General features: G+C 67.7%; 77 protein-coding genes (2 of these 77 running past the window's edge). 59 read left to right on the plus strand and 18 right to left on the minus strand.

Going from position 1 to position 115,343, the window contains the following annotated elements:
- A protein-coding gene (locus GGR46_RS13535) for a TonB-dependent receptor (protein WP_183998462.1) crosses the window boundary here: on the plus strand, positions 1-91 show its 3' portion. It extends 2,639 nt beyond the left edge of the window; only the last 91 of its 2,730 coding nucleotides appear in the window; its start codon lies beyond the left edge, outside the window; the stop codon is at positions 89-91.
- A 118-nt stretch (positions 92-209) separates the two neighbouring features.
- On the plus strand, positions 210-1,967 hold the full coding sequence (locus tag GGR46_RS13540) for a sulfatase-like hydrolase/transferase (protein WP_183998463.1): 1,758 nt from the start codon (positions 210-212) through the stop codon (positions 1,965-1,967).
- A 101-nt stretch (positions 1,968-2,068) separates the two neighbouring features.
- Here GGR46_RS13540 and GGR46_RS13545 read toward each other — a convergent pair whose 3' ends face one another.
- A complete protein-coding gene (locus GGR46_RS13545; protein WP_221262727.1) occupies positions 2,069-3,196 on the minus strand; it encodes a hypothetical protein in 1,128 nt (375 codons plus the stop codon).
- A 62-nt stretch (positions 3,197-3,258) separates the two neighbouring features.
- The gene (locus GGR46_RS13550) at positions 3,259-4,830 is read right to left on the minus strand and encodes a sulfatase family protein (RefSeq protein WP_221262728.1); all 1,572 of its coding nucleotides are present in this window, start codon (positions 4,828-4,830) and stop codon (positions 3,259-3,261) included.
- A 416-nt stretch (positions 4,831-5,246) separates the two neighbouring features.
- On the opposite strand from GGR46_RS13550, the gene GGR46_RS13555 reads away from it, so the two are divergent.
- Together GGR46_RS13555 and GGR46_RS13560 are read left to right on the plus strand one after the other, a co-directional pair.
- On the plus strand, positions 5,247-8,024 hold the full coding sequence (locus tag GGR46_RS13555) for a TonB-dependent receptor (protein WP_183998464.1): 2,778 nt from the start codon (positions 5,247-5,249) through the stop codon (positions 8,022-8,024).
- 45 nt (positions 8,025-8,069) lie between these two features.
- Positions 8,070-9,971, plus strand: a complete 1,902-nt coding sequence (locus GGR46_RS13560) for a family 43 glycosylhydrolase (RefSeq protein ID WP_343058158.1) — start codon at positions 8,070-8,072, stop codon at positions 9,969-9,971.
- A 326-nt stretch (positions 9,972-10,297) separates the two neighbouring features.
- Here GGR46_RS13560 and GGR46_RS13565 read toward each other — a convergent pair whose 3' ends face one another.
- Positions 10,298-11,218 (minus strand): Gfo/Idh/MocA family oxidoreductase, encoded by a 921-nt coding sequence (locus GGR46_RS13565; RefSeq protein WP_183998465.1) that lies wholly within the window; start codon positions 11,216-11,218, stop codon positions 10,298-10,300.
- A 119-nt stretch (positions 11,219-11,337) separates the two neighbouring features.
- On the opposite strand from GGR46_RS13565, the gene GGR46_RS13570 reads away from it, so the two are divergent.
- Genes GGR46_RS13570 through GGR46_RS13590 form a run of 5 tightly spaced genes read left to right on the plus strand, consistent with a single transcriptional unit; the run spans position 11,338 to position 17,227 of the window.
- Positions 11,338-13,140: an IlvD/Edd family dehydratase gene (locus GGR46_RS13570; protein ID WP_183998466.1), complete on the plus strand. Its 1,803-nt coding sequence runs from the start codon at positions 11,338-11,340 to the stop codon at positions 13,138-13,140.
- Entirely contained in the window at positions 13,140-13,994 is an 855-nt protein-coding gene (locus GGR46_RS13575; protein WP_183998467.1) for an SMP-30/gluconolactonase/LRE family protein, read from the plus strand. The genes GGR46_RS13570 and GGR46_RS13575 overlap by 1 nt, the downstream gene beginning before the upstream one ends.
- An 11-nt stretch (positions 13,995-14,005) precedes the next feature.
- A complete protein-coding gene (locus GGR46_RS13580) occupies positions 14,006-15,160 on the plus strand; it encodes an aldose epimerase family protein (RefSeq protein WP_183998468.1) in 1,155 nt (384 codons plus the stop codon).
- A 10-nt stretch (positions 15,161-15,170) separates the two neighbouring features.
- Positions 15,171-16,301: a cellulase family glycosylhydrolase gene (locus tag GGR46_RS13585; protein ID WP_183998469.1), complete on the plus strand. Its 1,131-nt coding sequence runs from the start codon at positions 15,171-15,173 to the stop codon at positions 16,299-16,301.
- Positions 16,298-17,227: a family 43 glycosylhydrolase gene (locus GGR46_RS13590; protein ID WP_183998470.1), complete on the plus strand. Its 930-nt coding sequence runs from the start codon at positions 16,298-16,300 to the stop codon at positions 17,225-17,227. The genes GGR46_RS13585 and GGR46_RS13590 overlap by 4 nt, the downstream gene beginning before the upstream one ends.
- Positions 17,228-17,230: 3 nt before the next feature.
- Here the strand turns inward: GGR46_RS13590 and GGR46_RS13595 are convergent, their stop codons facing one another.
- Positions 17,231-17,968, minus strand: a complete 738-nt coding sequence (locus tag GGR46_RS13595; protein ID WP_183998471.1) for an FCD domain-containing protein — start codon at positions 17,966-17,968, stop codon at positions 17,231-17,233.
- Between the two features lie 155 nt (positions 17,969-18,123).
- Between GGR46_RS13595 and GGR46_RS13600 the strand changes: the two genes are divergently transcribed.
- The 29 genes from GGR46_RS13600 (at position 18,124) to GGR46_RS13740 (ending at position 61,880) form a co-directional block, all read left to right on the plus strand.
- Positions 18,124-19,722: a sodium/sugar symporter gene (locus tag GGR46_RS13600; protein WP_343058160.1), complete on the plus strand. Its 1,599-nt coding sequence runs from the start codon at positions 18,124-18,126 to the stop codon at positions 19,720-19,722.
- Positions 19,719-20,582 carry a 2-dehydro-3-deoxygalactonokinase gene (locus GGR46_RS13605; RefSeq protein WP_425506557.1) on the plus strand — a complete coding sequence of 288 codons (864 nt, stop codon included), beginning with the start codon at positions 19,719-19,721 and terminating at the stop codon, positions 20,580-20,582. The genes GGR46_RS13600 and GGR46_RS13605 overlap by 4 nt, the downstream gene beginning before the upstream one ends.
- Positions 20,579-21,208: a 2-dehydro-3-deoxy-6-phosphogalactonate aldolase gene (locus GGR46_RS13610; RefSeq protein WP_183998472.1), complete on the plus strand. Its 630-nt coding sequence runs from the start codon at positions 20,579-20,581 to the stop codon at positions 21,206-21,208. The genes GGR46_RS13605 and GGR46_RS13610 overlap by 4 nt, the downstream gene beginning before the upstream one ends.
- Before the next feature lie 94 nt (positions 21,209-21,302).
- The gene (locus GGR46_RS13615) at positions 21,303-22,340 is read left to right on the plus strand and encodes a glycoside hydrolase family 43 protein (protein ID WP_183998473.1); all 1,038 of its coding nucleotides are present in this window, start codon (positions 21,303-21,305) and stop codon (positions 22,338-22,340) included.
- 46 nt (positions 22,341-22,386) lie between these two features.
- Positions 22,387-23,553: an SGNH/GDSL hydrolase family protein gene (locus GGR46_RS13620; RefSeq protein ID WP_183998474.1), complete on the plus strand. Its 1,167-nt coding sequence runs from the start codon at positions 22,387-22,389 to the stop codon at positions 23,551-23,553.
- A gap of 441 nt (positions 23,554-23,994) precedes the next feature.
- Positions 23,995-25,311, plus strand: a complete 1,317-nt coding sequence (locus tag GGR46_RS13625) for a sigma-54 dependent transcriptional regulator (protein WP_183998475.1) — start codon at positions 23,995-23,997, stop codon at positions 25,309-25,311.
- A 167-nt stretch (positions 25,312-25,478) separates the two neighbouring features.
- A complete protein-coding gene (locus GGR46_RS13630; protein WP_183998476.1) occupies positions 25,479-25,748 on the plus strand; it encodes a hypothetical protein in 270 nt (89 codons plus the stop codon).
- Positions 25,749-25,750: 2 nt separating this feature from the next.
- Positions 25,751-26,359 (plus strand): Pvc16 family protein, encoded by a 609-nt coding sequence (locus tag GGR46_RS13635; protein WP_183998477.1) that lies wholly within the window; start codon positions 25,751-25,753, stop codon positions 26,357-26,359.
- Positions 26,359-27,138 carry a hypothetical protein gene (locus tag GGR46_RS13640; protein WP_183998478.1) on the plus strand — a complete coding sequence of 260 codons (780 nt, stop codon included), beginning with the start codon at positions 26,359-26,361 and terminating at the stop codon, positions 27,136-27,138. Before GGR46_RS13635 ends, GGR46_RS13640 begins: the two co-directional genes overlap by 1 nt.
- A gap of 49 nt (positions 27,139-27,187) precedes the next feature.
- On the plus strand, positions 27,188-29,014 hold the full coding sequence (locus tag GGR46_RS13645) for a phage tail sheath family protein (RefSeq protein WP_183998479.1): 1,827 nt from the start codon (positions 27,188-27,190) through the stop codon (positions 29,012-29,014).
- A gap of 12 nt (positions 29,015-29,026) precedes the next feature.
- Positions 29,027-29,482, plus strand: coding sequence for a phage tail protein (locus GGR46_RS13650; protein WP_183998480.1), 456 nt, complete (start codon positions 29,027-29,029; stop codon positions 29,480-29,482).
- A 13-nt stretch (positions 29,483-29,495) separates the two neighbouring features.
- Positions 29,496-31,148 (plus strand): hypothetical protein, encoded by a 1,653-nt coding sequence (locus tag GGR46_RS13655; RefSeq protein WP_183998481.1) that lies wholly within the window; start codon positions 29,496-29,498, stop codon positions 31,146-31,148.
- Positions 31,148-31,693, plus strand: coding sequence for a phage tail protein (locus GGR46_RS13660; RefSeq protein WP_221262731.1), 546 nt, complete (start codon positions 31,148-31,150; stop codon positions 31,691-31,693). Before GGR46_RS13655 ends, GGR46_RS13660 begins: the two co-directional genes overlap by 1 nt.
- Positions 31,690-32,901 (plus strand): CIS tube protein, encoded by a 1,212-nt coding sequence (locus GGR46_RS13665; RefSeq protein ID WP_183998482.1) that lies wholly within the window; start codon positions 31,690-31,692, stop codon positions 32,899-32,901. The genes GGR46_RS13660 and GGR46_RS13665 overlap by 4 nt, the downstream gene beginning before the upstream one ends.
- A 10-nt stretch (positions 32,902-32,911) precedes the next feature.
- Entirely contained in the window at positions 32,912-33,070 is a 159-nt protein-coding gene (locus tag GGR46_RS13670) for a hypothetical protein (RefSeq protein WP_183998483.1), read from the plus strand.
- A complete protein-coding gene (locus GGR46_RS13675) occupies positions 33,070-34,155 on the plus strand; it encodes a phage late control D family protein (protein WP_183998484.1) in 1,086 nt (361 codons plus the stop codon). Before GGR46_RS13670 ends, GGR46_RS13675 begins: the two co-directional genes overlap by 1 nt.
- Positions 34,152-34,835 (plus strand): phage baseplate assembly protein V, encoded by a 684-nt coding sequence (locus GGR46_RS13680; RefSeq protein WP_183998485.1) that lies wholly within the window; start codon positions 34,152-34,154, stop codon positions 34,833-34,835. Before GGR46_RS13675 ends, GGR46_RS13680 begins: the two co-directional genes overlap by 4 nt.
- The gene (locus tag GGR46_RS13685) at positions 34,832-36,418 is read left to right on the plus strand and encodes a hypothetical protein (RefSeq protein ID WP_183998486.1); all 1,587 of its coding nucleotides are present in this window, start codon (positions 34,832-34,834) and stop codon (positions 36,416-36,418) included. The genes GGR46_RS13680 and GGR46_RS13685 overlap by 4 nt, the downstream gene beginning before the upstream one ends.
- Complete coding sequence (locus GGR46_RS13690) at positions 36,415-36,834, plus strand: GPW/gp25 family protein (protein WP_183998487.1); 420 nt, start codon at positions 36,415-36,417, stop codon at positions 36,832-36,834. The genes GGR46_RS13685 and GGR46_RS13690 overlap by 4 nt, the downstream gene beginning before the upstream one ends.
- On the plus strand, positions 36,834-39,032 hold the full coding sequence (locus GGR46_RS13695) for a putative baseplate assembly protein (RefSeq protein ID WP_183998488.1): 2,199 nt from the start codon (positions 36,834-36,836) through the stop codon (positions 39,030-39,032). Before GGR46_RS13690 ends, GGR46_RS13695 begins: the two co-directional genes overlap by 1 nt.
- Complete coding sequence (locus tag GGR46_RS13700; protein WP_183998489.1) at positions 39,032-41,698, plus strand: phage tail protein; 2,667 nt, start codon at positions 39,032-39,034, stop codon at positions 41,696-41,698. Before GGR46_RS13695 ends, GGR46_RS13700 begins: the two co-directional genes overlap by 1 nt.
- 18 nt (positions 41,699-41,716) lie before the next feature.
- Positions 41,717-42,049 carry a hypothetical protein gene (locus GGR46_RS13705; protein ID WP_183998490.1) on the plus strand — a complete coding sequence of 111 codons (333 nt, stop codon included), beginning with the start codon at positions 41,717-41,719 and terminating at the stop codon, positions 42,047-42,049.
- Between the two features lie 3 nt (positions 42,050-42,052).
- Positions 42,053-42,292, plus strand: a complete 240-nt coding sequence (locus GGR46_RS13710; protein ID WP_183998491.1) for a hypothetical protein — start codon at positions 42,053-42,055, stop codon at positions 42,290-42,292.
- Positions 42,293-42,305: 13 nt separating this feature from the next.
- Entirely contained in the window at positions 42,306-43,172 is an 867-nt protein-coding gene (locus tag GGR46_RS13715) for a hypothetical protein (protein ID WP_183998492.1), read from the plus strand.
- A gap of 24 nt (positions 43,173-43,196) precedes the next feature.
- Positions 43,197-45,383: a hypothetical protein gene (locus GGR46_RS13720; RefSeq protein WP_183998493.1), complete on the plus strand. Its 2,187-nt coding sequence runs from the start codon at positions 43,197-43,199 to the stop codon at positions 45,381-45,383.
- A 21-nt stretch (positions 45,384-45,404) separates the two neighbouring features.
- A complete protein-coding gene (locus GGR46_RS13725) occupies positions 45,405-49,772 on the plus strand; it encodes a hypothetical protein (RefSeq protein WP_183998494.1) in 4,368 nt (1,455 codons plus the stop codon).
- Entirely contained in the window at positions 49,772-51,262 is a 1,491-nt protein-coding gene (locus GGR46_RS13730) for a hypothetical protein (RefSeq protein WP_183998495.1), read from the plus strand. Before GGR46_RS13725 ends, GGR46_RS13730 begins: the two co-directional genes overlap by 1 nt.
- Positions 51,259-53,136 (plus strand): ATP-binding protein, encoded by a 1,878-nt coding sequence (locus tag GGR46_RS13735; RefSeq protein ID WP_183998496.1) that lies wholly within the window; start codon positions 51,259-51,261, stop codon positions 53,134-53,136. Before GGR46_RS13730 ends, GGR46_RS13735 begins: the two co-directional genes overlap by 4 nt.
- Positions 53,133-61,880: a hypothetical protein gene (locus tag GGR46_RS13740; protein WP_183998497.1), complete on the plus strand. Its 8,748-nt coding sequence runs from the start codon at positions 53,133-53,135 to the stop codon at positions 61,878-61,880. The genes GGR46_RS13735 and GGR46_RS13740 overlap by 4 nt, the downstream gene beginning before the upstream one ends.
- Positions 61,881-61,998: 118 nt before the next feature.
- On the opposite strand, the gene GGR46_RS13745 is transcribed toward GGR46_RS13740, so the two are convergent.
- Complete coding sequence (locus tag GGR46_RS13745) at positions 61,999-62,496, minus strand: winged helix-turn-helix transcriptional regulator (RefSeq protein WP_343058161.1); 498 nt, start codon at positions 62,494-62,496, stop codon at positions 61,999-62,001.
- Positions 62,497-62,628: 132 nt separating this feature from the next.
- Here GGR46_RS13745 and GGR46_RS13750 point away from each other — a divergent pair, with 132 nt between their 5' ends.
- Positions 62,629-63,711 (plus strand): NmrA family NAD(P)-binding protein, encoded by a 1,083-nt coding sequence (locus GGR46_RS13750; RefSeq protein WP_183998499.1) that lies wholly within the window; start codon positions 62,629-62,631, stop codon positions 63,709-63,711.
- A gap of 79 nt (positions 63,712-63,790) precedes the next feature.
- Here GGR46_RS13750 and GGR46_RS13755 read toward each other — a convergent pair whose 3' ends face one another.
- Genes GGR46_RS13755 through GGR46_RS13770 form a run of 4 tightly spaced genes read right to left on the minus strand, consistent with a single transcriptional unit; the run spans position 63,791 to position 68,499 of the window.
- Positions 63,791-65,332, minus strand: a complete 1,542-nt coding sequence (locus tag GGR46_RS13755; RefSeq protein ID WP_183998500.1) for a DHA2 family efflux MFS transporter permease subunit — start codon at positions 65,330-65,332, stop codon at positions 63,791-63,793.
- A complete protein-coding gene (locus tag GGR46_RS13760; RefSeq protein WP_183998501.1) occupies positions 65,329-66,591 on the minus strand; it encodes an HlyD/EmrA/EmrK family protein in 1,263 nt (420 codons plus the stop codon). The genes GGR46_RS13755 and GGR46_RS13760 overlap by 4 nt, the downstream gene beginning before the upstream one ends.
- A 1-nt stretch (position 66,592) precedes the next feature.
- Complete coding sequence (locus tag GGR46_RS13765) at positions 66,593-68,020, minus strand: efflux transporter outer membrane subunit (RefSeq protein WP_183998502.1); 1,428 nt, start codon at positions 68,018-68,020, stop codon at positions 66,593-66,595.
- Positions 68,017-68,499 (minus strand): MarR family winged helix-turn-helix transcriptional regulator, encoded by a 483-nt coding sequence (locus GGR46_RS13770; protein WP_183998503.1) that lies wholly within the window; start codon positions 68,497-68,499, stop codon positions 68,017-68,019. The genes GGR46_RS13765 and GGR46_RS13770 overlap by 4 nt, the downstream gene beginning before the upstream one ends.
- Before the next feature lie 719 nt (positions 68,500-69,218).
- On the opposite strand from GGR46_RS13770, the gene GGR46_RS13775 reads away from it, so the two are divergent.
- From GGR46_RS13775 to GGR46_RS13795, 5 genes are all read left to right on the plus strand, one after another.
- Positions 69,219-69,977 (plus strand): SGNH/GDSL hydrolase family protein, encoded by a 759-nt coding sequence (locus GGR46_RS13775; RefSeq protein ID WP_484592905.1) that lies wholly within the window; start codon positions 69,219-69,221, stop codon positions 69,975-69,977.
- Positions 69,974-71,185 carry a GDSL-type esterase/lipase family protein gene (locus tag GGR46_RS13780; protein ID WP_183998505.1) on the plus strand — a complete coding sequence of 404 codons (1,212 nt, stop codon included), beginning with the start codon at positions 69,974-69,976 and terminating at the stop codon, positions 71,183-71,185. The genes GGR46_RS13775 and GGR46_RS13780 overlap by 4 nt, the downstream gene beginning before the upstream one ends.
- Before the next feature lie 2 nt (positions 71,186-71,187).
- Positions 71,188-72,594: an MBOAT family O-acyltransferase gene (locus tag GGR46_RS13785; RefSeq protein ID WP_183998506.1), complete on the plus strand. Its 1,407-nt coding sequence runs from the start codon at positions 71,188-71,190 to the stop codon at positions 72,592-72,594.
- 13 nt (positions 72,595-72,607) lie between these two features.
- The gene (locus GGR46_RS13790) at positions 72,608-72,979 is read left to right on the plus strand and encodes a hypothetical protein (protein ID WP_183998507.1); all 372 of its coding nucleotides are present in this window, start codon (positions 72,608-72,610) and stop codon (positions 72,977-72,979) included.
- Between the two features lie 96 nt (positions 72,980-73,075).
- Positions 73,076-74,512, plus strand: coding sequence for an NAD-dependent succinate-semialdehyde dehydrogenase (locus GGR46_RS13795; RefSeq protein ID WP_183998508.1), 1,437 nt, complete (start codon positions 73,076-73,078; stop codon positions 74,510-74,512).
- A 13-nt stretch (positions 74,513-74,525) separates the two neighbouring features.
- Here the strand turns inward: GGR46_RS13795 and GGR46_RS13800 are convergent, their stop codons facing one another.
- Positions 74,526-76,703, minus strand: coding sequence for a hypothetical protein (locus GGR46_RS13800; RefSeq protein ID WP_183998509.1), 2,178 nt, complete (start codon positions 76,701-76,703; stop codon positions 74,526-74,528).
- Positions 76,704-76,969: 266 nt separating this feature from the next.
- Between GGR46_RS13800 and GGR46_RS13805 the strand changes: the two genes are divergently transcribed.
- The 3 genes from GGR46_RS13805 to GGR46_RS13815 are packed head-to-tail and all read left to right on the plus strand — an operon-like array spanning position 76,970 to position 79,785.
- On the plus strand, positions 76,970-78,634 hold the full coding sequence (locus GGR46_RS13805) for a hypothetical protein (RefSeq protein ID WP_183998510.1): 1,665 nt from the start codon (positions 76,970-76,972) through the stop codon (positions 78,632-78,634).
- A 1-nt stretch (position 78,635) separates the two neighbouring features.
- The gene (locus GGR46_RS13810) at positions 78,636-79,241 is read left to right on the plus strand and encodes a papain-like cysteine protease family protein (protein ID WP_183998511.1); all 606 of its coding nucleotides are present in this window, start codon (positions 78,636-78,638) and stop codon (positions 79,239-79,241) included.
- 1 nt (position 79,242) lies between these two features.
- Positions 79,243-79,785, plus strand: a complete 543-nt coding sequence (locus GGR46_RS13815) for a hypothetical protein (protein WP_183998512.1) — start codon at positions 79,243-79,245, stop codon at positions 79,783-79,785.
- A gap of 67 nt (positions 79,786-79,852) precedes the next feature.
- On the opposite strand, the gene GGR46_RS13820 is transcribed toward GGR46_RS13815, so the two are convergent.
- Together GGR46_RS13820 and GGR46_RS13825 are read right to left on the minus strand one after the other, a co-directional pair.
- Positions 79,853-80,725, minus strand: coding sequence for a tyrosine-protein phosphatase (locus tag GGR46_RS13820; RefSeq protein ID WP_183998513.1), 873 nt, complete (start codon positions 80,723-80,725; stop codon positions 79,853-79,855).
- Positions 80,726-80,737: 12 nt separating this feature from the next.
- On the minus strand, positions 80,738-83,038 hold the full coding sequence (locus GGR46_RS13825; RefSeq protein WP_183998514.1) for a TonB-dependent receptor: 2,301 nt from the start codon (positions 83,036-83,038) through the stop codon (positions 80,738-80,740).
- Positions 83,039-83,336: 298 nt separating this feature from the next.
- Here GGR46_RS13825 and GGR46_RS13830 point away from each other — a divergent pair, with 298 nt between their 5' ends.
- The 9 genes from GGR46_RS13830 to GGR46_RS13870 all read left to right on the plus strand — a co-directional run bounded on the left by GGR46_RS13830 (position 83,337) and on the right by GGR46_RS13870 (position 97,716).
- Positions 83,337-84,380, plus strand: a complete 1,044-nt coding sequence (locus GGR46_RS13830; protein WP_183998515.1) for a TetR/AcrR family transcriptional regulator — start codon at positions 83,337-83,339, stop codon at positions 84,378-84,380.
- A 40-nt stretch (positions 84,381-84,420) separates the two neighbouring features.
- The gene (locus GGR46_RS13835; RefSeq protein WP_183998516.1) at positions 84,421-85,815 is read left to right on the plus strand and encodes an MFS transporter; all 1,395 of its coding nucleotides are present in this window, start codon (positions 84,421-84,423) and stop codon (positions 85,813-85,815) included.
- Between the two features lie 222 nt (positions 85,816-86,037).
- A complete protein-coding gene (locus tag GGR46_RS13840; protein WP_183998517.1) occupies positions 86,038-88,977 on the plus strand; it encodes a TonB-dependent receptor domain-containing protein in 2,940 nt (979 codons plus the stop codon).
- Positions 88,978-89,051: 74 nt separating this feature from the next.
- Positions 89,052-90,671 (plus strand): alkaline phosphatase D family protein, encoded by a 1,620-nt coding sequence (locus tag GGR46_RS13845; protein WP_183998518.1) that lies wholly within the window; start codon positions 89,052-89,054, stop codon positions 90,669-90,671.
- A gap of 159 nt (positions 90,672-90,830) precedes the next feature.
- Positions 90,831-91,433 carry an RNA polymerase sigma factor gene (locus GGR46_RS13850; RefSeq protein WP_183998519.1) on the plus strand — a complete coding sequence of 201 codons (603 nt, stop codon included), beginning with the start codon at positions 90,831-90,833 and terminating at the stop codon, positions 91,431-91,433.
- Positions 91,399-92,415 (plus strand): FecR family protein, encoded by a 1,017-nt coding sequence (locus GGR46_RS13855; RefSeq protein WP_246426080.1) that lies wholly within the window; start codon positions 91,399-91,401, stop codon positions 92,413-92,415. Before GGR46_RS13850 ends, GGR46_RS13855 begins: the two co-directional genes overlap by 35 nt.
- Positions 92,416-92,507: 92 nt before the next feature.
- Positions 92,508-95,855 (plus strand): outer membrane beta-barrel protein, encoded by a 3,348-nt coding sequence (locus tag GGR46_RS13860; protein WP_183998521.1) that lies wholly within the window; start codon positions 92,508-92,510, stop codon positions 95,853-95,855.
- Positions 95,856-95,896: 41 nt separating this feature from the next.
- Positions 95,897-97,342, plus strand: a complete 1,446-nt coding sequence (locus tag GGR46_RS13865) for an alkaline phosphatase family protein (RefSeq protein ID WP_183998522.1) — start codon at positions 95,897-95,899, stop codon at positions 97,340-97,342.
- Between the two features lie 38 nt (positions 97,343-97,380).
- A complete protein-coding gene (locus GGR46_RS13870) occupies positions 97,381-97,716 on the plus strand; it encodes a c-type cytochrome (RefSeq protein ID WP_183998523.1) in 336 nt (111 codons plus the stop codon).
- On the opposite strand, the gene GGR46_RS13875 is transcribed toward GGR46_RS13870, so the two are convergent.
- The 6 genes from GGR46_RS13875 to GGR46_RS13900 all read right to left on the minus strand — a co-directional run bounded on the left by GGR46_RS13875 (position 97,702) and on the right by GGR46_RS13900 (position 107,868).
- Positions 97,702-99,294 (minus strand): alkaline phosphatase D family protein, encoded by a 1,593-nt coding sequence (locus GGR46_RS13875; RefSeq protein WP_183998524.1) that lies wholly within the window; start codon positions 99,292-99,294, stop codon positions 97,702-97,704. The genes GGR46_RS13870 and GGR46_RS13875 overlap by 15 nt on opposite strands.
- Positions 99,295-99,349: 55 nt before the next feature.
- On the minus strand, positions 99,350-102,529 hold the full coding sequence (locus GGR46_RS13880) for a TonB-dependent receptor (protein ID WP_183998525.1): 3,180 nt from the start codon (positions 102,527-102,529) through the stop codon (positions 99,350-99,352).
- Between the two features lie 132 nt (positions 102,530-102,661).
- A complete protein-coding gene (locus GGR46_RS13885; RefSeq protein WP_183998526.1) occupies positions 102,662-104,986 on the minus strand; it encodes a TonB-dependent receptor domain-containing protein in 2,325 nt (774 codons plus the stop codon).
- Between the two features lie 60 nt (positions 104,987-105,046).
- Positions 105,047-106,030, minus strand: coding sequence for a FecR family protein (locus GGR46_RS13890; protein ID WP_183998527.1), 984 nt, complete (start codon positions 106,028-106,030; stop codon positions 105,047-105,049).
- 39 nt (positions 106,031-106,069) lie between these two features.
- Positions 106,070-106,585, minus strand: coding sequence for a sigma-70 family RNA polymerase sigma factor (locus tag GGR46_RS13895; protein WP_183998528.1), 516 nt, complete (start codon positions 106,583-106,585; stop codon positions 106,070-106,072).
- A 125-nt stretch (positions 106,586-106,710) separates the two neighbouring features.
- A complete protein-coding gene (locus tag GGR46_RS13900; RefSeq protein ID WP_183998529.1) occupies positions 106,711-107,868 on the minus strand; it encodes a TIGR03032 family protein in 1,158 nt (385 codons plus the stop codon).
- Positions 107,869-108,094: 226 nt separating this feature from the next.
- Here GGR46_RS13900 and GGR46_RS13905 point away from each other — a divergent pair, with 226 nt between their 5' ends.
- The 3 genes from GGR46_RS13905 to GGR46_RS13915 form a co-directional block, all read left to right on the plus strand.
- The gene (locus GGR46_RS13905) at positions 108,095-112,537 is read left to right on the plus strand and encodes a beta strand repeat-containing protein (protein WP_183998530.1); all 4,443 of its coding nucleotides are present in this window, start codon (positions 108,095-108,097) and stop codon (positions 112,535-112,537) included.
- A gap of 200 nt (positions 112,538-112,737) precedes the next feature.
- Positions 112,738-114,471, plus strand: coding sequence for a type I secretion system permease/ATPase (locus GGR46_RS13910; RefSeq protein ID WP_183998531.1), 1,734 nt, complete (start codon positions 112,738-112,740; stop codon positions 114,469-114,471).
- Positions 114,468-115,343, plus strand: the 5' portion of a protein-coding gene (locus GGR46_RS13915) for an HlyD family type I secretion periplasmic adaptor subunit (protein WP_183998532.1). It continues 489 nt past the right edge of the window; the window shows 876 of its 1,365 coding nt (coding positions 1-876); the start codon lies at positions 114,468-114,470; its stop codon lies off the right edge, out of view. Before GGR46_RS13910 ends, GGR46_RS13915 begins: the two co-directional genes overlap by 4 nt.

Raw genomic sequence — 115,343 nt, forward strand, 5'->3', positions numbered from 1 at the left:
CCGGCCGTTCGACGTCGAGGGTGACACCTATCCCTACCAGGTCCGCTTCCTGGAGACCGTCTACCGTCTGGGCGTTCGGTTCCGGTTCTAAGGGCGGGGCGTCCGGTGTCGTACCCCGGCACCGGACGTCCTGTGGCACGCATTGACCGGATTAAATTATATTATAGAAGTGATTTAATAAGATGCGGTGATGCGGGAGAGACTGGCCGGTGGCTGACCAAGTGAGGGGCATGAACCGCCGCCAGGCACTCAAGGGCGGGCTCTCGCTCGGCGCGATGGCCGCCGCCGCATTCGGAGCCAGCCGGGGGCTCGCCTGGGCGAAGCGCCGCGACAGCCGGCCCAACATGATCGTCATCATGGGCGACGATATCGGCTATTCCGACCTTGGCGCCTATGGAGGCGACACCGACACGCCCCATCTGGACGCACTCGCCGCCCGATCGGTGCGCTTCGACAATTTCTACAACATGTCGCGCTGCTGCCCGTCGCGGGCCAGCCTGCTGACCGGGCGCTATCCGCACCGCGTGAACATGACCGGCAACGGCACCAGCCTGTCGCTCGACACGCCGACGGTGGCCGAGCAGCTGCGCGCGGGCGGCTATGCCACTGCCATGATCGGCAAGTGGCACCTGACCGCCGCCGAGCCGCTCACGCCGCCGGCCGAGCATCTCAAATGGCTCAACCACCAGGGCCATTTCGACCGCGATTTCGGGGACAGGCGCACCTATCCGGTGTCGCGGGGCTTCGACTATCACTGGGGCATCATCTGGGGCGTCTGCGACTATTACGACCCCTTTTCGCTGGTCGAGAATTACACCCCGGTGCGCGAGCTGCCCAAGGACTTCTACCTGACCGACGCGATCAGCGATCATGCGGTCGAGCAGGTGCACAAGCTCGGCAGGGGCGACAAGCCCTTCATGATGTACCTGGCCTATACCGCCGCGCACTGGCCGCTGATGGCGCCGGAGGCGGTCATCCAGAAATACCTGCCCCGCTTCGGGGACGGCTGGGACGCGATGCGCAAGCGTCGCTACGCCCGCCAGGTGCAGCTGGGCCTGGTCGATCCGAAGATCGATCCGCTGCCGCCGCTCGACGACGATTATGCCGAGAATGCGAAGATCGCATGGGATGCGCTCACGCCCGAGCACCGTGCCGAGCAGGTCCGCAAGATGGCGACGCACGCGGCGATGATCGACATCATGGACCAGGGCATCGGCCGGGTGGTCCAGGCGCTCAAGGACAGCGGCGCGTACGAGAATACCGTCATCCTGTTCCTGGTGGACAATGGCGCCTCGCCCGAGATCATGGTCCGCCCGGGCTACGACCGTCCGAGCGAGACGCGGGACGGCCGCAAGGTCGGCTATGGCGAATATCCGGGCGGTATCGGCACCGAGCTCAACCAGACCGGGATCGGCGCCCAATGGGCGAGCGCGGCCAACACGCCGTTCCACTGGTGGAAGGCGGAGAGCTATCAGGGCGGCACCCATACGCCCTTCTTCATCAGCTGGCCCGCGGGGATGAAGGGACGCGAGGGCGGGGTGGTCCGGCAGGGCACCCATATCGTCGATGTCACGCCGACGCTGCTCGAGCTGGCGGGCATCGCACCGTCGCAAAAGGGCGCGCCGATGGACGGCAAGTCCTTCGCGGGGGCGCTGACCGGGAAGGCGCTGCCCAGGCCGAGGCCGTTCTTCTTCGAGCATTACGGCGCCCGCGCTGCGATCGACGGGCAGTGGAAGATCGTCTCGCTGGCGCCGCATGGCGGTGACCAGAGCTATCGCCAATGGGCCCTGTACGATCTCGCCAGCGACCGTACCGAGACGAAGGACCTGGCTGCCCGGCATCCCGAGATCGTCGGCCGCCTGGCGAAAGCGTGGCGCGACTGGGCGATGTCGGTGGGCCTGAAGCTGCGTGCCGAGGGTGGTGTCGGTGCCGGCGCCCCGGAGAAGGTGGACAATTTTTCGGACTAGTCCGGGCAGTTATCGCCCGCCAGGCATGGTGCGAGATCCGGTTTCGCCTGGATTGAGACAGGGCGCCGGGACATGCATCCCGGCGCCCCTCGTGTCCGCAGTTACTTCTTCTGGAGCGCCTTGTAGTCGTCGATCCAGGCATAGTTGAACGCCGAACTGCCGTCCGGATTGGGCTTCACGGTGCGGCCGGCGAACACGCTGTTGAGCAGCCAGGGCGTCGAATCCGGCCCGAAATTGTTCACCATCGAGCTGCCCTGCTTGAAGCCATAGGTGGCGACCGCGAGGCGGCCGGTGTCGCGGAAGATCTTCATCTGGTTCCGGAGATAATGCTTGCGGCTCTCGAACCAGGGGCTCTGTGCCAGGAACTCGTCCCATTGCGGCTTGGAGAAGGGCGTCTCCAGCGCGGCCTTGATCACCTGCCAGGTCTGGGCGTTGGCCGGTGCGCCATATTTGGCGGCGAAGGCGGCGGGGACGGGGGCCTTGAGGTGCTGCTTCCACCACCAGACCAGCGAGAATTCGAGCACGAGGAACTTCTGCTCGGGGCGCATCCGCGGCAGGATATAGTCGAGGAACGCCTTGGACTGATCGATCGTGGTGATGTGCGGGTGGATGTCGAGCCCCTCCAACTCGGGCGTCTGCTTGATGAATTCCAGCCAGCGATCGGTGGTCGGGTTGCGCCACGCCGGGTTCTGGGTCTGGTTGAGTGCGCCCATGTAGAGATGGGTCTTGCAGGCATTGCCGCCGCAATGTTCCGCCCGATACTGGATCGCCGCCTTGGCCAGCGCCTCGTAATAGGCGTTGAAATTGGGGTTCCAGTCCTGCTGGCGGCTCTCGATGAAAGGCTCGTTGCCGATCACCAGGATGTCGACCTTGCCCATCACCAGCGGCAGCGCCGCCTCGAGCCGGGCGAGATCCTTCCGGAAGATGTCGCTGTCGGCCTTGGGGAAGGCGACCCGGTTATAGGGGAATTTGAGCGTCAGCACGGTCTTGTAGCCGTGATTGGCGACATCGAGGATCGTCTTCACCGCTCCATGATCGGCGGCGGGGCCGCGATCGAGCTGGAACATCGGCAGGAAGATGCGGACCCATTGCGTGTCGCTCTTCTGGAGGTCGCGATAATCGACGTCCTCGAAATGCTCGTTGAAGTTCGCGCCGAGCGCGCCCTGCGCCAGCGCGGTGCCGGGCAGGCCGAGCAGCGCCGCGGCGCCGATTGCCAGAAGCTTGTGCATGATTTCCCTCTTCCCTGTCTTCGCCCTCGCATGGGGCAGTTGGTTTGGTGGTTGGCGTCCGCTCAGGGGCGGCTGCGGCCGTCGCGTTCGATCTTGTCGAGCCAGGCGGCCATGCGCGCGGTGCGCTGCGGTTCCTTCTCCGCGAGATTGACCTTCTCGGCGGGATCACTGGCGACATTGTAGAGCTGGTGGACGGGCAGGGTGCCGATCGGGTTGCCGTGGAACGCGTGCGGCTCCACGCTGGCGCGGATCAGCTTCCAGTCGCCGGCGCGGATCGCGAAGATGCGCGCGCCGCTACCTGTCACCTTGGTGCCGGTTGTGACCATCAGCTTGGTGTCCTCGATCACATGGTCGCGCCCGCGATCGGTCTGGCCGAGCAGCGGCGCGAGCATGTCGAAGCTGTCCACCGCGGAATCCTGGGGGAAGGCGCCGCCGACCAGCTTCGCCAGCGAGGCGAGCAGGTCGACATGGTCGACGACCGCGGCCGAGACCTTGCCGGCGCGGACCTGACCCGGCCACCAGCTGATCATCGGCACCCGGGTGCCGCCTTCATAGATGCTGTACTTGCCGCTGGTGAACGGGCCGGCAGGACGGTGCTTGCCGGCTAGTTCGACCGCCTGGTCCTGATAGCCGTCGAACAGGATCGGGCCATTGTCGCTGCTGAACACCAGCAGCGTATTGTCGGCGATGCCCAGCTGCTCGAGCTGGCGCATCAGTTCGCCCACGGTCCAGTCGAGCTGCAGGATGGAATCGCCGCGCGGCCCCATGCCGGACTTGCCGACGAAGCGCGGATGCGGGGCGCGCGGCACGTGCGGTTCGTTGACGGCGTAATAGAGGAAGAAGGGCTTGTCCTTCTGGCCACGCATGAAGTCGACCGCCTTGCCGAGCAGCACGTCGCTCAGCTCCTCGTCCTTCCAGCGCGCCTTCCTGCCGCCTGTCATGTAGCCGATGCGGCTAATGCCGTTGACGATCGTGTTGGAATGCTCGGGATCGGCGCCGAACTTGAGCATCTCGGGATGATCGAAGCCGGTCGGCTCGTCGCCGATCTTGTCGTGATAGTTCACTTCGATCGGATCGGCGGGGTCCAGGTTCACCACGCGCCGGTTCTCGATCAGCACGGTCGGAACCCGGTCGAGCGTCGCCGGCATGTAGAAGCCATAGTCGAAGCCGATGTCGAGCGGGCTGGGGGCGATCTCGCCGTTCCAGTCGACCTTGCCGTCGCCCAGGCCGAGGTGCCACTTGCCGACCAGGCCGGTGGTGTAGCCGGCGCGCTGCAGCATCGTGGGCAGGGTGAACTTGCCCGGGCGGATCAGCGCCGGCGCGTCGCCGGGCAGGATCTGCACGCCCGAGGCGCGCCACGCATAGTCGCCGGTCAGCAGCGCGTAGCGTGAAGGCGTGCAGGTGGCGGAGGGCGAATGGCCGTTGACGAAGCGCGTGCCGCCGGCAGCCAGCCGGTCGATGTTCGGCGTGTGGATCGTCTTCGAGCCGTAGCAGCTCAGATCGCCATAGCCGAGATCGTCGGCATAGAGGATGATGATGTTCGGCCGCCGGGGGCTGGCCAGGGCGACGCCTGGCACGGCCAGCGCCGCAGCGCCGGCAAGCAACAGGCTCCGGCGAGTCATTGCGGCCTTCATCGTCTCTCCTCCCGTCGTTCGATTTGATGCCTGTCTACGGATAGGATTTATCGGATCACAAGCAAATTATCATATCACAAAGGAAAGCTTGCTTGGGTGTGCGGCCCTGAACCGGCAGGGGTCGCCTTCTTCGCTTTCGTTTCAAGGGCGAAGTGTGACTCATGCTCGCGGGGGCATCGAGCCAAAGGGGCCGTGCCACCGCGCGGATCGAACGCTTCCACGTTTCATGCGTGGATGTCCGATAGCTTTGGGGAGTTGCCCTGATTGGGGCTGCGCCGGCCAGCCAACGCAACCTTCTGAAATCATACGGAAGTTTCAGTCCGAAATGGACTGTCTTGTCAGGGAATTTATAGTATGATAATTCAGATAGATAAGTTCCAGAGAATGGGCCAGAAAATGAAAATGGGGGAGGCTAAGTGATTACGCGCAATTGTTATTTCCTGCTCGCGACCAGTTCTGCGGTGGCTCTGGCGACGATGCCGGTTGCCGCGATGGCGCAGGACGCCGCGCCGGACACCGCCGCGATCGGCGTGCAGGAGCAGGAAGCCCCCGACACGAACCAGATCGTCGTCAGCGGCATCCGGCGCAGCCTCGAGTCCGCCCAGTCGGTCAAGCAGGACTCCGACCAGATCATCGACTCCGTCGTCGCCGAGGACATCGGCAAGCTGCCCGACGTCACGGCCTCGGAATCGCTGGCCCGCATCCCCGGCGTCACCGTGACCCGCGATGCCGGCGTGGCCCAGGGCGTCCGCATCCGCGGCCTGCCGGATCTCGCCACCACCTATAACGGCCGCGAGGTGTTCACCGCGGAAGGCCGTTTCGTCCAGCTGCAGGACTTCCCGTCGAACAGCATCGCGCGCATCGACGTCTACAAGTCGGCGAGCGCGGATCTGCTCGAGGCGGGGCTGGCCGGCCTGGTCGACGTCAAGTCGCGCAAGCCGTTCGACTTCAAGGGCACCCGCGTCACCGGCTATATCGGCGGCGTGCACTGGTACCAGTCGCAGCGCCTGGGCGTGGAGGCGAACGGCCTGTTCAGCACGCGCTGGAAGACCGGCATCGGCGAGATGGGCTTCCTGCTCGAAGGTTCCTATGCCGACACCAAGTACATCGACTCCTCGCGCGCGGTGGCGCAGGACATCCGCAACCGCACCAACGTCACCGGCTTCTCCCAGCTACGCTATCCGCAGTTCGTCAACACCGACTATGCCTCGGCGACGCGCTGGCGGCCGAACGTCGATGCGGCATTCCAGTGGCGGCCGAGCAGCACGCTCGAAATCTATCTCGACGGTCTGTACCAGGGCTATCGCGGGCGCGGCGACGGTCACAACCTCCAGGTCGTGGCCGGCGATGTCGCCACGCTGAGCAACATCACGCTGATTTCGGGCACCAACCAGGCCGCGAGCTTCGATGCAGCGGCGGGCACCGGTGCGGCGCCGACCGGCGCGCAGCAGATCAACGACCAGTCGACCGATACCTATCAGGCCGGCGGCGGCTTCATCTGGAAGAACGGCCGGCTCAAGGTCACGGGCGACGTCGCCTATACCGAGTCGACCTTCATCAACCGCAACGTCGCGTTCAACTACACCCTCACTTCGACGCCCGCGCGCCACTTCGAGTTCGATACGGCGCAGGGTGTCGGCGGCGGCACCGTCAGCCTGATCAACTACGACCTCTACAATCTCGGCAATTATCGCTGGACCGGCCTGACCCAGAGCGGCAACCGCGGCCATGGCCAGAGCTGGCAGGGGCGGCTCGACCTCGACTACAAGCTCGACAGCTTCGGCCTGACCAACCTGCAGGCGGGCATCCGCTTCTCGAACCGCGATGCGGATTCGTACAGCTATGCCCAGTCGACCTATGCCGCGCCTGCGGGCCAGACCTATTCGGTGCTCGCGTCGATGCTGAACATCCAGCCGGCGGCGGGCGGCTTCCGCAACGACGACGCGACGTCGATCCGCACCTGGCTCTCGCCGACGCGCGAGAGCCTGATCGCCAATCTCGACACGCTGCGCGCGATGACCACGCTCACCGTCAACGGCGTGACCACGACGCTGGCCAAGGGCGATCCGGCCTGGGGCTCGCCGGTGTTCGTCAGCAACGAGAAGCTCTACACCGGCTATGTCCAGGCGCGTTATGCCTTCGAGATCGGCGGCGTGCCGATCGACGGCCTGTTCGGCGTGCGCGGCACCCAGGCGGACGTGTCGATCAGCGGTCTGCGCCGTTCGACCACCGGCACGGTGACGACGATCACGCCGATCTCGATCGCGTCGAGCAACAGCGATTTCCTGCCGAACGTCAGCATGCGCATCAAGCTCGATCCGAAGCTGCAGATGCGCCTGGCCTATACCGAGACGCGGACGCGCCCGGGCTTCAGCCAGCTGAACCCGACGATCACGATCGGTGCGCTGCCGACCGGCAACACCTGCGCCGATCCGAACGGAGCGGATTGCGTCCGCAGCGCCAGCTCGGGCAATCCGGACCTGAAGCCGACCACCTCGAAGAACTATGATGCGTCGGTCGAATATTACTTCAGCCGCAGCGGCGCGTTGACGGTCGGCGGGTTCTACAAGGACGTGAACGGCTTCATCAACACGTTCACCACCGACGTGGCCGATGCCGAGTTCGGCCGGCTGCGCACGAGCCAGCCGCAAAATGGCGGCGCGGGCCGGATCAAGGGCATCGAGGCCGGCGTCCGCAGCTTCCTGCGCGCACCGTGGCTGCCGAACTGGCTGTCCGATTTCGGCGGGATGGTGAACTACACCTATCTCGACGCGAAGTCGGTGCTGGCGCCGAGCCTTGCCGCGACCCTGCCGGGCATGCAGCGGATCGCCGGCACGTCGAAGCACACGGTCAACGCCTCGGCCTGGTACGAGAACAAGGTTCTCTCGCTTCGCCTGTCGTACAACTGGCGCAGCGACTTCGTCGACAGCTATGGCCAGGTCGCCGATCCGGCGCTGGGCAACCCGGTACCGCTGGGCCCGACGCTGCCGATCAAGGTCGATGCCCGCGGCACGATGGACTTCGCCGCGACGCTCCAGCCGACCGACAACATCACGCTGAGCTTCAACGTCAACAACCTGGCCGGCGGCGCCTACCGCAACTACCGCACGTTCAACGCGGCGGGCCAGGCCTATGCATGGCAGACGCGCTTCCTGGAGAGCGTCTATCGTGCGGGCATCCGCTTCCGGTTCTGATCCCGGAACTGCCTCCCTCTCTCCTCCACCGGAGGTGAGGGGGAGGTGGCTCCCTTGTTTGACGGGCATGAGGACATCAACGTGAAGTATTTTCTTGCTGCCGCGCTTGCCGCCACTTCGCTGATCCCGGTGCATGCGCTCGCCCAGCAGGCGGCGCCCGCGGCTCGGCCGCCGGCCGACGACATCTTCATCGACCACCCCTCGCAGGACCGCAACGCGACGGTGATGCCGGCGGCGGACGCGATGCCGGTGAAGGCCTTCTTCGCGGCACATGCGATCACCGATGCCTCGGTCGCGCAGAGCCCGGACGGGCGCTGGTTCGTCACCGGCACGGTGATCCGCGAAGGGCGCCGCGACGGCATCCAGCTCTGGTCGTCCGCCGATGACGGCAGGAACTGGACAGCGCTCGGCGTCGTGCACGGTGCCGGCCACCGCTACCTGGCGCCGGACATCCATATCCGCGGCGACCTGGTGCAGCTCGCCTTTGCCGACGACAATGGCTGCGCGCACATCGCTCGCGGTTCGCTGGCGAACCTCAAGGGCGGGTTCAGCGAGAGCCCGTGCCTGGTGAGCGACGTGGCCGATGTCTCGTCCTTCATCGATACCGACGGCACAAGCTACCTGCTCTGGGGCGCCGGCTACATCGCCAAGGTCGCGCCCGACGGTTCGAAGCTCGCCGAGGCGCCGCGTTTCCTCAAGCCCGATCCGGCGTTGTTCAAGACCGATCCGCCGGCGGGCAAGGACTGGCCGGTGCGGCTGCGCGTCGGTAAGGGCGGCGCCGCGATGTTCCGGGACGGTGACCAGTATGTCATCACCGCCAGCGAAGTGACCGGGCGGATGCGCACCGCCACCGACGATCTCTACATGGCGACCGGCCCTTCGCCCTATGGCCCGTTCGGCAAGCGCATGCTCGCCGTGCCGCATGCCGGGCAAAGCAATGTGGTGCGCACCCGGGACGGCAAGCTGGTCGCCAGCTACAATCCGCGCTGCGAGGACGATTTCGCGATGTTCTGCGAGCAGGTCGGCCTGGTCCCGCTCGAGCGGGCGGAGGATGGTCGTATCCGCCAAGCGGCCTCGGTGCTCACCGAGAACAGCGCGGTCGCCGATCGCCAGCCGCTGGTGACGAGCGAGATGATGCGCGACCCCTCGGTGATGATGGGCGGAGACGGCGCTTATTATCTTGTCGGCACGCAAAAGGGCTTCGGCTTCCAATATCCCGACGGCGGTGTGAACCTCTATCGCTCGACCGATCTCAAGACCTGGACTTCCCAGAACAAGATGATCTTCGACTGGAAGGGGCTGGGCTATAGCTTCAAGAACGTCGCCGAGCTCTGGGCGCCGGAGATCCACTGGTCGGCCAGGGACAAGACCTATTATCTCGCCTTCTCGGTGATGGAGCGCGGAGTTGGGGGCAAGTCCTGGTTGTTCAAATCGACCAGCGGCAAGGCGATCGGCCCGTACGTCAACACGCGCGCCAGCTACTTCGTCGAAGGGATCGACGCCTTTCCGTTCGAGGACGAGAGCGGCTTCTACCTGCTGTGGGGCGGCGGCCGGATCGGCAAGCTCAACGCGAAGCGCGACGGCTTCGAGGGCGAAGTGAAGCGCCTGGTCGATACGGACGGCGAGAATGTCGGCTATGAGGGCAATGGCCTGATCAAGGTCGGCGGCACCTATTTCCTCACCGGCGCCGAATGGAACGGGCCGCTGCGCACCGACGGCACCTATGACATGATGTACGGCACGTCCAAGTCGCTGATGGGGCCGTACAGCAAGCGCCGGCTCGCGGTGCCGCATGGCGGCCACGGCACGGCCTTCCGCGATGCCCAGGGCCATTTCTGGTACACGATGTTCGGCAACGACACGACCGCGCCCTGGCGTCGCCATTTCGGCCTGGTGCCGATCCTGATCGGCGAGGACAGCATCCGCGTGCCCCGGATCGAGCGCTGATTTCCCGATATCGAACCGAGCCTCTCCGTCGGCTCCACACTCAGGCCCCGGCGTTTCGCCGGGGCCTTTTTGTTGTTCCTACGGCGGGTGGCGGGGCGACTCGTCAAAGATGGCGAAGGTCGTGCACGTTGGCGTGTTATCGGGGCGCCAAAGTTGACACTGTTCCCGCGAATGCCTCGCATCTCGCAATATTATTGCGTGGACGGGATCCTATTTTTCCTACGGTTTGAAAGAGCGGTCGGGTGGCAAGCCCGACCGCGTGAGCCAAACAGGCAAAATCCTACATTGCAACCCGGCCCGTCATCCCCGGCGCAACACGGAAGGTTTCAGAATTCGAACGGCTCGATCTCGCGGCGTTCGGCGAGGAGGAAGGCGTCGGCGACCAGGCGCATCGGGCGGACGTCGACATCGCTGCCGCCGGTCGCGAGCAGCTCGGCGAAGCGGGCATAGAGGCGCGGATATTCCTGATCCGCGGCGGTGCATTCGGCCTCGCCGGGCAACTGGAGCACGCTGCCGCCGAGCGACAGTCGGAGCGTGCCGGCATCGGTGTCGACCTCGATGTCCCAGGTCTGCGGCCCGGTCTGGAGGAAGTCGAACGAGGCGCGGCCCTTGGCATCGCCGCAGCGCAGCTGCAGCTCGGCGGCGAGCGGGCCGGCGCGGCCCATCGGCACGTCCATCGTCGCGGCCTCGACGAAGAGCGGGGCGGGGAGGATCGCGGTGGCGATCGACAGGGCGTTGATGCCCGGATCGAACACGCCGAAGCCACCGGCGGCGAGGATCCATTCCTGGCCCGGATGCCAGCGACGGATGTCCTCGCGCCAGTCGATGCGGACCGCCTTGATCTCGCGGTTCGACAGCCAGTTGCGGGCCGGGCCCACGCCCGCGGCCTCGCGCGAGTGCCAGCTGGTGAACAAGGTCACGTTGCGCGCCCGGGCGAGATCGGCCAGCGCCTCGATCTCGGAGAGTGTGGCGGCGGGCGGCTTTTCGAGCATGACGTGCTTGCCGGCCTCGATCGCGATGCGCGCCAGCGCGTGGCGACCTTCGGGCGGGGTGCAGAAGGAGACCGCATCGAGCTCGGTGCCGGCGATCATCGCCGCGGTATCGGGATAATTGGGCACACCATCGACCCGGCCATGACGGCTCGCGATCGCTGCCAGCGCGAATCGGTCATTCCCCGCGATCGCCGGAAGATGCTGATCTCGAGCGATTTTCCCGATGCCCACCAGGCCTAGACGAAAGCTGTGCACCCTTAACTCCCTTTTATACGATATATATGCTTCCTATCGGCGGCGGTCCGCACTATCAAGTGCGACGCAGTTCGAACGCGCCGGTGAATGGCAGCGGATTTTGGGAAGAGGATTTGAGTATGTCCGGGGGTAGTGAAGTCGGCGGCAAGCGCCCGAATCTGCGGTCGCGTGCCTGGTTCGACGACCCCTCCAACCCCGACATGACCGCGCTCTATGTCGAGCGTTACCTGAACTTCGGCATCAGCCTGGGGGAGCTGCAGTCGGGCCGCCCGATCATCGGCATCGCCCAGACCGGCAGCGACCTGACACCCTGCAACCGCCACCATCTCGAACTCGCCAAGCGGGTGCGCGAGGGCATTCGCGACGCCGGCGGCATCGCGCTCGAATTCCCGACCCATCCTATCCAGGAGACCGGCAAGCGCCCGACCGCGGGGCTGGACCGCAACCTCCAGTATCTCAGCCTGGTCGAGGCGATCTTCGGCTATCCGATGGACGGCGTGGTCATGACCATCGGGTGCGACAAGACCACGCCGGCCTGCCTGATGGCCGCGGCGACGGTGAACATCCCGGCGATCGCGCTGTCCGTGGGGCCGATGCTCAACGGCTGGTTCAAGGGCGAGCGCACCGGCTCGGGCACGATCGTGTGGAAGGCGCGCGAGATGCTCGCGGCCGGCGAGATCGACTATAAGGGCTTCATCGAGCTGGTCGCCAGCTCGGCGCCGTCGACCGGCTGGTGCAACACGATGGGTACCGCGACGACGATGAACTCGCTGACCGAGGCGCTGGGCATGTCGCTGCCCGGCTCGGCTGCGATCCCTGCGCCGTACCGCGACCGCGCCGAATGCGCCTATCACACCGGCGTGCAGATCGTCGAAATGGTGCATGCCGACCGCAAGCCCTCGGACGTGCTCACGCGCCAGGCCTTCCTCAATGCGATCCGGGTCAACTCCGCGATCGGTGGATCGACCAACGCGCCGATCCACCTGAACGCGATCGCCCGGCATATCGGCGTAGAGCTGAGCCTGGCCGACTGGGAAGAGCATGGCGCCGACATTCCGCTGGTCGTGAACCTGCAGCCGGCGGGGAAGTATCTGGGCGAGGATTTCTACCGCGCCGGCGGCGTGCCCGCGGTGATGGGGCAGCTGCTCCGCGCCGGGCTGATCGATGGCAGCGCGCTGACCGTCAACGGCAAGACGGTCGAGGAGAATATCGGCACCGCGACCGCGCAGGATGCGGATGTGATCTTCCCGCTCGACGCGCCGCTGAAGCAGGCCGCGGGCCTGACCGTGCTTTCGGGCAATCTGTTCGACAATGCGGTGATGAAGCTGAGCGTGCTCTCGGACGAGTTTCGCAACCGCTATCTCTCCGACCCCGAGAACCCCGATGCGTTCGAGGGCACGGCGATCGTGTTCGACGGGCCGGAGGACTATCATCGCCGTATCGACGACCCCGCGCTCGGCGCCGACGATCACTCGATCCTGATCATGCGCGGTGCCGGCCCGGTCGGCTATCCGGGCGGTGCCGAAGTGGTGAACATGCGCCCGCCGGTCGCGCTGATCCGTGCCGGCGTGCATGCGCTGCCCTGCCTGGGCGACGGGCGCCAGTCGGGTACGTCGGGCAGCCCCTCGATCCTCAACGCGGCGCCCGAAGCCGCTGTGGGCGGCGGGCTCGCGCTGGTGAAGACCGGCGACCGCATCCGCATCGACCTGAAGAACCGCACCGCCGACATGCTGGTCGATGCGGCGGAACTGGCCGCGCGCCGCGCCGCGCTGGCGATCGACTATGTGCCCGAGGCGCAGACGCCCTGGCAGGAGATCCACCGCGACCTGGTCGGCCAGTTCGACGGCGGCGCGGTGTTCGAGAATGCGGTGAAGTATCAGCGCATCGCCCAGAAATATGGCGTGCCGCGGGACAGCCACTGATGTCCGTCGTCCGTATCGTCGAGCGTGACCGGCGCGATGTGCTGGGGGAGGGGCCGCTCTGGTCCGCTCGCGACAATGCGCTCTACTGGACCGACATCCTCTCGCACCGGCTGAACCGCCTGTCGCTCGACAGCGGCGTGGTGCGCAGCTGGGAGTTCGACGAGTATCTCGGCTGGGCCGTCGAGCGGGAGAAGGGTGGGTTCGTCCTGGGACTGGGCCGCCGCTTCGTCCGCTTCGATCCCGAGACCGGGGTGACCCGGGCGATTGCGGCGCCCGAGCCGGACCGGTTCGGCAACCGCATCAACGATGCCAAGGCCGATCCGCAGGGGCGGATCTGGGCCGGCACCATGTCGATCAACTGCGAGGACCCGACCGGCAGCTTCTACCGGCTCGATACCGACGGTACCGCCACGCGGGTCGATGGTCCCTATACGATCGCCAACGGCCCCGCGATCGCGGCGGACGGCAGTTTCCTGCTGCACACCGACACATCATTGGCGACGATCTTCCGCTTCGACATCAACGACGACGGCTCGCTTGGGCCACGCACGCCGTTCGTCACGTTCGAGCCCGAATGGGGCAATCCCGACGGCATGACCTTCGACGCCGAGGGCGGCCTGTGGGTCGCCTGCTGGGGCGGGGGCTGCGTGACGCGCTTTTCGCCCGAAGGCGTGCGCGAACGCAGCATCGCGCTGCCGGCGAGCCAGATCACCAGTTGCACCTTCGCCGGCCCGGCGCTCGACCGTATGTTCGTCACCTCGGCGAGCGACGGGGTGGACGAGCCCCAGGGCGGCGCATTGTTCGAGGTCGACCCGGGCTGCCGCGGCCTGACGACCCAATATTATCGCGGTTGAGGAGGAAAGGCATGACCCTGCGGAAGAACGCACTGCTTGTGGGAGCGGCGCTCGCCGGCGCGCTCGCATCGAATGCCGAGGCGGCGACCGCCAAGCGCGGCAGCTTCGGCAAGCTGCCCGACGGACGCTCGGTGGAGGCGGTGACGCTGTCGAATGCCAAGGGCGTCTCGGCGAAGATCATCGCCTGGGGCGCGACGATCCAGTCGGTGATCATGCCCGATCGCAACGGCAAGAAGGCCGATGTCGCGCTCGGCTATGACAGCATCGACCAGTATCTGGCCAAACCGCAATATTTCGGCCCGATCGTCGGCCGCTTCGGTAACCGCCTGGCGGCGGGCCGCTTCACGCTCGACGGTCAGACCTATCAGACCCCGGTCAACAACGGGAAGAATTCGCTGCATGGCGGCACCACCGGCTTCGACAAGGTGCTGTGGGACGTCGTCGCGGTGAAGAACGGCCCGACCGCCTCGGTGACGCTGCGCTATGTCAGCCCGGACGGCGACCAGGGCTATCCCGGCACGATGACCGTCGATGCGACCTATTCGCTGGACGAGCAGAACAACCTGACGATCGAGTACAGCGCGACCACCGACAAGCTGACGATCGCGAACCTGACCAACCACGCCTATTGGAACCTGTCGGGCGAAGGCTCGTCGAACGGCGCGATGGGGCATGTCGTGACGATCCCGGCGCAGACCTATCTGCCGACCGACGACGGTGCGATCCCGACCGGCGAGTTCAAGTCGGTCGCCGGCACCGTGTTCGACTTCCGCAAGCCGACCGCCGTGGGCCTGCGCGTCCGCGACGCCAGCGACCAGCAGATCGTCTGGGGCCGCGGTTACGACCATAACTGGGTGATCGGCCGCGAGGTCACCAAGACCCAGCATCTGATGGCCAAGGTCTATGACCCCGCCTCGGGCCGCGGCTTCGAGCTGTGGTCGAACCAGCCGGGCCTGCAATTCTATTCGGGCAACTTCCTCGACGGCACGTCCCACGGCAAGTCGAAGAAGGTCTACCGCGAGGGTGACGCCATCGTGATGGAGCCGCAGATCTTCCCGGATTCGCCCAACCAGAAGGGCTTCCCCGACGCGCGCCTCGCGCCGGGCCAGACCTATCGCAACGTGATGACCTATCGCCTGACCACGGGTCAGGCGGCCAAGCGCTGAGAGGATCGCCATGAAGACTATCGCCCTGTTCCTCGCCGCGACGACGCTCGTGGCGACCCCCGCGCTTGCGCGCGACCAGTGGACCGCGGCCCAGGCGAACGCCTGGCACGCCAAGCAGCCCTGGCAGGTCGGCGCCAACTACACGCCGGCCACCGCGATCAACCAGCTCGAGATGTTCCAGGCCGAGACCTGGGATCCCAAGCGCATAGACCTGGAGCTCGGCTGGGCCGAGGCGATGGGCATGAACGTGATGCGGGTGAACCTGCACCACCTGCTGTGGGAGACCGATGCCGCCGGCCTGAAGCGCCGGATGGACGAGTTCATGACGATCGCGTCCAAGCACAAGATCAAGACGCTGTGGATCTTCTTCGACAGCTGCTGGGATCCGAACCCCGTCGCCGGGCCGCAGCATCCGCCGATCCCGGGCGTGCACAATTCCGGCTCGGTCCAGTCGCCGGGCGAGGCGCGGCTGAAGGACGTGTCGCAGTACGGCAAGCTCGAGGCCTATGTGAAGGATCTGGTGACGACCTTCGCCAAGGACGAGCGCGTGATCGGCTGGGACGTCTGGAACGAGCCGAACAATGGCGGCGGCGGCAGCTACAAGCCGACCAAGGACAAGAACAAGTACGTCGCGACGCTGCTTCCGCGGATGTTCGCGGCGGCGCGTTCGGCCGATCCGATCCAGCCGCTCACCTCGGGCGTGTGGATCGGCGAGAACTGGGACGACCAGAGCAAGCTCGACGCGGTCGAGAAGATCCAGATCGCCGAATCCGACGTGCTGAGCTTCCACGATTACAACTGGCCCGAGACCTTCGAGAAGCGCGCCAGGCAGATGCTCAGCTATGGCCGCCCGGTCTGGTGCACCGAGTATATGGCGCGCGGCAACGGCTCGACCTTCGACGGTTCGCTGCCGATCGCGAAGAAGCTCAACATCGCGATGTACAATTGGGGTTTCGTCGACGGGAAGATGCAGACGCGCCTGCCCTGGGACAGCTGGAAGAAGCCCTATACCTTCGACGAGCCGACGATCTGGTTCCACGACATCCTGTATTTCGACGGCAAGCCCTATCGCCAGGCCGAGGTCGACCTGATCAAGCGGATGTCCGCGGCGCCCAAGGGCGTCGTTCCGGTGGCCAAGTGACGCGAAGGATCGGTTTCGGGGCGCTGGCGGGGCTTGTCCTCGCCGCGCTGCCGGCCAGTGCCCAGGACGCGCCGTCCTTCTTCGACGGCGCGGATCCGGACTTCGAAGTGGCCGAGGGCCAGTACTGGCTCTACCCGACCTTTGGCGGGAAGACCCTGGTCGCCTGGCATTCGCTCGACATGCAGAAGTGGGAGAAGGGGCCCGTCCTCCTCGACCATGGCATGATCCCGTGGATCGGGGACGATCACGCCCCCGAGCATCGGCTCTGGGCACCCGACATGGTCCGCGCGAACGGGCGCTATTATTTCTACTATTCGATCGGGCCGCAGAACCCGACGCCGAGCCGCATCGGCGTGGCGACCTGCGACGGTCCTGCCGGCCCCTGCAAGGACAGCGGCAAGCCGCTGGTGAACGATGGCGGTCACGGTTTCGAGGCGATCGACCCGGCGGTGTTCACCGACCCGAGGAGCGGCAGGAGCTATCTCTATGCCGGCGGCAGCGCCGGCGCGACGCTGCGCGTCTGGCAGCTCAAGCCCGACATGGTCAGCATCGACCATGAGGTGAAGGTGAAGACGCCCGAGCACTTCACCGAAGGCTCGTTCATGTTCGAGCGCAAGGGTACCTATTACCTGTCCTATTCCTCGGGCAATTTCCGCGACACTACCTATTCGGTGCACTACGCCACGGCATCGTCACCGGTGGGGCCGTGGAAGTATCGCGGGGCGATCCTGGTGAGCGACGCCAAGTACAAGGGGCCGGGCCACCACGCCTTCCTGCGCGATCCCAAGGACGGGCGCTGGTACATCGCCTATCACCGCTGGGAAGGGCAGCCGCATGACGGCCCCTATACCGGCTCGCGCCGGGTGGCGATCACGTCGGTGACGTTTGGCAAGGACGGATCGATCCTGCCGATTCGGATGGACTGAGGATCAGGCCGGCGTGTTCTCGTGCGCGTCGATGAGCTCGAGCACGTCGGAGATCAATGCCCGCATCGCGGTGCGCGCCGAATTGGGGTCGCGGGCCTGGATCGCCTCGAGCACGCGGCCGTGATCCGCGACGTTCGCGGTGCGGCCCTTCACCCGGTTGGTGAAGCGGATCGAGGTGCGCAGCGCGGTGCCGACCACGTCACGGAACTGGACGTAGAAGGGGTTGCCCGACGCGCGCAGGATCGAGACGTGGAAGGCGATGTCCGCCTCCAGCGTGTCGTCCATGCCGGCTTCGGCGGCTTCCATGCGGGCAAGGCCTTCGCCGATCGCCTCGATATCGGCATTGCTGGCGAAGCGGGCGGCGAGCGCGGCGGCCTCGGGTTCGATCGCGACGCGCAGCTGGTTGAACTGCTTGAGCAGCTCGACCGAGAATTGCCGTTCGAGCAGCCAGCGCAGCACGTCGGTGTCGAACAGGTTCCACGACGAGGTCGGCTCCACCACCGTGCCCTGACGCGGACGGGCGCTGAGCAGGCCCTTGGCGGTGAGCATCTTCACCGCTTCGCGCGTCACCGAACGGCTCACACCGTGCTGGGTGGTCAGCTCCGCCTCGGTCGGGAAGGGCTGGGTCTCGTACTGGCCGGTGACGATCGCGCGGCCCAGCCGGTCGAGCAGGCCGTAGGTGAGGTTACGGCCGAGCTGCGGACGAAGTTCGTCTTGCGACCTGGATAGAGACGTTGCCACGCGCGGGTATTCCTTTTCTGTCGAGGCGACGATCGTCGCTTGCCCTCTGATTTCTAGCTGTATCCCAAACGCGTGGCTAGACAAGCCCAATTAATAAGATAAATGAACCACTCGGCCGCCCCGTTTGAGTGCGCGGCACCTTAGGGAGGGATAGCGTGACGAGCCTGTCGCAGATCGACCTGATCGTGGTCATCATCTACGCCATCGGCATTTTCGGACTGGCCCAATGGGTCAGCCGCGAGAAGGCCGGGCATGCCAAGGATACGTCCGACTATTTCCTGGCGTCCAAGTCGCTGCCCTGGTGGGCGATCGGCGCGTCGCTGATCGCAGCGAACATCTCGGCGGAGCAGATCGTCGGCATGGCCGGATCGGGCTACAAGATCGGCCTGGCGATCGCCTCCTATGAGTGGATGGCGGCGCTGACCCTGCTGATCGTCGGCAAGTATTTCCTGCCGATCTTCCTCAAGAACCAGATCTACACCATGCCGCAGTTCCTCGAGCAGCGGTACGGCAAGGTGCTGCCGGTGCTGATGGCAGTGTTCTGGCTCGCGCTCTACGTGTTCGTGAACCTGACCTCGATCATCTGGCTCGGCTCGATCGCGGTGCACAAGGTGGCGGGTATCGACCAGAACGCCGCGCTGATCGCGCTCGGCCTGTTCGCTTTGCTCTACCAGCTGTACGGCGGCCTCAAGGCGGTGGCGCTGACCGACATCGTCCAGGTGACGCTGCTGGTGATGGGCGGCCTGATCGTCTCGTATCTGACGCTCGACCAGATCGGCGGCGGGCAGGGCGTGTTCGCCGGCTTCCACACGCTGATGAACGCCCATCCCGAGAAGTTCGACATGATCCTCTCGCCCGACAATCCCTATTACAAGGACCTGCCCGGCATCGCCGTGCTCGTCGGCGGCATGTGGATCGCGAACCTGAGCTATTGGGGCTTCAACCAGTACATCATCCAGCGCGCGCTGGCCGCGAAGAACCTGGGCGAGGCGCAGAAGGGCATTACGCTCGCCGCCTATCTCAAGCTCCTCATGCCGGTGATCATCGTGCTGCCGGGCATCGCCGCGGTGATGCTCGCGCCGAACCTGGCGGTGGGCGACGAAGCCTATCCGACGATGCTCAAGCTGCTGCCGCCGGGCCTGCTCGGCCTGGTCTTCGCGGCGCTGGTCGCGGCAATCATCGCGTCGACCGCCTCCAAGATCAATTCGATCGGCACCATCTTCACCCTCGACCTCTATGCCAAGGTGCGCGGCATCAGCACGCGCGGCGAGGACGGCAGCGGCAAGACCGGGCAGGAGAAGCACCTCGTCCTGGTCGGCCGCATCGTCGCCGCGCTGGCCGTGGTGATCGCGATCATCGCCGCCCGGCCGCTGATCGGCCAGTCGGACCAGGCCTTCCAGTTCATCCAGGAATTCTCTGGCTTCTTCACCCCGGGCATCACGGTGATCTTCCTGCTCGGCCTGTTCTGGAAGCCGGCGAGCGAGGCGGGGGCGATCGTCGCGGCGGTGGCTTCGGTGGCGCTGTCCTATGTGTTCAAGGTCGGCATGCCCGACTTCCCCTTCATGAACCGCATGGGCCTGGTCTTCGTGATCAGCCTGGCGCTGGCGGTGATCGTGTCGCTGGTGAAGCCGGCAAAGGCCGAGAAAAATGTCGTGACCATGGAGGGCGTCAGCTTCAAGACGCCGAACGTGTTCAACGTCGCGGGCGTCGGGGTGATCCTGATCCTCATCGCGCTGTACGGGGTCTGGTGGTGAGCTTTTCGGGACCCTTCCTCGCTATCGACTGGGGGACGACCAACCGGCGCGCCTTCTTGATCGAGGGCGGCCAAGTCGTCCGCACCGAGCGTGACGACCGCGGCGTGACCTCGGTCACCGACTTCGCGGCCGAGGCTGCGGGCATCCGCTCCCGCTTCGGCGACCTGCCGATGCTGATGGCCGGCATGGTCGGGTCGAACATCGGCTGGCGAGCGGCGCCCTATGTGCCCGCGCCGGCCGGGGTCGAGGACCTGGCGGCCAATCTGCTCAAGATCGACGACCGCACCGCGATCGTCCCCGGGGTCTCGGTCACCGGTCCGGCGGACGTGATGCGGGGCGAGGAAGTCCAGCTGCTGGGCGCGGTCGCAGCCGGGCTGGTGCCGCACGACGCGCTGCTCGCCCAGCCGGGCACGCACTGCAAATGGGCGGAGATGGAAGGCGGGCGGATCGCTCGCTTCACCACCGCGATGACCGGCGAGCTTTTCGCCATGCTGCGCAAATATGGGCTGCTTTCCTCGCAACTTACCGAGGAGGTCACGCTGGGCCAGGCGTTCCTCGACGGGGTGGAGGAGGGGCGCAAGCGCGACCTCGCCGCTTCGCTGTTCGGCATCCGCGCCGCCAAGCTGCTGGGCGAGCGCCCGGACTCGGACGCCGCGAGCTTCGCCAGCGGGCTGCTGATCGGCAGCGACGTCGCTGCCCGGCTCGAGCGGGTGGGGCATGACGAAGTCCATATCCTCGCCGACCCCGTGCTCGGCGGGCTCTATTCGGCGGCGGTCGAAGTGCATGGCCGCCGCGCCGTGCGGGTCGACAGCCACGCCGCCTTCGTTGCCGGCATCATCGCCATTGGGAGTATATCGTGAGCCATATCGCCGCCTTCGACACCGCCTTTGCCCGCTGCCCGCTGGTCGCGATCCTGCGCGGGGTGAAGCCCGATGAGGTAGAGGAGATCGGCGAAGCGCTTGTTTCGGCAGGCTTTACCCTGATCGAAGTGCCGATGAACTCGCCCGATCCGCTCGACAGCATCGCGCGGCTGGCCAAGCGCTTCGAGGGCAGGGCGGTGATCGGCGCGGGCACGGTGCTGCGCGAGGCGCAGGTCGCCGAGGTCGAGGCCGTCGGCGGCACGATGATCATCTCGCCCAACGCCAACCTCAAGGTGATCGCCGCCAGCGCCGCCCGCGGGCTGGTGTCGCTGCCCGGCATCTTCACGATGAGCGAGGCCTTTGCCGCGCTCGACACGGGCGCCACCGCGCTCAAGCTGTTCCCGGCCGAGGCAGCGAGCCCCAATGTTCTCAAGGCGATGCGCGCCGTGCTGCCCAAGGACGCGCGGGTGCTGCCGGTGGGCGGCATCGCGCCCGACACCATGGCCCCGTGGCGCGCCGCCGGCGCCCCCGGCTTCGGGCTCGGATCGGCACTCTACAAGCCGGGGATGACCGCCGCCGAGGTGGGGGCCAATGCCCGCGCCTTCGTGGCCGCGCTGGCGGACTGAAACGGACATCGATCGTGGCAAAGTTTGCGACCTGAGGCTTGTCTTGGGTCGCAAATTATATGATAAGTCATCTCATATAAGCGGGAGAGATGCCATGAAGACGCGCGACCTCTGGAGCGGGGCGGTGATTGCCGCGGCCCTGTGCCTGGGCACCGGAACCGTATCGGCACAGAACGCTCCGGTCGCGGAAGTTGGCACCTACACCAATCCGCTGCTCCCATCGGGCCCCGATCCCTGGATCACCCAGGTCGACGGCACCTATTACTACATGCACACCCAGCGCGACGGCATCACGCTGTACCGGACGCGGAACATCGCGGACCTGGCCAATGCGGAGCAGAAGCTGGTCTGGACCCCGCCCAAGGAGGGGCCGAACGCGCATCTGGTATGGGCGCCCGAGCTGCACCGCATCGGCAAGAGCTGGTTCCTCTACTACACCGCCACTGCAAGCGGTTTCAGCGACGACGCCCACCGCGCAGTGTTCGTGTTGGAGAACAAAGCGTCCGATCCGCTCAGCGGCACCTGGATCGACCGGGGCCGGATCAACACCGCCCATGCCGGGATCGACGGCACCAGCTTCGAATATCGCGGCAAGCGCTACTTCGTCTATTCGCCCTATCTTGGGCCGGACAGCGGCCTGGCGATCGCCGAGATGGCGAACCCGTGGACGCTCAAGGGCAAGGAGCAGGTGATCGCCATGCCCGACCAGCCCTGGGAACGGCTCGACGGGCGCCAGATCCTCGAGGGGCCGGAATTCCTGCTGGGGCCGAAGGGCGACCTGTTCCTGACCTATTCGGCGAGCCCGTGCTGGTCGGACGATTACGCGCTCGGCCTGCTGCGCGCGGCGCCCGGCGCCAACCCCCTCGATCCCAAGGTGTGGAGCAAGTCGCCGACGCCGGTGCTCCACAAGGGGAATGGTGTGTTCGCCACCGGCCATAACGGCTTCTTCAAGTCGCCCGACGGCAAGGAGGACTGGATCATCTACCACGCCAATGCGGCGGCGGGGATGAAGTGTACGCCGAAGCGCGCGCCGCACATCCAGAAGTTCGGCTGGACCGCGGACGGCCGGCCCGATTTCGGCTTGCCCGTGCCCGAAGGCGCACCGCAGAAGGTGCCGTCCGGTACGCGCTGATACGAGACCATAACCGTCAATAGCCTGGAGGGGATATATGCACTGGATGTCACGTGGAGCCCTGATTGCCTCGTTGCTGATCGCCGCCCCGGTGGAGGCCCGCGCGGGGCCGGACGGCTGGACGCCGGCCTGGACCGCCAGCATGTGGCAGGCGAACCAGCCCGCCCAGCGCGTGTCGGTGGAGAATGCGACGTTGCGCATGCAGGTGCGCGTCGGCGCGGCGGGCGAGAAGGTCCGCATCCAGCTGGCGAACGATTATGGCCCGGCGATGCGGATCGGCGCGGCGAGCGTGCGGATCGCCGGCGGCAAGCCGGTGCGCGTGACCTTTGACGGGCAGGGCCAGGGTCAGCTGCGCAACGGCGCGCCGCTGGTCAGCGATCCGGTGGCATTGCCGGTCAAGGCGTTCGACCTGATCGAAGTGTCGCTCTACATGCCCGACAAGGTCGATATCGACACGGTGCACGGCGCGGGTGGGGCGAAGACCGCGATCTCGCCGGCGGGCGACTTCACCGACAAGGATTTCGCGCCGGCGAGCCAGTCCGGTCCGCGCCCGCTGCTCGCCGAAGTCGATGTGCTGGGCGCCAAGCCGCGCCCGGTGATCGTCGCCTATGGCGACTCGATCACCGACAATACCGGCTGCGCGAACGACGCGGTACCGGTGTGCCGCTGGGGCGACGTGCTCGGCCGGCGGCTGGCGGCGGCGGGCATGCCGCATGTGGTGGTGACCCAGGCGATCGGCGGCAACCGCATCCTGTCGAACGGCACGGGCCCGAGCGCGCTCGCCCGCTTCGACCGTGACGTGCTGGCGCTGCCGGGCGTGACGCATGTCGTGATGCTCGAGGGGATCAACGACATCGGCGGATCGGGCCGGAACAACGGCCCGGTGGTCAGCGCGGCGGACCTCAAGTCCGGCTTCCGCCAGATCGTCCAGCGCGCCCATGCGCACGGCATCAAGGTGATCGGCCTGACCATCCTGCCATTCGAGGGCGCGGGCTACCAGACCCCGGAGGGCGAGGCGCTGCGGAGCGAGATCAACGAGTGGATCCGCACTTCCGGCACGTTCGACGCGGTGGTCGACATGGAAAAGGTCGTGGCGGACCCGGCCAACCCGAAGCGCCTCGCCTCGGCGCTGCAGGGCGGGGACAATCTCCACCCGAACGGCGCGGGCGAGACGAAGATGGGCGAGGCGATCCCGCTGAAGCTGTTCAAATAGGTTTCCGGTTCCCCAAGGGGAGGCAAGCGGCTGTCGGCAAGGTGCGAGAGACACCCTTGCCGGCAGCCCATGCCACGCCGAAATCGCGGCTGGTGCGATATCCCGGCCATCGCCGGCGAGTCGAACAAGCATCCCGCGCAAGATTGCACCGAAACCGTGCGAGCTACTCGGCAGATGGGCGCAAGAATTTCGGGCCCAGGTCTTGCGTGTTGAAAGTAGAGTGGAATTCCTGGTTAATATTTTATTCAAGAACTGAAATGGACTCTTTGGCGGTTTTGAAATAACCTCCAGCCTCCGCAGCGATGGATCGCCGGTCGATTCCGGCATCGGTCAGTGCGGACAGCCCGAATAAGGTCGCAGACATTCTTGCCCAAATGTCCTGGCGCGCATCTCGATGCAGCGGTGTGCCAAGTCGTGTCGTTATCTGGGGAATTGGCGATCATGATTCATGGCTGGCCGAGACTGGTCCTGCTTGGCGGAAACGATGAGATCCGCGGGCGGATCGATCGGGTAGCCTGCTCGCTTGGGGCCGGGTTGCGCGTGATCGAGACCGCGCCCGACGGAAACGACCGGCTTTGCGACCAGGTACAGATCGCCCTGATGTCGATGCCGGCGCCGCGGGCGGCGTTTGCCCAGATGCGGCGGGCATTCCCGGCGGCGCGGGTGATCGTGTTCGGCAGCGACGCCTCGCAACAGGCCGCGATCGAGGCATTCCGATCGGGTGCCGATGATTTCATCGCACGCGACATGGACGAGAGCCAGCTCGCCCAGTTGCTCGGCGGACATCTCGATCCCGATGCGCAGCCCGATGCAACCGACGGGATGGCCGGGCGCAGCGCCGCGCTGACGGCGGCGCGGGATTATGCGTTGCGGCTCGCACCCAGCAATGTGAGCGTATTGGTCACCGGCGAGACGGGGACGGGCAAGGACTGCTTCGCCGCCTTGCTCCATCGGCGCGGGCGGCGTGCGCGCGGTCCCCTGGTGGCGCTCAACTGCGCGGCGATCCCCGACGGGCTGCTGGAGGGGGAATTGTTCGGCTATGAGCGCGGCGCCTTTTCGGGGGCGCTCACGGCCTATCCGGGCAAGCTCAAGCTGGCGGATGGCGGTACGCTGCTGCTCGACGAGATCGGCGAGCTGAGCCTTGCCGGCCAGGCGAAGCTGCTCCGTGCGATCGAATCGCGCGAGGTATATCGGCTCGGCGCGACCGCGCCGACCCGCTTCGACGCCCGGATCGTCGCGACCACCAACCGCGACCTGCGCGCCGAGATCGAAAGCGGCGGCTTCCGCGAGGACCTGTTCTACCGGCTGGCGGTCGCCTGCATCGAGCTTCCGCCGCTGCGCGACCGGCGGGAGGACATCATGCCGATCGCCTGCCACCTGCTGCGCGAACTCGCGGCGTCGTCGTCGCTGCCGGTGCCGGCGATCGCATGCGGGGTCGCAGCGGTGCTCGAAGGGCATGACTGGCCGGGCAATGTCCGCGAGCTGCGCAACGTGATCGAGATCGCGCTGGTCACCTGCAATGCCGGCCAGATCACTCCCGACGACCTGCCATCCTATCTCTTCGCCTGTGCGCCGGCATTACGGCAGGGGCAGGGGCAGGGCGAGGACGAGCGCGGCATCCTGCTCCAGGCGCTGGAGCGGGCAGGGGGCAACAAGAGCGTCGCGGCCAAGGCGCTCAGCTGCTCGCGGATGACGCTGTACCGCAAGCTCGCCCGGCATGGCCTGATCGAGGAATCGGCGATCCTCTCGATGGTGTGACGCTGCTGTCCACCCTGTGACAGCACCTGTTACAGATTCTGTCTCGTCCGATGTAACATCGCCTCTGTCTCGTTCACGCCAATTCCTTTGAAAGCAATCGCTTAGCGGCTTGGCAAGGGACTTGCAGAGATGCCCCCGACCGGATGCACCCGGTCAGGGGACAGGCGATGGGGGAATTTCCACGCACCGACGCACCCGAGCTCTGGCCGGCCGGTCGTGCGCGCCCCTATTCCAACCATGTCGAGATCGCGTTCAACGTCTCCGAGGTCGAGCTCTGCTTCGCCCAGGCATTCGACGGCGACGGGCGGCTGGCGCCGCACAGCTGGATCCAGACCACGCCGGTCCACCTCGTCAGCTTCGGCGAGGCGATCCGCCGGACGATCGATTCCTATGAGGAGCGTTATGGCCGGCTCCCGCAGCACCGGGAGGAACGCTGACCATGGCGGGTCTCGCGGCGGTCAACCAGGTGGGCGAAAGCATCGTCAAGCTGCTCGACGCGCGGCGGGAGCTGCTGTCCGCCGACGGGCTGCTGGGGCCGGTGCCCAAGGCGCTCAAGATCAACCATCTCTCGCTCGGCGACCTGGCCACCAAGACCGAGCCAACCAGCGACTGCTCGCTGACCTGCTACCGGGTGAAGATGTCCGATCATCCGGCGCAGCGGCTGCGGACCGGCGACGCGCCGTCCTCGACCAGCCTCGCGGTCGATCTCCACTATCTGGTCACCGCCTGGCCGAGCAAGGTGGCCGACGAGCAGGCGATCATCAGCTGGGTGATGCTCGAGCTGCTCGCCAACCCGCTGCTCGATCGCTCGCTGCTGCCCAATGACGGCAGCTGGGGCAGCGACGAGACCGTGCAGATCGTCCCGGACACGATGAGCGACGACGAGCTGTTCCGCATCTGGGGCGCGCTCCAGCGCCGCTATCGGATGTCGGCGACGTTCAAGGCACGGGTGGTGCGGATCGGCTATGGCCAGACGCCGGACTATCCCGCGGTGGTCGCCAGCCGCTTCGGCTTCGCCAATGTCGATCCGATGGCGGAGACGGTGTGATGGCGACGCGGGCCTGGGACCTGCTCGATCGCCGCATCCTGGCCGCGATCGCCTTTGTCGACACGCTCGGCGCGCCGGTAACCTGCTCGGTCGCGATCACCGCGCCCGACGGGTTCGGCTGGTTCCGGAAGAGGCCGGGAATGGTGATCGTCACGCGTGCGGCGGGGCTCGCCGCGCACGACGCCGCGTTCGAGGCGGCGCCCGGCACGCCGGCGGTGCGGTCGAAGAAATACCAGCTCGAGTTGCGTCCTTCGGACCCGGCCTATGCCGCGCGCAGCGTGGAGCTGCGGCTTCCGCGCCATCCCGATCCGGCCAACGTCAACAGCGTGTTCCGGCCGGTCGAGGTGGTGCTGCCGCCGACGCCGCTCGCACGCCCGGCGGGGCTCAGCGCCGCGCTTCGGGTGGCGGTCACCCGCAGCGACGATGGCCGGGCGATCGAGGGTGCGCTGGTCCGGCTGCGCCCGGACGGGCGGCCGGAGACCTTCGCGCTCACCGATGCGGCGGGCGAGGCGCTGCTGTTCGCCGACGCGATCCCCTTCGCCAGCAGCGCGCCGGGGCCGTCGATGACCCGCGACTGGCCGGCGGAGATCGACGCGGTGGTCGACCCCGCGACCGCGCGCTTCCATGCGCCCGAGGCGATATTCGCCGCGCGCCAGGATCCGGGCGCGCTGATCGATCCCGATGCGCTCGCGACCGGCGGCACGGCCTCGGCCGCCAAGACACTCGCGATCGCCGCCGGGCTGATCCGGACCGCGACCTTGTCCTGGACGCCGCCATGACAGGCTGCCGTCGCCCCACCCCGAACCAGTCCCTCGCAGGAGTCCTGCCATGCCCGAATATCTAGCCCCAGCCGTCTATGTCGAGGAAACCAGCTTCCGGTCCAAGTCGATCGAGGGCGTCGGCACCAGCACCGCCGCGTTCGTCGGGCTGACCGCGCGCGGCCCATCCGGAGTCACGCCGCCGCTGCTGACCTCCTTCTCCGATTACGAGCGCTATTATGGCGGGCTCGGCAATCTCAAGCTCGGCGCCAATGCGGCGGTCAACCATATGGCGCTCGCCGCCTTCGCCTTCTTCAACAATGGCGGCGGGCGGCTCTATGTCTCGCGCATCCTGGGCCCGGGCGCAGCCGCCGCGAGCAGCGGGGTGATCAACGCGCCGGCACCTGCGCCCGCGCCATCGCCATCGCCATCGCCATCGCCATCGCCATCGCCCTCTCCGTCGCCCTCGCCATCCCCTTCGCCGACACCCACGCCGACCCCGCTGGCGAGCAACAAGCAGGTCGGCTTCAGCGCGCGCCATACCGGCGGCGCGACGCTGCCCGGCGAGCCGACGGTCAACTACCGGGTGCGGCTGGTCCAGGCGGCGCTCACCAGCACCAAGAAGCTGGCGCTCAGCCAGCCGGCGGGGACGCTGGTCAAGCTGGGTAGCGACTTCTTCGTGACGGGCACGCCGGTGACGACAACCGCCGCCGACCTCACCGCCTGGGATGCCGCCACGCCCGACACGGCGGTTACCATCTACACGGTCAGCGCCGAGGTGACCGGTCCGGACGGCGTGCTCGCCGAATATGGCGCGCTCGGCTTCAGTCCGCTGCATCCGCGCTACATCGGCACGATCCTCAACCCCAAGCCGCCGATCGCCCAGGCCGCGCTGACCAATGCGGTGCAGATCGACATCGGCGACGCGGTGACTCCGTTCGAGCTGCAGGCCGGCCTGATGCAGAGCGGCAACAGCCGGACGGTCAACCTGACCGGCGGCGTCGAGGGGAGCGGGCCGCCCGCCTCGTCCACGCCGTTCGACAATGCGCTCAACGCGCTGCTCGCGCTCGAGGACATCTCGATCGTCGCGGCGCCGGGCGCGTCGAGCTTCAACGACACGCTGGCCGCCGCGGTCAACCAGTCGCTGATCGCCCATGCCGAGGCGCGCCGCTCGTACCGGATCGCGGTGCTCGACACGCCGCCGAACAAGGATCCGGCCGGCGCCCGCGCGCTCAAGGACAAGATCGACAGCAAATATGCCGCGCTCTACTATCCGTGGATCACGATTTCGAATCCGCTCGCCGGCACCGATCCGATGCAGCCGAGCCAGATCGACGTGCCGCCCTCGGGCGCGGTGTGCGGCATCTATGCGCGCAGCGACGTCCAGCGCGGGGTGATCAAGGCGCCGGCGAACGAGACGGTCACCGGCGCGCTCGGCCTGCAATATGGGGTGCGCTTCGGCGAGCAGGAGCTGCTCAACCCGCTCGGCGTCAACTGCATCCGCGCGCTGCCCAATCGCGGCATCCGGGTGTGGGGCGCACGCACGCTCAGCTCCGATCCCGAGTGGAAATACGTCAATATCAGGCGCTATTTCCTCTATCTCGAGGCGTCGATCGACCGTGGCACGCAATGGGCGGTGTTCGAGCCGAACGGCGAGCGGCTGTGGGCCAATGTCCGCACGACGATCAGCGACTTCCTCTACAACGAATGGCTGAACGGCGCGCTGCTCGGGGCCAGCCCGAAGGAAGCGTATTTCGTGCGCTGCGACCGTTCGACCATGTCGCAGAACGATCTCGATAACGGACGGCTCGTCTGCCTGATCGGCGTCGCCGCGATCAAGCCCGCCGAATTCGTCATCTTCCGCATCGGCCAGAAGACCGCCGACGGCCGCGATTAAGGAGACAGGACCATGCCACGCGACACGCCGTACGGCGCATATAACTTCCTGGTCGAGCTCAATGACGGGGTGGCGTCGTCCACCGCCGCGCTCGGCGGTTTCTCGGACGTCAGCGGCATCGGCACCGAGACGACGCTGATGGAATACCGCCAGGGCAACGACAAGGTGAACCGGGTCCGCAAGATCCCCGGGCTCCACAAGGCATCGGACGTCACGCTCAAGCGCGGCATCATGGGCCTGACCAACTTCTGGACCTGGGTGGCCCAGACGCGCACCGACCCGACCTTCGTCCGCAACGTCGACATCACGCTCAACGACGAGACCGGCCAGCCGGTCCTGCGCTGGAAGCTGATCAACGTGCGGCCGATGAAATGGACCGGGCCGACGCTGGCCGGCAAAGGCGGCAGCGACGTGGCGATGGAAGAGCTGGTGCTCGGGGCCGAAGGCTTCGAGTTCGCCGAGATCTGACGGACCCGCGGCGATGCCCTTTCCCGAACTCGTCCTCAGCGATGCGCCGCCGCCCGGTGCCGACCTGCCGAGCCGCGCCGATGTGGCGCTGTTCGTCGGGCTGGTGCCGCGGCGGGACGCGCCGGTGCCCGCCAATGTACGGCGAGCGCTGGAAGAGGCGGGCTGGGCGGGGCAGGGCCCCTTTGCCCGCAGCGACGAAGCCGTCGAGGCCCTGCTCGACGTGCCCGTCGCGGTGACGAGCTGGGACGCGTTCGACGCGCTGTTCGGCTGGGACACGCGCTTGCTGGCCAAGGGCAGCAAGCGGCGGCTGGCCTGTCCGTTGGGGCTGGCGGTGCGCAGCTTCTTCGTCGAGGGCGGGGCGAAGGCCTGGATCGTCCGCACCGGCGATCCGCTGCCGTTGCTCCCCGATCCCGCGGTGGCGGAGGCGGACGTGCGCGCGGAGAAGCGCCGCCTCGTCTCGTGGAAGACCATCGCGCCGCCCGACGCGGCGAACCGCGTCGCGCTGGTCCCCGGGCTCGATGGGATCGGCACGCCCGCCTCGACCGGCGATCCGGCGACCTGGCACGGTGCCGCGCATATCTGGGGCGTCGACGACGCGGCGATGCTGTTGCTGCCCGACCTGGCCGAACTGTTCGCGCCGCCGCCCGCACCGCTGGCCTCGCTTCCCGAGCCGCCGCCGGTGCCCGAGGCGTTCAAGCCCTGCGCCGTGCCGGTCGAAGGACTTGCCCCCGAACCGCGCGTCGCACGCCCGAACGTGACGGCGCCGCGTTACGACCGCGCCGCCTATGGCGGGTGGAGCGGGGCGATCAAGGCGCTCCTCGACCTGCTCAATGCCTCGCGCCGTGCCGGGCATCGCCGCGACGTGATGCTGGTGGCCAGCCTGCCGTTGCCGCGCAACGATCTCGACCTGCCCGGCCTGGAGGGATCGCCGCTCCGCCTGCTCGACGAGCCCGAGCTCGGCGTGGGCAAGCTGCGGCTGCGCGAGCTTGACTGTATCGGTAGCGCCCGGCTCCAGCTCGCCTATCCCTGGGTCGCCACCGCCGCCTCGGCCGTGCAGCCCGAGGGGATCGAGGCGCCGGAAGGCGCGCTGGCGGGCGCGGTCGCGCGATCGGCGCTGACCTTCGGCGCCTTTGCCAGCGCAGCCTCGACGCCGCTACCCAGCATCGTCTCGACCGTGCCGGAACTGCCCGGTGCGGAGATCCGCGCCAGCCTGCCCGGCGGGGTGGCGGACTGGACCGGCGATCGGCTTTGCCTGATCGGGCGGAAGCTCGGCGCGATGGCGCTGATCAGCGATGCGACCATGTCCGAAAGCCGGGACTGGCGGGCGGGCGGCGTATCGCGGCTGATGGGGATCATCCTGCGCGCCACGCGCTGGCTGGGGCAGGACCGGCTCTACGAACCCTCCGGCCCGCGCCTCTGGGCCGAGCTGCAGCTCGACCTGGAGAGCTTCCTCGACCGGCTGTGGCAGCTAGGCGCGCTCTCCGGCGCGACCGCCGCGCGCGCCTATACCGTCCGCTGCGACGAGACCACGATGCGTCAGGCCGATATCGATGCGGGCCGCACGATCGTCTCGCTGGCCTTCACCGCCGCCCAGCCGATCCAGCGGATCGAAGTGACGCTCTCGCTCGCCGATGCCGGCGTGCTGCAGATGGCGGAGGCCGCCTGATGCCGATGCCGCCGCCCGAGGGAGAGGATCCCTTCACCCCGCTTCCCGGCTTCAACTTCCATGTCCATTTCGTCCAGCGCCAGCCGGACGTCGGGCCGCCGTCGAACGCCAAGTTCACCCCGATGTCGAACATCAAGACCGGCGTAACCGGCGGCTTCTCGGAGATTTCCGGGCTCGAGGCGACGATGGAGCCGAAGGTGATCAAGGAAGGCGGGCGCAACTATGGCGCGGTCCAGCGGGTGGGACCGGTCAGCTTCGCCACGGTGGTGCTCAAGCGGGGGATCATCCTGCAGCGGCATCTGTGGAGCTGGTGGGCGCTGTTCGCCGGCGCCGACGGCGCGGCCAATGGCGGCTGGGGCGGCGGCAGCCGCGCCGATGTGATGATCGCGCTGATCAAGGACGGCAAGCCGGTGCTCGGCTGGAAGCTGGTCAACGCGATGCCGGTCAAGTTCCGCGCGGGCGACCTCAATGCGCGCGGCACCGAAGTCGCGATCGAGGAACTGCACCTTGCCCATGAGGGCCTCAACATGGCGGGGGTGGTATGAAACCCTCGGCCCGCGCCACGATCAAGGACCTGGGTGCCGGCGGCGCCAAGCTCGAGGTGCTGTTCAACCCCACCTCGCTCAAGGTCTCGCTGACCAACAAGCTGCAGGACGAGGAAGCCGGATCGAGCGGCAACGCCAAGGGTGCCGACAAGAACGGCAAGGCCGCCAAGGCGCGCCAGACCACGCGATCGACCACCACCAAGCTCGACGTCGAGCTGGTGTTCGACACGACCGAGACCGGAACCGACGTCCGCGACGGACCGCAGGGCACCCAGGTGCTCAAGCAGATGGCGGCGGCGCCCGAGCCCAAGCCGGACAGCAAGGATCCGCCCGCCGCGCCGCCGCAGATCGAGTTCCGCTGGGGGCGCTTCGCCTTCAAGGGGCTGATCGAGTCGGTCAACGAGACGCTCGATTTCTGGTCGTCCGAGGGCGTGCCGCTGCGCTCGACCATCCAGATCGTGCTCCAGGGCACCGGCACCGACACTATCGAGAAGGGCGCCGACGCCAAGCTGCCGCCCGCGACCGCGCAGGCCGTGGTGGCGGTGCCGAAGGGCGGACGCGGAGTCACCGATGTCGCCGCCAACCACGGCAATGCCGGCGCCGGACGCGCGATCGCCGCGGCGAACGGCATCGAGGACATGCGGATGGGCGGCGGCGGCGCGGTCGCGGTGTCGGCGAGCGTCGAGCTGCAGGCGGCTGCGTCCTTCAGCCTCTCCGCGAGTGCCTCGGCCGGGGCAGGCGCCGGCATCGGTATCGGCGGCGGGATCGGCATCGGCGCATCGGCGGGTTTGAGTGCGGGAGCCGGGGCAGGGGCCTCGCTCGGATTCGGGATCGGCGCCTCGGCGAGCGCGGGCGCTTCTGCCGGGATCGGCATGTCGGCAGGCGCCGGGTTCTCCGCCGGCGCGTCCGCTGGTTTCGGCGCCAGCGCGTCCGCGGGTTTCAGCGCCAGTGCTTCGGCGGGAGCGTCGTTCGGCGGCTCGGCCACCGCCGGGGTCAGCGCCAGTGCGGGTGCGTTCGCCGGGCTCGGCGCGTCCAAGACAGTCGCGGTCTCGCTCCCGGTCGACCCGATCCTGCTGCTGCCCAGGCCGAGCGCACCGGCGATCGGCGCGGGCACCAGCTTCGACATCACCGGCCGCGCAGTGGCGGGCGGCGGCGGACTCAATGCCCAGGTCAGCGCGCAGGCGTCGGCCGGCGTGCGGATCATGTGAGGGAAATGCGATGGCAGTGGTGATCGACGAAGTGCACGCGACCACGGTGGAGCCCCAGGCGGCCGAGCCGGCGGCGGCGCCTGCGCCGGGATCGGACTTCGATCCCGAGAAGGTCCGCGCGCTGCTCCGCCGCGACGCGCAGCGCCAGGCGCGGCTGACGGTCGACTGATGGCTCGCGACGACCCCAAGGGCAGCTACAGCGCACGCCCGACCGTCCAGATCGGCGGTCAGGACCTGCCGTTGCTGAGTGCCAACCTCAAGAGCTTCCGGATGCGGGAGGCGCTGGGCGGGATGTCGTCGCTCGAACTCGCGATCTACGATGTGCTGTCCTTCGCCGACGGCAGCGCCGGGTTCGGGGCGACCGCGGCATCGCCCCTCAAGCTCGGCGCGACGATCAAGGTCTATGTCGGCGACACCTTCGCCCCGCAGGAAGTGTTCGACGGCGTCGTTACCGGGATAGAGGTCGAAGCGGGACCCGGCTCGGCGCCGGTATTCACGCTGCTCGCCGAGGACCGGCTGTTCAAGCTTCGCCGCAAGCGCCGCAGCAAGACCTATGAGGCGCAGAGCCCGGCCGATGTGGTGCGGGCGATCGCGGGCGATCACGGGCTAGAGCCGCAGATCGGGGACGGCCTCGATGCGCCGACATCAAGCTGGGTGCAGATGAACGAGAGCGACCTGGCGTTCCTGCGCCGGCTGCTGGAGGTGTTCGACGCCGATCTCCAGCTGATCGGCGCCAAGCTCCAGGTCGTGCCGATCGCGGCCGAGGCGCGCAGCACCGTGCCGCTGCGCTTCGGCGACACGCTGCTCCAGATCCGGGTCACCGCGGATCTTGCCGAGCAGGTCGCCGAGACGCGTATCGGCAGCTTCGACCCCGAGAGCGGGGAGGCGATCGCCGCGCTCGCCACGGCGGGGCGGATGGGCCCCGGCACGGGCAGCACCGGCAAGCAGGGCCTCACCGGCGTCGCCGATGGGGTCCGCGAGCATGCCGGCCATTTCCCGCCGATGACCGAGCAGGCCGCGCGGAAGGTCGCGGAGGCTGCCTATGGCCGGCGGGCCCGCCGCTTCGTGCGGGCCGAGGGCACCGCGCAGGGCGACGGCGCGATCCGGGTGGGCAGCTGGCTCGAGCTCAGCGGGATCAATCCCTTCTTCGTCAACAGCTACAATGCCGTCGAAGTGACCCACCGCTTCGATCTCGAACGCGGCTATCTCACCGATTTCGTCGCCGAATGCGCCTATCTGGGAGCGGGCGCATGAAGCCGCTGGGCATCTTCGCCAACCCGGCGCGGTGGATGGACGGCGCGCATCTCGGCCGCGTCGTCTCGGTCGCCGATCCGAAGAATCTGGGCCGGGTGCAGGTCACGCTGCTCGCCGAGGACAGCGACGGCGCCGCGGAGGTGTGGGCGCGGGTCGCGGTGCCCTTCGCCGCGTCGAATTGCGGCGCCTTCTTCATCCCCGATGTCGGCGAGGAAGTGGTCGTGATGTTCGTCGGCAACAACGCCGATGCGCCGGTGGTGGTCGGCAGCCTGTGGAACGGCAAGACCGATGTTCCCGAAGCGCTGAGCGGCGACAGGGTCGATCGCTGGACGATCACCGGCAAGGCGGGGACCCGCATCGCCATCGTCGAGGAATCGAGCGGCCAGGAAAAGGTCGAGATCGAGACACCCGGCGGCGCGAAGTGCACGATCACCGATGCCAGCGGCGGCTCGATCAAGTTCGAATGCGCGGGCAACACGATCACCTCGAACACCCAGGGGGTCAGTGTCGAGAGCGGGTCGACCGTCAAGGTCACTGCCTCGAAGGTCGAGGTGAGCGCCGGCTCGGTCAAGGTCGATGCCGCGATCTCGACGTTCAGCGGCGTCGTCAAATGCGACACGCTGCTCAGCAACAGCGTCGTCTCCACCAGCTACACGCCGGGAGCGGGCAACATATGGTGACCACGACGCTCCATCCCGCCGCGCGCCGGCGCCTGGCCGAGCGGATGCCGCCGGTCCATGACCATGACGTGGTGATCCGTCCGCTGGGCGGGCACGGCGCGCGCGAGGCGATCGTCGGCGCGACCGAGCAGGAATTCATCGACGCGGTGCTCGCCGATCTGGAGAAGACCAACTGGCGGCAGGCGCTCGCCAGCCGCCGCGTGCTGCGCCGGGGCAGCGACAATGTGCTGGAGCTGACCCAGCCGATCCACCGGCGCTTCTATCTCGTGCTCTACGAGGCGGTGTGCCGCCGCCCGGGCGGCCCGCGCGTCGATCCGCGCCGGCTCGACGGGATGGGCCTGGTCCTGCGCCGCCGGGAGGAGGGCCGCTGGTCGGGCTGGATGCACGAGGGACCGGCCAAGAAGGGCTGGCAGCCGATCCTCGAGGACGAGGCCGATCCCGATGTGACGCGGCGCGGCTCCGTGCGCGGCGGGGCGGCCGGGCATCTCGACAAGCTGATCGCCCGGCGCCGCGGGGGCGCGCCGCTCGCCGAGCAGGTGCTGCCGCTGTTCGCCGCGCCGGTCGACCTGTGCACGAAGATCGGCCGGACCGTGCTCTATGGCCTGGTTCCCGTATCGAGCGGCGAGCGCAGCGAGGAGGCGGTGAAGCCCCGCGACTATAACGGCCTCCCGGCGACCGAGAAGGCCGAGATGGTCCGGCATCTCTCCGGCTTCCTCAAGCCGCGCCCGCGCATCGACCTGCCGCGCAAGCAGCAGGCGCTGAGCCCGGCCTGGGCGCCGCTCCAGATTCCGGCGGGCGCGACGGGCGAGGAAGGGCAGCTGGGCGGGTTCGGCACCTTCCTCCACCAGCTGATGGTCGAGCTCGACGCGTTCGGCACGGGGCCGGCCGCGCGCGAGCTGATGCGACTGCTCCGTACGATCGTGCTGCCCGTCGCGAAGAACAGCCGGGGACAGACCACCGCCAGCGTGAACGCCGCCGATTTCCTGGCCGCAGCCGCGCCGATCCTCGTCACCGGCGACGCGAACGCGCGTGGGATCGTCATGCCGATCGAATGGCCCGATGTGGGCAACGCGCTCGGCAACCAGCTGACCGCCGCCGCGCTCTCCTGCCTGTCCGAACGCTATGCCGCGGTCGTCCCGCAGGCGCCGAAGTTCGACGGCAACAGCCGCCAATATGCCGTGCGCGCCTTTGTCCGCGCCAGGGGGGCGGAGGAATGCCCGGCCCGGATCGTGTGGAGCGACTACAGCGACCAGTTCCGCGTCCTGCCCTGGTGGGACGGCGACGGACCGGCGACCAAGATCTCGCTGCCGAGCATCTCCGATTTCAAACGGATGAAGCCGAACGTCTCGTTCGAAGTGCCGCCGTCGCTGTCCAACCTGCTCGGCGGCGACATGAAGAAGTTGAAGGAAGGACAGGACGGCGGTGGGCCGCAGCTGGACATATTCTGGCTGTGCAGCTTCTCGCTGCCGATCATCACGCTGTGCGCGTTCATCGTGCTCAACATCTTCCTGACGCTCTTCAACATCCTCTTCTTCTGGATGGCGTTCATCAAGATCTGCATCCCAATCCCGAGGCCGAAATGAGCGGACCGATCGTAACCGGCGGCGCGCCGCAACTTCCCCAGGTCGGCACCGGCTGGCCCCTGCTGCCCGTGCCCGATGCGGAGGGCAGGCTGGCCTGGCCCGATCCCGCCCTGTCGGTCCGCCAGAAGATCGAGGCGATCCTGCGTACCGCGCCGGGCGAGCAGCTGATGCGGCCGCGCTTCGGGGCGGGGCTGGAGGCGCTGATCGACCGGCCCAACACGCTGACCACGCGGGCCGAGGCGCATGACGCGGTGCTCCAGGCGCTGTCGCTCTACGAGAAGAGGATCGTCGTCGACGGGGTCGATGTCGCCGAGGGCGACGATCCGCGCGAGCTGATCGTCTCGATCGCCTATCGCCTGCGACCGACCGGGGTGCCCGGGCGGATCGAAGCGCGCGTGCCGGTGGGAGCCGCCTGATGCCTTTCCAGCCCCCCGCGCTAGACGATCGCAGCTTCGAGGACCTGGTCACCGACCTGGTCCGCCGCATCCCCGCGCACACGCCCGAATGGACCCAGCCGTCCGAAGGCGATCCCGGCCGCACGCTGATCGACCTGTTCGCCTGGCTGGCGGACACCATCCTCTACCGCGCCAACCTGATCCCCGAACGGCAGCGGCTCGCCTTCCTCCGCCTGCTCGGCGTCGGCATGCGCCCGGCAATCCCGGCACAGGGCCTGCTCCAGATCTCGCTCGCCGAGCCCGCCGCCGTCGCGCCGGTCACCCTGCCGCTGCACAGCGCGGTCGAGAAGCCGCTGCCCTATGAGACGCTGAGCGAGATCATGGTGCACGCCGTCGAGGGCCGCGCCTTCATCAAGCGGGTGCCGAGCGACGCCGAGGACCGGCAGCTGCGCGACCTGCTGCCCGACCTGCGCGAGCTGTACGGGATCGCCGGCTCTCCGCGCGGCTATGTCACCACCCCGGTCTTCACCGGCAAGATCGCCGCCGACCCGGTCGATCTCGCCACCGCGACGCGCGACCATTGCCTGTGGTTCGCGATCCTGGCCGGCACCCCCGATCCCGCCCAGGTCGCCGCCGTCCGCGAGGAGCTGGGCGGCGGCGCGAGCAACCGGCGGCGCGCGATCAACATCGGCATTGCCCCGGCGATCGCGATGCCCGAGGCGTTCGACGATATCGGCATCCGCGCGCGCGTGCCGCACGTCTGGGAGATCAGCACCGGCGATGGCGACGGGCAGGGCTATGTCCCGCTCGACGTGCTCGCCGACGGATCGATGGGGCTCACCCGTGCGGGCGTGATCCGCCTGCTGATGCCTGGCAAGGACGATATCGGCGCGCCGTCCAACGACGTGTTGCAGCAGGTCAGCGCCGGCGTGGGCGACCGTCCCCCGCGGATCGACGACGAGGTGCTCGCGGCGCGGCTGGTCACCTGGATCCGCCTGCGCCCCGATCGCAAGGCGCAGCTGAGCGCGCTCAAGCTCGGCTGGGCCGGGATCAACGCCGTCGCGATCGAGCAGCGCCGCACGCTCGGCCGCCAGACGATCGGCCAGGGCACCGGCGCCTCCGATCTGGAGCTCTCGCTCGGCAGCGGATCGGTCGAGGCGAGTAGTCTGGTGATCGACGTCGAGGAAGAGGAAGGCATGCGCAGCTGGCGCCAGGTGGCGGATACCGCCGCCGCGCGGCGCGACGAGCGCGTCTACAGCCTCGATTCGGAGGCGGGGACGGTCCGCTTCGGCGATGGCGTGCGCGGCATGGTCCCGGGCAGGGGCCGCCAGGTCCAGGTCGCGCGGATGCGGACCGGCGGTGGCGCCGCGGGCAATGTCCCCGCCGGCACGATCAAGGCGATCGCCACCCCGGCTGAGGTCCGCGTCAAGGTGGGCCAGCCGCTGCCCTGCGCGGGCGGCGCCGATGCCGAGCTGCTCGCCGAGGCCGAGCGCCGCGTCCCCGCGCTGATCCGCCACGGCGACCGCGCCGTCACTGCGCGCGACTATAAGGAACAGGCGCTGCGTACCCCCGGCGTCGCGGTCGGCCGGGTCGAGGTGCTCGAACGCTTCAAGCCGCAGCAGCGCCGCGACGGGGTTCCCGGCGTGGTGACGGTGATGGTCATCCCGCAGCGCCTCGGCACCCAGGCACCGGCGCCGCGCCCCGACCGGCCGATGCTCGAGACCGTCCATGCCTGGCTCGACGAACGCCGCCCGCTCGCGACCGAACTCTATGTCGTCGGGACCGATTATGTGCCGATCGGCGTGTCGGCCGCAGTCGAACTGGTCGATTCGACGCAGCGCGAGGCGGTTCTGGACGCGGTGTCCGAAGCGATCCGCCTCCATCTCTGGGCGCTCGCACCGGGCGGTCCCGACGGGCAGGGCTGGCCGCTGGGCCGCGCCGTGGACGACCGGCTGCTCGAGACCGCGATCGGCCGCGTCCCCGGAGTCCGGACCGTGGCGCCGGTGCGGCTGTTCGCGCGCCGCCCGGGCGAGAAGAAATGGCGTCCGGTTGCCGAGGATTCGCAGTTGCGCGGCCGCATCGCGCTTCAGCGCTGGCAGCTCCCAGAACTGGCGATGCTCGCCGTGTCCGAAGGGGACACGTCCTCGCCGAGCCTGCCGCCCCAGGGCTTCACCGACGATGCCGGCGTATCCGTGCCGGTCGTGCCGGAGACCTGCTGATGGACGCGAACGGTCTCCGTTTCTGGCAGATCGCCGATCCCGGGGGCTTCGGCATCGGCGCCGATGCGAAGGACCTGCATTGGCGCCCCGAGTCCGGGCTGCTCCGGCTCGACCGCCAGCAAAAGGCGCCGAGCCTGGCCGAGGACAAGATCTTCGCCCGCGCCCGGGCGAGCGCGCCTTCGCCCGTGTCCGATCCGGGCGGCAGCTTCGCCTGGCTGGACGAGACGGGCACGCTGCGCACCGCAGGCTTCGGCCCTGGCCCGGTGCCACTGGCGATCCCGCCCGACAGTCCCCCGGGCGTACCCACGCCGACCGATCTCGCCTTTGGCGACGACGATGTCCTCTATGTCGCGCGGAACGACGGTGTGCTGATGGTCGATCGGCGGGAGCGCTGGGTGCCGGCGCGTGTCGACCTGAAGAATTTCCATGCGCACCGGCTCGCGCCCGCGCCGGGCGGCGGCGCCTGGGTGCTCGATCGCAGCACCGGGGAACTGGCGCTGCTCAAGGGCATGCCGCTGCGCACCGGCGGCATCCGGCCGGACATTGGCGAGGTCTTCCGCCCGGTCGAGCCCAATCCGCGGCCGCCGGCGATGCGCCGGATCCGTGCCGCCCGGCTCCCCGCCAATGTCGAGCCGATCGCCATTGCGGGATCGAAATCGGGCCGCGTCGCCGTGCTCGGCTGGATCGAGGACGAGGACGCGGTGCTGTTCACGCTGGAGGGGCGCGAGCTGGTCCGCCGCTTCGCGCTGGAAGGGCTCCGCTATCCCTATGGCCTGGCCTGGGAGGGTGAGGACCGCGTCGCCGTGCTCGCCAGCGACGGGGGCCAGCCCGCGCGCCAGGCGTTCGTCTATGAGCTCGACGTGCCGCCGAGCGCGGATGCCAGCGCCCGGCCGACCGGCGAGATCCATCGGCTGATCGATCCCTGGGCGGCCAATTTCTGCAACCGGCTGACCGAGGTTCCCGAATATCTGGTGACGGGGGAGGGCGCGACGGCGCCCCAGGGACGCCGCATGCTCCGGGCGCTTTCGCGCGCCACCTATGCCCGTTCGGGCAGCGTGACCATCGGCCCGTTCGATGCGGGCAAGGCGGACAATGTCTGGCATCGCCTCTATGTCGAGGCATCGGTGCCCGAGCATGCCGGAATCCGGATCTGGATGCATGCCGATGATCGCGGCGGCAGGCCGCCCGCGCCCGGCGAGGACGATGCGCCGCCCTGGTCGCTCCACATCGTCGGCGATGCCGCGCACGAGGACTATCCGCAGGCCGCGCGGGCGAGCTGGTGCGCCGAGCGCTCCGAGCTGCCCTTCCATCCCGGCCTCTCGCCCTGTCCGTCGGCGCTCGATCGCTCCGGGCTCTTCACCGCACTCGTCCAGCGCCCGGACTCCCGCGTCCGCCGTCTCAGCGGGCGCTGGCTCTGGCTCCATGTCGAGCTGACCGGTGACAGCCAGGTTTCGCCGGAACTCGCGGCGATCCGGGTACATGGCGATCGCTTCTCGTGGCGCGACCGCTATCTCCCGTCCTTCCTCCACGAAACCCTGTCCGGCGTCGATGGCGAGATGGAGGGTGCGGCCACCCGCCACGATTTCCTCGATCGCTTCCTGGGCCTGTTCGAAGGGCCTCTCACCCAGATCGAGAACAAGGTCGCGGGCAGCTGGCTGCTCACCGATCCTGCCGCCACGCCCGATCCCGCGCTGCCCTGGCTGGGGAGCTGGATCGGCATCGAGGCTGGACGCGGGGAGGCCGCCGAGGGACTGCGCGAGCGCCTTCGCGCCGCGCCCTGGACGGCACGGCTTCATGGCACCCCCGGCGGATTGATGGCCGCGCTCGAGCTCGCCACCGGTGGAAAGCTGGTGGTCGGCGGCGGCATCGACCTGGAGCGCGAGGTGCCGCGTCCTGGCCAGCTCGCGCTTGCCGAATTCGACGACCACATCGTCCGGAGCCTGGTGCTCGGCATGTCCGATCCGCGCGGCGGGCGGCCGCCCGCGATCCTGGTCGGCGGATCTGTCACGCGCGGCGAGATCGTGGTGATCGAGGGCTGGCGGCTGCGGCGTACCTTCGCGACCATCCTCGGGGCCGATCTTGCCGATGAGAACGATCCGCTGACGCTCGGCCTGTCGGTTTCGGGCAATTCCTATGTCGGCGACACGTTGATCCTCGGGGATCAGGCCCGGCGCGAAGTGATGGCACTGTTCTCCGCCGACCTGCCGCAAAGCGCCGCGGATCGTGCCGCCGTCGCCGACTTCTTCGAACGGCTCGCGCACCGCGTGCTCGTCCTGGTTCGCGAGACGCCGCGCACCGCCGATCGCGCGCGGCTGCGCCAGATCGCGGAGGCGGCGGCGCCGGCGCATGTCGAGATCACGCTGGCCACGGCGCGCCAGCCGCTGATCGTCGCGGTCGCCTCGCTGGTGGGCGTCGACAGCTTCCTGCTGCCCGAGCCGCCGCCGCGCACCGCGCGGATCGGCCGCACCGCGCTGGGCGCCGGGGATCGTGTTGCCGGCAGCGGCCGGCTCGATGCCCGTGCGGACGGGCCCGTCAGCCCGCCTCCGGTCGCAGTGGCCGACGGTCCCGCCGAGGTGCTCGCCGGCCGCGATTTCCTGCTCAGCGCCGCCCGATCGGAGGCCGCGCGCGGCCGCTCGGTCGATCGCCACATCTGGACCCGACTTTAACCCCGAAGGACCCGAGACATGCCCCAGTTCAAGGTCAACGAGCCCCAGACATCCACCGAAGCGGTGATCAAGGTCGAGGTGTCCAAGGCCAATCCATTGCCGCCCGGCCCCCACCGGTTCCAGCTCGTCGTGATCGACAATGAAGGCAATGAGAGCGAACCGGCCTTTGTCGACCTCACCGTCCAGGCGCTGAACGCGCCGACCGCGGTGCTCGAACTGGTCGACGGCGGCGGCAAGAAGATCGACCCGGCGGTGGTGATCGAGGGCAAGAGCTTCACGCTGTCCGCCGCGAAGTCGATCGATGTCGCGCCGGGCACGATCGTCCAGTATCGCTTCACGCTGCTGCCCTGAGCCATGGCGACGCTCACGCCTGGCAAGACGGTGGCCAGCCGCGAACCCGGCCTGCTGGTCGAGAACGCGCTCGCGCCCGGCAAATGGCGCTTCCAGCTGGTCGTGGTCGACAACGAGAAGAACGAGAGCGAGCCCGTCGAGCTGGTCGTCGAGGTCGTCGCGCTCCGACCCATTCGTCCCCTTCGGCCGGTGGAGCCGGTCGTCCTCACTCGGCCGGTGACCCCGGTCCTGCGTCCGCGATGAAGGAAACCAGGCCATGAGCGAAGCCGATCCATTCGCACCCGCCGATCCGATCGAGGGCCTGCCGCGCCCCGAGCGGGTCAACTACGCCACCGGCGTGCTGCTCGATGCCGAGGACTTCGTCGACGAGCAGAGCTATCACCGCGCCCGCCTGGCCACCGCGCTCAAGTCCGTGGTCGGCTTCGGCACCGTCGCGGGCCTGCGCGTACGTCCGCCCGCCGAGGCGGATCCCGAGCGCGAGCTGCACGTCGATCCGGGCGTCGCGATCGACCGGTTCGGGCGACTGATCGAGCTGGCCGAACCCTGGTGCATCCGTATCACCCGCTGGTTCGACGCGCAGGATACCGACGTGCTGGAGTCCGCCAACCAGGGCGGGGCCGATCCGGTGATGTACGTCGACGTCTTCCTCTCGGCACGGAACTGTGCGCTGGGCAAGACCCCCGCCTTCGCCACCGGGCCGTTCGATGCGCTCGATGCGGTGGTCGCCTCGCGGATCAGCGAGGGCGCCGCGCTCGAACTGGTGCTTCGCGCGGAGCCAGGCACCCCGCCGCTGCCGAAGAACTACTGGCCCTCCGCCGGCGCGAGCAATGCCGACAAGCTCGCGGCCGTGCTCGGCAGCTGGAACAATGGGGTTGCCTCGGGCAGCGACCAGCTGCTCGATCCGCTCCAGGAACATGTGGAGGGGCAGGACCCGTCCGCGCTTTTCCTCGCACGCGTCACGATCCCGCTCGATGTTCCCGCCAGCCCGCCCGGTGCGCGGGTCGCGATCCACGATACGCGCCCGATCTCGGTCGACAATGGCGCCCGGCCATTCGTCTACCTGCCCAACAAATGGCTCGGCGACGGCTTCACCGCCGAACCCCTGATCCAACCCGAACCCTGAGCTTTTCCAGAGAGGTCCATCGCCATGGCTTCCTTTACCAACAGCAGCGCGAGAACCCGGATCGACGTAGCCGAAGCCAGCGAGATCGCGCGGCAGGCCCGGGGCGATGATCCCAACACGCTTTCGCGCGACGACATGCAGGCGCTGCTCGGCAACTCTGCGCTGGTGCTCGACGGCCTGCGCCAGAAGCCGGCCTATTTCGACGGGCGCTTCCTCACCGGCGCCGACCTGACCCGCGACCAGAGCTATATCCGCCAGCGCCAGGCCGATCTCGCGCGGGCCGGCGGCGCAGGGGTGGTCACCGGGCTGCGCGTGCGGCTGGGCAACGACACCGCGGGCCAGACGCTGGTGATCGAGGGCGGGCACGGCATCACGCCGAGCGGCGACCTCGTCCTCGTCGCCAACACGCGCTCGGTGGTCGCGCTCGATCTTCCCTCGGTCGAGCGGCTCGACGCGACGCTGGGCCTGCGCCGCGAGCCCCGCGCGCCGCTCGGACGGCGGACCGGGCTGTTCGTCCTCGCGCTGCGCGCCGTCGAGTTCACCGCCAATCCGATCGCGGCCTATCCCACCAGCATCACCGGCAGCCGCCATGTCGAGGATGGCGACATCATCGAGGCGACGGCGATCACGCTGATCCCCTTCCCGGATACCGGGGGCGCCGCGACGCTGGACGAGGCGCGGCGGAGCGTCGCCCGGCGCATCTTCACCGGGGATCCGCGCGGGCTTCCGCAGGATGCGCTGCCGATCGCGATGATCGCGATGGAGCGGGGCGCGATCCGCTGGATCGACCAGGCGATGGTACGCCGCGAGACCGGTGCCGACACGCCGCTCCAGGTCAGCATGGGCGCGCGGCCGCGGGCGCTGTCGGAGGCGTTCGTGCTCCAGCACCGCGAGCATCTGGGCGACGTCCTCGAAGCGCGGGCGAATGCGGGATTGCCGAGCGCTTTTGCCGCCGCGCAATATTTCGCGGCGCTGCCGCCGGTCGGCCAGCTGCCGGCGGGCGCGATCCTGCTCGACACCATGGGCTTCCGCCAGCTCTGGTTCCCGCCCGCAGTCGATGTCGACATCAGCTTCATCCCCGAGGACGAAGTCGCGGCGCTGGTCGAGGAGAGCCTGGCGCTGCCGCCGATCGACCTGCTCGACGATCCAGAGGATCTCGACGCGACCGGAGTGGTCGTATTGGCCCCGGTTCCGCGCCCCCGCCTCCAGCGTTTCGAATCGGCGCTAACCGCACTGACCCGCGCGACGGTTCCCGATCCCGCGCAGGGCATCCGCCGCGCACCCGCCGACATGCTGGCCGCGATGCTCGCCCGCCGGACCAAGCTGCTCGAGGCCCGCGAGCGCGATGCGGAGGCATCCGCCCGCGCCGAGGCAAGTGACGCCGAGCTCAAGGCCTGGCAGGCGGCGTGGCAGGAGGCGATCGCGGGAATCCCGGTGGGCGAGGGCAACCAGCCCCTCCTCTGGTATGTCCGCAGGCGCGCGGTCGCCGATCGCGCCAACATCGTCGGCCTGCCGGTGGCGGTGGCCGGCGATGACGAGGCGCTGGTGAACAAGGTGACCAAGCGCATCACCGAGCTTGGCCTCACCACGCGCAAGAAGAAGCTCGACGACGCCTCCACCCCTTTCGCCGAGGCACGGACGCTGGGGCTGCTCGGATCGGCGCGACTGGTCGATTCGGATGTGTTCGTCACCGCCGTGTTCCGCAGCCTCGAGGATGCGGTGACCAGCGTTGCCTCGGCCTCGGCCGTGGCCGAGGCGGCGCCGGCGGAGTCGGCTCGCGCAGCTGCCGCGAAGGCAGCCGTCGCCGAGAAGGCCGCTGCGGTCGGGAGATCGAAATCCGCCGAGAAGGTCGATGAGGCGGTCGCCGGCCGCGCAAATGCGCTCGTCCTGTTCAAGCGGCAAAAGGCCATAGCCGTGCGTGCCGAGCAATATGGCACCACCAAGCTGACCGAAGCCGATGTCGTCGATGTCGCCAGCGATTTCGGCGACGCCGCGCTCGGCGACGGGATCGACCGGCTGACCGCGGCGATCCGCCCCGCGCTCGACCGCACGCAGCTGATGTGGGTCGGCGACACCGGCTATGCGCTGCTGCTCGACGCGGCCGCCCGCGACATCGAGGCGGGCGATTTCAAGGACTTCGCCGCCAATGTCGCCGAGGCGATCAAGGCCAAGAACAGCCAGGCGCTCGGACGCCTTGCCGGCGCATTCTGAGCCACGGACGGGAGAAGCCAGGTGAAAATCGTCTCCACCATCGACCGTCCGCTTGCCGACGAGCATGTGATCGCCGTCGACCCGCCGCTGATGCCGCAGCTCGATGCGGTGTGGCGGCGGCGGATCAACCCTTTCACCGGCCGCGCGCTTTCGGATCGCGCGCTGGCCGCCGAGCAGGCGTGCAGCGCCGGCATCCAGCGGCTGCGCGGGCAGAACCTGACCCCCGGCATCATCACGGGCATGGACCTGCTGCTCGAGCCCGGCGCGATCGGCGCATTGCCCGACGATGCGCTGGTCCAGATCCTGCCCGGCTACGGCCTTGCCGCGTCGGGCGAGGACATCACCGTCTCCACGCCGCGCCGCATCGCGCTCGGCAAGCTGCCGGTCCATGCCCGTGCCGATATCCTGAACGCGATCGCTACGAAACAGCCGGCGCCGAAGACCGCCGAGCCCAAGGGCAAGGATACGCTTCCCCCCTTGCTTCCGCGCCGTATCGGCCCTGCACTCGGCTCGCTGATCGGTTTCAAGGCAGCGAGCGCGCTGCCGCGTGTCATGGTCCTGGTCGCCGAGCCGGTCACCGCGACGATCGAGGCGCGCCCGCGCGATACCTGCCCGCCCGATCCGCGCGACGATCCCTATGACGATCTCCGCCTTATCGACGGCGTGCGCCTGGTGCTGGTCGCCTGGCCGTCCGAGCTGACCGCCACGGGCATTCCCGACTATGCGCTGCCCGGCCCGGGCAGCGACCGGCGCAACCGCGTCGCCTATCGCGTATTCGATGCCGAGCGCGCCCGGGCGCCCGGCGCGCTCCATCCCTGGGAAGCGATCGGCGTTCCGATCGCGCTGGTCGGCTTCACCGACGACTGGAAGCTCGACTTCGTCGATCGCGCCGCGGTCGTCCGCCTCGGCGGCCAGCCCAATCCGCGCACGCCGCTGACGACCGGGAGCGGATCGCCCCTGCTCTGGCAGGCGCGGGTGTCGCAGTTCGTCGAGCAGATCGCCGATCTCGACAGCCTCACCGCCGACGCGCTCACCGCCGCCTTTCGCGAGCTGCCGCCGGTCGGCTTCCTGCCGGCCAGCGTGATCGACCTCGCCGCGCGCCGCCAGGATTTCTTCCCGCCCGGCTTCTCGCTCAGCGCCTCGCCGATCCCGCTGGAGCATCTCGACTTCGCGGTGGGCCAGAGCGCCGGCCTTGCCCCGATCAATCTGGCCTATCCCGACGTCCTGGAACTGCTCGTGCCGGTGCCCGAGCGAGTCTACGAACCCGGCCTGCTGGAGACGGCGGTGGTCGATCCTGCCTTCGCCCGGGCGATGGCGCGCTATATCGACGATCGCAGCGACTGGCTGATCCGCCGCGAGCTGCTGATGCGCCGCCGCGACCTGCTGATCGACGGGGTCACCGGCAACCGCCCGTCGCACGCGATGCTCCCGCTCGCCGAGGCCTTGCCCTATCCGAGCGAGCGCGCGCCGGTCACCGCGACGCGCTTCCGCCGCATCCAGTCAGGCGGCACCGTCAAGTCGCATCAGCTGACCAATGCCGGCAGCTCGCTGGTCTTCGCCAAGGGCGACCGCGCCTTTGTCTGGGTGCGGGTGGTGCCCGGGACCTTTCCCACCGGCCTCTCGATCCGTTTCTCGGTCATCGGCGGGTTCGGGCCCGTGGTGTTCTGGGGATCGTCCTCCGGTCTGCCGGTGGCGGTCGGCGCGAATCCCGGCCCGTTCGACATGGGCGACCTGCCGGAGGCGGGGGTGTGGACCCGGCTCGAGGCTTCCGCCGATATCGCCTGGCTGCCGTCGGGCGTGCCGCTGGCAGGCTCGGTCGCCAAGGGGGTCGAGCTCACCCAGAACAATGGCATTGTCGAATGGGGACCGATCGGCAAGATCGACGCCGACGGCAACGAGACGATCTGGATCGCCGACGACGCGCCACCGGCGTCGGTGCTGAGCATCGGGGGCAATCCCGGTTGGACCCAGACTTCCGCCACGCTTGGCGATCCGCCGGTCGAGGGGGATCACGGCACCACCGAAGCCGATGGCATCCGCACGGTCAATGCCCTGACGCGCTTCCGTGCGCGCTGGTCGCAGGGCTTCCTCGACAGGGATTTCACCGATCTCACCGAAGCCGGGATCGAGGGCTTCACCGCAGCGATCGAGGCCCGGCTGCGGATCACCAACGACGCGATCGATCTCGGCTTCGTCCGCGCCCGCGCCGACATCTACCGCGTCCGCCAGTATCTGCTCGGTGGCGACGCGGCGTCGCGGCTGGTGACCTCGCCTGCGCTCGCCGATCTCGCGAACCGCGACGAGAGCGCGCGGGCGACCAGCGAAGGCCTCGCCGCCTTCCTCAAGACCGCATACAAGACCGACTTCCTCCGTGACGAGGACAACCCGCTCGAAACCCAGCCTGCGAGGGGGCGGACCGAGTCCGCAGTGGATCCCAAGGCGCGCAAGAAGGACGAGAAGCCCGCCCCCAGCGCGCTGTTCCTCAACGGGCTGGCGATCAGCCAATATTCGTTCACCAGCAACGTGATGTCGTATCAGGTGGCATCCCAGGCGGTGAGCACCACCCAGGCGGCGAAGGCGCAAACTTCGTACAGCGCGATCTCCTGGTCGCAGGTGTCGAAGGCACTGCCGCAATACAGCATTGCCGCCAGCGCGGTGCAGATGAGCGCCTATCGCCCCACCGACGTGCAGGCGCAGCACCCCGTGCCCGGCATGGTCGAGCGCAGCCTGTCGATCGCCGAACGGCTCCGTCCGGCCCCGGCGGTCGAGGCGCATGCCTATGCGATTGCCGGCAAATATGCAGTGGTCAACGCCATTGCCGGGCTGATCGGCGATCCGCTGACCGGCGAAGGCCGCACCGGCATCGCGCTGGGCGACCTGCCCGCGCCGGGCTTCACCAACATGAAGGGCGACCCGCCGCCGCCGCGGAAGGGTGGCAGCATCGGTGACGTGATCCTCGACCGGGTGAAGACCGGCGACAATGTCGAGTATCGCGACGACGACGAGCGTACCGCGCAGAATTCACGCCACGAGGCCGATTATTTCGCCTCGGCGGTGCGGGCGATCGACAATACCGTGGCGCTGATGCGCCTGGTCGAGGGGCGGATCGATCTCTACAACCAGCTGCTCGCCGATGCCCGCTCGGTGCGCGAGGAGATGCTCGGCCAGGTCGCCGGAATCGACGCCCGGCTGCGCGTCATCGCGGTCGAACTCGAGGAAGCGCGGCACGACGTCAGCGTCGCCACCGCGCTGCTCGCCGAGGAGCGCGACCGCGTCCAGACGCTCAATGCCCGGCGCAAGGCGATCCTCGATGCCAATGTGAAGGCGATCGTCTTCCGCAGGCCGCGCCGCGCCGATCGCAGCCATGCGATTCCGGTTGCGCCCGCGGTCGCGGCGCTGATGGAATCGCCGGTCACCGCCTGCCTGCGCGAGCATGAGAATGTGCCCGAGGAGCTGCGCGAGTTCACCGCGCTGTTCCGTGAGGCCGCGGTCGCCTGGTTTCCGGGCGTCAGGGCGCAGCTCGCGCTGATCGACCGGCTCGATGCCGCGCGCAGGGCGCTGGTCGCGGTGCGGGTGCGTGCCGCCAACCCGTTCCTGCTTCAGTACACCCCGCCGTCCAACCCGCCGGTGATGCTCGCCGCGATCCACACCGCGATCGCGGCGCAGCGCACCCTGTTCGACGCGCGTCGGGCGATGGCGCTCGACATCGATGTCGCCGGTGCTGCTTCGTCGCAGCTTTCCTCCGCGATCGTCGCGCTCGCCCAGCATGCCAGCCTGGCCGACATGATCGCGGGCGATCACCAGCGGGCGGTGCTGGCACGCATGGCCGCGTCCGAAGTCGAGGGACTGGCCCAGGTCGCGGGCTGCCTCCATGCCAGTTTCGGCGAAACCCCGCCGATCCTGCGGCTCGAATGGGCGGAGCTGCTCTCCGAGTTCGATCGCCCGGCGCCGCTCTCCAACCTGGCCGGGCTCCCCGGCTGGCATGATTTGCCGATCGCGCTGCGCCGGACGCAACAGGGCTTTGTCGACTGGCTGTTCAGCCGGATCGACCGGTCGATCGCGCCCGCCGAAGCCGCGGTCAACGAGCTGGTCCGCATCTGCATCCTGCTGGCCGCGCATGCCCCGGTCGAGCGGATCATTCCCGCCCGGCTGGTCGCCCCGGCGCCTGCCCGGATCGGCGTCCGGCTCGATCTCGCGATCGACGTCGGCATCGCGCGTATCGGCATGACGGTGCTGGTCCGCGGTGCCGACCAGCAATCGGTGGCGCAGGCGGTTGTCGACGATATCGGCGACGGGCTCGCCCGGGCGCGCATCGTCAAGCTGTACGGCCAGACCACGACCATCGCCCAGACGATGAGCTTCCACGTCAGCGACACCGGAGCGCGCTGATGGCGGAAGTGAGTGTCGCGCGCCTCGCGATCTCGGCGGCGCCGGGCCGGGTCGGCGAGACACGGATGCGCAGCGAGGATGCGTTGCGGCTCGCGGTGCCCGACGACGATCGCCTGCTCGTGCTGCGCCGCCTCGATCTGGGGGCCTTGCCCGCCCGCGCGCCGCCCGCCTTGTGGGAAGCGCGGGTGGCCGATCGTGTGCGCGAACAGCGTGCCCGCGCGGTCCATGCGGCCCAGGCGGGCGCGGCCGATGCCGATGCGGTCTGGTTCCGCTCCGAGGAAGAGGCGCGCGCCTTGCTGCTCGCCCTGCTGGCGAGCGGCCGAGCGCCGACCGCCTGGTTCTGGCGGCTGGCGGTTCCAGGCTTGCAGGGATTGTCGCCGGCCGGCTGGGTCGCCAGCGAGATCGGCCATGCGCTCCTCCATCCCGAGGCGCTGCCGCCGCTTGCGCGCGCGCTGATCGTGGCGGTCAGGGCAGGCGAGGCGGCGCGCGTGCTGGCGTGGCTGGCCCAGGCTCTGGCGCCACCGGCCGTGTCGCAGGCCGTTGCTGCCCCGGCACCGTTGCGGGCACCGGCTGCTATGGCCGAGTCCGCCAGGGCAGATCCCGTCCTTGCGCATCGGGCACGCCAGCTCTTTGCGAGGCTCGAGCCCGTGGCGGTCGCGGCGATCCACGCGGTGCTGGCCGATGCGCGCGGGACCGAGGCTGCGCGGGAATGGCTGGCGCGCTTTGCCCTGATTGCGGCCGCGCCCGAACGCGCTGTCGCGCCGGAGGCGATCGCGAGGATGGCGCAGGCGCTGCAGGCGTCGATCCTGGCGGAGGCGACCGCGCCGGCCGCTCCGCCGGAGGGGGAAAAGGCGCGGGCCGATCGCGCACCTGACCGGCCCGATGCGGCTGCCGAACCGGACCGGCGACTCACCCGGCCCGTGGATCGGCCTAGCATTGCGGCCGAGCATCAGGTCGAAGCCGGCGACGCGGCGCCCGCAAGCCTGGTATCCGAAAGTCCGGCATTGGCCGAACCGGAACCCTATCTCGGCGAGTGCCTGGAAAGGGCCACCAAGGCTGCGGGCCTATTCCTGCTCGTCCGTCCGCTCTGGCGCATGAACATCGAGCCCTGGCTCGCCGAGCGTCCCGATCTCGCCATGGCCGGCTTCGGCCGGGCGCTGCTCGTGCATATCGCGGAGCGCATGTGGGTGGAGGCCGAGGACCCGCTGTTCGCGCTGCTAGGCGAGGTGGAGCCGATCGACCCCGAGATCCTTGCCGCATGGCGCATCGGCCTCGACCGCTGGCTGCGCCGCAACGTCCGCTGCACGCTCGCCGACATCGTCAATCGGCCGGGCCATCTCACGCGCCGGGATGAAGGGATCGACATCCGCATGTCGCCCGAAAGCGCCGATATCCGGCTGCGCCGCAAGGCGCTCGATCTCGATCCGGGCTGGGTCGGCTGGCTGGGGCTGGTGATCCGCTACCACTATCGCGACCGCGTGCCGGCATGACCGCCGAGGGCGCCATCACCGCCGATCTTGGCACGCTCGCGCTGGCGGCGGTCGGGCATGCTGGCAGCGGGCCGCTGGCGGTTTCGGGCTGGAGTGCGGACATGCTCCAGCCCTGCATCGCCGCGCTCCGCGCCGCGCCGGGCGAGCGGGACCGCCGCCTCGTCGCGCTGGCCGCGGCGCTCGACCTGTCCGATGCCGAGATCGCCGCCGCCGCCCTGTGCCTCGCGGTGGAGCGGGACTCGCGCACCGCGCGGGCGCTCGCCGAGGTTCAGCATCCGCTCGGTAGCTCGCGTCCCTTGCTCGGCCTCGTCGCCACCGCGCTGGAGCCGGTGGGGGGCGAGGTGCTTGCCCTGGCCTCGGGCGCGGCGGTCGCCTCGGGGCTGATCGAGATCGGCAGCGAAGCCGCGGCGCTGCCCGAACGCAGCCTCTCCATCCCGCTGCCCCTGCTGGGCGCGCTGACCGGCCATGCCGATGCCTGGGCGAACGTCCGCCCGGTTACCCCGCCAAGGGTTCCGCTTCCCGACGCGATGCGTGCCGCTGCTACTGCGCGTGCAGGGCTTCTGGCGCACCGCCCGCGCGGCGGGATGGTGATCCGCTCCGCCTCCGCATCCGAGGCGCTGGCCGCCGCGATCCTCGCCGCATCCGTGCTCGGCCTCCAGCTCGCCCGCATCGACGGCGATCCCCCGCCCGGGCTCGCCGCCTGGCTGCTCGCGAGCGGCCACGCCCCGCTGTTCGCGCCGCGCCCCGGCCCCGGCGAGCGCTGGCCGCTTCCGCCGCTCGGCCATTATGCCGGGCCGTGGTTCGTCCTGCCCGGCCTGGACGGCGTGATCGAGGCCGAGGAGCCACCGGTCGAATGGCTGCTCGCCATGCCGGACGAGGAGGCGCGTGCCGGCCTGTGGCGCGACGCCGGTGCGGCGCAGGTTGATGCCGCCACCGCGGCGGCCAGCTTCCGCCAGGGTGCGGGGCGGATCGCCGAGGCCGCGCGCCGCGCGCACGATCATGCCCGGATCGAAGGACGCGGGGCGCTGGAGTGGCAGGACATCATCGCCGGCGTCGCAGCAGGGGCGGCTTCGCTCGACATGCTCGCCCGCCGCAGCGATGCGCAGGTCCCCGACGGCAGCCTGGTGCTTCCTCCCGAGCTGGACGACGCGCTCGCCCGGCTGGTGACCCGCGCCCAGCTCCGCTCGACGCTCTCGCGCGGGCTCGGCACGGCGGTATCGGCGCGCTACCGCCCCGGCGTCCGCGCCTTGTTCACCGGCGAATCCGGGACCGGCAAGACGCTCGCGGCGCATTGGCTGGCGGGCAAGCTCGGCCTGCCGCTGTACCGCGTCGACATGTCCGCGCTCACGTCGAAATGGATCGGCGAGACGGAGAAGAACCTCTCCGCCATCCTCGGTGCGGCCGAGCATGCCGATGTGCTGCTGTTCTTCGACGAGGCGGATTCGCTGTTCGGCGCGCGCACCGACGTCAGCGACGCGCATGATCGCTATGCCAATGCGCAGACCAATTTCCTCCTCCAGCGGATCGAGGAGTTCGACGGGATCGCGCTGCTCGCGAGCAACAGCCGCGACCGGTTCGATCCCGCCTTCGCGCGTCGGCTCGACGTGATCCTCGAATTTCCGATGCCCGAGGCGCCCGCGCGGCGGGACCTGTGGCGGGCGCATCTGGGCGACGCGCACCAGCTCGACGATGCCGCGCTCGACCGGATCGCGATCGCGGTCGACCTGGCGGGCGGGCACATCCGCAACATCGTCCTCGCTGCCGCCGCGCGCGCCCGTGCCGCGGGCACTGCGATCGGCTGGGAGGCGGTGGCCGCCGCGACGTGCGAGGAATATGGCAAGCTGGGGCGCCCGCCGCCCCATCTGTCGCGATGAGCGGCGCCGGCGTTGCCCTGGCGCCCCGCGCGGCCAGGCCCGCGAAGCGTGGCGGCTTCACCCCGCAGCGTTCGTTCGCCACCTCACCCGTCATGACCGCGACGCTGCAGGACCTGCCGGCACGTCCCGCCTATCTCGCGCCGCCGCCCCAGCTCGATGGCATGCTGGATGCCAAGGGCCTCGACGGGCAGAAGCTCGACGCCCAGAAGACCGACAAGGTCGACGACAAGGCGAAGGGGAAGGCCGGCAAGGACGGGCCCGGCGCCGGCGGCGGTGCGGCCGCCAAGGGCAAGGACCAGAAGGCCAAGGCGTCCGCCGCCAAGGGAAAGGGCAAGGCGGGCGGCAAGGCCAAGGGCGGCGATGCGGGCGGCAAGCTCGCGATTCTCCACTTCCTCCACGAGCCGATGACGCCGGTCACCGGATCGGGGCAACTCGCCCGCCCGCGCTTCGAGGTCGTTGCCGATACCGTCGCGTTCTCGGCCCCGCGTGCGCTGCCTTTCGGTCCGGCCAAGGCGAAGAAGGCCGACAAGCCCGAAGTGGTGAATCCCGCCGACTATCGTGCCCGCTTCGCCGAGGCGGCGACCGCGAGCTTCAACCTGTTCCAGCAGCTGAACGACGGCGCCCGCCGGCTCGCGGAGGAGTCGCGCACCTTCTCGAGCCGGATCGCGGATCGCCACCGCGACGCGCTCGACCAGCAGCTCAGCCGCCTGGATGGCGATCTCGACCAGGCGCGCACGCGGCTGATGTTCGGCCGCGAGGAGGCGCTCACCGCGCTCCATGACGGCGCCGATGCGATCCGGCGCAAGGTATGGGGCGCCTCGAACTCGTCGCTGGGCACGCTCTCGGCGCTCTACACCAGCTATCTCCAGGCGATGAGCGGCCCGCAGGGGCGGGCCAAGGAGATCAGCGCCAGATCGAGCAAGGCGGTCACCGATCTCGCGACGAGTTCGGACAAGGCGATCCTGGCGCTCACATCGCTCAAGGGCAATCCTGCTCCCGTGCATGACGATGGCGGCGAGGTGTGGACCCCGCCGATCAACGAGGCGATCGACGCCAAGCTTCCCGAAAAGGCGAGCGAGGAGGTCAAGGCCTTCACCGAAATGGTCAAGGGCTTCCGCGAGCCGTTGGAGAAGCTCAACGCCTGCCTGCCGTGCAAGTTCTCCGGCGCCTTTGCCGACATGAACGGGCGGGTGAAGAGCGTCCACGAAACCGGCCCCAACGCGATCCGGTCGGCGCGCGATGCCGGGCTGTCCTCGATCGCCAATACCGAGCTCCAGCTCGAGGACATGATCGAGCGCGGCGTTGCCAGCACCGATGACGCCCTGGTCAAGCAGCATGACAGCGCACGTACGCGCTACATCGAATCCGCCGCCGCGACGATGGCCAGCGAGACCAGCCGGATCGAAGGCGTCGGCCGTGCGCAGGTGCGTACCCTCCTGGCGATGGCGGAATCGCAGCCCCAGGCGCTGCAGGGTGTCGTCGATCGCCTCGAGGATCTCAAGGATCGGCCCGAGAGCGAGTTCGCCAAGGCGGTCGGCACGAGCACCAGCAGGTTGCGCGTGACCATTGCGACCAGCGCGGCGAAGCAACCCGGGCTTGCCCAGTCCGTCTTCGGGCAGCAGGTCGCACCAATCGATCGCCAGGCAATACGCTTCGATCTGGGCATTGCCCGCGGCATCGCCGACATCGCCAAGTCGAGCGGCGACATGGTGGCCAACAGCATCGCCAGCTATCTGGGCGAGGTCGGCAAGGGGCTGGACGGGCTCAAGGACCTGCCTGGATCGGTCACCCAGCAATGCCAGGGTTTCCTCGACCCGATGGACAACAGCTACAAGACCGCGGTCGAGAAGCTTGGTGCCGCGGTCGACGCGACGGGTGCCGAAGTCAACGCGATGCTCACCGGCGCCACCGCCAAGGCGGGCGGCGACAAGCAGGGTGAGGACAAGCAGGGCGGCGACAAGGGCGCCGGGAAGGACGGCGCGGCCAAGGGGGATGCGAAGGCTGGCGGCGGCGCGCCGGCGGCCAAGGGGGAGGGCTCGCTCGACGGCGCCGCCCCCCAGGCGGTCACCAGCTCGCCCGGCTCGGGCCCGCCCAAGTTCAAGGCCAAGGGTGGCGCCAAGCAGGCCGAACCCGGTGCCGGAGCGCCGGCCGAGCCCGCGGGTAGCTGTGGTGGCTGCAACGAGGCTCCGCCCGCCGCCAGTAACGAGGCCGGCACCAAGAAACCGGACAAGCCCGCGCCCAAGGCGGACGGCAAGGGCGCGGCGGAGAAGGGGAAGGGCGGAGAGGCTGGCGCCAAGGACCAGATGACGGTCGACAAGCTGATCGAGCTATCGGGCAAGATTGCCGGCAATGTCCTGGCGAGTCCGGCGATCAAGGAATTCCAGGGCAATGCGCGCCGCAGCGTCAGCGAGGCGCTGACCAAGCACTCCGAGGCCATCGACAAGGAATGCAGCGCCTGGTTCTCCTCCGACGGGGACCGCATCGTCGCCGAACTAAGGGGTACCACCGCGATCCAGGGGACCGCCTACCGCCAGGATCTCGCGCATGGCAGCACGCTGGACGAGCGGATCCGCAAGGCGATGGGCAACAGCTGGGGGATGCCCGAGACCAAGCAGCAGAACTATAATTCCGCGATACGTTCGCTCAACGGCAAGACCGGCGCCGCGGCGATCGCCGACCTGCGTGCGGCGTTCAACTGGACCGACGACAATGAGCGTGCCCGCCAGACGCTGGAAAGCCTGTCGCCCGCGGATCTCGCCCAGCTGCGCAAGGACCATGGCGCCGAGCTGATCACGATGGCGAAGGAGCTGGAGGGCGCCGATCGCAAGAAGTTCGAGGCGCTGATCGGCCTCGACGCCGATGGCAAGTTCCTCCCCGCCAGCGAGGCCTCGGCGAACTACAACGCGATCCGCCTGCAGGAGGCGATCGCCGCCGGCCGCGCGGTGGAAGGTGAGGAGGGCTGGGAAAAGACCGGCAAGGGCATCGGCGATGTCGGCAAATCCTCCGGAACCTCACGCCTCGCCGGCAACGACGATCCCTTCAATCTGGGCAGCGATACCAAACGCAGGGATCGCGAGAAGAACGAGTGGGAGAAGACCCAGCTCGCCTATGGCCGGAACACCGGCGCGGTGCCGGCCGCTGGCAAGGACGGCAAGCCACCGACCAAGGAGGAGAAGCTCAGCGCTGCACAACAGGGGATCATCGAGGCGGCGACCAGGACGATCACCCATCATCACGAAAGCCAGGGCAGCGGCGAATATCCGCCGGTCGAGTGGGACACGGTCGACAAGGTCGGCGACGACCATAAATTGTGGATCAAGCGGATCGTGGAGAACGGCGCGGATTCCAAGGAGGCGCGCGCCGCCCGGCTCGGCATCGAGATGAACCGCGCGGGCAAGCCCAAGCGCGAAGGGCTCGACGAGTCGATGCATTTCGGCGGGGCGGATGCGGTCGAGGGTGGCCATTACGATGCCAAGGTGCGCGAACAGGGCCTGAAAGGGGCCAAGGAAGAACAGGACGCGGTGCTGCTGCTCTATGCGCAGGACCAGCTCGACCGCCAGGCGAAGAAGGACGGCACGCCGCACCAGGATAACAAGCGGAGCGCCGAGGACATCCGCAAGGAGCTGTCCGTGCAGCTCGGGGCGAAGTTCGGCAACGACAAGAAGGCAGCGGACGACGCCGTCGGCATAGTCTCCGATCCCAAGGGCTCCCCGCTCGCTGCGATCGAGCTCGCGATCAGCAGCGAGAAGAAGGAGATCGCGATCCAGCAGCTCAAACGGATGGACAAGGAGGAGATCGCCAAGCTCATCACGGCCTATAACGAGGCACACAAGGGCGAGAAGGGGCTCGAGGAACAGCTCGGAATCAACGGCAACCACTGGAACTGGCACAATTGGAACGGTGCGACCTTCAGCGGCGACGATGCCAACGAGATCGAGATCGCCTTCATGGGCGTGCCGCAGAACCCCAAGGAACGCGGCGAGATCGCCCTTCGGGTGATGGACCAGCAGACCGAGCAGGCGGGCGTGCTCGGCATGGCTCTCGCCTATGGCGACTACAAGAAGCTGACCGACAATGCCGCCGAGCTTCGCCGGCTGATGGGGATCAAGGAAGGCCAGGTCGACGAGCGCGGCCGCATTCGCAGCAAGGATCCGCAGACCGGCCTGCCGATCAAGATCAACTTCGACGAGAATGGCGATTTCGTGCCGCCCGAGAAGGGGGATGCCACGGCCTTCGAGCGTGCGGTGACGATGTCGCGCATCACCGCGGACAACTATGTCGCCTCGGTCGACAGCATCGCCAATTTCGTCGCGACCGCGCTGGTGGTGGTCGCGGCGGTGGTCACCACCGTGCTCACCGGCGGCGCGGCGGCGTCGATCTGGATCCCGGCGCTGGTGACGCTGGGCGCCGGGCTGGTCGGGATGGGGCTGAACGTCGCGATCAAGGGCGGGCGCTATGGCCGGGACGACATGGTTCGCGATCTCGTCCAGACCGTCGTCCAGGCCGCCACCGCCGGGATCGGCGCGGGGGCAGGGGCGGCGTTGCGGGGCGGCTCGCCTGCGCTCAAGGCGCTGGCCGGTTCCTGGCGGATGAGCGAGCAGGCGCTGGCCAAGGCCGCCGGGTCCGCGGGCGCCCTGCGCGCGCTCACGCTGACCGAGGAAGTGGTGATCGGCGCGGGCAGCTCGATGCTCGCAGGCGGGGCCAATGCCGCGCTCGATCCCGCCGCCCGGCGGCGGGAAGATTATGGCATGAACATCTTCCACTCGATGGCCAAGGGCGCACTGGGCGGCGGGCTCGGGGCCCTTGGCGCGCGGGGCGGCAGCAAGATGTTCGAGGCCGCATCGAAGCGGCTCAGCTCGGGCGTGTCGCAGCGCGCGATGGCGGTGGCATTGGCGGCGGGCAAGTCCGAGGCCGAGGTCATCCGTGCGGGCGAACAGGCCGTCGCCAAGCATTGGGCGGTCGAGATCGGCACCCGCGCCGCCGGCTCGGGTGCGAGCGGGATGGCGTCGAAGGGCGGCGAGATGCTCTACGACAAGCACATCAAGGGCGACAATATCAGCTATGGCCAGATCTTCCGCGAAATGGGCACCGCCGGCCTGACCAACTTCATCCAGGGCGCGGCCGAAGGGGTGGGGGATCGGCGCATGCGCAAGCGCTACGCCTCCCGCGCCGAAGAGCAGCATTGGGTCGACAACAATCCGCATGATCCCTTGGCCCAGCAGGGCAAGCCGCGCGAGCATGCCGGGGGAGGGGACGCCGAGGCGGAGACCGCGCGGCTCGCCGCGGTCGCCAGGCCGGAGACGGAAGCGGGGGGCGATGCCGGCAAGGGTGGTGCCGGCAAGCTGCCGCATCTCGACGCCGATACCACGCGCGCTGCCGAGATGATCGGGTCGGGCAGGCTGCTTGATGCGCCGCCGGAGCAGAAGCTGCTCCCGCCCGGCAAGACTCCCGCCGCCGAGGAAACCGCGCTGACGCCGCCCAAGACCGATCACGAGGAGCTGGCGGGGCCGCAAGCCGAGCCGACGGACAAGCTGCTTCCACCGGTCAAGCACGAGGATCCGCCCACCACGCAGGTCGAGAAACAGCCGGTCAGCGCGGGGCGCACGGGCGAGTCCGAGGTGCTGCTCACGCTCAAGGGATCCGGAGGCGGCAGCGCCCCCGCCGCCAACGACAATGGCGGCGCCACCGAGAAGCGGTTCGCGGTCGCCAGCGTCGACATGGTCGCGCTCGGGCCGATCGCCGAGGGTACCGTGTTCGTCCATCCGGAGTCGCGCAGCCGCGAGGCGGCGAACGACAATTTCGGCCGCATGGTCCTCGCCGACCCGAACCGCGAGGTCGCGGTCTACCGCAACCCGGTGACCGGTGAATATGTCGTCATCCAGGGCGCCAAGGGCAGTGTCGGGCGGATCAACTCCGCCGGCGAACTACGCGGGCCGAATAGCGTGGGCCGCCGCACGGCATGGCAGGCGCTGCTCAACGAGCAGGGTGGCCACTGGGTCATCGAGCATCATTTCCATCCCAACGGGACCGATGCCCACGGAAAGCCCCTGGCGCATACCGAGCTGATCAGCCGCCTGCCCAGCGGCGAGCCGGGCGACATGCATCAGGTGATCGGCGAGGTGACCGACCTTGGTCATGCCGAGCGGTCGTCACGTATCTATTTCATCGACAACGGAAAATTCAATTTCACCGATTTCGGGATCAATACCAATAACCCCGAAAAGCCGATCTGGATCAACTTCCCGCATCCCGAAACCGGCGTGCACACCAAGCGCGAATTCGCGACGATGCGCGCCTATCACGAGTTCCTCAGCGAGACGCTGAACTTCAACTTCCGCCTGCCGGAAAGCTATGTCGAGCCGGTCCTTGTTCCGGCCAAGGTGCCGCAATCCGAGCCCCGCGCGCTGTCGGCCGGGTCGGGCCACACTTCGCTTAGCCCACGTGACGTCTCGGACATCCAGACCGTCGCGCGGCGCGCGCAGGCGCTGCCCCCATCCGAGACGCACGAGACCCTCCGCACAATGGGGCTTGTGGGCGAGAAGGACTCGATCGCGCGACTGCACCTGGTGGTGAACGACGAGAACATCCCGTTCGACACCCGCAAGAAGGTCGCCGCGTTGGTGCTCGAGGCCAATCGCGCGGACATGGTACGGCGCGGCGAACTCGACCCCGACGAGCCGCTGCATCTCGTCTTCCACGGCGCGCCCGAGGGCCGCAGCAAATCGATCCGCGAGGGCGGGATCGACATGACCAAGATCACGGACGGCAGCTCGGACGATTTCGGCCGCGGCCTCTATCTGACCAGCCAGCTCGACAACGCCCTGCTCTATGCCCGGCGCATGGTCGGCAAGAACCACCCGGACGGCACGCCCCAGCTTCCCGGCGAGATATTCCCCTTCCTGATGCGCGGGCGCGACATCCCGCGCGAGATGCTGGACGTGCGCACCGGCGGCAAGCACCGCGCCGCATGGGACGAGTTCCTCGACCGTGTCCCGGCCGCCTATCCGCCGTCGAAATCCTCGATACCGGGCCTGGAATCGCCGTACAAAACCGCCCGGCACTATGCCGCCGGCGACCCCTATCCGCAGAAGAGCCCGACGCGCGGTGAAGTGTTCGAAGCGTTTCTGGCCGAGAAGAAGCTTCACATGGTCGCGATCGTCCATGGCGATCTGGGCATGGATAGCCTGACCAACGGGATCGGCCGGGGCGACCAGTTCTCGCTGCGCTCGCAAGTGCTGGCCGATACGTTCAACGACCAGCTCGGCTTCACCCGCAAGGCCGCGCCCACGCCCGCGCCCGAGGGTGAGGTGCTGCATTCGCTCAAGGACCTGGTCAAACAGGATCCCTCCATCGCCGAAACCAGAAAGGTGCCCCACCCCGACAACCCCAAGCGCAAGATCGTATTGACGGCTTCGCAGCAGGCGGAGGCGCAAGCCGAGGCGGCGAAACTCCAGGCGAAGGCGGACAAGAAGGCCGCGCGCGATCAGGAGCGGGAGGCGAAGAAGGCGGAAAGGGCGCAGGCGAAGGCCGCCAAGCAGCAGGCCGCGCCGGAGACACAAGCTGCGCCGGCCGTCGTCGATCCCGCCGCCGCCCCGCCGGTTGTCGTCGATCCTGCCGCCGCGGCGGCGACGACCGAGGCGACCGGCCGCGAGGGCAAGCAGTCGAAATGGGTATTCGATCTCGCCGGCGCCCGGGCGGCCGAACGGAAGCTCGCTCTCGCGGAAGCGAGCGCGCTGTTGCAGGACAGTCGCGCCGAATCGCTCAGCAATCTGGCCAACAACGGCCCGGCGGAGGTGGCGAAGCGGATCCACGAAGATGCGGCGATGAAGAAGGCGCTGTCCCCTGACGCGCGCCTGCTGGCCACCAAACTCGATCCGACGCTGGAACGCCCGGGCACGGGGCGCGCCCCGAATCACGACGAGAATGTGGAGACGCTCGACAACCTGCTCCGCGATCCGCACTTCAACGATCGTCATCCCGATCCCAACGTGGTCGCGGAGGTCCGCAAATATCTGGAGCGCCGCAGGGAGCTGGCCCAGTTGCGGCTCGACATCGAAGATGCGCAGGGGCCCACGCTCATCCGCGGCCAGGAGAATTGGCAACAGGCAGTTGCCGATGCGAAGCATTGGCGCGAGATTCAGCTGCCCGATGCCAAGCTGGCCGTGCGCAAGGCCAATCAGCCGGTCAAGGATCTGCTAAGCACCGGCCCCAACTACCAGGCGAAGCGCGGCACCCTGAAATATGACGAATATATGGGTCCCCCGGAATTCGCGGCCTATCAGAAATTGAAGGGAACGCCGCTCAAGTTCGATGTGGATCACCTCATACCCCTGGCCGAAGTCGCCAATATGTCGAAACTCGGGGAACTTCTGATCATCGGGGATCAGCTCGATGCCGACACCCGTGCCGAAATCCAGAGAAGAGTGATCGGCCTGCCCGATATCCCGGATAATCTGAAGATGATGCACCGCGACGCCAATCGGTTCATGAAGAGCGATCTCAACTGGTCGGACATCAGCTTCGAGAAGGCGGCGCAATACGGATACAGTGCGGAGATGGTAAAGGCCCAGCGGCTGGAGGAAATCCGGGTCCGCAAGCTGATCACGGACGCAATCGCGGACATGATCAAGGAATATGGGAAGAAGTTGGCCGAAAAGCGCGCCAAGACCCTTCAGCAGGGCACGCCGATCCAGACGCTGCTGCCGCCCCCGCCTCCGCCCCCGCCGGAAGACGACACGCCCTAGGCCGATCTCGACAGTCGGAGCCCCTTGTCGTCGTCCGCCGAAGGGCTGCCAAGCCGGGAGCAGTGTCAACCATGGTTGGCGATCGATCGCCCGAGGGCGGATGAGGGGCACGCGGGCATCATCCCGGGCGGCTTCGGGTTCGCCTGTCGCGCTCCTCAGCGCCCTGGGCCACGCGCCACCGCATAAGCGCATCTCCTCCCGGGCCAGGCTCGACGGCGATCGCGCGGGACGGGACGGGTGCCGTCTCGGCATCGAGAAGGGCCAGCTTCAAGCCATGGCCAGTCTCCGCATCGATGAACCGCAACGGTGCACCTTCACGCACGGCCTCGCGCCATTTGTCGCCGACCTGGACCATCGCCTGCATGAGCAGGGCCAGATCCCGGCCCTTTTCGGTCGGGACATATTCGTGCCGGTCCGGCCGCGCCTGATATTGCCTTCGTTCGATGAGCTCCGACTGTTCCAGCGACTTCAGGCGATCGGACAAGGTCGCGTTGGTGACGCCGGTGGAGCGCCGCAGATCGTCATAGCGGGTCAGGCCGAGCAGCAGGTCGCGCATGATGAGTAGACCCCAGCGGTCGCCTACGGCTCCCATCACCTCCGCGATCGAGCACGCCATTCCCTCGAAACCCTTTGATCGCACGGTCACACCTCCAGCCGGACACCGATTTCAGCAATAACTCTTATTATAAGAGTTGATATGCTCCTATGATGAGAGTTAGTTGATGCGGTCAGCTTTTAGGAGTCGGAAATGACCAGTGTCTCTCGAATTTTCGTGATCGGCGCGACCGGTGCGCAGGGCCTTCCGGTGGTGCACGGGCTGGTGGCGGACGGGCGCTACTCGGTCCTTGCCCTGACGCGGGATGCCGGATCCGCGCGGGCGCGGGCGCTTGCCGCCATGGGGGATGTCTCGTTCCTCGAGGGCAGTTTTGCAGACGAAGCCATTCTCCGGGAGGGCCTGCGCGCGTGCGACGGCGCCTTCGTCAACATCGACGGGTTCAACGCCGGCGAGAAGACCGAGATGTACTGGGCGATCCGCTGCTACGAGATCGCGATCGAGGAGGGCGTGAAGTTCTTCGTCTACGGCAATCTGGACTACACACTGAAAAAGGCCGGATATCGGTCGACCTTCCGCACGGGCCATTATGACGGGAAGGGCCGGATCGGCGAGTGGATCCTCGAACAGAACCGATCCAATGGCGATCGGATGGGCGCCGCGCTGTTCACCACCGGTCCCTATATCGAGATGGCGTTCTCGGCCCAGACGCCGATGACCCCGCGGATGGAGGACGGAGTGCTGACCTGGCGGGTGCCGCTGGGGGCGGGCGCAGTGGTCCATGTCGCGCTGAAGGATTGCGGCCATTATGTACGCTGGCTGTTCGACAACCCGGATCGGGCCAACGGCATGGACCTCGAGGTGGCGATCGAGCATGTCCGCTACGCCGATCTCGCCGCGGCGTTCGAGCGGGTGACCGGGCATCCGGCCCGCTTTGTCGACACCGATCTCGATACCTATTTCGCGCCGCTGCAGGCGATCGCCGCCCTGCCGGCCGGATATAATGCCGATCCGAACGACAAGGCGACGATGAGCTTCCGCGACAATTTCACCGGCTTCTGGAATCAGTGGAAGTACGACGTAATCCAGCGGGACTATGCCTTGCTCGACGAAATCCACCCGAACCGGATCCGGAGCGCCGAGGAGTGGATGCGGCGCGAGGAGCAGCGCGCGAAAGAGGCGGGGACCCTGACGCTCTGGGAACGCATGCAGCCGGAGAACCTGTCGAAGCGGCCGATCCTCAAGCTGAGCGAGGACCATCGACGCGGCGCGCTCTGATCGCAGGGTGCAGACTTCCGCTCCGGCGGGAAAATGGGCGGCCGGCGACTGTGCCGGCCGCCCATCTTGATGGCGTTCCTCAGTCGGCGGCCACGGCGTGCTGGCTCGGGGCGGGCTTGCGGGCGATCCAGATCACCGCGATCGTCGCCAGCGCCATCCAGCCGCAGATCCAGAACAGCTCGAGCGACGAGAGCAGATAGGACTGGTTGGCGATCTGGCGCATGATCGATCCGGCCGCCTGGAGCGGGCTCATCCCATGTGCCTGGAGTTGCTCGGTCGCCTGGCGATAGACCGGGGAATAGTCGTTCCCCACCTCGGTCAGCCGGGTCTGGTGTAGCGCGGCGCGGCGATCCCAGAAGGTGGTGATGATCGAGGCGGCGAAGCTGCCCGCGGTGATGCGCGCGAAGTTCGAGATGCCGCTGGCCGAGGGCACCCGCTCCGGCGGCAGCCGGTCGAGCGAGATGCTGACCAGCGGCACGAAGAACATGCTCATCGCGACGCCCTGCAGCAGCAGCGGCAGCATCAGCGTGACGAAGCTCGCATCGGGCGTGTAGTTGGCGCGCATGAAATAGGAGCCGGCAAAGGCCAGGAAGGCGACCGTGGCGAGCCAGCGCATGTCGAGCTTCAGCCGCGCGACGATCGGCGTCATCAGCACCGCGACGATGCCGCTCGGCGCCGCCACGAAGCCCGCCCAGGTCGCGGTATAGCCCATCTGCTCCTGCAGCCAGAGCGGCAGCAGCAGGTTGTTGGCGAAGAACAGCGCATAGCCGAGGCACAGCGCGAGCGTGCCGAAGGCGAAGTTGCGGCGCTTGAACAGGCTGAGGTCCACCGCCGGCGCGCGGTCGGTCAGTTCCCAGATCACCCAGGCGACGAAGCCGATCACCGCGCAGATCGCCAGCACGACGATCAGCGAGTTGTGGAACCAGTCGCGATCCTTGCCCAGGTCGAGCATCGTCTGCAGGCTGAACACCCAGAAGGCGAGCAGGATCAGGCCGACCGTGTCGATCGGCAGCTTGCGGGTGGGCGTCTCGCGGCTGGCGAGCTGGCGCCAGCTGATCGCGGCGGCGGCGATGCCGACGGGCACGTTGATCAGGAAGATCCAGCCCCAGTGGTAATTGTCGGAGATATAGCCGCCGAGCACGGGGCCGAGCACCGGCGCGACCAGCGTGGTCATCGCCCAGATGCTGAGCGCGGTGCCGCGCTTGTGCGGCGGGAAGATCGCGATCAGCAGCGCCTGGCTGCCGGGGATCATCGGCCCGGAGACCGCACCTTGCAGGATGCGGAAGGCGATCAGCGACTCCAGGTTCCAGGCGAGGCCGCACAGCAGCGAGGCGATGGTGAACAGGATCACCGAGATGGTGAAGGTCCGCACCACGCCCGCGCGCTGCATGAACCAGCCGGTGAGCGGCACGGTCACCCCGTTCGCCACCGCGAAGGAGGTGATCACCCAGGTGCCGTTGTCGGTCGACACGCCCAGATTGCCGGCGATCGTCGGCAGGGAGACGTTGGCGATCGTGCCGTCGAGCACCTGCATGAAGGTGCCGAGCGCCAGCGCCACCGACGTGACCGCCAGCGCGCCGCCCTTCAGTGGCGCCGGCTGGGCGCCCGCGGCGTTGCTCACCGGCCGCGTCCCAGATTCTCGGCGATGATCTGGCGGATGCGGGCCTCGATCTGCGGGCCGCCGTCGAGGCTCCGCTGGACCGCGCCTGCGGGCGGCGAGCTGCCGGCGACCATCGGGCCCGAGCGATCGCTCGTCGCCACCTTCACATCGACCGAGAGGCCGACGCGCAGCGGGTTCTTCTTCAGTTCGGCGGGATCGAGCGCGATGCGCACCGGCACGCGCTGGACGATCTTGATCCAGTTGCCCGAGGCGTTCTGCGGCGGCAGCAGCGAGAAGGCGCTGCCGCTGCCGGCGCCGAGGCCGAGCACCTTGCCGTGATAGGTCACGTCATTGCCATAGACGTCCGCATGGATCGTCACCGGCTGGCCCACCCGCAGGTGCTGGAGCTGGGTCTCGCGGAAATTGGCGTCGATCCACAGGCTGTCGAGCGGCACCACGGCCATCAGCGGCGTGCCGGCGGCGACCTTCTGGCCGAGCTGGACGGTACGCTGGGCGATCACGCCCGAGACGGGCGCGACGATCCGCATATGGCTGGAATTGATCGCGGCCTGGCGTACGTCGGCGATGGCCGCGAGCACCTGGGGATTGTTGTAGACCGAGGTGCCGGCGACCGTGCTCGCCGCCTGGGCCTGCTTGGCGCGGGCGAGGTTGAGCGAAGCACGCGCGGTGGTGACGGCGTCGCCTGCGTGGCTGACTTCCTCGCCCGAGACCGCGCCGTCCGCGGCTGCGCCGCGGCGGCGGCTATAGTCGTTCTGCGCGCGGCTCAGCTCCGCCTGGGCCTGGGCGATCTCCGCGCCTGCCTCGTCGACCTGGGCATTGTTGGAGCGCACGGCGCGGACCGCCCGGCCGAGCGCCGCTTCGGCAGCGGCGAGCTGGACGTCGGTGGTCGCCGGGTCGAGATCGATCAGCGGGGCGCCCTGGGTCACCTGCTGGGTATTGTCGGCGTGCAGTGCGAGCACCGTGCCGCCGTCGCGCGCGGTGACCGCGACGATGTTGCCGCCGACATAGGCGTCGTCGGTCTCTTCGCTGGGCGGCGCCGTGAAGACCAGCACGGCGTAGATGATCGCGCCGATCAGCACGACTGCGCCGAGGATCAGGAAGCCGATCTTGCGGGCGCGCGACTTGGTCGCCGGAGCAGCCGCTGCTGCCGGAGGGGCAGGGGGCGGTGCCGCGCGCGTCGTTTCCGGCTCGGCCTTGGGCTCGACCGGGGGCAGCTTCTCGCCGCGCGCCTTCAGCGCGCCTTCAGTCGTGTCGGTCATCTCAATGGGCTTCCACTGGCGCCGCGACGAGCGGCTGGTTGGGATCGAAACCACCGCCAAGGGCGGCGATGAGCTGGATGCGGCGGGTGAGGGCGTCGGACTGGAGGCCGGCCAGCGCCTGCTCGGCCTCGAGCAGGCGGAAGCCGGAATCGATCGTATCGAGCCGCGAGCCGAGACCGGTCGAGACGCGCACCTGGTCGAGCCGCGCTGTCTCGCGCAGGCCGGCGACGATGCGGCGCTGGTCGCCCAGGTCCTTGTCGGCGGTGCGAACCAGGGTCAGCGCGTCCGAGGCGTCGCGGATCGCGCCGAGCACGGCCTCGTTATAGCCGGCCACGGCCGCGTCGAGATCGGCGGTGGCGCCGCGATATTGCGCCTTGAGCTTGCCGCCCTCGAAGATCGGCAGGTGGATCGCCGGGCCCGCACCATAGGTGCGGGCGCCCGGATCGAAGAAATTGCCGAGGCCGAGCGCGGCGAAGCCGGCGAGCGCCTGGATGCTGACGTTCGGCAGGAAGTCGGTGCGCGCGACCTGGCGCCCGGCCGCGGCCGCATCGATGCGGGACTGGCCGGCGAGCAGGTCGGGGCGGCGGCCGAGCAGATCGGCGGGCAGCAGGTCCGGCACCGTCGGCGGGGCATCGAGCGCCAGCGTCGGCGCAGCGATCTGCGGATAGAAATCCGCGCCGCGCCCGGCCAGTGCGGCCAGGGCATGGACCAGCAGGTCACGCTGGCCCTGGGCACGGGTCTGCGCCTGTTCGGCCTCGGCCAGCAGTGTCTCGGCCTGGCGGAGCTCGAACTGGCTGGCGAGCTGGTGCTTGATCCGCGACTGGACGTAGCGGAGCGCCTGTTGGCGGGTGGTCACGAAGCCATTGGCGACCTGGATCAGCCGCTCGGCGCGGGCCAGCCCGACATAGGTCTGGGCGATCGAGGTCGAAAGGGTGAGACGCGCTGCGGCGACGTCGAGCCGGGCCGCCTGGGCGCTCGCCCGCGCCCCGGCGACCATTGCCTTCTCGCGCCCGAACAGGTCGAGGTTCCAGCTGAGATTGGCCTGCACCTGAGTGATCGGCCAGGCCGCGCCGGCATAGGGCGGCGGGTAGATATATTTCTCGGGGAAGCGCTGATAGGTCGACTGGCCATCGACGGTGACCTGGGGCAGCTGGGCGGCATGGCGCACGTCCACCATGGCCTCGGCCGCGCGGACGCGGGCGAGCGCGCTTTCGAGCGTCGGACTGTCCGAGAGTCCCATCGCGATCAGCCGGTCGAGCTGCGGGTCGCCGAACGCGGTCCACCAATTGGCGTCGATTGCCGGGGTTGCCGTGTCGAGACCGAGCGTGGCCGGCTGCAGCTGCGCCACCTGAGGTGGATCATGGGGCACGGTCGCACAGCCTGCGAGCAGGAGTGCCGTAAGTGCTGCGAGGCCTGCAGTGCGGATCATGCTTCTTCGTCCTCGGTGACAGGGGTGCCGGCGACGCGCTCGGCGGCGACGAGCAGCTTCGCCAGCAGCTGGACCAGAAGCTCCGCTTCGGCCTGGGTGAAGTCGGCGACCACCTCGTTCCAGGTCGACACGACGTCGCCCTGCAGCTTGGCGACCGTTTCGCGGCCGGCCGGGGTAATCGCCAGGCGCACGACGCGCCGATCCTCGGCAGTGCGATCGCGCGCGAGCAGGCCTCGGCTCTCGAGCAGGTCGATCATCCGGGTTGTGGCGCCGGTGGTGATACCGAGCTCACTCGCCAACTCTCCAGCATTACCCACCACGCCGTCGCGTACGACCTTGAGCGCAATCCATTGCTGGAAGTTCAGATCGAACCCGTCGAACTTGGCCTCGATCTGCCCCGACATGATCTTGTCGAGCCGCCGAAGCAGCCGCCCCGGCGAACGGCTCGCCGCACAATCCTCGATGGTGAAAACAGCCATAAATCTCGCCAAGCAGTATCTGCACAGGCAGATATATCGGGGTTGGGGTGTTTCAAGGGGATGTCCGAGAAAAACCGAGGGTCTCCGCGGGGCGCGTGAACCACGTGTTGGCCAGTGATCACGCCGGTGCGGAGTTTGGTCCGCTGCCGCGCGTGCCTTCAGAGTGCGGCAAGTTGAATTACTCGACTCGTCTCGCATTGGACACGGTTCGCCTCGGCTTAACCTGCGTGGAAGTGATAATCACTCGCAGATGAAAATATCCGTCCATGGCTCCGGGTTGATTTCGCGCAAAACCTCTCGTGACGGTCAGAGAATATCGCGATAAATCTCGTGGAAAGTAAAATTCACAAATAGCCTGCGAGGTTATTTTGTTTGAATTCACTTATAATTTCATGGGGTTTGAAATTTTACCGAAATAGCCTCGGGGTTGCGCGGCTTATTAACGGCATATCTACAATTATATACTTGAAAATACTGAGAAATATTTGATGTCAAGAAAGATTCCATCTGGACTATACTTGTGAATCGCCCTATTGATGCGCCGGGCTCTAATAGACTGGCTCGCCATGCAAATCGTAAAACTAGTAATGGATCGCTCTGCGGTCCTGCTCCTCGGTGTATCCGTTGGAGTCGTGATTGGATTCAGCTTTCTGGGGAGCTCTGGTTCCGCCGGATCTACAATAATTGGCGGAAGTTGTTCGCCAACTATACATAAGGATGTGACTTTGCGCGCGCCCGAAGTGAGCGGTGCGCAACAATGCGCGGCGCCCGCGCAACGCCAGCTGATCTCGACGTTGCGCGCGCATCGACCCGTTCGTGTCGCGGTCTTCGGTGACAGCTATGGCGACGGCATCTGGTCCGGGCTGCAGCGCCAGCTGAAGCCGGCCGATGGCTATGAGGTGATCAAGTACAGCCAGCCGGCGAGCGGTTTCACCCGCTACCGCACGCTCAATCTCGAGGCGCATGCCGCCGAGCAGCTCGGCGACGAGAAGATCGATGTCGCGGTGATTTCCTTCGGTGCCAACGACGTGCAGGGGATCATCACCGACGAAGGCAAGCATGCGCCGCTGATGGGCGATCGGTGGAAGGCGCAGATCGGCAAGCGGATCGAGCGTTACGTCACGCTGCTCCGCAAGCACGATGCCCTGGTCTATTGGGTGGGGCTGCCGCCGATGCGCGATCCCGCGTTCGAGGCGCAGGTGAGCGCGATCAACGCCTTCTATGCCGCCGAGATGGCCAGGCTGGAGGTCCCTTTCCTCGACAGCCGCCCGGTCGTGTCGGACGCCAGGGGTGCCTATGCGGCCTATCTTCCCGACCCGAAGACCGGCGAGCGTACGCTCGTCCGCGCCGGGGACGGCATCCACATGTCGATGACCGGCTATATCTGGATCACTCGCAGCCTGGCGGGGCGGATCCGTGACTATGTCGACGCCACAAGGACGATCGCGGAGCCAGCGCCCAAGGATGCCGGCAAGTGATCGCGCTCGCCACGCTCCTGCTCGGCGCCTCCCCTTGCCCGGGACCCGCCTGCAATTTCGATACACTCAAGCCGCTGGCGGCAAAGCTGGCCGCGGCGCGGGCGCCCACGCCCGGCGTGCCGCCGGTCCATATCCTCCAGATCGGCGATAGCCACACCGCCGGGGACGCGCTGACCGGTGCCTGGCGCGATCTGCTCCAGGCCGCGACGGGCGGCGGCGGTCGTGGCGTGCTGGCGCCGGGCCGACCCTATGCCGGCTATCTCACGCGCGGCGTGACGGTATCGATGTCGCCGGGCTGGCAGGTCGCGGCGAGCTTCGGTCCGGGATCGGCAGCGCCCCGTCCGCCGCTTGGCCTGTCGGGTTTCACGCTCAGCTCGACCATGCCCGGGGCGCGCATGGGGCTGGTGGCGGAGCCGTTCATGGCTTTCGACCGGTTCGTGCTCTGCGCGATGGCCGGCCCCGCGGCTGCCGGCGTCACGGTGCGCACCGGAGCCGGCGCCGAGACGGTTGGCCTGGTCGCCGACACCGTCAGGCCGCGCTGCACGACGCTGCGCTGGGACGCGCCGCAAACCGCGGTCGAGGTGATCGCCGATGCGGGCCCGGTGACAATCACGAGCTGGGCGAGCTTCCGCTATGAAGGCGGCGTCGCGCTCTCCAATCTCGGTATCGTCGGATCGCAGCTCCAGCATTTCGGCCGCACCGACCGCGATGTGCTGACCAACGAACTGCGGGCCTATGCGCCCGATCTCATCGTGCTGGCGTTCGGCACCAACGAAGGCTTCGCCCCGCATTTCGACGCCGATGGCTACAGGGCAAGTTTGATCGAGCAGATCGACCGGCTGCGCGGGCTTGCGCCCGGTGTGCCGATCCTGCTGCTCGGTCCGCCCCATGCGCTCAGCCGCAATCCTGCCCTCAAGAACAATGCCGAGGGCGTGCTGGTCGGTTGCCCTGCTGCCGATCCATCCCGGCCACCCCTGTTCGAGCCGCCCGCGCTCGGCCGGGTCCGCGCGATCCAGAGCGAGGTCGCGCAGGAGATGGGCTTCGCCTGGTGGGACTGGGCGGCGCGGATGGGCGGGCCCTGCAGCGCCACCCGCTGGGTCGCCAATGGCTGGCTGCGCGGCGACTATGTCCACCTCACCACCACCGGCGGCCGGGCGCTCGCGTCGCTTCTGCAGGCCGATCTCGACCAGGCGCTGGAGGCGCGCTGACCATGTTGTTCCCCACGCTGAGCTTCGGCCTGTTCTTCCTGCTTGTCTTCGCCCTGACCTGGAGCACCACTTCGAACGACTGGCGCAAGCTGGTCCTGCTGGTCGCCAGCTGGATCTTCTACGGCGCCTGGGACTGGCGCTTCGTGCCGCTGCTGATCGTCTCGGCGGTGATGAACTGGGGTGTCGCGGCGCTGATCGCGCGCGATGACGATCGGAAGCGGCGCAAGGCGCTGATGCTCGGCGGGGTGGTCGCCAACCTGGTGATGCTCGGCTTCTTCAAATATTTCGACTTCTTCGCCGAACAGGCCGGCAGCCTGCTCGAGCTGCTCGGCGTCAGGCAGGATCCGGCGCTGATGCAGGTGATCCTGCCCGTCGGCATCTCCTTCTTCACCTTCCAGGGGATCAGCTACGCGGTCGACGTCTACAAGGGCAGGGTGCCCGCGGCGCGGCTGCTCGACATCCTGCTTCTGATGTCCTTCTTTCCCCACCTGGTCGCCGGCCCGATCGTCCGTGCGTCCGACCTGGTGCCGCAGTTCCAGCAAAAGCCGCAGCTCAACCGCGGCATGGTGACGATGGGGCTGCTGCTGATCGTCTGGGGCCTGTTCAAGAAGGCGGTGATCGCCTCCGAACTCGCCACTGCGTTCGTCGATCCGGTGTTCGAGGCGCCGATGATGCACGGCCGGATCGACCTGATCCTCGCCGCCTATGGCTATGCCGTGCAAATCTATTGCGACTTCTCCGCCTATTCGGACATGGCGATCGGTATCGCGGCCTTGCTCGGCTATCGTTTCCCGCGCAATTTCGACCGGCCCTATCGCTCGGCCTCGCTCCAGGAATTCTGGCGGCGCTGGCACATCAGCCTGTCCCGCTGGCTGCGCGATTATCTCTATATCGATGCGCTGGGCGGCAATCGCGGCGGCAAGGCGCGGGTCTATCGCAACCTGATGCTCACGATGTTGCTCGGCGGGTTGTGGCACGGCGCGGCCTGGACCTTCGTGATCTGGGGCGGGCTGCACGGCGCGGCGCTCTGCGTCGAGCGCTGGTGGTCGCGTGCGAGCCTGACCAAGGCCTGGGTGTTGCCGCACTGGGCGAAGGTGGCGCTCACTTTCCATGTCGTGGTGCTCGGCTGGATCTTCTTCCGCGCATCGAGCTTCGGCGACGCCGTTGCCTATCTCGGCGGCATCTTCGCGCCGCAGGTCGACACGATGACGGTGACGCCGCTGGTGGTCGGGCTGATCCTGTTCGGCCTGGCGATCCATGCGCTGCCCTGGAACGCGATGCAGCGCGCGGCCGAGCGGCTGCGCAGCCTGCCTGCGCCGGCCTTCGCGCTCGGCCTGGCCGCGACGATGCTGGTGGTCGATGCAATGCGCTACGAAGGCGTCGCGCCCTTCATCTATTTCCGGTTCTGAGAGGATTGTCCGAATGGAAGCGCGCATCCGCGACAGCTATGAATTCCCCACCGACCTGGCCGAGGAGGCCGACACGCGCGGTGCCCTGCGCTGGACCATCGGCGTGATCGCGACCGCCGCTGCCGCGCTCGGGCTCACCAATGCCGGGGCGATCAGCGGCTGGGCCTCGAGCTTCGACCCCCAGCCCGGCGTGATCGTGCTGGTCCATGCCGCGGACGGCTGGGACGAAGCTACCGCCAAGCTCGGCCTCGGCGCGCCGCATGCGCGCATGCACAAGGCGTGGAAGCATATGGAGCAGGCCCGCTGGTCGGGCGGCGGCGCGGTGGTCGAGCAGGCGGCGCTCGACGCGCCCGCGCCAGAGCAGGGCCCGGCCACCCAGCGATAGGGAGGTCGACGGACCTGGGGCTCTCGACAAGGCCGCCCGTAAAGCGGATGGGGGCATACCGGACTCGATCCCCGGGTGTTGGCGAAAGGCTTTGAGATGACCGCTGGAGTGCTCCCCGATCTGAACCTCTATATCGGTGGCGAGTGGCGTGGATCGGCGGGGCGCGAGACCCAGCCGGTGCTCAACCCCGCGACCGGCGAGACGATCGGCGCGCTGCCGCTGGCGACCAGCCAGGATCTGGCCGATGCGCTCGAGACTGCCGAGCGCGGCTTCGCGACCTGGCGCGCGACGCCGCCGGAGCAGCGCGCCGCCGTGCTGCTGCGCACCGCCGCGCTGCTCCGCGAGCGTGCCGAGGAACTGGCCCAGATCGCCACGCTCGAACAGGGCAAGCCGCTGGCCGAGGCGCGCGGCGAGGCACTCTATTCCGCCGCCCTGCTCGAATTCCATGCCGGCGAAGCGCTGCGCAACTATGGCAAGGTGCTGCCCCGTGCGCCCGGCCTGCGTTCGCTGGTGCTCAAGCAGCCGGTTGGCCCCGTGGCGGCCTTCTGCGCCTGGAACTTCCCGGTGATCAATCCGGTCCGCAAGATCTCGCCGGCGCTGGCCGCCGGCTGCTCGGTGATCCTGAAGCCGAGCGAGGAGACGCCCGCCAGCGCGATCGCGGTTATGAAGTGCTTCCAGGATGCCGGCCTGCCCGGCGAAGTGTGCCAGATTGTGTTCGGCGTGCCGGATGCCGTCTCGCGCACGCTGCTAGCCTCGCCGGTCACTCGCAAGCTCAGCTTCACCGGGTCGGTGCCTATCGGCAAGCATCTGATGAAGCTCGCCGCCGATACGGTGATGCGCATGACGATGGAGCTGGGCGGCCATTCGCCGGTGCTGGTGTTCGACGATTGCGATCTGGAGAAGACGCTCGACACGCTGGTCGCGCACAAGTTCCGCAATGCCGGCCAGGTCTGCGTCTCGCCGACCCGTTTCTATGTGCAGGAAGGCATCTACGACCGTTTCGCCGCCGGCTTCGCCGAGCGCACCGGGCGGATCAGGATGGGCGACGGGCGAGAGGCCGGCATCAATATGGGCCCGACCGCCAATCCGCGCCGTCCCGGCACGATCGAGGCGCTGGTGGAGAATGCCCGTAGTGTCGGCGCTAAGCTGCTTGCCGGTGGCGGGCGCGGCGAGGGCGACGGCTTCTTCTTCCAGCCCACCGTGCTCGGCGACGTGCCGATCGAGGCCGCGGCGATGAACGACGAGCCCTTCGGCCCGCTCGCTTTGCTCGCCCGTTTCGGCAGCGTCGAGGATGCGATCGTCCACGCCAACCGCCTGCCATATGGCCTCGCCGCTTATTGCTTCACCGAGAATGGGCGCCGGCAGAACCTGCTCGCGGACTCGGTCGAATCCGGCATGGTCGTGATCAACAATGTGCGTACCTCCTGGCCGGACGCGCCGTTCGGCGGGATCAAGGAAAGCGGCTTCGGATCGGAAGACGGCCCCGAGGGCGTGGAAGGCCACATGATCACCAAGGCAGTTCATATGAGCTGAGCGCAGGCCGTGCTCAATCGCGGCCCCATTCCCGCCTGCCGATAGCGCCCTGCGCTCCGCCGGGATTGAAGAGGGAGGCGAGCAATGCCATCTGGCAGCCGTTGTTCTCCGTCCAGGCGGCAACGTTGCTTTCGGTGTCATAGGGCTGGCCGCACGCTTCCGTCTTTGCCGAGATCGACAATACGTCGGCAACGCTGGCGCGGGAGAGCTTCCAGCCCAAGGGCAGGCGCAGATCCTTGATGGGGAGTGCGTGCGGGAAAAAGCCATTGTCCACGTCCGTTCCCTGCGCCATCTCCCGATCTTGCGGCGGCGCAAAGGCTGCACGGGCACGATCGATGGCGAGCGTCCCGCGCGCGTTCCTGGCCTGCAGCATGGTGTTCAACGGATCGGCAAGCCAGGACTGGGGCGGGTTCGGCGTGTCCTCATAGGTATAACCGGGCAGTTTATCGTTCGCTTCGACGATCGGCATATAGGCAAGGAACACCGGAACGCCGCACCCGGACCAGTCGGCTGCCTGGGTGAAGGTGCGCTGTATGCGCACCGGGCATTTGCAATCGCCCAGGTCGCCAAGGACGTTCGATCCCGCGGCGCAGGCGGCGTGTTGCTCACCCAGCTTGCGGATCTGCGCCACGAGATCCATTGCCGTGTCGGCGCCCGAATTCTCGTAGTAACCGCCATCCGCGAGGATGCGGTACGAGTTGTCCGAGACCTGCAGCCTCGCTGTCGCGGTCAGCCACGGAAAGCGGGCGCTGATGAAGGCCGCATCACTGGTGGCGATGTCGCGCGGGGAGGTGATGGAAGGGAAGCTTGCCGCGCCGATCGCTCCAGCACCGTCGAGTGGGGAGAGCACCACACGATTGCCTTCGCCGATATCCGTGGTCACGAACAAGGTGACCGGGCGCGATCCATCTGGTCGCCAGCTCGCACGCAACGGTTCGGTCATATGCGCATTGTTCGGCACCATCCCTGCGATCGCTTTGGCAAGGACCTCTCCGCTATCCGGAAAAATGTCGATGAAAGGCACGAGGAAATCGGCGACCTGCGCAAAGAACAGGTTCGCGAGGGGCGGTGAGATGAGGTCGGTCGTGAGCGGCCGCGTGTCGATGCCCGCGGCTCGCGGATCCGGCTGCCGACATGGAACAAGCGCTCGTGTCCCGGCGCGGGGCGCGCTGTTCGCGGCGTAGAGCAAGGTACCGATCGAGCCGCCCGATACGCCCACGGTCGCGAACAGATGATTGGGAAAGCTTGGGCAGATGGCCTGCATGGCACTCAGCGCCAGATAGCCATGCGCCGCCGCGTAGATGCCGCCGCCCTCCGCGGAGGCAATCACGACGGGATAGGGTTTGCCCGCCTTCCGATAGGCGTCCAGGTCCGGTCGGGATTTGAGCCACGCCTCGAAAGCCGCATGGACGGTTGGCGATCCTCTGGATGGCGCGCGCTCGGGTTCGATCAGCGGGATGGGCCGACTTCCGGGAGCGAGCGTGGCGGCGAGGCAGCACAGGGCGAGATATGCCCCGGCCAGGGCCGGTCGAAGCGCAGCGATGCCGAGCAGAAGCCCGATGAGCGAAAGACCGAGGGTCAAGACCGTCAGTGGACCGATCATGACAGGGAAATCGATTGGCGAGATTGCGGTGGCTATCAGCGTTGCCGCGAACAGGACGATCGTGACGGCGATTGCGGCCTGGAGTGCAGTGCGTGGGTGGCGGACGCCGAAGCGGCGCGCATAGCCAGCCGCCGCAATGGCTGCCAGAAGACCAGGCAAGGTCGCGACCAGAAGTCCGGGCGCCCAGAGCACGGCCATGGCGCACAGGGCGATCGCCGGCATGCACGCGATCAGGAGGTCGATCCAGCGCAAGGCATGGCGCGACGCCAGAAGGGCGAGGCCGGCGGCGGTTGCCAGGACCGGCGGCAGCATGAAGCCGGTCCATTGGAAGCGTGTCGCCTCCGTGGAGAAGTTCGCGACGATATCGGTGATCTGCGCGGGTGCCGCGATGATGATCAGCAAATAGATCGCCGCGATGAATACGAGCGGAAAGCGCGTCGTGAAGAACCGGGCGGTGGAGACGGTCGCGGCCGCGACGATAATGTCGAGGCGACCAAGCCGTGATCCGAGCCCAGCCAGTATTGCGGGTCCGCGCCTTCGACTGGAATTGATCGAGTCGGGCGCAGCCCCATCCGCCGTCTCAATCATTCCCTTCCTCCCCCGGTCGGGCAATCGGAATGTCGCCGATCTTCACGCTGTCAGCCCCCGATCGTCAAATATTCGAGTTCCAGCAAAAGCTTATTTGCGACTCAACTTTGAAAGACGAGGGCAGGATCCGATATCGGCAGGATTGTGCACGCACTTCCTTCGCCACGCAAAGCACCCGCTCCAAATTGGATGCTTAATTTATCGTACAGATGAGTGTCGATTTGATATCCACCCGTGATCGGCACAGGTCTTGGGGGAAGACTGATATGGCGAACTGGGGGAAAATCTCGGCAATCCTTTTAGCGTGCGCGCTGGCGGGATGTACCACAAATTTCAATAGTCGCCTGGCGCAAGCGAGCGACCCGCAGCCCAGTAGATTTCCGTCCTACCGGCTGCCGGTGAAGAAATATGAACTGAGCATCAGCTGGCGCCTCGAGAAGTGCCTGAGCGGTGCCGAGATGGAGAAGCTGGGAGTTGCGAAAGGGAAGCCGGGCCTCGTCTTCAAGGTGAAGCCTGACTACACCTCATCGATCGTGGAAGGCCCCGAAACCTTCGTCATCGATTATCATCGCATGACCAACCGTTTCAAGATCGGGGAGATGACGGCAGAATATTATCAGGATGAAAACAAGGTCCCGACAAGATTGCTGCGATCGATCAATGCGACGATCGAAGGGCGGGAGCCGGAGGCGCTTAAGAGCGGAATCCAGGCGGTTGCGAATGTGGCCAAAACCGTTCTGATGCTGTCGGGCGGCATCCCTGCCGGTGGCGCCAATGGTGTCAGGCCGCCGAACGAAGACGCCTCGTGCCTCAAGGAGACGTTCGATGCGATCGCCGATCTCAAGGCTATCGATGGTGAAATGGAAGAGATCGCCGACGAAGCCAAGCGCCTAGAAAATCGGTTCACGGTGCTCAAGGCGCGCGTCGTCTTTGGCAAGCTCGGCAAAGCGGATCGGCGGCAATATGAGCAGCTGGCGAAGGACATGGCCGCGCTCGTCAGGAAGCGTGAACGTGCCGAGGGGCGTGCCGCTCCCCTTCGCAGCCTTTTGACCTACACCGAAACATTCACCTACCAGCCGGGCCGTGACCCCTCTGCCACCGAGCCGCTGACTGCAGATGCCACGAAGGCAAAGGCATTCCTGCAGAAGCTGGTTACCCGGGAAGACGCAGAGCTGGCTGAGGATGTGAAGCAGCTCGCGATCACGGTGAAGTTCGAAGCGAACGCCGGCGAGTTCACGAGCACGGTGATCACGGATGACCAGCTTGCCGTCATGTGCGGGGAGAAGGACAAGGCCAGCCAGATCACGCCGTGCGAAGGGGTCGTCTATCGCGAGCCCGCCCTTGGAAAACTGGTGATCCAGGCAAAGGGCGCCGACGGCAAATATTCGACGATCTCCGACAAGGCGGAGCAGTTGCCGCAGGTTGGCATGTTCCATATCCTGCCGCTGCGCAGCCGCTGGGGCGAGAAGAACACCCTGTCGGTGGATTTCGCGCCGATCGGCCTTCCCACCAAGGTTTCCTACAAATCGCTCGAGGCCGGTGGCGCCAAAATGGTCGAGGCCGTCAATCAGGCGACGGCGAGCGCGCTCGATATTGCGACGGGCATCCGCAAGCAGAACGAGGCGGATGCGGCGAAGGAGAAAACGCCGGAAGAGAAGGCTCTGGCCGATCTCAAGCAACAGCTCGAACTGGCCGATACGCAGGCCAAGCTCGTGGCGCTCAACAAGCCCCAGGATCCGGCCGAGGCGGCGCGGGCCCGGGAACTGGCGGCCCTGAAGCAGGAAGTGGAGCTTGCGGACAATCGCGCCAAGTTGCGCGGTCTCACAGCCACACCGGACGAGCAGGCCGCCGCCCTGACGGCAGAGATCGCCATATTGCGGCTGCTCAAGGAGAAGAAGGACCTGGAGGCAGATATCCGCGAGGCGGACTGAGATGCCGGGCGAAAGGAATGCCGTCTGGCGGGCGGCATTCCCACCACCCGGGGTCGCGCTGCCCGCCGGCGCGGAACCGGCTCAGGTCATCCCCGGCTTCCGCTCCAATACGGAGCAGAAGAAGTCGAACTGGTGCTGGGCTGCAGTTTGCGCGTCCATCCTTGGCGTCCTCCCGAGGCCCGGCGTCAATGCCAGCCAGGAGGCCGTGGTCGCGTTCGTCCAGGGTGCATCCGGCCTCAACGAGGATCGCATGGAGCATCTGGGCACGGTGCTGAGGGATCTCGGTTATCAGACCCGAGTTCTGGGAGGTGCGAGCCTGGATTTTCTCAAATTTGCGCGCGATGTGGTGGAGCCGATCGGGCGAGGCCATCCGCTTGCGATCACCATCGTGTGGCAGGACACCCAGCTCGGCCACGCGATCTGCGCCTTTGGCTATGGTAAATTGGGAGGCTTGGACGCGCTCGTGGTCTACGATCCTGCCGTCGACCTCGACGCGGACAACGTCACCATGGTCACTATCGAGGGAATGCAGAAATACGCGGCGCAAATGGCGGGGCCAGCGCGGTTCGCCGCCTGGTCGACCGCGCATATAGTGGGCGAGGCCTGACATGGCGCTTGTCGCCGTCCGTGAGTCCATGCGCGCCCGGGTCCTGGCCGAGAATGTCCTGCTCGAGCGATTGGTCGTTGACTTGGGGCGAGATGGATTTGACCCAGCCGTGGCGTTCGATGGCGAGGGGCGGCTCGGCGTGGTGCCCGTCTTCACCCTTGGCCCTGGCGATCTTCGCGTCGAGAAGCTGGGCAATGCCTGGAAAGCGGGCTGGCGTTATTTCTGGATCCATCCGGCAATCGACGTCGGTGCCGTCATCTCCATCGCGAGGGATGGGAAGGGCGCCCCGCAATTGCTCCGCTATCAATGGGGCGGGCTGGCGACCGAATATGCCGGCCGTCTGGATCGCCTCGTTCAGGGATGTCTGGATCTGGCTGGACGACAGCGCCTGCGCATATTGCGGCTGGCGCCGCTGCAGATGGAAGCGCTCTGGCTGACCTGCCGGGAATTTGACAGGCTGGTCGGCCTGCGGCCGGAATTGGAGGACCAGGATTTTCTGGATGAAGCGGAATTGAAATACGCTGCAACGCGCGGGAAGGCTTAGGGAGCGGCGACAAGCCGAGGCCGGGCAGCGGCTGGCGACCCCCATCGAGCCGCCAGCCACCTTTCCGTCAGCGCGTGTAGGTGGTGCGCAGCTTGGCTAGGTCGGCGGGGCGTAGACCCAGCTCGTCCTTGAGATAGCCGGGCACGCCGCCACGATGCTTGTCCATCACTGCGAACACCGCTTCGATATAGTCGCGGTCGGCGGCCATATAGGCCTTGAGCACGTCCATCGGCAGCTTGCGCCACGCCTGCGAGGCCTGGTCGTCGCTCTGAACGACCTTGCGCGGGTCGAAATATTTGTTGGTGAGCAGATAGTCCTGGATGACCGTCTCGCGCGGCACCTCGAGCGCGGTGAGGATCAGCGCGGCGGCGACGCCGGTGCGGTCCTTGCCGGCGGTGCAGTTGAACGCGAGCGGCGCGCGGCCGGCGAGCAGCTCGCCGAACATGCGGCGATACTGGCCGTTGAACTGCTTGAGCAGCGCCGGGTAGGTCGCGGTCATCGTCGCCCTGGCGTCGGCGGCGGTGGGGGCGTGGCCGGGCTTGGGCGCCATCGCGCTGGTGTCCATCGCATAATCGTCGGCCAGGACGCGCGGCGCCTTGCCCGCCGGCCACATCACCGGTTCGTTGTTGCGCTCATTGGTGGCGCGGAAGTCGCAGACGGTGCGGATGCCGCGCCTGGCGAGATAGTCGAAATCCGCCGGCGTCAGGAAATGCATCGAACCCGAACGGTAGAGCACGCCCCAGCGGACGGTGCGGCCGGTGCGGGTGCGATAGCCGCCCAGGTCGCGGAAATTCTGTCCGCCCTGGAGCGGGAGCAGGCGGGCATTTTCGCCCTGCGCGACGGGGGCGGCCTGGTGCAGGCTGTGCGCGGCGATCGGCACCGCGGCGGCGGCGGCGGCCACCGCGAGGCCGATCACGCGGAAGCTGGTGGGGATACGCATGTCGGGTTCTCCTTAGAAACGGATCGAGCCGGTGAGGCCGTAGGTGCGCGGATCGTTGAAGATCCCGTAGGTGCCGAGCGCCGCGCTGTAGTTGCGCAGGAACAGGTGCTGCTCGTTGAGCAGGTTGCGCGCCCAGACCGAGAGCTCGAGGCGGGCGGCGCTGTCATCCAGCTTGATGCCGGCCAGCGCCAGGCGGCCGTTGACGATGAACGAGGAGTCGCTCTTCGTCGGATCGCTGGTCGAGCTGTACTGGGCGGAGGCGTAATTGCCGTCGATATGCGTGACGATCGTCGCCGCGCCGACCGGCAGGCGATAGTCGATCGACCCGCTGGCCGAATTCTCCGGCGCGAAGATCGGATAGACCGGCACCAGAGGATTGCCCGCGACGAACGGGTTCGGCGCCTTGGGCAGGCGGATATATTGATGGGTGTAGTTGCCGGTCAGGGTCAGGCCGGTGACCGGTGCGACCGCCAGCTCGGCCTCGAAGCCCGAGATCTTGCCCTTGCCGGCGGTGTTGGTCGTCTCCAGCGTGCCGCGGTTCGAACCCGGGATCACCGCGTTGAAGTCGATCTGCACGTCCTTGTAGGTGCCGGTATAGGCAGTCAGGTTCAGGCGGACATGATTGTCGAGGAAGCTGGCCTTCACGCCGCCCTCGAACTCGGAGACCGATTCCGGGCCGAAGCCGCGATAGGTGAGCGAGCGCGAATTGGCGCCGGCCGATTTGTAGCCGGTGCTCCACTTGCCATAGACCATTACGCTGTCGGCGACGTCGATCGCGATATTGGCGAGCGGATCGAACCGGTCCGAGGTGACGTGCATCGGCACGATCGCGCTCACGCCATTCACTACCGGCAGCGCGCCGTTGACCTTGTCGAGTTCGCCGCTCTTCTTGTCGTGCGAATAGCGGCCGCCCAGCGTGACGTGCAGGCGATCGCCGAGCAGCGCCGGCGTGTAGGTGAACTGGCCGAACACCGCTGCGCTGTTCGTGCGGGCGACGCTGGCGCGGTCCGGGAAGGACGTGGCGGAGATCGGCGAGGGCAGGACGGTATAGCCGGTGCCATCGGCGTTGAACTTCAGCGTGTTGGGCGCGAAGGCGTTATCGCCGACCCGTTCGTTGTAATAGAAGGCGCCGGCGACGAAGCTCAGGCGCGGCAGCTCGCCGAGCAGCTGCACTTCCTGGCTGAACTGGTGCTGCCCGAAATTGGCCAGGCTGTAGCGGGCGAAATTGCCGTTGGGCGCAAACACCGAGAGGATCGCCGAGCCGTTGTCGTACTGGGTCTGGGTCAGCGTGCGGTAGCTGCTGATCGAGCGGACGCGCAGGCCGCCGCCCAGCTTCCAGTCGAGATGCAGCGACATGCCGCTGGTGTCGCCGACGCTGGCCTGGAGCGGCACGCCGACCAGGCCGGTCTCGGCGCGCTCGGGCTGGAGCTTGATGATCGGGGCGAGGGGCAGGCTGCCCTTGCTCAGCAGCTGGAGATAATAGGGCGATGTCTCGTCGTGCGAGATGTCGAACTGCCAGAGCGCGCTGAACTTGTCGCTTGGTTCCCAGAGCGTAGCGACATGTGCGCCACGGCGGTCATAGCTGTTGAAGTCGAGCTGGCCGGCCATCGTGTTGTCGACGGTGCCGCCGCGCTTCTGGATCACCCCGTCGAACTTCAGGCTGATGTTTGCGGCGCGCGGCAGATCGAGATGCAGTGCAGTCTCGTAGCCGCCGAAGTTTGCGACGCCGGCCGAGGCGTTGAGCTGCAGCTCGCCGCTAGGGCGCTTCGAGACGATGCTGATCGCCCCGCCTTCGGTGTTGCGGCCGAACAGCGTGCCCTGCGGACCCTTGAGCACTTCGATGCGCTCGATGTCGTAGAGCGCGGTGCCCAGGCCCTGGGCACGGCCGAGATAGATGCCGTCCATATAGACGCCGACGCCCTGCTCGCGCGCCGGCTGGTTGGCGTCGCCGAGGAAGCCGACGCCGCGGATGCCGATGACCAGCGCCGAGTTGCGCGAGAAGAAGGGGGCGACGCGCAGGCCGGGCACCGAGCCGTCGGCCAGGTCGGCAAGGGTTTCGACATGGCGGTTCTGCAGCGCTTCGCTGTTGAGCACCGCGATTGAGATCGGGGTCTTCTGGAGGTTGGTCTCGCGGCGCTGCGCGGTGACGACGATCTCGCCGAGGCCGCCTTCCTGATCCTGTTCGGCGGCGACGCTGGTGGTCGTGTCGCCAGCGACCTGCTGGGCGAAGGCAGGGGCGGTGCAGAGCAGGGCAACGGTGGTGGTTCCGGACAGGGCGGACAGGCGTAACCGGTGCTTGATCTTGAGTTCCATGATGACCCCCTGGGGTTGATGATGAGCGGGCCACTAGAACGATTGTATGTATCTTATGTGACGCTTGTATGGGCCTTTGCAATCCGGCATGGCGAGGGTCGCGAACACGGAGAATGGGATGCCCGGTCGGGAAGCCGCTGCCGCCAACAAGGCGGGGGGAAGTGCCGAAAAATGGATAAAGGCAGTGCTAAGTGCCTGGGAAGTCGGCGGGCAGGCGGCCGTGTCGGCGCGCGGTTTGGCCCAGGCGACGGGGCTGCCGGCATCTTCCATTTATCATCATTTTGGCGATCTTGAACAGTTGTATGTAAGTGCTCACGAATATGCCCAAGCGCTGGCGGCGGCCTGGTGCGACGATCGGCTCGATCAGATTTCGGAAGCACCGACGGGAGGCGATTCGCTCGCGCCGCTACTCGCGACGCTGATCGACGATTGGTGCGAGGGGCAGCGCGGTCTGGCCTTCGCCTGGCGGGAATGTCTGCTGCTCGCCGCCCGTGACGAGCGCTATGCGGGTACCGCGCAGCGCTGGCGCCTGCTCTGGGCGGATTTCTGGAACGATGCGTGCGCACGGCTGGGCATCCCGCAGGTGGCGATGCTGACCGAACGCGTGTTCGACGGCGAAAGCTATATGCACCTGCTGCGCTGGCGGCGCAGCGTGGACCGGGCCGGGCTGGAGGAGATCTGCCGGGCCTGGGGGAATTGGATGCACGGACGGCTCGCCGGACCGTCTCCCTGGCGCGAAATGGCGCGGGAGTGCGCGCTGCGGTCGGCGCCGTTGCCCGAGCTGCGCGACGAGACCGCCGAGCGGATTGCCGCTGCTGCTGCGGCGGTGCTGGCACGTATGGGGGTGGGCGGCGTCACCCACCGCGCGGTGGCGGCCGAGGCGGGGCTGACCCTGGGGGTCGTCTCGCACAAGTTCCGGACCAGCGCGGACCTGCTCGGCTCGGCCTTCGAGATGACCTATCTGCAGAGCGTCCCGAGCGAGGCGATCGCCCAGGCCGCGGGCACCGACGGCGATGTGCATTCGATGCTCGATCGGATGGACAGCCTGCCCAGCACCGAGAATTTCCGCCTGGCCATGGCCGAGCTGATGATGGCGGCGATGCGCGATCCGGCGCTGGCGCCCTTTGCCGCGCAGCTACGCTATCTGCGCGGGCGGACCTCGCGCGGGGTGCTGCAGGCGCTGGTCGGGCGGGACCGCCCGGTGAGCGTGGCTGACGCGGCGCTCTTCTCCAGCTTCTCGGTAGGCCAGGGCAATGCGCACGCGGCCCTGAGCCTGGCCGACCGCCAGGCGGCAGGCCGGGCCGAACTGGAGATGCTGCTGGGATTCCTCAACCGCGGCTGACGGTCGCACGATTGTCATCCCTGTCCGTCACTGGGCCGGGGTGGAAATTCACGAGGCAGCGAGTCGGGGCGAGCGGCTGAGCAGGCTGGACCTGCTCGTCTTCTCGTCGCCGGTGATCCTGTTCCAGGCGATCGAGCTGGCCTGGCGCACCTATCTGCCCTCCTTCTTCTCCGCGACCCTGGCGCTGCCGATCGCGGCGGTGGGCATGTTGCTGCTTGCCGCGCGATTGTTCGACGGCTTGATCGATCCGTTCGTCGGCTGGGCGAGCGACCGGTTTCCGACGCGCTTTGGGCTGCGCCGGCCCTGGATGGCGATCGGTGCGCCGCTGGTGAGCATCGGGGCGATCGGATTGTTCTGGGCAGCACCCGGAACCAGCATTGCCACGCTGGCCGCCTGGAGCCTGGTCTTCCATCTCGGCTACACGCTCACCGCCACGCCGCACGGCGGCTGGGGACTGGAACTCTCGCGCGACAAGCATGAGCGCGTGCGCCTGATGGGCGCAAAGGTCTGGGTGGGGATGGCGGGCATGATCCTCACCCTGATGCTCCCCAGCCTTCTCGAACGCGGGTTCGGCCTTGGCCGCGGCGCGCAGGTGGGTGCGCTGGGTGCCGCGATCGTGCTGCTCGCACCGCTTACCGCGGTGCTGGTGCTGCGCCGCATCTCCGAGCCGGATGCGCGGGGCGCCGAGCGCGTCCCCAACCCACTGGCCATGTTCGGCGATATGCTGCGCACGCGGGAGATGCGGCGGATCGTGATCCTCTATGGCCTGCTGGGCATTGCGGATGCCGCGGCCGCGGGCACTTTCCTGTTCTTCGTCGAGCAGGCCCTGGCGCTGCCGGGCTGGGGCAGCACCTTGATGCTCGTCCAGGGCGTGATCCCGCTCGCCTTGCTGCCGCTATGGGCGCGGGCGAGCCGGCATTTCGGCAAGCGCCGCACCTTGCTCGCTACCTATGGCTGGCAGGCGCTGGTGGCTCCGATCGCGTTGCTGTTGCCCGCCGGGAGCCTGATCGGGCTGGTCCTGTGGCTGGTTGCGCGCAGCCTGACCTTCGGCGTCGACTACATGCTGCTGCGCGCGATGGTGAGCGACATCACCCGGCGCGAAGTGGAGCAGGGGCAGCGCTGGTCGTCGAGCCGCTATGCATTGTTCAACGTCACCCTGCGGCTCGCAATGGGCGTCGGCGTCGCCGCAGCCCTGGGCGCGTTGGGCGTGGCGGGTTTCGTGCCGAGTGCACCGGCGGACGGCGAAACGCTGCTCGTGGTCCGCGCAACCTATGCCCTGCCGTCGGCGATCGCGGCGCTGATCGCGTGCGCGCTGCTGACCCGGGCGGCATGGCGTCCCGCCCGCGCGCAGGCGGGCCAATTTCCCGATCCTGGCTTCGAGGCGCCGGAGCCCGCAAGGATTCCCGCGGCGCTCCGGGCGTGCAAGGTGCCCTGAGAAGGGGGGGCGTCAGGACTAAGTTGCGGCGCTCGGATAAAATTTGTGCGGGGCAGCACGGAAGCGACCGGCCCGTGGCTCTAGCGCTCCATAGGCACGGCAAATCAGCCGCGCCCGAAGGGGCCCGCAATGACTTTCAGACATCGTTCAAAGCCAGTTCTATCCATTCGTTCGCGCGCGCTCCTGCTCGCGTCCGCAGCTATCGCGCTCCAGCTGCCGGTTGTGGCGCATGCGCAGGCCGATGCCGCGCAGAATCCGGCAAGCGGGAATGGCATCGTGCGTGGCCGGGTCTTCAGCGAAGCGACCGGCACCTATGTCAGCAATGCGCAGATCAGTGTTGACGGTACCGGCATCGCCACGATTTCCGAAGACGGCGGCGACTTCACGCTGACCGGCGTGCCGACGGGCGCCGCCAACCTCACCGTCCGCTATGCGGGTCTCGAGGATACCCATGTCAGCGTCGTGATAGATGCCGGGCAGGCGGCGCGCGTCGATGTCAGCATGAAGGCACAGGCCATAGCGGACCACGGGCGGGATTCGGAAGCGATCGTCGTGAACGGCGCGCGTTCCGGCGAGGCGGCCGCGCTGATGCAGCGCCGTGCGGCGATGAACGCGGTGGAATCGATCGACGCGGACGCGTTCGGCGCGCTGACGATGAACGACGTCGGCGAGTTCATGAAGAACATGCCAGGCATCTCGCTCGACTATGTCGAGGTCGATACGGACGCGGTGCGCATCGGCGGGCTCGATTCCAAATATTCGACCTTCACCCAGGACGGTGCCCGCCTGGCCTCGGCGAGCCCGAGCAGTCGCCAGTCGAGCTTCACCCAGATGTCGATCACCGGCATCACCCGGATCGACCTCAACAACACGCTGACCGCCCGCATGGATGCCGACGCGCCGGGCGGCAACGTCAACCTGATCTCCAAATATGCCTTCCTGCTGAAGAAGCGCCTGCTGCAGGCGCAGCTGACCGGCGTCGCGACCTCGGACTCGACGCTGGGCACCTATTACGCGCCGGACGATCGCAAGCATGCGACGGTCTTCCCGGGCGGCCAGATCAGCTATGCGGACGTGTTCCTGGGCGGCCGGCTCGGCATCGCGCTCAACGGCAGCTACAACGCCAACTACGTCCAGCAGGACCGCGTCCAGACCGACTGGGCCTATTACAGCGGTACCAACAAGGACTCCAAGGGCGCCCCGCTTGCAGGCCAGGTGCTGCCTTATCAGACGATGTGGCGTGCAGGCCCCAAGTTCACCCACCGCGCCGCGTTCAACGGTGCGCTCGACTACAAGTTCAGCGACAGGCTCGCCTTCTCGCTGCGCGGCGGATATTCCTTCTACGACGTCGAATATTACAACGGCTACACGTACCTGAAGTACGGCAGCACGACGACGAGCTATGTCGACACGGCCAATTCCACGGCGACCCATCTCGTGGTGCCGCAGAACGCCAATGCCGGCGTCGATACCGAATATTCGCACCGCTACAATCCGCAGCACGTCGTGATGGCGAACCCCAAGCTGGAATATAAGGGCGACACCTTCGAGGTCGCGCTGCGCGGCAGCTACTCGTACGCGGCGACCAATTTCGACAGCGACGGCTTCTTCCAGCGCAACGACACGCAGGACAAGAATCTCGGCTTCACGCTGGACCGGGAGGATACCGAGACCCCGGCCTACACCCTGACCCAGACCGCCGGAAAATCCTGGTCCGATCCCGCCAACTGGACGCCGGTGAATTCGGCGACCTCGATCCGCTATCCGGTGTCGCACACCAACGACGCGCAATATGGCGGCAATCTCGACCTCAAGAAGAAGCTCGATGCCGGCACCGTGCACCTCGAGCTGCTCGGTGGCGTCGGCATCCGCACCAATAGCTGGCAGACCGACGAGGGCGGCTACACCTCGTACAATTATATCGGCGGTACGCTCGGCGGACCGGGCACGCTCCCCGCGACCAGCAACTACCAGTTCCTGATCAAGGGCTTCGATGCCGGGAATTTCAACAGCCAAGGCTGGCGTGCGGACAACAATTATGCCGCCTATGACCTGTTCGTCGCGCATCCCGAATATTTCAAGGAAGACGTCACCGGCGGGCTGACCCGCAAGTACAATTCCACCCATGAGGTGCGCGAGACGATCAAGGCGGCCTATGGCGAGTTGCAGGGCGGGTGGAACCGGCTCCGCTTCGATATCGGCCTGCGCTACGAGCACACGCAGGAAGGCGCGGCGGTCACGCAATCGCGGGCGTTCAACGCCGCGGCTTGCGGCTGCGCTTCCGGCACCGTCGATGCTATCAATTATCAATATTACAACGGCCAGCAGCTGTGGAACCGCTTCGGCTATGACAATTGGTTCGTCAGCGGCGGGCTGAAATACGATATCAACCGCAACACCGTCGCCCATTTCGCCGCGAGCCAGGCGATCCTTCGCCCCGACTATGGCAATCTCGGCGGTGCGCTCACCGTCAACGATACCGCCCTCACGGTCTCGGCGCCCAACCGCAACCTGAAGCCCGAAGAGGTCACCAAATATTTCGTAAGCCTGCAGCATTATCTGCCGCACGCGGGCATCATCGCGGTTTCGGCCTATCGGCTCGACGTGAAGAACATGCAGTACAGCGCCAAGGTCACCGATCCGGCGCTGGTCGGCCTGCCCGACGACTATAACGGCTACCAGATCACGACGACGCTCAACCAGCCGGGCATCAGCTCCACCAACGGCGTGATCTTCGAATATAGCCAGCAGCTGACCTTCCTGCCGGGTGCGCTGAAGGGCCTCGGCGTGCGCGGCTCCTTCACCTATGTCGATCCGGACGGTCCCCGCGTCTCGACGCCGGATTATTCGGCCAACTGGGCGGTCCGCTACAATCGCGGTCCCTTCGACGTGCAGATGACGGGAAGCTATATCGGCACCTACCGGACGAGCGCGCTGACCAACACGCCGACCACCGCGACCAACGGTATCCTCTACCACAACGAGCGGACGCTCTGGAACCTGTCCGCCTCGTACCGGCTCAACAAGACCTGGTCGCTGCAGGTCGCGGGGCGCAACATCTTCAACGCACCGGACATCGTCTATTCGAACGTCCGCAGCCGGGTGCAGCTCTACAGCATCTACGGTTCGATGTGGAGCGCGGCGGTGAAGGCCAGCTTCTGAGTTCCCCCACTGTCCCGCGGCCGCGGCGGTGTGCATATGGCCGCGGGACCTTTTCGAATTTCCAAGGAGATCCCATGGTGTTGACGATCGATCGCCGCAGTCTCGTCCTGGGCGGCAGCCTCGGGCTCGGTGCAATGTTCTTTCCCGCCGGGCGCGGGCTGGCGGCGGTGCTGGAGGGCAGGGGCTTCACCCATAGCGTCGCGAGCGGTGAGCCCGGGACCGATTCCATGCTGCTCTGGACCCGCTATGTCGGCGCGAGCGACGATGCGTTCGTGCGGCTCGATGTGGAAGTCGCGCTCGATCCGGAGTTCGCCAAGGTCGTCGCGGGCGGTACTTTCCGCACCGGCGCGTTCCGCGACTGGACGGCAAAGGTCACCGTCGACGGGCTGAAGTCCGGGACCGTCTATTGGTACCGCTTCGTGGCGCCGGACGGCACCAAGTCGCCGGTCGGCCGGACCAAGACCCTGCCGGAGGGCAAGACCAATCGCTTCGGCCTCGCGGTGTTCTCCTGCTCGAACCTGCCCAATGGCTGGTTCAACGCCTATGGCCATGCCGCGCAGCGCGGCGACCTCGACCTGTGGCTGCACGTCGGCGACTATATCTACGAATATGACAATGCGCGCGCCAAGCCGATCGAAGGCCGCCGCGTCGAGCCCGACAACGAGATCATCGCGATCGCCGACTATCGCCTGCGCTATGCCTGCTATCGCGCGGACCCGGACCTGCAGAAACTCCACCAGGTCGCGCCGATGGTCGCGCTGTGGGACGACCATGAATCGGCCAATGACAGTTGGGAGGGCGGGGCGCAGAACCACCAGCCGGCGACCGAGGGCGACTGGAACCCGCGCCGCGCCGCCGCGATGCAGGTCTATCGCGAGTGGATGCCGGTGTCGGACGAGCCGTGGAAGGCCTATCCGCTGGGCGCGCTCGGCACGCTCTACCGCACGGAGTCGCGGCTGCTGGCGCGTACGCGGCAAGCCGATATCGGCGCCGCGTACAAGGCCTCGAACCCCGACGCCGCCCTCGCGGCCTTCCGCGACGGCGCGTGGCAGGACCCCGCCGCCACGATGCTCGGCACCACCCAGGAAAGCTGGCTCTCGCACCAGCTCAAGGCCAATGCGCAGACCTCCGCATGGCAGCTGATTGGCATGGGCACGATCCTCGGCCGCACGGTGATGCCGGCACAGGCAGTGGACTGGCTGCGCGCTGGCTCGAGCGAAGGCACGATCAACAATTTCCGCAACAGCATCCGCGCCGCCAAGGCCGGGCTGCCGATGTGGATGGACCGCTGGGACGGCTATCCCGCCGGGCGCTCGCGCCTGCTCAAGGCCGCGCAGGTGGCGGATGCCGACCTGGTGATGCTGTCGGGCGACAGCCACAATGCCTGGGCCTATGCGCTGACCGAAGGCGGTAAACCCGCCGGCGTGGAGTTCGCCGGCCAGGCGGTCACCTCGAACGGCATGGAGGGCAGCTGCGGCGCGGATCCCCGGATCGTCGCCCAGGGTTTCGTCGCCGCCAATCCCGAGCTCAAATGGGCCGATACCAGCCGGCGCGGCTATATGATGATCGAAGTCACGCCGCAGCGGGTGACCGGCGAGTGGCAGTTCCTCAAGACGATCACCGAGCGGAACACCGAACTCTCGGGCACGCACCGCATGCAGGTCGAGCGCGGGCGGCGGGTTTTCGCGAGCTGAGATTTCGAATGCGGAGGCTGGCGATAACCTTGCGGAATATCGCCAGCCCCTGGTGCGGCCGCGCGGGAAGGAGGCATACTCAGACTGTCATATTCGCCGCCTAACGGAGGGCCGACTCACCAGCCGGTGAGATCGGGACGCACCCTGCAGGGATGGCTGATGCACGCGATTGACCGGGAACGGACGCGATGGTTCCTGCGCAACATATTGCCGCATGAACCGGCGCTGCGCAGCTGGCTTGGCCGGCGCCAGCCGCTTGGCCTCGATGTCGACGACATCATCCAGGAATCCTACGCGATCCTCGCCGATCTCGACACCGTCGACGGCATCCGCAATCCGCGGGCCTATCTGTTCCAGGTCGCCCGTTCGGTGATTACCCGCCATGTTCGCCGTGCCCGCGTCGTATCGATCCACACCGTGGAGGACCTGAGCGAACTCGACACGGCGGATGACCGTCCCTCGCCCGAACAGATCGCGATCGATCGCGACGAACTCGGGCGGCTGGCCCAGGCGATCGGGGCGATGCCTGCGAAGACGCAGGAAGCTTTCATGCTGCGGCGGGTGGAAGGATTGTCACAGCGCGAGATCTCCGAGCGCATGGTGATTTCGGAGAATACGGTCGAGAAGCACATCTCGCGGGGACTTCGTTTTCTGATCGATTGGTTTGGCCATGGCGGAAAAGCTCTGGCAAAAGCCTCTAGGGAAAGGGAAACGGAGATTAGCGCTTTTGACGGTCGAGCGAGAAACCAGTCGGTCCATTGACGAGCAAGCCGCCGACTGGATCGCCAGGCTCGATCGGGGGCCGCTTTCCGACGCTGAATCGCAGGCACTGAACGCCTGGCTGAGTGGCGATCCGCGTCGCCGCGGCGCGATGCTGCGCGCCGATGCCTATGCGATGCTGAGCGAGTCCGCGCGGGCCCTGGGGCCGCAATTCGATCCCAAGCAGTTCGCCACCTCGGAGCCCGAGCCCGAACCCGAGGTCAGGCCCACGCGCTTCACGCGCCGGTCGATGCTGGCGATGATCGGGACCGGTGGCGCGATCGCGGCCTCCGTCGTCGCATTGGGGATCAGCCTGCCGGCCGCCGCGATCACCACCGGGCTGGGGGAGGTCCGCCTCGTCACGCTCGACGACGGATCGACGATGATGCTGAACACCCAGACCAGCGTGAAAGTCCATTACGGCGCGGAGGAACGCAGCGTCGAGCTTCTCTACGGCGAAGCCTTCTTCACGATCGTCGCCGATCCGCGCCGGCCCTTCTTCGTCGAGCTGCCCGGCAAGCGGGTCCGCGCCACGCGCGGCACCTTCCGCGTGCGCAAGCTGCAGGGCAAGCCGGTGGACATCCTGGCCGACCAGGGCAGGCTCGAGCTGGCGGCGGCCAATACCCCCGCGCTGCTGCAGCTTCCCCAGGGCAGCCGCCTGACCTTCCCGTCGGACAGCCGGATCGAGCAGCTGCCCCCGCCGCAGGGGATCGCGCCGGACCTGGTATCGCGGGAGCTGGTCTGGCGCGAGGGCAAGATCGCCTTCGAAGGCGAGCCGCTGGCCCAGGCCGCCGCCGAGTTCGCCCGCTACAGCAGGACCCGCATCGAGATCCGCGATCCCGCGCTCGCCCGCGAACCCGTCGCCGGGCTGTTCGCCGCCAGCGATCCGATCGGCTTCAGCCGCGCCGTCGCCAGCCTGTTCGACGCACGGATCGAGCAGCGCGGCGATACGGTGGTGCTCAGCCGGGATTCTGCCCGGCCCTAAAATTCAACTCCGGAATGGCGGAACTTTCCCCGCCGGTTCTCTCAGTCACCAAGGGGTACGGCGTCCGCCGTGCGGATTGGGGTCTTGCGGCCATGTTTTCCCGGAATGCCATCCTGTCGAAGACGGCGATCCTGGTGGCGTGCACCGCGGCGACGCCGGCCTTCGCGCAGGTGCGCAGCTTCGACATTCCGGCGCAGGCCGCGGTCAAGGCCATTCCCGAATTCGCCCGCCAGGCGCAGGTCCAGGTCCTCGCTTCGGCACGCGATCTCGCCGGGACGCGGACGCCCGCGCTCAAGGGGACGATGGATGCGCGCCAGGCATTGCGCCGCCTGATCGCCGGCACGCCGCTGGAGATCGCCAGCGACGACGGCCACATCATCACGCTGCGCTCGCGCCGCCTGCCCGGCCGCGGGCAGGACAGGAGGGTGGACGGCCGCGGCACGATCGCGGGACAGGTGCTCAATCCGGCGAGCGGCGAGTATCTGCGCGCCGCCGTGGTCGAGCTGCTCGCCGCGAACGGCGAGCGGCGGATAACCAGCTCGGGCGATGCCGGCGCCTATCGCTTCAACGGCGTGCCTGCCGGCCATGCCATCGTGACCGTCCACTTCACCGGCTATGTGACCGAGGATGCCGAGGTGCAGGTGCACACGCGCAAGACCGCCAGGCTGGACTTCAGCCTGAGCGAGAGCCGCGTGGCCGGCGAGCAGCCGAGCAACCACATCGTCGTGAACGGCATGCGCGAGGATTATGCGCAGGAGATCATGACGCAGCGCAAGTCGATGAACATCGTCGATGTGCTGTCCACCGAAGCCTATGGCGACATCGCCGGCGGCAACCCGGCCGAGTTTCTGAAATACATGCCCGGCATCGATGTCGACGGCACCAACGGCACGTCGCTCTATGCCTTTCTGCGCGGCTTGCCCGCCGAATATACCCGCACCCAGCTGAACGGCATGGACGTGGTCTCGGCCAACGCCGCGGCCCCCGCGGGCTATGCCAATTCGGCCGCGGCGGCGCGCATCTTCAGCTATGAATCGATCTCGATGTCGGCGATCGATTCCGTGACGGTGTACAAGACCGTCAGCGCCGACAACAACGCCGATGCGCCGGCCGGCATCATCGATCTGCGCACCAGGCGTGCCTATGACCGCAAGAAGCCGGCGCTGATATTCTCGGTCGGCGGCTTCACCCACCAGAACATGCTGGACGGCACCACCCATACCGGCCCCGATCCGCGCGGCTATGGCCGGGATCGCTTCCTGCCCGAGGCGACCTTCTTCTACGCCAACAGCTTCTTCGATCGCCGGCTCGGCGTGATGCTCTCGCTCGGCTACAACAACAGCTATATCGAGCGCGAGCAGCTCACCATGAGCCGCAACTATGTGCCGACCGCGAAGAGTCCCGATCCGCTCGCCTTCACCGCGATGGAGTTCGAGACCTCGGCGCGCCAGACCACGCGGCGCACCGCTTCGGCGGTGATCGACTTCCAGGCCGACGACCGGTTGACCGTGTCGCTGCTCGGCATCGCCTATCGCGGCGACGTCTATCAGAACCAGTCCGATGCCACCTTCACCACCGGCGCGCGGACCAACGGCGTGAGCGGCGACATCCTGAGCGACTATACCACGCTCAATCCCGCCACGGCCAAGACCTTCCAGGCGGCCAATACGAGCCAGTACAAGGTCAACAACGGCAACATCGTCGCGCCGAGCTTCGAGTGGAACCGCGGCAACGTGCATCTCGACGGGTATTTCGCCTATTCGGATTCCAAATCCTATTATGACTCGCCGCACATGGGCCAGGTCACCTCGTTCATCCCGACGGTGACTTCGACCGGCAATTTCTCGGCGGTGAAGGGCAGCCCGAGCCTCGCTTATACCGACTGGAACGTCACCCAGGTGAGCGGGCCGGACTGGAGCAGGATCGGCGCCTACACGCTCTCCGCCACGCCGCAGATCCGCACCACCAGCGGTGCCAACGCCTTCATCTACGAGAAGTCGGGCGGGCTGAACGCCAGCTATGACGCGCAGTTCGGCAACGTACCGATCAGCTTCAAGGCGGGCTTCAAGGTCACCGACACCGTCTATCGCTTCGGCGATACGTCAGGTGACAATCTCTACACTTATGCCGGCGGGCTCTCGAACGCCGATTTCCTGGCGGCGGTGACGGGTCCCTACACTCGCACTTCGTGGGACAAGAGCGGTGCCGGCTTCACCTCGATCTCCGGCTCGTCCCATGTGCCGATGATCGACCTGGGCAAGCTCTACGACATGTTCGTCGCCAACCCCGGCGAATGGACGCACACGCTCAGCGCCGCGAACTACGCCGCGGCCTATTATGCGAACAACACGCGGTTCGAGGAGAACATCAAGGCCGCCTATGGCATGGCGACCGCGAAGATCGGCAAGCTGCGGTTGCGCGCCGGCCTGCGCGCGGAATGGACTGCCAATACCAGCTGGGGCTGGTCGCCGCTCTCGGCCACCGAAGTGAAGGCCGCGACGGTGAACGGCGTGAAGTGCGCGGTCACCGCATCGACCGGCATCGCCACCACCATCCCCTGCGTCGACTATCAGTTCCGGACCAATGGCTATCGGGCGACCCGGGGCGACTATTTCAAGCTCTATCCGAGCGCATCGGGCAAGTTCACCATCGGCCGCGGCACCGATGCGGAGCTGGGCTATAGCCGCACCATCCTGCGTCCCGGCCTGAACGCGATCGCCGGCAGCGCGAGCGTGGACGATGCTGACAGGGTGATCTCGGTGCCCAATCCCGGCCTGACCCCGGCGATGTCGGACAACCTCTCCGTCCGGCTCTCGCACTATTTCAAGTCGGTCGGCCTGCTCACCGCGGGCTTCTACTACAACCGCATCGACGGCCTGGCCGACCTGCAGGAGGGCCTGAGCGCTGCCGAGGTCGGCCCTGCGGCCGGCGGCTATGCCGATGATCCGGCCTATGCCGACTATACCTACGCCACCTATCGCCAGCTCGGCGTGGTGCGCATCAAGGGCATCGAGGTCTCGTTCCAGCATTCGTTCAGCTGGCTGCCGGCGCCGTTCGACGGCCTGTCGGTGCGCGGTGGCTTCATGCACAACGAGCCGAGCGAACCGATCACCCGCGTCGGCAAGAACATCGGATCGGCGGCGCTGATGTACGAGAAGGGCCCGGTGCGGCTCTACGTCAACATGCTGTGGAACGACGACAAATATCGCTCGACCACGCCGACCTGGTTCCAGGCCCGCACCGATCTGAGCGTCTCCGGCCGCATCAAGCTGGCGAAGCACTGGGAAGCCTATGTCTCGGTGAACAACCTGCTTGCCCAACCCTATAACGTCATCGTCCCCGGCGCGCTCGCCACCAGCGCGGGCGGCTTCCCCAACCATAGCGCCATCTTCGTCCAGAACGGCCGCACCGGCACGTTCGGCATCCGGGCGCGCCTCTAGGCGCGCCTTTCCAGATTCCCCACCAGCAGCGGAAACCTCCCATGGCAGATACACCGATCTTCACGCGCCGCCGCCTGATCGCCGATGGCGCGCAGCTTGCCGCGCTCGCCGCGGCGACCACCCTGATGCCGCCCAATGTGCAGAAGGCGCTGGCCCAGGCGCCGAACCGTGCGGGGTCGATCAAGGACATCAAGCACGTCGTGCTGCTGATGCAGGAGAACCGGTCGTTCGATCACTATTTCGGCACGCTCTCGGGCGTGCGCGGTTTCGGCGATCCCGATGCGCTGAAGCTGCCGGACGGGAAGAGCGTGTTCCACCAGCCGGATGCCGAGAACCCCGCGGGCTATCTGCTGCCCTTCCACCTCGATACCGCGACCACCAACGCGCAGAAGCTTCCCTCGACCAGCCATGCCTGGAAGGTGCAGCACCAGGCCTGGAATGGCGGCAGGATGGATCAGTGGCTGCCGGCGCACCGCGCGGCGGACGGTACCGACGGGCCCTATACGATGGGCTATTTCAAGCGCGAGGACATCCCGTTCCACTATGCGCTGGCCGAGGCCTTCACGGTCTGTGACGCCTATCACTGTTCGGTGATGGGGCCGACCTGGCCCAACCGGCTCTACTGGATGACCGGGATGATCGATCCCGACGCGACCGGCGGCGGCCCGGTGATCAGCAACAAGGCCCCGCCCGAGGGGTTCCGCTGGACCACCTATGCCGAGCGGCTCGAGGCGGCGGGCGTGCCGTGGCGGGTCTATCAATATGGTGAGAAGGGCAAGCGCGCGCACAATCTGTTCCGGCACTTCGCCCAGTTCCGCAATGCGCCGGCGGACTCGCCGCTGGCGACGAAGGGCATCCCGGACACCGACGAGGGCGCCTTCGCACACGACGTGCTGCACGACCGGCTGCCGGCGGTCTCCTGGATCATGCCGAGCGCCGAGGCGAACGAGCATCCCGATCACATGCCGGCCGCCGGCGCGAAGTTCATCGCCGACCGGCTGAACGAGCTTGCCGCCAATCCGGAGGTGTGGGCGAAGACCGTGTTCATCCTCAACTATGACGAGAATGACGGGCTGTTCGATCACGTTGCGCCGCCGGTCCCCGCGCCGGGCACGCCCCAGGAGTTCGTGAACGGCCTGCCGATCGGCGGCGGCTTCCGCGTGCCCTGCATCCTGATCTCGCCCTGGACGGCGGGCGGCTGGGTGTGCAGCCAGCCTTTCGACCACACTTCGGTGCTCCAGTTCTGCGAACAGGTCACCGGCGTGCGCGAGTCCAATATCAGCGCATGGCGCCGTCAGGCGTTCGGCGACATGACGGCAGCATTCCGCTTCGGTCAGTCGACCGCCAAATTCCCGCCGCTCCCGGGTACCCAGGCAATGCTGGATCGCGCGCTTTATGCCGCGGCCAACCTGCCGAACCCGCCGGTGCCCGGCGCCGAGCAGCAGCTGCCGGTGCAGGAGAAGGGCACGCGGAAGCGGATCCAGTGACCGTGCGGCAGCGGACGCCATTGCTTCTGTTCTGCGGCATGGCGTCCCTGTCGGCGGCGGCACTCGCGCGTGCGCCACGCGCCGTCGAACCCGGTCATCTGGTCTACGCAGCGCGCTGCGCCGCCTGCCATGGCCGCAATTTCGAGGGGGATGAGGATGCGCCGGCATTGGTCGGCGTGCGTTTCGAGGCAAAGTGGCGCGGCCAGGCGGCAAGGTTGCGCGACAAGATCGGCCGCTCGATGCCGCAGGACGATCCCGGATCGCTATCGCCTGCCCAGGCAAGCGACGTCACCGCACTGATCCTCGCTGCAAACCGGATGCCGCTTCCGCCGCGAACGCCCGGCGCTCGATCGGATGGCTCAGAGGCGATGTAGCGCCGGTCGGTCGGGCTCGACGACGAAGCGCGCCAGGGTGGTGATCGCGCCGCCCGGCGACTGGACGCGGTCCAGCACCTTCACCTCCGTGCGCCATTCCTTCGGGGTTATGTCGAAGGTCTGATAGCCGCGCTGATCGTTGAGCAGTGCGACGTTCGGGCTCGCCTCGCGCAGTGCCTTGTGCCGGGGTGTCTCGCCCGGGGAACCGTCGCCGCCCGAAGTGATCGAGGTGGCGAGGAACTCGGTGGCCGCGGCCGGTCCGTCGGGTGCGTCGTCGCGCATCGGCACGGTGCCGATCGCATGGATATGGGCGTCGCCGGTGGCGATCACGACATTGCTCAGCTTGTGCCGCGTGATCGAGCGGACCAGTGCGGCCCGCGATTCGGGATAGCCGCTCCAGCTGTCGGGTCCGGGGCGCAGCTTGCGGCTGCCGTCCGCCTCCGCGACGTAGAGCGGCATCACGAAGACCTGCTGCGCGATGAGGTTCCAGCGTGAGGTGTTGGCGAGCCCCTGGTCGAGCCAGGTCTGCTGCGCCTTGCCCGTGATCGTGCCTGCGGGGCTGTCCGCGGCCCGGCAATTCTTCTCGCCCGGCTTCGTGCAAGGCTGGTCGTCGCGGTAGCTGCGCGTGTCGAGCACGTGCATGCGCAGCAGGCCGCCGAAGTCGAGCCGGCGATACATGGTGAGGCCGCCCGGGGTGGGCAGCTGCGCGCGGCGCACCGGCACATTCTCGTACCAGGCCTGCATCGCGGCGAAGCGGCGCAGCAGGAACGCCTCGGGCGGGGTGCCGTCCTGGTCGAACTTGCTCGCCCAGTTGTTGTCGACCTCATGGTCGTCGAACGACATGACGAATGCCGCTGCCGCGTGTGCTGCCTGGAGATCGGGGTCGCTCTTGTACTGCGTGTAGCGGCGTCGATAGTCGTCGATGCTGTAGATCTCGTCGCCGAAATGATCGCGCGAGACGACATTGCCGGCGGCGTCGCGGATCAGCAGGTTCTTCGTCGCCGGGTGCATCGCGCTTTCGTAGATATAGTCGCCATAGTGGAAGACCGCGTCGAGATCGGGCTCCTCGCTGATATGGCGCCAGGCCTCGTACCAGCCCTGCGGATAGGCCTGGCAGCCGGCAACGGCGAGGCGCAGGCGATCGACCGCGGCACCGGCCGCGGGCGCCGTCCGCGCGGTGCCGACCGGGCTCGCCTCGGCTCCGTCGACCAGGAAACGGTACCAATAGGGGCGGGAGGGCTTGAGGCCGGACAGCTCGACATGCACCGAATGGCCGAGCTCGGGCCGGGCGACCGCTTCACCCGACTGGACGATCCGGGCGAAGCGCGCGTCTTCCGCCACTTCCCAGCGCACCGGCACCGCCACCATGGGCATGCCGCCATGCTCGCCAAGCGGTTCGGGCGCCAGCCGCGTCCAGATTACGAATCCGTCGGGCCACGGGTCGCCGGCAGCAACGCCGAGCGAGAAGGGGTAGCGGCTGAACTTCGGCGCTGCCCAGGACGCAGGAGCGAGCCCGCTGAACAGGACGAGGCCGCCGGCGCCGGCGAGCAGTTTGCGGCGATCGAGTACGAGCGTCATATAGTCCTCCCCGGGGATTGGAAGGGTGCGCGCAGGCCACGCGCACCCCTGGCTTCTAGAAGCGGCCGCGAATGCCGAAGGTGCCGGAGCGACCGAACCAGTTCTCGATCGCGGTGTGGTTGGGAAGGGTCGGGTCCTTGGTCTGCGTACCCGGGGCATTGCCGGGGACCACGACATTGTACGGCTTGTTGAGCACGTTCGACATGGTGCCGAACAGCTCGAAGTTCTTGGTCACCTTGACGCGCAGGTTCAGGCTCAGGTCGGTGCGGGCCTGGAACCAGCTCGGCGTGGTCGAGCGCAGCTTGTCGTCGTTCCACAGCAGGTTGGCGTAGAGGCGGACCGGACCCTTCTCGTAGGTGATCGCGGCCGAGCCGATGTTGTTGCCAAGGCGCAGCAACGGATCGTCACCATGCGTATTGGGCTCATTGTGCATGAACGCCCCCCGCAGTGAGAATCCATCGAACGGCGCCGGCAACCAGCTGAAGCTGTGCTGGAAGCTCGCCTCGATACCCTTGATGGTGACGAGGCTCACCTGCTTGTAGGTGGTGAAATAGATGCCCGTCGGATCGTCGATGCCCAGCTGCGCCAGCGCCTGGGCCGCAGCGGAGCCCGCTTCGTCGGCGGTCAGGTCGGACTGGGCGACCGCGAGGCCCTTGATGCGGTTGTAATAGACGCCGACGTTGAACAGGCCGACGCTCTTGAAATAGCGCGAGTAGCGGGCCGAGAAATTGTCCGACGTCGCCGGCGACAGCCCCGGATTGGGGATGGTGATCAGGCCGGTGCCGAGGTCGCCGCCCAGCGGATCATAGCTGGCATTGCCCGCGGTCGCGTTCAGGCCGGGACGCAGGATCGTGTGGCTATAGCCCGCGTCGATATCGTTGCTGTCGCCAAGGGTCCATTTGATCGAGGCCGAGGGGAACAGGTTGAAGTAGCTGCCCGTCGTCTTCTGGATCCCGTTGGTGCCGTACTGGATGTCGACGCACGGGATGGTCGTGGCGATGCCAGTGGTCGCTACCGCGCAGGCCTTGCCGGTGTTCGGATCGGTATGGGTCTTGAGTTCCGCCGCCGGCATCTGGGTATAGCCGAGCGAGGTGTTGCTGGTCCATTCGGCGCGCAGGCCCACGCGCACCTTCAGCCGCGGCGCGACCTCGGCGGTCGCCATGCCGTAGAGCGCCTTGATGTTCTCCTGGAAGCGCGTGGTGTTGTTATAGGCCGCCGCGGCGTAATTGGCGGCGGTCGGCACTGCCTTGGCCCAGCTGGCGGGATTGTTGACCAGGTCGAGATAGAGCTTGTGGGTATCGAAGGTCGGGATGTAGCTCGAGCCCGAGAGCGAGTAATGGTACGAGCCCGACTGCTCGTACACCGTGCGCTGATAGGGGTTCACGAAGGCCTGGATGAACTGGGCATTCGTCATCGGCCCGACATAGTTGTAGATGCCGTCGAGGAAGGTGTCGTCGCTGAAGCGATAGTTGACGTTGCTGATCTTGAAGCCGGACTGCAGCGTCAGCGGCATATTGCCGAGATGCCCCTCATAGCGCGCGTTGAGCTGGCCCGACTTCTCGTAGATGAACGCATCCTGCCCGCCGCTGGTGCGGATCTGCGGGGCGCTCATCGTGTAATTGGCCGGGTTCGACCAGTCGGGGCCGGCGGTCTGGGTCACCGTCCAGTCGGTGCCCATCAGGCCCGGGCTGTTCTTGACCATGCTGAACTGCGGCGTGCCGGACAGGGTCAGCGTCGGCGCCGTGCCCACCTGCTGGCGGTGCAGCGTGTTGTAATAGCTGTGGCTGTCCGAATAGGCGAAGCTGCCGTCCAGGTGGAAATTGCCGCTCTTCCACGCGAAGCTCGGCGCCAGGATGTTGCCGTTGTTGATCTTGTACTGGCCACCGCCGCTGACCGTCATCTTGGCGCCGGTGGTGGTGGTGAAGTTGCTCAGCGGATCCCCGGTCACGCCGCTGCGCGCGCCGGTGGTGTAGGTCACGTCGCCGGTGGTGTTCTGGTACACGTCGCCGCGATAGAGGATCGAGAGGAAGCCGAAGCTCAGCTTGTCATTGGCCTTGAAGTCGAGCTGGAGCGAGCCGGTGCGGCGCGTGGTCTCGCGTGGATTGGCGGCGGTTTCATAGGCGGTGTACGCCAGCGGCCCCGGGCTCTTGGCCGTCGGCGCATAGCTGCGGCTCATCGTGTTCTGCTCGTAGCCGAGATACTGGTCGGCGAAGCCGAGCGACAGCATCACGCCCAGGCGATGATCGAAGAAGCTGTCGGCGAAGAACAGGCTGGCGTTGGGCAAGAAGCGCTTGCCGCCCCAGCCATCCGATTTCGGGCCGGTATGCTTGTACTTGTCGAGCATGTCGTCCGAGGTGAACGCGCTGAGCGAGAAGGTGAGTACGGGCTTCTTGCGGTTATAGGCGTGCTTGGTGCGCAGATCGACGATACCCGCAGGCGCATCCGCGTTCTGGTCGGCGCCGACCGTCTTGTAGAGAACGATGGAATCGATCGCCGAGATACCGATCGCCTCATAGCTGAAGACGCGCGCAGCGGCTGCCGAATTGGCGTAGCCGGTGGGCGAATTGGCGTTGGCGGAAATCACGTCCATGCCGTTCAGCTGGGTGCGGGTGAACTCGCCGGGCAGGCCGCGGAGCGACGCGTAGATCGATGTGCCGTTGGTGCCGTCCACATCGACGCCGGGCATGTACTTGATCATCTCCGCGGGATTGCCGCCGGCGACGTCGCCATAGGCCTCGGTCGAGATGACGTCGGCGATCTGCATCTCGCGGCGCTGCGCCTGGATCGAGCTGGCCTGGCCTTCGCGCTCGCCGTTGACGATGATCTCGTTCTCGCGGGCGGTCTGGCCGTTGCGGCCAGTCTGCGCGAGGTTGAAGTCGAGCCGCGCGGCTCCGCCCGGTGCGACCACCGTGTCCTGCGTCTGCGCAACATAGCCGACGAAGCTGACCGTCACCGTGACCGGGCCGGCCGGCACATTCCGCACCTCATAGGATCCGTCTTCGCCGCTGACGACGGAATAGTGCTTGTCTCCCGCGTCGATGGAAATGTCGGCATTGCGGAGGATATCGCCACCGGCTTCCGTCGCGACGGTGCCGGCAATCGTGCCTTCGCCGATCGCGCGCGCGCTGGTCTGGTCCGGCGATCCGCTTCCCCGGTCCTGCGCGAATGCCGGCTGGGCGATCGCAATCGCGGCGATTGCCGAACCACAAAACAGAACCGAACGATCGAACTTCATCATATGCCCCCTGCTTCCCGACAGCGCACACGCGCTGCCCCTGAGAGCCGTGGGGGCTTCGTTTCCGCCACAACGGTTCAATTTTTCCTGGAAGCTTTCCGTCCTGGGACGATCGCCTGCGATCCGTAGCCGTCAGAAGCCGCGCACCCGGAGGCCTATCCGGATCGTTCGCGGGCGTAGCGGGGTGCCCTGCGCGCTTGTGGCCAGCGTGAACGGCGTGCCCAGGGCGAAGATATTCCCCCTGGTGTCGAACAGGTTGAACAGGTCGAGCGACAGGGTTGTCCTGCCGATGTCGAGGGCCAGATTGCCGGAGACATAGGCATAGTCGCCCTGTTCGAACGCGAGTTCCGGCCCGAAGCCGAGGAGCGAGTGCCCGACCGCATGGGCACGCAGATTGGCGCGAAAGGCGTGTCCCGAAGCGATGCGTCCCGCATAGCCGAGGGACAGTACGGCGCCGTGCCGCGCGACATTGGGAAGCGCCGAGCGCACCGTCTCCTCCAGATAGGGCACCCAGCCGACCAGATCGCCATCGGCGACGAAGCCGCCCGCCGCCACGGTGACGCGGCGCACCGGCGAAAGGCGGACCTGCAAGGTGGCGGTGCGCACGATGCCATTGCCGACATTGGCGGTATGCGGGAGCCCTAGCCCGTCGACGGTATCGGCCTGCACGTTGCGCCAGTCGGTGCGCGCCAGCGTCCCCTCGATCTGCAGCCCGGCCAATTCCCGGGCCTGCATCCGGAACCCGAGCTCTGCCGTGCGCACCGTATCCGGCGTGAACCGCTCGACCGCGCCGCTGACGGTCAGTCCGCCGGGGCGGTAGCCACCCGCATACCGCACATAGAGCGTCGCTTCTGGGGCGGGCGTCCAGGCGAGGGCGAGGCTGGGGGTGGAGAGCCGCTGACGGCGTAGCGGCGGGGTGGGCGTCGTGCCCGGGGCGGGCTTGGCGAGAACCCCGGTGGCGGCACCGCGCATCTCGATGAACGAAACCCGTCCGCCGGCGCTCATGGTCAGCCTCTCGTCCGGATGCCAGCGCGCCTCGCCGAACAGCGTGGTTTCGCGCACCCGGGCGTCCAGCGTCCCCAGGTTGACGGGCTGCGATGGTACCCCGGTGCTGCGCGCCTGCCTGTCGATCGAGCGCAGCGCGGCAAAACCGATCAGCCCGTCCCATCGCCGGCCGAAGGCGCGGGTCAGGCGGGTCTCGTTGGAAAGTAGCGAGATGTGATCACGCTGGCGATAGGCGACCGGTTCCTCGTCGGGCCGGGTGGCATCGAACACCTGCGAGAGCCGCTGGTCGACCAGGCCCCAGCTCGAGTGCAGGCGCCCGCCAGCCAGTGGGCCGGCAACCGAGACGGCCAGCGCGCGATAGAAATGATGCGAGGGCTGGGCGAAGGTGGAGGCGCGGACGAGGCGGCCGAGCGTGCGCTGTTCGTATTGCGCATCGGCGTTGCGCACATCCTGGCCAATTCCGGTCAGGTCCAGCGACCAGCGCGACCCGACTGGCGTGTGCACCGCGACCCGCCCGCCGGCCACGCGCGTGGAATTGACGTCCTTCTTCCCGCGTCCGACATCGTCGATATAGCCGCCTGTCGCCTCGCGGTAGCCGAGGATGCGGACGGCTGCGCGTTCGCTCAGCGGCAGGTTGACGACCAGCCCGGCATCCGTGCTTCCGGTGCCGTGCGCGGTGGCTTCGGCTCCGGCCCATGCCTCACCCGAGGCCTGCCGCGGATCGGGTGCGTTGGGCACGATCCGCAGCACGCCGCCGAGCGACCCCGCGCCGTAGAGCGATCCCTGCGGCCCTTCGAGCACCTCGACCCGATCGACATCGTACAGGCGAAGGTCCGGGTCGGGCGAGGCATAGGCGAGGCGCAGGTCGCCCAGATACTGGCCGACGAGCGAGGGGCTGGCGCCGGAGAAGCTGCTGTCGGAGATGCCGCGGAGGAACAGCTTGTTGCGGCCCGAACCAAGCCGGGTCGACAGCAAGGTCGGATGGAGTTCCGAGATGGCCAGCGTTCCATGCTCGCCGGTGACATGCGCGATATCGCTCCCGTCGATGATTGCCACGCTGGCGGGATAATGGGCGAGGGTGACGTCCATCTTGCTGCCGGTCACCACGATTTCCGGCGCGACCTGGGGGGCGGGCGGTGGTTTCGGCGGCCGGGGCTGGGGACGGGGGCGTTCCGTCACGATACGCCAGATCCCGGGGGCGACCCGGCGGGCGGCCAGCCCGGTTCCGGCCAGGGCGGTCTCGATCGCCTGGTCGATTCCGCCGTCGAAGCGCAGCCGCCGGGTCCGCCGGCGCAGCAGCGCGGGGTCGTCGGTGCCGAAGCTCGCCCCGGTCTGCAGGGCGATCGCGCGCAGGGCAGCGGAGACCGGGCCGGCCGGCAGGTCGAGATGGACACCCCGGGCCGTCTGCGCGCCGGCAGGCGCCGCTCCGACCGTCAGCGACAGCGCCGGCACTAGCAGCGCCCACGCATATCGGCAGCAAGGGCCAGGCAGGAGCGCGGGCACGAGGCTAGTTCAGGTGCCGTCCGGTGCCGGCGCGAAGATCCAGCCCTCGCCCTCGCGGCGGGCCGAGACGCTAAGTACCGCTTCCAGCCGTGAGATCACGGCCTCGGGCGGCCCGTCCAGGTTGATCGATCCGGCAAAGTGCCGGCCAGCCAGCCCCGGGGCCAGCCGGATACGCATGCCCGTCCGCCGGCTCACATCGGCGACGACGCGCGCGAAGGTGACGTCCTCATAGCTCAGTGCGCCGCCCTGCCGTTCGGAGCCTTGTCCGGCGCTCAGGCTGGTGGGGCTGCCCGGCGCCGCACCGTTCGGGATGACGCTACGCTGCCCGGCTCGGAGCTCGAGCTGCTTGCCCGCCGCGCGGATCGCCACCGAACCCTCGGTGACGGCGACGGTCGTAGCATCCGCCCCGCGATCGACGTCGAAGCGCGTGCCGAGATCCGTAACCTCGATGTCGCCGGCGGTCACCGTGAAGGGATGGGCCGCGTCGTGACGGACCTGGAAGCTCGCCTGGCCGCGCGTCAGATGCACTGCGCGGGGATTGGCCGGCAGGAAGCGGACCTCGCTGTCACCGCGTAGGGTCACGCTGCTCGCGTCGCCAAGGGCAAGCGTCCGCACTTCGTCCGCCCGGGTGCCGACGATCTGCTCCGGCGCCGAACCCGGTGGCTGCAGGAACCAGGAGGTGCCGAAGGCCAGGCCCGCCACCCCGGCAGCGAGCGCCGCGGCCGCCCAGCGCCTGCGCGCGGGGCGGGGCGATTCCTCGACGGGATCGGCAAGATCGCCCTGGATCAGCGTGAAGCGCTCGCGTGCAGGCACCGCGGCGATGGCGGCGGCGGCTTGATGGGCATTGCTGGCCGCGCGATCGAACAGCACGGCATGGCGCGGATCGGCCGCCAGCCATTGCTCCAGCGCTTCCCATTCGACGAAGCCGGGCGCGTCGGCGCGGATCGCCCAGGCGATCGCCTGTTCCTCGGCGTCGGACAGTTGCTTGCTCATCCTCGGCATCTCCTCGCGCCGATGACGCCATGGGCCGCTCTAAACCGCATCGCTGTCGTCCCTCAAGCGGGCGAGCGCCGCATAGCTCCGGCGCAGGTCCTTCTCCACCGTGCTGATGCTGATTCCCATCTCCTCGGCGATCCGCCGCTGCTCGATCCCGTCGACGCGGTAGCGGGTGAAGATGCGCATCGCCCGGCTGCCGACTTCGGCGAGCGTCTGCTCGATCTGCTGCAGATGCTCGCGCGCGAGCAGCGCGCGCTCGGCCATCGGCGCCTCTATCGCTTCGGTGATGCCCTGGGTGAAGCTCCAGTCCTGCTCGCGGTCGCGCCCGCGCGATGCGCCCCTGCGGGTGTCGAGGACCAGCCGGTGCGCCATCTGGTAGAGATAGGCGAGGGGAACATCGACGTCGGTGCGGACCTGCTGGACCTTGATCCAGAGTTCCTGGGTGAGATCCTCGGCACTGTCGGTGCCGCAGCGTATCGCCAGGAAGCGGGCGAGCGCGTCCCGGTGCTGCATGAAGGTCGCGACCAGTATGTTCTGACTTTCCCCCTGCACCCTTCGCCCGCCATTGACCCGCAGCGGCATCCTGCTTTCGCAGTGTTGCGGTGCAGCAGAGCCTTTCCGCCGGGCAACGTCAAGCACATTGCCGAAATGTGCCCGACCCGGCCGCGCCCCCGCGCTCACGCGGCGCGCGGGAGCGGGGTGCTGTCCAGGAGCGCGGCGTCGAAGCTGATCGTGCCGCGCATTTCCGGGGTGTCGGGACCCACTGCCATCGGGCAGGCGACGCCCGGCATCGCCGTCACGTCGAACAGCTCGGTGATATGCCCCTCGAGGCGGATCCACTCGACCAGGTTGCCGGTGGCCAGGTCGACGATCAGCAGCCCACACCAGGCTTCGGCGTCGCGCGCCTTGAGCTCCCCGTCGAGGGAGAGATGCTTGAACGTGCCGTCGCGCGGCTTGGAGACGGTCACGATCGCGTGGCCGTCATGGATCGTCATGCCACGCAGGAAGCCCGGGCAGAAGGCGATGTCGCGCTTCTCGCCGGTCCGCGGATCGACTTCGATGATCTGGCCGCGGCCGCTGTCCAGCGCATAGAGCCGGCCGTTCACCACCCGGGGGGAATGCGGCATCGAAAGCTGGTCGGTGACGATCCTGCCGGTCTGGACCTCGACGATCACGCCGCCTTCGTGGCGCCGCTCGCGCCAGCCGGTCAGCACGTCCGATCGGCTGACCGCGGTAACATAGGCCGGCCGCCCGTCCGCCATCGCCATGCCATTCAGGTGGCAGCGATCTTCGGGCGCCAGCCTGGAAATGAAGGGCGGCTTCCAGATCGGCTTGAAGCTGTGGGTCAGGTCCGGTGTGCACAGGCAGCTATATTTGGTGTTCACGAAGATGACGCGGCCATCGCCGTCCACGCCCAGTTCGTGGATGTCGATGTCGCCCGTCGTCTGGGCGTTGCGCGGCACCAGCACCACGTCGAAGGCCTCGTTGCCGCGCTCGCCGGGGCGCAACATGTTCTCCAGCCGCCACACCTGGCAGAGCGATCCGAGATAGAGCCGGCCGTGCGACCAGGACAGGCCCATGGCACGGCTGAAATTCTGCTGGTTGAACGAGACGGTGCCGTTCGGCTGCCGCCCGACCAGGAACAGCTGGCCGGTCTGGTAGGAGGAGAAGGCCAGGCTCGTCTGGTGCGCCGCCAGCCAGCCGCTCAGTCCGCGCGAGACGCTGATCTGTGAGGTCCCTGGGGCTGGTGCGGGCGGCGGCGCATCCGGCGCGCTCGCCGCTCCCGTGTTCACAGCCGCCCCGTTTCCCGTCGCGTTCTCCTGCGCCTTGGTCATTTTTCGCGTCCCCAAGCCTGCGGGCAAGTCGCGCCCGCGCGATTGTCACTATTTTGAAAGACGCCGTCATCGCGCTGTAACCTTGCGCCAAATCGGTCTTCGGCGACATTTTTTTGCATCACCGGATTTTTGGCTTTTCGAAGGTTGCGGGGCGCAAGGCTCGTCCGGCGACGCGGCGTCACAGGATCGTAACGTGACGCCCCGGGCGTCCATGCTGGAGATCCCGATGCCCCTTATGGTTCGTACCGCCGCTCCTCAGGCCCGCATGTCCCGCCGTCCGTCGAAGCGCAGCTTCTGGGGCGCAAGCGCGGGCGCGCTTGTCGCGCTGCTCGCCACCACCCCCGCACTCGCCCAGGCGGACCAGCAATGCGGCCCCGTGGTCGCCGGCACCGTCCAGTGCGCACCCTCCGACGACGCGCATCCCACCGGCGTGCGCTATGATCTCTCGGCGCAGCCGCCGCAGGATCTCACCCTTGTGATTCCCCCCGAGACCGTCATTTCGACGACCGATGACGAGACCGCCGGCATCAGCATCTCGACCGGGGGCGGGGCGATCACTGTCTCCGCGGCGGGTTCGACCGTGCAGACCGCGGGCTGGCGCAGCACCGGCGTGCGCGCGGTGAGCGCAGAGGGTAACGTGACCGTCGAAGCCGGCACCGTCACCACCAGCGGCTATCGCGCCGACGGCATTGTCGCGGACACCGGCAATGGCGGTAGCATCCGCATCACCGCCGATCAGGTCAGCACCTCCGGCGAGGCGGCGTTCGGCGTCCGCGCCAACACGCCCAATGGCGACATCGCGATCCACACCGGGGGCGTCTCGACCTATGGCCTGGGCGCCGACGCTATCTATGCGGCGACCAGCCACGGCAACACGACGATCGAGACCGGCGCGGCCTATGCCTGGGGCGGTTCCGCTCGCGGCATCGTCGCCTATGCCTCGGGTACGACCACGATCCATGCGGAAACGGTGGCCACCTCGGGCGGTGGTTACGGTACCGAGGCCGATGCGACGGCGGTGACTGCGATCGGCACCGCAGTCGATGTCGCGATCTCGGGCGGCGTGCGCACCAATGGCGATTATGCCACCGGCATCTTCGCGCGCAGCAACCTGGTCTACAGCGACGACGAGGTCACGCCGACGATCAGCGTGAGCGCAGGCTCGGTTTCGACCTCGGGCGCCTTTTCGGACGGCATCGTCGCGCTCAACTATTCCGAGAGCGGCGCGGTCCACGTCGATGTCGGGTCCGTCGATACCCGCGGGCCGGCCTCGTTCGGCATCTATGCCGGCGGCAATGGCGATGTCTCGGTACAGGCCGGCAACGTGACGACGCTGGGCACGGGCTCGCAGGGCGTGCACGCGGTGAGCTTCGGTGGCGACATCACGGTCACCACCGGCAACGTCGCGACCAGCGGCGAGCATTCGCACGGCGTGTACGCGATCAACTACAGCGAAGGCTCGGTCACGGTGAAGACTGGCGACGTGAAGACGCGCCGCGACTATTCGATCGGCATCGGTGCACTGTCGATCGGCGACGTCTCGGTCGATGCCCATTCGGTGCAGGTGAGCGGCTATGGCAGCCAGGGTATCGTCGCGTACAGCGTAGCCGGCTCGGTGGACGTGCAAGCCGGCACGGTTTCTACGCTCGGCGGCAAGGGCACCGGCATCGGCGCCTACAGCTTCGCCGAGGGCGAGACCGCCCATATCACGGTGGGATCGGTGGAAACGCGCGGCGACTATGCGGTCGGCGCCCTCGCTCTCTCCGGCGGCGGGCTGGCGAGCATCGACGTGACCGGCACGATCACCACGGCGGGCGAGCACAGCGAGGGCATCGCGGCATCGGGCATCGCGCTCAACGGCGGGGACGCGGTGGTCATCAATGCCGCGACGGTGATCACCACCGGCGGCGGTGCGCGCGGCATCTCGGCGAGCGGCTCGCTCGGCGACGTCCGCATCAATGTCGACAAGGTCATCACCTCGGGCGATCTCGGCGGCGGCCGGCACTCGACCTGGGCCGAGGGTATCCTCGCCAGCACCTATAGCGGCACGATCTTCATCGATGCGGGCAGCGTCGAGACTTCCGGGCGCGGCGGCGCGGGCATCGATGCCCAGGCCAATTTCGGCAACATCGCGATCAAGGCGGACACGGTCAGCACCGCCGGGATCCACGCGCCGGCCATCGTAACCGCCGCCATGGACGGCTGGACGACGATCGAGGCCGGCACGGTGAAGACCACCGGCGACGATTCCGAGGGGATCATCGCCCGATCGGTCCCGATGGACATCTATTCCGACGTCGATCGCAGCATCTCGATCAAGGCGGAGTCGATCGCCACGACGGGCAACCGCTCGGACGCCGTCTATGCCGTGGGCGCGGGGGCGATCACCGTCGATGCCGGCGCCATCGCCACCAGTGGTGCCGATGCCCGCGGCGTCTATGCCGCCAGCGTCTATGACGATGTCCGCGTCATCGTCGACAGCCTCAAGACCACCGGCGCCGGTGCCACCGGCATCTTCGCCCTGTCGCCCTATGCGAATGTCAGTGTCGAGGCAGGCAGCGTGGAGACGCGCGGCGACGCTACCGACGCGATCCGCGCGGGCGGTCTGAACGCCGCCGTGACTGCCCAGAACGTGACCGTCACCGGCGCGGACTCGCGGGCGATCGACATGCTCGCCGCCAGCGGGGACGCAGTGCTGAAGGCCGGCGCGATCACCGGCTCGGGTGCCGGCAATATCGGCGCCGTGGTCACCAGCTATGACGGTGACACCTCGATCCAGGTCGATCGCATCACGCTCACCGGCGCCGGCAGCATTGGCATCGCCGCGCGTGCGATCGGCGGCAACCTGACCGTCTCCAGTGGCGCGGTCAGCACGACCGGCACCGCCATCGACGCGACAGCCAGCGGCGATGTCGGCATCACCATCCGCGGTGCGACCAAGTCGCAAGGGGACGCGATCGTCGCCACCGGCAACAACATATCCCTGACGATCGCCGCCGGCGGCAGCGTTTCCGGCGTCAACGGCGTCGTGGTCAGCGCGCAGACCTATGTGCCGCCCGCCGAGCCGGGCGAGGGCGAGGCGCAGAGCCAGCGGGCCGCCGCAGATCCGATGCACCGCTTCACGCTGACCAATGCCGGGCTGCTCGAAGGCGGCAGCGGCTATGCGCTGCGCGTCGATGCCGGCACCGCGACGATCGCCAACAGCGGCACGATCAAGGGCCGCCTGCTGCTCGGCGACGGCGATGATCTGCTGACCAACACCGGCCTGTTCCTCGCGACCGCGGACAGCGATTTCGGCACCGGCAATGATCGCTTCGTCAATCAGGGCACCGTCCGCATCGGCGCAGCGGGCGCACCTGCCGCCAGCGTGACCCTGCTCGGGCTCGAGCGGTTCGAGAATGCCGGTGGCACGATCGACCTGTCGAACGGCCATGCCGGGGACACGTTCACCCTGCCGAAGGATTATGTCGGCTCGAACGGTGCCCGCGTTGCGCTTGATGTCGGCGGCGGTACGACCGATCGGCTCGTCATCGGCGGCGCGGCGACCGGTTCCACCACCGTGCTGCTCGCCGATGTCGGCAATGCGAACGCGGTCCTGACCGGCCAGGCGCCTGTCGCGCTCATCCAGGTCGGTGCCGGCTCCTCGGCGAATGCCTTCACCCTGGCAAACAGCGACATAGGCCTGGTCCATTACGACCTCGGCTTCGACGCCGCGAGCGGGAAGTTCCTGCTGCGCAATGCAGCGGGCACGCCGGTCTACCGCCTGGCCAGGCTGAACGAGACGCTGGCCAATGCGTGGAGCCGGGGCACCGACACCGTCGCGACCCATCTTGCCGGCGCCCGGGATGCGGGCACGGCCCAGTCCAGCGCACTCTGGGGCATTTCCGGCGGCGGCTCCGAGCGTATCCGCCAGACCCGCTCGATCAACGGCAGCGATACGGCGGTCGGGTACCGGCAGGACGAGGTTGAAGCCCGGATCGGCTATGACTTTGGCGTCGGCAATGCCGGGCGGCCGGGCTTTGGCATCACCGGCGGCTATATCAACTCGAAGGTCAATTTCTCGGGCAGCGCGGCCCATGCCACTGCCGACAGCCTGGACCTTGGCGGCTATGGGCGCCTGTCGAGCGGCCGGTTCTTCGCCAATGGGTCGGTGAGCGTGGCGTTCCATTCGCTCAAGGTCGTCGACCGCGGGCTCGGCTATAGCGATGACGTTTCCGGGCGCAGCGTCGGCGCGCAGGCGGAAGCGGGTGCCCGCTTCGGCGGTAATGCCTTCTTCGTCGAGCCCTCCGCCCGGCTATCCTGGTCGCACACCAGCCTCGGCGATGTCGCCGCGCTCAGCCAGACGGTCTCGCTCGACAGCCTGACCAGCGTGCGCGGTACCTTCGGCGCGCGGCTGGGTGGGACGACCCATCTCGGCGCGACGCCGGCGACCTTCTACGGCGGCGTGCACTATGTCCACGAGTTCGCGGGCAAGAGCGACGCGACGCTGTTCAGCAGCACCGCCAGCGACACGATCTCCGGCCTCGCGCTGCCCGATCAGGTTCGTGCCTCGATCGGTACCAGCATCGGTGGCACCGGACCGGTCTCCGGCTTCGTGCAGGCCGATAGCGCGTTCGGCTCCGGCCGCCGCGGCGCCGGTGGCCGCATCGGTATCCGGTACGGGTTCTAATAGCCTCCCGGGTGGGTTGCCGCCGCAGCAGCTACTGCGGCGGCAGACCATCCTCGTTTTGTCCATTGTTGTGACAATCGGCCACACGGAGCCGATCCGGGGACTTTTCTCCGGGAAAGCGTCACATTGATCCCGTAGCGATGCCCCGCGGGGGACGGAGCGATGCTCCCCCACGCACGGGGTTCCTTCCGGATCAGGCCATGGACAAATCGCGTCTCGCTTCGTCGGGCATCACCGCTGCCCTGGCCCTGTGCCGCCGCCATCTGCTCGCCGTGGCGGTGTTCAGCGCGCTCCTCAACCTGCTCTACATCGCGCCGACCCTCTACATGCTGCAGGTCTATGATCGGGTGGTCCCGACCCGCGGACTGCAGACCCTGGCGTTCCTCACCCTGGTGCTGCTCTTCGCGCTGGCGACGCTGGCGCTGCTCGATGGAATCCGCGCGCGGCTGCTGGTCCGTGCCGGCGTCCAGCTCGATGCCGCGCTCGCGCCGCAGATACTCGACGCGACGCTGGGACGCCCCGATCTGCCGGTCGCCCGCCAGGCACTGCGCGAGTTCGACACGATGCGCGCCACGCTCAGCGGCGCGGGCGTGCTGGCCCTGTTCGACGCGCCCTGGGTGCCGATCTACATCCTGGTCTGCTTCCTGGTGCACCCCTGGCTCGGCCTGGTCGCGATCCTCGGCTGTGCGGTGTTGCCGCTGATCGCCTGGGCGAACGAGCGTTCGACCCGCAAGCGGCTGGACCGGGCACAGAAGATCGCCGCGCTTTCCTATGCCCATCAGGATGCGGCGTTGGGATCGAGCGACAGCATCCGCGCGCTCGGCATGCGCCGTGCCATGGTGGCAAGGCAACTGCGCCAGCGCGAGGCGATGCTGGATGCGCAGACCGAGGCGGGCTTCGCCACGGGCGGCTATCTTACCGCCACCAAGTTCGTCCGCCTCGCGCTCCAGTCGCTGGCGCTCGGCCTGGGCGCACTGCTCGCGGTCGACAATCTCATCTCGGGCGGGGCGATCTTCGCCGCTTCCTTCCTCATCGCGCGCGCGCTCGCACCGATCGAGCAGCTGATCGGGACCTGGCGCGCGATCGTCCAGGCGCACCAGGCCTATCGCAGCCTCAGCCTCCTGCTGGACGGTACCGCGGAGGCGGGCGAGCCGACCCGGCTGCCCCCTCCACGCGGCGCCGTGACGCTCGAGAATGTGACCGTGCTCAACGATGCACGCGACGGTGCGGTGCTGAATTCGGTCTCTCTGCGCATCGCGCCGGGCGAAGTGGTCGCGGTCGTCGGGCCGAGCGGAGCGGGGAAATCGACCCTGGTCCGCACGATCGCCGGCGCGTTGCTGCCCGATCACGGCACCGTTCGGTTCGATGGCGCCAGCGCGACCGACTGGGAGCCCGAGGTGCTGGCCCGCTACATCGGTTACCTCCCGCAGGACTTCGCGCTGTTCGCCGGCACGGTGGCCGAGAATGTGGCGCGCTTCTCGGGGGAACTGGGTGAGGATCGTTCGGCGATCGATGCCGCGGTGATCGCCGCCGCCGAGAAGGTCGGCGCCGACGCGCTGATCCGTCGGCTCCCCCGGGGCTATGAGCATGCATTGAAGCTGCGCGGTGCAGGGCTGTCGGCAGGCCAGGCGCAGCGGATCGCGCTGGCACGCGCCGTCTATCGCGACCCGCCGATCCTGATCCTCGACGAGCCCAATGCGCATCTCGATGCCGAGGGCGATTCAGCGCTGATCGCCGCGCTTGGCGCGCTCAAGGCGGAAGGCCGGACGATCCTGATCGTATCGCACAAGCTCGGCATTCTGCCGGTCGTCGACCGTATCCTGGTATTGCGCGAAGGGAGAGTGGAGATGTTCGGACCGCGCGACGAGGTGCTGCCGAAGATCACGCCTCCGGCCCTGCGGGTGGCGCGTGCGGCAGGAGCGCAGGCAGGATGACGGCCGCCATCCTGCTGCCGCCGCGCCGCGATGCGGTGGCCATTCCGGCGCCCGTGCGCGCCGATCCGACACGGGATATCCGGCTGGGTGCGATCGTTGCCGCGCTCTTCTTCGTCCTATTCCTCGGCTGGGCCGCGTTCGTGCGGCTGGATGCTGCGGCCTATGCGCCGGGCACGCTCGTCGTCTCGGGACAGCGCCAGTCGGTCCAGCATCGCGATGGCGGCGTCGTCGGCCGGATCCTCGTCCATGAGGGGCAGCGCGTCGAACGCGGGCAGCTGTTGATGCAGCTCGCCGCCGCCGAAGTGCAGGCGCAGGAGCGGGCGCTCGCGTCCCAGTCGATCCGGCTGCTCGCCCAGCGCGCCCGGCTCCAGGCGGAGGAACTGGGCAAAGCAAGTTTCGCGCCGCCGCGTGAATTCGATGGTCTCGCGCCCGAGGACAGGGACGAGGCGGAGGTCGCGATGCAGCTCCAGCGGACCGAGCTCAGCGCGCGCACCGCCGTGCTGGTGGCGCAGAGGGACGCGCTCGGCCAGCGTGTGATCCAGTCGAGCGAGCAGGGGCGCGGCTATGACCGCCAGGCGGTTTCGACGCAGGAGCAGCTGCGGCTGATCGAGGAGCAGATCCGGGTGTTGCGTCCCGTCGCCGACAAGGGCTTCGTATCGCAGACCAGGATGCGCGATCTGGAGCGTGCGCGTGCAGATTTGCAGGGGCGGAGCGGGCAATATAGCGCCAGCGTCGCGCAGACCCGCGGGGCGGTGGGCGAAAGCCGGATGCAGATGCTCGAGACCGAGCGCAGCTTCCGCGAGCGGACCGCCGCCGACCTGCGCGACGTCGAGAGCCGGCTCGGCGAGATGCTGCCCAAATGGATCGCTGCC

The organism is Sphingomonas kyeonggiensis (genome assembly GCF_014196745.1).
GTDB classification, from domain to species: Bacteria; Pseudomonadota; Alphaproteobacteria; order Sphingomonadales; family Sphingomonadaceae; genus Sphingomonas; species Sphingomonas kyeonggiensis.

Bases quoted from the DNA above. Each gene is read 5' to 3' on its own strand.
- GGR46_RS13545 (WP_221262727.1), bottom strand. From the start codon at position 3,196: ATGCACAAGCTTCTGGCAATCGGCGCCGCGGCGCTGCTCGGCCTGCCC.
- GGR46_RS13550 (WP_221262728.1), bottom strand. From the start codon at position 4,830: ATGAAGGCCGCAATGACTCGCCGGAGCCTGTTGCTTGCCGGCGCTGCG.
- GGR46_RS13570 (WP_183998466.1), top strand. From the start codon at position 11,338: ATGTCCGGGGGTAGTGAAGTCGGCGGCAAGCGCCCGAATCTGCGGTCG.
- GGR46_RS13575 (WP_183998467.1), top strand. From the start codon at position 13,140: ATGTCCGTCGTCCGTATCGTCGAGCGTGACCGGCGCGATGTGCTGGGG.
- GGR46_RS13580 (WP_183998468.1), top strand. From the start codon at position 14,006: ATGACCCTGCGGAAGAACGCACTGCTTGTGGGAGCGGCGCTCGCCGGC.
- GGR46_RS13585 (WP_183998469.1), top strand. From the start codon at position 15,171: ATGAAGACTATCGCCCTGTTCCTCGCCGCGACGACGCTCGTGGCGACC.
- GGR46_RS13615 (WP_183998473.1), top strand. From the start codon at position 21,303: ATGAAGACGCGCGACCTCTGGAGCGGGGCGGTGATTGCCGCGGCCCTG.
- GGR46_RS13620 (WP_183998474.1), top strand. From the start codon at position 22,387: ATGTCACGTGGAGCCCTGATTGCCTCGTTGCTGATCGCCGCCCCGGTG.
- GGR46_RS13625 (WP_183998475.1), top strand. From the start codon at position 23,995: ATGATTCATGGCTGGCCGAGACTGGTCCTGCTTGGCGGAAACGATGAG.
- GGR46_RS13630 (WP_183998476.1), top strand. From the start codon at position 25,479: ATGGGGGAATTTCCACGCACCGACGCACCCGAGCTCTGGCCGGCCGGT.
- GGR46_RS13635 (WP_183998477.1), top strand. From the start codon at position 25,751: ATGGCGGGTCTCGCGGCGGTCAACCAGGTGGGCGAAAGCATCGTCAAG.
- GGR46_RS13640 (WP_183998478.1), top strand. From the start codon at position 26,359: ATGGCGACGCGGGCCTGGGACCTGCTCGATCGCCGCATCCTGGCCGCG.
- GGR46_RS13645 (WP_183998479.1), top strand. From the start codon at position 27,188: ATGCCCGAATATCTAGCCCCAGCCGTCTATGTCGAGGAAACCAGCTTC.
- GGR46_RS13650 (WP_183998480.1), top strand. From the start codon at position 29,027: ATGCCACGCGACACGCCGTACGGCGCATATAACTTCCTGGTCGAGCTC.
- GGR46_RS13655 (WP_183998481.1), top strand. From the start codon at position 29,496: ATGCCCTTTCCCGAACTCGTCCTCAGCGATGCGCCGCCGCCCGGTGCC.
- GGR46_RS13660 (WP_221262731.1), top strand. From the start codon at position 31,148: ATGCCGATGCCGCCGCCCGAGGGAGAGGATCCCTTCACCCCGCTTCCC.
- GGR46_RS13665 (WP_183998482.1), top strand. From the start codon at position 31,690: ATGAAACCCTCGGCCCGCGCCACGATCAAGGACCTGGGTGCCGGCGGC.
- GGR46_RS13670 (WP_183998483.1), top strand. From the start codon at position 32,912: ATGGCAGTGGTGATCGACGAAGTGCACGCGACCACGGTGGAGCCCCAG.
- GGR46_RS13675 (WP_183998484.1), top strand. From the start codon at position 33,070: ATGGCTCGCGACGACCCCAAGGGCAGCTACAGCGCACGCCCGACCGTC.
- GGR46_RS13680 (WP_183998485.1), top strand. From the start codon at position 34,152: ATGAAGCCGCTGGGCATCTTCGCCAACCCGGCGCGGTGGATGGACGGC.
- GGR46_RS13690 (WP_183998487.1), top strand. From the start codon at position 36,415: ATGAGCGGACCGATCGTAACCGGCGGCGCGCCGCAACTTCCCCAGGTC.
- GGR46_RS13695 (WP_183998488.1), top strand. From the start codon at position 36,834: ATGCCTTTCCAGCCCCCCGCGCTAGACGATCGCAGCTTCGAGGACCTG.
- GGR46_RS13700 (WP_183998489.1), top strand. From the start codon at position 39,032: ATGGACGCGAACGGTCTCCGTTTCTGGCAGATCGCCGATCCCGGGGGC.
- GGR46_RS13705 (WP_183998490.1), top strand. From the start codon at position 41,717: ATGCCCCAGTTCAAGGTCAACGAGCCCCAGACATCCACCGAAGCGGTG.
- GGR46_RS13710 (WP_183998491.1), top strand. From the start codon at position 42,053: ATGGCGACGCTCACGCCTGGCAAGACGGTGGCCAGCCGCGAACCCGGC.
- GGR46_RS13715 (WP_183998492.1), top strand. From the start codon at position 42,306: ATGAGCGAAGCCGATCCATTCGCACCCGCCGATCCGATCGAGGGCCTG.
- GGR46_RS13720 (WP_183998493.1), top strand. From the start codon at position 43,197: ATGGCTTCCTTTACCAACAGCAGCGCGAGAACCCGGATCGACGTAGCC.
- GGR46_RS13730 (WP_183998495.1), top strand. From the start codon at position 49,772: ATGGCGGAAGTGAGTGTCGCGCGCCTCGCGATCTCGGCGGCGCCGGGC.
- GGR46_RS13735 (WP_183998496.1), top strand. From the start codon at position 51,259: ATGACCGCCGAGGGCGCCATCACCGCCGATCTTGGCACGCTCGCGCTG.
- GGR46_RS13740 (WP_183998497.1), top strand. From the start codon at position 53,133: ATGAGCGGCGCCGGCGTTGCCCTGGCGCCCCGCGCGGCCAGGCCCGCG.
- GGR46_RS13745 (WP_343058161.1), bottom strand. From the start codon at position 62,496: ATGGCGTGCTCGATCGCGGAGGTGATGGGAGCCGTAGGCGACCGCTGG.
- GGR46_RS13750 (WP_183998499.1), top strand. From the start codon at position 62,629: ATGACCAGTGTCTCTCGAATTTTCGTGATCGGCGCGACCGGTGCGCAG.
- GGR46_RS13760 (WP_183998501.1), bottom strand. From the start codon at position 66,591: ATGACCGACACGACTGAAGGCGCGCTGAAGGCGCGCGGCGAGAAGCTG.
- GGR46_RS13765 (WP_183998502.1), bottom strand. From the start codon at position 68,020: ATGATCCGCACTGCAGGCCTCGCAGCACTTACGGCACTCCTGCTCGCA.
- GGR46_RS13770 (WP_183998503.1), bottom strand. From the start codon at position 68,499: ATGGCTGTTTTCACCATCGAGGATTGTGCGGCGAGCCGTTCGCCGGGG.
- GGR46_RS13785 (WP_183998506.1), top strand. From the start codon at position 71,188: ATGTTGTTCCCCACGCTGAGCTTCGGCCTGTTCTTCCTGCTTGTCTTC.
- GGR46_RS13790 (WP_183998507.1), top strand. From the start codon at position 72,608: ATGGAAGCGCGCATCCGCGACAGCTATGAATTCCCCACCGACCTGGCC.
- GGR46_RS13795 (WP_183998508.1), top strand. From the start codon at position 73,076: ATGACCGCTGGAGTGCTCCCCGATCTGAACCTCTATATCGGTGGCGAG.
- GGR46_RS13800 (WP_183998509.1), bottom strand. From the start codon at position 76,703: ATGATTGAGACGGCGGATGGGGCTGCGCCCGACTCGATCAATTCCAGT.
- GGR46_RS13805 (WP_183998510.1), top strand. From the start codon at position 76,970: ATGGCGAACTGGGGGAAAATCTCGGCAATCCTTTTAGCGTGCGCGCTG.
- GGR46_RS13810 (WP_183998511.1), top strand. From the start codon at position 78,636: ATGCCGGGCGAAAGGAATGCCGTCTGGCGGGCGGCATTCCCACCACCC.
- GGR46_RS13815 (WP_183998512.1), top strand. From the start codon at position 79,243: ATGGCGCTTGTCGCCGTCCGTGAGTCCATGCGCGCCCGGGTCCTGGCC.
- GGR46_RS13820 (WP_183998513.1), bottom strand. From the start codon at position 80,725: ATGCGTATCCCCACCAGCTTCCGCGTGATCGGCCTCGCGGTGGCCGCC.
- GGR46_RS13825 (WP_183998514.1), bottom strand. From the start codon at position 83,038: ATGGAACTCAAGATCAAGCACCGGTTACGCCTGTCCGCCCTGTCCGGA.
- GGR46_RS13845 (WP_183998518.1), top strand. From the start codon at position 89,052: ATGGTGTTGACGATCGATCGCCGCAGTCTCGTCCTGGGCGGCAGCCTC.
- GGR46_RS13850 (WP_183998519.1), top strand. From the start codon at position 90,831: ATGCACGCGATTGACCGGGAACGGACGCGATGGTTCCTGCGCAACATA.
- GGR46_RS13860 (WP_183998521.1), top strand. From the start codon at position 92,508: ATGTTTTCCCGGAATGCCATCCTGTCGAAGACGGCGATCCTGGTGGCG.
- GGR46_RS13865 (WP_183998522.1), top strand. From the start codon at position 95,897: ATGGCAGATACACCGATCTTCACGCGCCGCCGCCTGATCGCCGATGGC.
- GGR46_RS13870 (WP_183998523.1), top strand. From the start codon at position 97,381: ATGGCGTCCCTGTCGGCGGCGGCACTCGCGCGTGCGCCACGCGCCGTC.
- GGR46_RS13875 (WP_183998524.1), bottom strand. From the start codon at position 99,294: ATGACGCTCGTACTCGATCGCCGCAAACTGCTCGCCGGCGCCGGCGGC.
- GGR46_RS13880 (WP_183998525.1), bottom strand. From the start codon at position 102,529: ATGAAGTTCGATCGTTCGGTTCTGTTTTGTGGTTCGGCAATCGCCGCG.
- GGR46_RS13890 (WP_183998527.1), bottom strand. From the start codon at position 106,030: ATGAGCAAGCAACTGTCCGACGCCGAGGAACAGGCGATCGCCTGGGCG.
- GGR46_RS13900 (WP_183998529.1), bottom strand. From the start codon at position 107,868: ATGACCAAGGCGCAGGAGAACGCGACGGGAAACGGGGCGGCTGTGAAC.
- GGR46_RS13905 (WP_183998530.1), top strand. From the start codon at position 108,095: ATGCCCCTTATGGTTCGTACCGCCGCTCCTCAGGCCCGCATGTCCCGC.
- GGR46_RS13910 (WP_183998531.1), top strand. From the start codon at position 112,738: ATGGACAAATCGCGTCTCGCTTCGTCGGGCATCACCGCTGCCCTGGCC.